Here is a 115,343-nt window from a genome sequence, read left to right as displayed (position 1 = left end):
CGAGCGCATGGCCAACCTGGCGACCAAAGCCGGTGTAGAAGGACAGGGTTTCACCATCCAGGCCCCACTGCAGATGATGAGCAAAGCCGATATCGTCAAGACAGGCACGCGCCTGGGTGTCGATTACGGGCTGACCGTTTCCTGCTATCAGGCCGACGATCAAGGCCGCGCGTGCCGCAAATGCGACAGCTGCCGCCTGCGCGCAGAAGGCTTCGCCACGGCGGGGATTCCTGACCCAACGCATTATTTTTAATTTTTTTAGAATGAGGTGTTGAATTACTGAGAAAAATCAGTAATATACGCGCCACCACGAAGCGGGTCGTTAGCTCAGTTGGTAGAGCAGTTGGCTTTTAACCAATTGGTCGTAGGTTCGAATCCTACACGACCCACCATCTTCAAAACCCGAGAGGTCCACGTAAGTGCGAATTCTTGGGTTTTTTTTCGTCTGGAGAAAATCACGTCGCGGGTTTGGAAGAAACCAAGCCCCGGTGAGTGCTTTTTCGACGTCATTGACGTTCCGCTCGGACCTGAAGTTCGCCCGAGCGCAAGCGTTCCTCAGCCGCGTTGAGCCGCTTTTTGGCTACGCCACACGCGCAAGCACGGCCCCTATGGGCGCGTTGCTCTCGCCGCCCGCTATGTTCCTGTCACATAGATATCCGCACCTCCTTCACGAAATGGCCGTTCCGGGCAACCGAAGGATCGTTGACTTGCTGGCAATTTGAGTCCGCCGTGTATCGGGAAATGCACAAATTGATACATTTTAATTGACGTCAAACAAATGGCTGAATAGGATCCAACCTCTTTGATATCACCGTGCCATTGCAAGGACGCTCCGTGGGTTTTCCCGTTCATCGAGTCGCGCTGTTCTGCCTGCTGACCACACCACCCCTTGTCTCCGTCGCCGCGCCTACCCCAGGCGAACAGGACCTCATCCGCGACCGCCAGCAGCTTCTGCTGCAAGACCAGCAGCGCCGCCTTGAAGAACTCAAGGATCTACCCGGCAAGCAAGCGACGCCAACGCAACCCGTTAAGCCCGCGGATGCACGCTGCTTCACGATCCAGACCATCGAACTCAAAGGCGCCGATTCTCTTTCCGAGTCTGAGCGCAATCGTTTGACCCAGCCGTACCTCGGCCAGTGCCTGGGCGTCTCGCAGCTAAACGAGCTGCTCAAGGTCATCACCGACCTCTACCTCGAGAAAGGCTTGGTGACCAGTCGCTCCTACCTGCCGCAACAGGATTTGTCCAAGGGCCACTTGCAAGTGCTGGTGATCGAAGGGCGGCTGGAAAAGCTCAAGAGCGATGCCGGTAGCGGCCTTACTGATCGTGAACTGGTCATGGCGTTCCCGGGGCGGGAAGGGCAGTTGGTCAACCTGCGCGAGATCGAGCAGATGGTCGACCAGCTCAACCGCTTGCCGTCCAATCAGGCCCAGATGGAATTGACGCCGGGGCAGCAGGTCGGCGGCAGTGACGTGCTGGTCAAGAACACCCCACAGAAACCCTGGCGTGCCAGCCTGTCGCGCAACAACGATGGCCAGCGCAGCACCGGCGAGCAGCAGTGGAACACCGGACTCGAGTGGGACAGTCCGTTGGGACTGGCCGATCAGTTGAGTCTGCGTGGCGGCCACGATGCGATGACCGATTCGGCGCACACTTCGCACAACGCCTCGCTTGCCTATAACTTGCCGTGGGGCTGGTGGAACTTCACTTACAGCTACAGCGAAAGCGACTTTCGCTCCCAGGTTCAAGCCAACGGTTTCAACTTCAAACAGAGCGGCGACAGCCAGACTCACCAACTCCGCGCCGACCGGGTGATCTACCGCGATGCCCTGAGCAAGACTTCGCTCAACGTTGGCCTCTCCAACCTTCGCACCAACAATTACATCGAAGACAGTCGCCTGGCCCTGAGCAGCAACCGCATCACCGAGGTGCAATATGGCATCAACCACGGTCGGCGCATCGGTGGGGCGTTTCTCAACGTCGATCTGGGCATGCAGCAAGGTATCGGCGCCTTCGGTGCTCAGAACAATAACCACCCCGGCCCCGGCGAGACCGATGCGCGCTACCGCAAGTACACCGGCACCGTCAGCTATTTGCAGCCGTTCAAATTGTGGGGCGAGAGCCTGACCTTCACCAGCCTGGCCACCGGGCAGCGCAGCGAAGACGTGCTGTTCAGCCCGCAGCGCATGAGCCTGGGCGGCTCGGCCTCGGTGCGTGGCTACAAAGACCAGTTTCTGTCCGGCGACAGCGGCGGCTACTGGCGCAATGAACTGCGTCTGAGTCGCCCCGTGACCCTGGACTGGCTGCGCCCGTTGTTCTCGGATTACGGCACCGCCGCCTCCTACGACCAGGGCGTGATCCGCAACGACCGCTACAACGGTGACCAGCACGGGCGCCTTTCCAGCAACGCCTTCGAATTCTTCGCCCGCGGCCAGCACGTCGCGGCGACCGTGACCTTTGCCCATTCGCTGGAACGTCCTGGCGGCGTGATCGAGCGTGAGTCGCCGATCTACTTCCGCCTCGATTTCTTCCTCTAACGTTTCGCCGGAATCCCTGACATGGACGTTCGTTTCTTCGATTTTCTCGCCCGCCAGCCTTCCGCGAAACTGACCGCGCGCAGCACCTTCTGCGGCCTGCCCAAACGTGGTCTCGCCCTGATTCTGGTCAACGCGATGTTCTGGCAGCCGCTGCTCGCCCAGGCCGACGGCATTGCTGTGAGCGGCACCACCAACACCACGTTGGGCCAAGCGGGCAACGGTGTGCCCATCGTCAACATTGCCGCGCCCAACGCTGGCGGCCTGTCGCACAACCAGTACCAGCAGTACAACGTCGGTACCCAGGGCGTGATCCTCAACAACGCCACCGACCGCACCCAGAGCACACAACTGGGCGGCATCATCCTCGGCAACCAGAACCTCAATGGCCGCGCGGCCAGCACCATTCTCAACGAAGTGACCGGCGCCAACGCCACGCAGCTCAAGGGTTATACCGAAGTGGCAGGGCAGGCCGCCCGCGTCATCGTCGCCAACCCGTACGGCATCAGTTGCAACGGTTGCGGCTTCATCAACACCCCGCAAGCGACCCTGACCACCGGCAAACCCGTGCTCGACAGCGCAGGCGGGATTGACCACTTCCACGTCGACGGCGGCAGCGTCTCCATCGACGGCGCAGGGCTGAACGCCGACAACGTCGACCGATTCGACATCATCACCCGCAGCGCGAAAATCAACGCCGAGTTGCACGCCAAACAACTGAACATCGTCACCGGCCGCAACGACGTCAACGCACAAACGCTGAACGTTAGCGCATTGGCCGATGACGGCAGCGCAAAACCACAGCTGGCTATCGACAGCTCGGCCCTCGGCGGGATGTACGCAGGCGCGATCCGCCTCGTGGGCACCGAAACCGGTGTTGGCGTGAAACTCGCGGGTAACCTCGCCGCCAGCGCAGGGGACATCCAAATCGACGCCAACGGCCAGCTGAGCATGGCTCAGGTTGCCGCCAACGGCGCCGTCAACGTCAAAGCGGTCAGCGCCGAGGTGCAAGGCGCGATGTATGGCAACAGTGTCGACGTGCAGACTCGTGACGCGCTGACCATTCAGCAGAACATCGCCGCACGTGATCGCATCAGCCTGAGCAGCAACGGCCAGTTGACCAACAACGCGATCGTCGAAGCCGGGGTGAATGCCGACAACAGCCGCAACGCGACAGGTGATGTGGTGCTGAATGCGCAGAACCTGCGCAACAACGGAACGGTGATTGCCAGCCGTGACCTGAGCGCCACCACGAGCCAGAGCCTCGACAACAGCGGCAGGCAGGTCACCGCCGGGGGCAATCTGGCCCTGAACGTTCAAGGCACGCTGAACAACCAGGGCGGCCTGATCATCGCAGTCGGGGCAGGGCTGGTCAACGCCGATGTGGCGCTCAACAGCAATGGACGCATTTCCAGCAAGCGCGACCTCACCGCCACCATCAACACGTTGAGCAACCAGAAAGGCGAAGTGGTCGCCCAAGGCAACCTGACCCTCAAGGGCAGCCAGCTCGACAATCGCGCGGGCGGCCTGGTGGGCTCGACAAAAGCACTGAACCTCGATGTTTCGGACATCGACAACCGCAGCGGTGAGCTCTCCAGCAGCGCCGATGTGCACATCAAGGCCAGCCAGTTGAACAACAACCAGATTGGCAAGCTGCTGTCCGGCGGCGCGATGAACCTCAACATCGCCAATGTCTTCAACCAGAACAACGGCCTGATCTACGCGGGCAGCGCATTGCGCCTCGACGGCGGGCTGCTGAGCAACAGTGGCGGCACTCTGTCCGGGCAAACCGATCTCAGCGTCAACCTCACAGGTGATCTCGACAACAGCAACGGTCTGCTCAGCAGCGAAGGCACCCTGAACGTTGGGGCCAATAACCTGACCAACACCACCGGCAAGCTCTCCAGCGCCGGGGCTTTGAAGGTCGTCTCAACGGGCGCTGTGAACAATCAACAGGGCTCGGTGAGCACCGACAGCACGCTAACCCTTACCAGCGCCGGCCTGGACAATCGCAACCACGGCGCAATCTCCGGCAAAGGCGCGACCGTCGTCAACACCGGCGCGTTCGACAACAGCCACCAAGGCCAACTGACCAGTGCCGACAGCCTGAGCCTTACCGCCGCCCAGGTCATCAACCAGGACAGCGGTCGCATTGCTGCTGCCAAGGCCGTAACTGCCAGCGTCACTGGCCTCGACCAACAAGGTGGTGAGCTGTTCAGCAACAGCACGCTCACCCTTGACCTCAACCACGGCCAGCTCAACAACCAGAATGGCCTGATCAACGCACCGGGCGCTTTGCTGCTGAAAAAACTTGCTGGTGTGAACAACCAGAACGGCGAAATTTCCAGCGCCCTGGGCTTTGAGCTCAACGCCGACAGCCTCGATAACAGCAACGGCAAGTTGCTGAGCAATCAGAGCCTGATGGTGCGCGTTGCCCACGCCTTGGCCAACGTCAATGGCGCGATTTCCGCAGCGGCCATCGATGCCCGCGCGGGGGGTCTCGACAACACCGACGGCCTGCTGAGCAGCCGTGGCGAGATGACTCTCAGCGTTGACGACGCTCTGATCAACCGCAACGCAGCATTGATCGCCGACGGCAAGCTGATGCTGAATGCCGCGAACATCGATAACAGCCTCGGACAAATCGCCAGCAAGCAAGACCTCATCGCCAACATCGGCGGCCTGCAGCAACAGGGCGGTCAGTTCATAGCGCTGGGAAGCCTCAGCCTGACCGGCACCCGGCTCGACAACAGCCACAACGGTCTGCTCAGCGCCAACGGCCTGCTGACGTTGAACGTCGCCACCATCGACAACCGAGGTGGCGAGGTATCCAGCCAAGAGGCGATCAGCGTGACGGCGCAGCAACTCGACAACAGCGATGCGGGGCGAGTGATCAGCCAGAAAAACCTGAGCCTGGCGGTCGATCAACTCGCCAACCGCAACAACGGCGTGCTGTCTGGCAAGACCGGCCTGAGTCTTACCGGCACACGCCTGGACAACAGCGGCGGCAACCTGCTCAGCCTGCAAAACGTCGATCTGGGCCTAAGCGGCGACTTGCTGAACAACCTTGGCCTGCTCAGCAGCGAAGGTACGCTCAGTGTTCGCAGCGCCTCCTTGACCAACGACGGCGGGAGTCTGTCCAGTGCCGGGGCGTTAAGCATCGACAGCACCGGCGCCGTCAGCAGCCGAAGCGGCAAGCTGATCACCGATGGCGGCCTGACCCTCAACAGTGCCAGCCTGGACAACTCGCAAAACGGCAGCATCAGCGGCAAAGGCGCGGTGTTGATTCAAACCGGCGATTTCGATAACAGCCACAACGGGCGTGTGACCAGCGCCGACAGCCTTGAGCTGAGCGCTGCACAACTCACCAACAGCGCCGGTGGCAGCATCGGCAGCAACAAGGCACTGACCGCCAGCATCCTCGGGCTTGATCAACAAGGCGGCACGCTGTTCAGCAACGCCAGCCTGACCCTGGATTTGAACCATGGCCAGCTCAACAACCAGAATGGCTTGATCAACGCTCCTGGCACCTTGCTGCTGAAAAACCTCGCAAGTGTGAACAACCAGTACGGCGAAATTTCCAGCACTCTGGGCTTCGCGTTCAACGCCGACAGCCTCGACAACAGCAACGGCAAACTGCTCAGCAATCAGACGCTGATCATGCACGTCGCTCAGGCGCTGACCAACGTCAAAGGCATGATCGCCGCCGCCGGCCTCGATGCACGTAGCGGCACGCTGGACAACAGCGTCGGCACCCTGACCAGTCGTAACGACTTGACCCTCAACGTCGATGGTCTGCTGAACAACAGCAATGATGGCCTGATCAACGCTGCTCAAACCCTCAACGTGCAAGCGACCGGCATCAATAACGTCAGTGGCACACTGCTGGGCACCACGGCCGTTAACCTCGACCTTAAGAGCGCAGATCTCGACAACAGCAATGGCCTGATCACCACCCAGAATCCGTTGGCCATCAATCACCTGCGCGACCTGAAAAACGCCGGTGGCGAAATCTCCAGCAGCCAGAGTTTCAACCTCGCAGGCCGCACGCTGGACAACAGCAACGGCAAGCTGATCAGCAACCAGCAGCTCACACTTAACGCCGATTCACTGCTTAACCAACTGGGTCTGATCTCCGGTTTGGAAGGTCTCAGCATCAGCGGTGGCAGTATCGACAACCGCAACGGCGGCACGCTGTCGAGCCGTAACGGCGACGTTGGCGTCAGCCTGAACGGTGCCTTGCTAAACGCGGCCAATGGCGCATTGGTCAGCCAGCAAACACTCAACATCAGCGCGGCCAACGTCGACAACCGGGGCGGGATTCTGTCCAGCGGAGCAGTGCAGACCTACACCGTCAGCGGACTGCTGGACAACGGCCAGAACGGCCTCATCGACAGCGGCGCTGCCTTGACTATCCACGCAGCGCAACTCGGTAACGCCGCCGGCACGATCAACGCACAGCAGGCGCTAAGTCTCACCGGCACTGATTTGAACAACAGCGCCGGCAGCATCGCCAGCAATGCTGGTGTCACCCTCGACCTGCTCGGCAGCCTGACCAACACAAACGGCAAGCTCGCCAGTGCGGGCGATCTGCTGATCAGTCGCGCCACCCAGATCAACAACCAAGGCGGCCAACTCGCCAGCCAACAGGCGATGACCCTGTTCACGGGTGGACTGGACAACAGTAACAGAGGCACTGTTGCCGCCAATGATCCACTGCTGCTGACGGCCAGCGGCGCGATCCAGAACGCCAACGACGGCCTGATCTACAGCAAGAATGCCGGCCTCTCGGTGCAGGCCGCGAGCCTCGCCAACAGCCAAGGTACGCTGCAAAGCCAAGGCGCGTTGAACCTGACCATCAGCGGCGACATCGACAGCCAGACCGGCAAGATCATCGCTCAGGGCGGTGATCTCAACCTCACCGCCAACAACGTCGACAACCGGGGCGGCGTGCTCTCCAGCCTGCAAAACGCTTTAACGGCGCGCATCACCGGCGTGCTGAAGAACGGGTATGACCTCAATCGTCAGGGCGGCATCACCCAGGCGCAACGCCTAGACATTCGCGCTCTGGCGGGCATCGACAACTACGGCGGACGTATCTCTGCGCAGACCGGTGACGCGCTGATCAACACCGGTAGCGGCAACTTCGACAACCGCAACGGCAGCCTGTACGCCAAGCAAAACATCAGCGTCACCGGCAACAACTTCGATAACAGCGGCGACAACGACGGCCAGATCGCCGGTCAACAAATCGACCTGAATTTGAGCGGCGCCCTGAACAACCGTTTGGGCATCATCGAAAGCGACAGCACCCTCAACATCAGCGCTGCCAGCCTCGACAACCAGACCGGCAAGCTGCGCGCGCTGGGTAGCAGCGGCACGACGAATTTCCAGATCGGCGGCTTGTTTGATAACCGCAACGGCACCCTGGAAACCGCTAACACCGACCTGGCTCTGAACGTCGGCAGTCTGCTCAATGCGGGCGGCAGCATCTTGCATGTGGGCGGTGGCAAGTTCGGGATTTCCACGACCAATGTCATGAACGCTGGCGGCAGCTTCGTCACCCGTGGCGCCATGACCCTGAATGCCGACAGCTGGGTAAACAGCAGTGTTTTGCAGGCGGGCGCGCTGAACGTCAACGTGAATAACTTCACGCAGACCGCGACCGGGCAATTGCTCGCGTCCAGTGTATTCACCGGTACGGGCAGCAACTGGAGCAACGATGGACTGATTGCCAGTGACGGCACGTTGAGTCTGAATCTGAGCGGTACTTATTCGGGTAATGGTCGACTCACCAGTCTCGGAACCCTGGGCGTGGGCGCAGGCCAACTGTCGCTGGGCGCTGCGGCCAGTATTGCAGGCGGTGCGCGCACGGACGTCAACATAGCGGGACAGGCCGCCAGTTATGGCCGTATCACGTCAGCGGCGGACATGGTGTTCAACGCTGGGGGTATTGCCAACTACGGTACGTTGGGCGCGGCTCAGGGGTTGACGCTGACGACGCCGACGCTGAGCAACACGCAAGGTCTGATCTTCAGCGGCTCGGACATGCAGCTGAACACTGCAAGCCTGACCAATCTGAAGGGCGATTTTTACAGCCTGCGTAATCTCAGCATGGGTGGATATGGCACGGCACGCGCCAATCAGGTTTCGAACATCTCCGGTTCGATGGAGAGCGGCGGCGCATTCTCGATCAACGCCACCGCGTTCGAAAACCGTACCGAAGGCTCGGACGGCACGCAGAATTTTGCGGTCGGTCGCACCCTCGTCAAAGGCTTCATCGCCGTGCAGTGCCTCGATTGCAGCGGCGATCACTACGAGGTCAATTACATCGCCCGGGAGACGTTCGACGCTGGGCAGGACAGCGATACCACTGCCTCTGCGTTGTTGACGGCAGGGAGCAATTTCACGTTCACCGGCAGCAATTTTCTCAACAGTAAAAGCACCGTCAGTGCAGGCGGCAACATCTCCATTCAAGCGGACAACGTCAAGAACCTGGGAGCTGTCAGCGGCACGGTCGAGCGAACACGTACGTACTATCAGGGAGTGGTGACGGACGGTACGGTCAACCGTTTCATGCCCGAAGTCGTTGCCTACAACCAGCGTGATAACCCGGACTTCCCCAAGGTCTACTACGTTGCAGCGTCAGGGGAAATCCGTTTGGCTGTCGTGACTTTTGCGACAGGACGAGAGCCTGGCCACGATGGCGGACTAATCAAAGTCACTACCGTCAAGGACGCCGTCACCGGCGAAAACGTTTCCGACCGGACGCTTTCTGGTTACGCGTGGGGCAACACCCCAGGCTCTGCTTACGATCCAGCCAATCTCGTGCAATTGCCAACGGCGCTTACCTCAATGGCGTTGGTCAGCGATGTAGAAGTCGCCAAAGATGGCACCGGTAGCGCAGGCCGCAGTGCAGTGATCCAGGCGGCTGGCAATGTTTCCATCACCGCTACCAAAGACCTGCAAAACAGCGTCATTCACGAAGACTACGCGTCTGCAGCGGGCGCCAATAAGGTCGCCGACACTCGCGCAAGCGGTACAGGCACCACGGTTGTGGTTCGACTGAACGCACAGCTGCCACCTGATCTGGCTCAACAGCAGGTCGACCCGACGAGCCTTCCAGGTTTCAGTCTTCCGTCCGGGCAGAACGGTTTGTTCCGTCTCAGCGCAGAGGGAAGTACTCAAGCCAGCGTTTCCCCTCAAAATTGGAGCTTAGGTAACGCCACTGTCACCGCGACGCAGCGTGACCAAGCCTTACCCGGCACTTCATCCCGAGACGTACTGGTGGCCACCGCCAACGCACCAACGGCGGCGGGGCAAGTGCTGACCGTTGAAAATCGTCAGAATACGGGCGTGAGTGCCAGTGTCAGTGCAGTCAACGTCGATAACAATCCACAAGGGCTGACACGCGTTCAAGGTCTGCCAAGTTCCGCTGCCAAACCAAGCACCGGCAAATACCTCATCGAAACCAACCCCGTGCTCACCGACCTCAAGCAGTTCATGAGCTCGGACTACATGCTCTCGGCGTTGGGTTACGACCCTGACCTGGCGCAGAAACGCCTCGGCGACGGCCTCTACGAGCAACGCCTCGTTCAGCAAGCCATCACCGCGCGCACCGGCCAGGCCTTCATCGATGGACAGACCTCCAACGAGGATCAGTTCAAATATCTGATGAACAACGCCATCGCCAGCAAGGACGCGCTCAATCTGTCCGTTGGCGTGTCGCTGACCGCTCAGCAGGTCGCTGCGCTGACCCACGACATCGTCTGGCTCGAAGAGCACGAAGTGAATGGCGAAAAAGTGCTGGTGCCCGTGCTGTACCTGGCCCAGGCCGACAACCGCTTGGCGCCCAATGGCGCCCTGATCGCCGGCAACGACGTCACCCTCATCGCAGGCGAAAACCTCGACAACGTCGGCACCCTCAAAGCCACCAACAACCTGTCGGCCACGGCAGGCAAGGATCTGGTCAACAGCGGCGTGATTCAGGCGGGCAACCGTCTGGATGCACTGGCGGGCAACGACATTACCAACAAGGCGGGCGGCATCATCGCTGGTCGCGACGTCACCGTGACCGCCATCGGGGGCGACGTCACCAACGAACGCACCATCACCTCGCTCGACAGCAGTACACGCGGCCAACTGCACAAAGACTACGCCGACAACGCTGCGCGCATCGAAGCGGCCAATGACCTGAGCGTGTCCGCAGGTCGGGACATCAACAACATCGGCAGTGCGCTGCAGAGCGGGCGTGATCTGACGCTGAACGCCGGACGTGACGTCAACACCTTTTCCAGCCAGGTGGTCAACAGCCTGGTGTTGGACAGCAAGCACACCAGCAGCGACATCACCCAGACCACTTCCACCCTCAGCGCAGGCCGCGATCTGTCGGTGCAGGCGGGGCGTGATGTGAATGCCATTGCCACGCAGATTGATGCCAAGCGTGACATTGCCATTGCTGCGACCGAGAACGTAACCATCGCCTCGGCAGCTGACGAAGATCACTTCCTGTCCAAGAGCAAGAAACTGACAGTGCAGGAAGATCACGTCAGCCAGGTCTCGACCGAGATCAACGCAGGTGGCAGCGTCGCCGTCAGCGCCGGGCAGAATCTTGCCATCATCTCAAGCCGCATCACCGCAGGCGACGAAGCCTACCTGGTCGCAGGCGACAAGCTCGACATCCTCGCCGCACAGGACAGCGATTACTCGCTCTACGACAAGAAGAAAAAAGGCTCATTCGGCGCCAAGAAAACCAAACGCGATGAGGTGACCCAGGTCACCAACATCGGCAGCGAGATCACCTCCGGCGGCAACATGATGCTGATCAGCGGGGGCGACCAGCACTATCAGGTAGCGAAGCTCGACAGTGGTAAAGACCTGACCTTGAACAGCGGTGGCGGGATTTTGTTCGAGGGCGTGAAGGATCTGCATCAGGAGAGTCACGAGAAGAGCAACACGAGCCTGTCCTGGAACTCGATGTCGGGTAAAGGCAGCACTGACGAAACCCTGCGTCAAAGTGAGCTGGTTGCAAAAGGCAATCTGGCGATCAAGGCGGTGGATGGCCTGCACATTGATGTGAAGCAGGTGAACCAGCAGACCGTCAGCGAGGCGATTGATGCGATGGTCAAGGCTGATCCCGAACTGGCGTGGCTGAAGGACGCTGAGGCCCGTGGGGATGTTGACTGGCAGTTGATCAAAGAGACGCACGATTCGTACAAGTACAGCCACTCCGGCCTGGGTCAAGGAGCGATGCTGGCGATCATTATCATCGTGACCGTTTTGACGGCGGGGACGGGGACGGCTGCAACCATCGGGACGGCTGCAGGAGAAGCGGCGGGTGGCGCTGCGACAGCTGCAGGGTATGGAGCATACGCTGGAGTCATCAGCAGTGCCGCCAGTGCCGCTGCTACCGCGAGCTTTTCCGCCGCGGTTTCACAAGCAGCCGTAAGCGTAATCAACAACAAAGGCAATATCGGTGCTGTGCTTAAGGATGTGACCTCTGCCGAGAGCATGAAAGGTTATCTGGTAACAGGACTGGCGGCCGGATTCGCAGCTGGGGTGTTGGATAAGGCTTTCGGTGTGTCGCCAGAAGATGCAGCCAAGGCAACGCATGGCTTCGATCTTGGAAAGACAGCCGATCTGATCAAATTCGGTGAATACACCTTCGCCCAGAACGGTTTCAGCGCCGTTGCCAATACCGCTATTAACGGAGGAAGCCTCAAGGACAACCTCGCACAATCGGCGATCAGTTCTGCTGCCGATGTCATGTCCGCCGGAATTTACAACCGCCTGGGCACTCAGTTGGAGTTCTCGGGGTTGCCCGGAAAAATGGGTGCTCACGCACTGGTAGGCGGGTTGATCGCCGAACTTGCAGGTGGAGATTTCCGAACTGGTGCTTTGGCTGCCGGCGCGAATGAAGCCTTCGTGGCATCCGTGGGTGACAGGATATTCAACAACGGTATGCACGATCAGCTGTTGGCGATGACCTCGCAACTGATTGGCTTGACGGTTGCAGCTGCTGCTGGCGGCAGCGATAAGGATCAGGCTATTGCGGGCTGGGTTGCATCGCAAGCAACAAAATACAATTACCTCGAACACGAAGAGAGAGTCGCCTTTGCCAAGGCCATGGGCGGTTGTGGGGCGGATGACGATTGCTCGCGCGAGAAATGGGAACAGGGAAAGTTTGACGAAGACAGTAAAGGAAATATGGAGTATGCGAAGGACATTGCAGGCTCTCAACGAGCAAAAATGGCTAGAGATCGCATCATGGATGATTTGGATGCGCTAGTTGCGATGCCCTGTGGGAATGGCACGTGCGAGCGGTATAAACAATTACTTGTAAGTCGCTCACTGGAAGCGATTGGGTATCTTTCTGATGTGATTAAAGATTGGGCGCCAAGTGACGACCGTTTCGGTTTGCTAGCTGGCGCTGCAATGGGAGGAGGTGGTGCCAAGGCAACCTTGCAAATCGGAGAGGTTGCGAGCAATAGTAGAATCCAAAAAGCGATAGATTATCTTGTAAGTGCCGAGTCTAAAGGCAGCGATGAATGGGCTGTGTCTTGGACGAGTAGAGAGGGTGTGTTTAGCGGGAATTTGGGGAGCTATTCCGGAAGTACCGTCACGTCTAATGGAGATAAGATAAGCTCACCAAATGATTACTCGTCGGGACTCCGTGAAAGTTCTTGGGGTCAGAACGAGCCTGTTATATTGGCGAACGTAAATGGAGGGAAAAATCCCTATACGGAACTAAATGCTGCAATTGCGGAGGCTCGTGGCTGGAACCAAGCATTGGAGTTGGGACAAATTCCTATTTCTCCTCCGGGCAAGGCGTCTGCACCTGGAGCAGACTTTATTACTTTTGACCCAGGATCATCGTCTCTTGTAGTCTGGGACGCAAAATATCGTGGCCCAGGTGGTAGCTACCCCTCTACGTTGTCTCCCGCTAAAATAGAGGCTTGGCAGGCGGAAATTGTCAAGGCGGTGCAAAATATGCCTGCGGGAGAGAGTAAAGCTGCAGCGGAGCGAGCGCTTAGCACTGGTAAGGTGATCGGGAGGATTTTTAAATGGCCCCAATAAATAGAGTCGACAATATGATTACATGGGACAAGGTTTGTGATTTAGCCAAGGGTACGATAATTGACCTGTCTGATCTGGTTTCTTCAGATCTTGGTGCGGGCGTTCACAAAACCTCGGATAGTCAATATGTCATAACGAAAATAAACAATTTTGATCTGAAAGCCGCAGAGGTTGTTGCGGTGTATTGGGCTGTCAGCGAGGGAGGCTTTAGGCGTGCATATTTTAACGATTTGGAAAGTGATGAGGGCATAACGTGTGCTCCTCCGGTGAGTCTTCTGCCAGAAAATGCTGCAGATAAATATGGATCAATACGTAAAGCACTCGCTGCCGATGAAAATTCTGGGTTCATGGAGCACGCTTCATATAGAATTATGGGTGACCGTGCTTTTGTGTACAGGGCCTTAGAGAACAAAGAAATGGCATATTTGTTCAGGGGGGGGGAGGAGAAAAATCAAGAAAAACCTTTTTGCATCATTGTTAAGAAATTTTAATGTTGCATGCCGCTAGAGAGGCGCTGGTGAGTTGTTTTACTAAGATGCTGATGAAGAAATCGCCGATAAGCGCGACTAACTGACGGTCTCTACTAGATGATATCTCGTGATTTTTTAACTCCGAATTCTGTTCGAGCAAAAGGAGAGTGATCGAGAAGTTAAATCCCGTCATCATCAGCATCGTCACTCTCAGAATGAAGGCACCGCCAGAAGCGCCTCGGCGACGGCCTCTACGAACAACGCCTCGTTCAGCAAGCCATCACCGCGCGCACCGGCCAGGCCTTCATCGATGGACAGACCTCCAACGAGGATCAGTTCAAGTATCTGATGAACAACGCCATCGCCAGCAAGGACGCGCTCAATCTGTCCGTTGGCGTGTCGCTGACCGCTCAGCAGGTCGCTGCGCTGACCCACGACATCGTCTGGCTCGAAGAGCACGAAGTGAACGGCGAAAAAGTGCTGGTGCCCGTGCTATATCTCGCCCAGGCCGACAACCGCCTGGCACCCAACGGCGCACTGATCGCCGGCAACGACGTCACCCTCATCGCAGGCGAAAACCTCGACAACGTCGGCACCCTCAAAGCCACCAACAACCTGTCGGCCACGGCAGGCAAGGATCTGGTCAACAGCGGCGTGATTCAGGCAGGCAACCGTCTGGATGCACTGGCGGGCAACGACATTACCAACAAGGCGGGCGGCATCATCGCTGGTCGCGACGTCACCGTGACCGCCATCGGGGGCGACGTCACCAACGAACGCACCATCACCTCGCTCGACAGCAGTACACGCGGCCAACTGCACAAAGACTACGCCGACAACGCTGCGCGCATCGAAGCGGCCAATGACCTGAGCGTGTCCGCAGGTCGGGACATCAACAACATCGGCAGTGCGCTGCAGAGCGGGCGTGATCTGACGCTGAATGCCGGACGCGATGTCAACACCGTTTCCAGCCAGGTGGTCAACAGCCTGGTGTTGGACAGCAAGCACACCAGCAGCGACATCACCCAGACCACTTCCACCCTCAGCGCAGGCCGCGATCTGTCGGTGCAGGCGGGGCGTGATGTGAATGCCATTGCCACGCAGATCGATGCCAAGCGTGACATTGCCATTGCGGCAGCAGGCGACGTAACCATCGCTTCTGCAGCGAACGAAGACCACTTCCTGTCCAAGAGCAAGAAGCTGACAGTGCAGGAAGATCACGTTCATCAAGTTGGCAGTGATTTGAACGCGGGTGGCGCTATTGCGGTGGTCGCAGGCCAGAACCTATCGTTGATCTCCAGCCGAATCACGGCGGGGGATGAGGCCTATCTGGCCGCCGGTGACAAACTGGGGATCTTCGCCGCTCAGGACAACTACTACTCGCTGTACGACAAGAAAAGCGAAGGCTCTTTCGGCAGCGAGAAAACCAAACGCGATGAAATCACCCAGACGACCTACATCAGCAGCGAAATCAGCTCGGGTGGCGACCTGGTTCTTGCCAGCGGCGGCAATCAACATTACCAGGCCGCCAAGCTAAACAGCGCAGAGGATCTGGTCATCAATAGCGGCGGATCGGTGACCTTCGAGGGCGTCAAGGATCTGCACCAGGAGAGTCATGAAAAGAGCAGCAGTAGCCTCTCCTGGACGTCCATGTCAGGGAAGGGGAAAACCGATGAAACGTTGCGCCAAAGCGAGCTAACCGCCAAGGGGCAGTTGGTTATCAACGCGGTCGACGGCCTGCACATTGACGTTAAACAAGTCAATCAGCAGACCGTCAGCTAGGCCATTGATGCCATGGTCAAGGCGGACCCAGGCCTTGCATGGATGAAGGATGCCGAGAAGCGCGGCGACGTGGACTGGCGGATGGTCAAGGAGGTGCATGACTCCTTCAAGTACAGCCATTCCGGGCTGGGTGCCGGTGCTCAGATCATCCTCGCGATTGCCTTGTCCATGGTCATGGGACCGGCAGGTCTCGGACTGTCGACGACCCAGGCTGCGGTGGTCGTTAGCCTTTCTACAACTGCTATCAACAGCGCGATTTCCAACAAGGGGAACCTCGGCGCGGTCGTCAAAGACACCTTGAGTGGCAGCAGCCTGAAAAACGCCGCCATCGCCGGTGTGACAGCGGGGCTCATTGATTACGCGGACGAGAACTGGTTCTCCGGCGCGGGCGAAGCTGCCAATGGTGGGTCAAATGTTCCGACCACGGGCCCCGTCCAGAACCCTGGTTACGCCGCAAACATGCTCAAGCCTGAAAATTGGGCCAACACGCTATTGCGTAGCGGTACCCATGCGCTAATCGACAGTGGTGTGTCGACTGCGATTAATGGCGGCAGTTTCAGTTCTAATCTGGGTCAAGCATTGGTCGGGGAGGGGATAGACCTCGGTGCTGCGATCGGTAACAAAGCCATCGGCGATCTCACTGCGAATCTGAAAGCCGCAGGTCTTGATGTGGCTCCGGCATTGGCAGAAAAGCTGATCCTTCACGCCGCATTGGGTGGGCTGATTGCGCAGGCGTGCGGTGAGAGCTTTGCCAGCGGCGCAATCGCAGGTGGTGTCGCTGATGGTCTCACACCGCTGGCAAACGGCTTGTTAGCCGACTTCGTCAGTTCACGATTCGATGCCAGTGACAGGAGTGCTGCAGGCAGCCAGTTGAAGATTGGCACTGCTCAGATCATTGGATTGATTGCTGCGGGAGTGTCAGGGGGAAATCCCGAGACGGGAAGCCTCATCGCAGGGGCTGCAGAAAAATACAATGATCAGTTCCATCTTGACCCCACAAATCCGTGGGAGGATGAGGTTCTGCCAATATCGCAGACTCCCGAGGATCCGAAGGCAAAAGGTTCCTTGGTACTTTTGGGACTGATTTCTGGTTTATGGACCGAGGAACTCGCCGCTGGTTTGAGCGATTTCCTGGCGCGAAATTTCCCAGGATTCTCTGCGGTGTTTAATACCTCTGCCGAAGAGACGGCTATCGCAGGTGCCGGTTCAACGAGCGGTTCTATTGATGTTGGTACCGGAATTGAGCTTGGAGAAGCTGGGTCAGGCGGGGCTGCATCTGAGGCGGAAATCGAAGCTGCTCTGCCAGACGCTGGTAAAACGTCAGTGTATGTTTCGGTAGACGAAAACGGTGTGACCCAGTATGTGGGAATCACGGACAACCTAGAGGCTCGAGCTGCCGCACACTCGGCTAGAAGGGTATTGGGATTGATCCAATTGCAGGGCTAGAAAACATTTCACGGGCTGATGCGAGAGCTGTTGAGCAGGTGCTTATCGAATACGATGGCTTAGGGAAAAATGGCGGTACATTGCTGAATCTGATAAATAGTATTGCTAAAAGAAATCCGGTTTATGCAGCGTCATTGAAAAGAGGCGTGGCACTTTTGAAAAATATTCGATTTTCGGGGTTTGAATGATGCTGAAGCGAGGTGATGTTTTTTCCATTGAGGTTAAGGCTGGCAAGGCTTATTTTCAGTATGTTGAAAAGTTGCCATCATTTGGCCCGCTGATCAGAGTGCTACCAGGAGTTTTTAGCGCTTCACCAGATTTTGATGTTCTGGTGCCGAGTCCCAGTAATTTTTGGGTTTTTTTTCCTATCTCTGCAGCTCTGAAGAACAGGGTGATCGATAAAATTGGTAATTATCCTTTGCCTGATCATTCCAAAACAAAACCTGTTTTCCGTACCGGAATGGTAGATCCAAGAACAGGGCGGGTGGAAAAGTGGTGGTTTTGGGACGGAGAAAAGTCTTGGGAGGTCGGTCAGATCTCTGATGATGAAAGAAAACTCCCTATTCGGGGCGTCTGGAACGACACGCTTTTGATTCAGCGTATCAATGAGGGGTGGTTGCCGGAAAAGGATCAGCGCTAAGTTCCAGGTCCGCGCAGAACCGATAGTAGTGTTGCTCGGCGAGCGTTGAGTGATCTTCGTCGGATACATTCACTCGGTTGGAAGAGGCATGGCGGGGTATCATTGCTTACCTCACCTAAGGCATTTTCTATTCCCCAAGCCTCTAGAGTGAGTGCAGTTGAGGTTGTACGTTGCAAGGCGCAATCACATCATCCCACAACGGCCACTTGCCCCTTCCTTGATTCCGAGAACAACTAGTCGCAGTGATGCCCGTGCGCGGTCTAACAGACAAGAGCGACAGAAGTCTAATAAGTAACTTTGTAGCTGATACCAAAATGAATTGGACATTCAGCGATCCTCCTAATATCGCTGTGATAGCAGCAAAGATAGTGCTGTTCGCTGATGACAGGGTCGCCTATCCGCCCGATTCAGGAGGGTATCTGGTAATTCTGGAGACGAACTTTCTCCTCCTGGTCAGATCCTGCTGTGTAGCTCTTGTCTTTAAGAGAGCTCATTTACTATTTCTGAGGGGTTGTCGTTGACAACGCCATCAGGCAATCAAGTCATGGCATTCACGCAGGGCTCCCCGTCCACGAGGGTGTTGCGGGCCGCAACACTCGTGCACCGTCCGAGTTGGTGAGTGGCTCTATTGGGTGTTGTATGGCGCAACACAGCCGCCCGCACCGTAGAACTTGCCCATCTCATCAAGCATCCGGCCTCACAAATCGCAATTCACTCAGCATCGCATCAATCTGCTGCCGCAGACGCTTCGGCCACGTGAGCGCCTTGAACGTCTTTCACCCATCGCTGTGCGGTGAATCTTTCCTCTACGGCATCCAGTCGGGTGGGCAGACGATTTCCCACGTCAGGGTCTTGAGCGAATTCATTCCAGGCAATTTCTGCCACTTCCCGGATCGTCTTGTTCTGGTGTCTCAGGGAGTGATTCAGCAGCTGCAGGTAGTCCTTGTCGAACTCGATGCCAGGCTGTCACGAGCCCTTGGTTGGCTTGTTCCGGGTTTTTCGTTGAGTAACGCCGGCTACTTGCATCGGCCGATACAGCTCCTCCCTGAGCCAGGTCTGGATTCGATGCCAGATGATGGCCAGGTTCAGGCTTTCGATAGGTTCTTCGTCGTCGGTGTGGGTGGGCTCGTTCATTTCTTAAGCGACCACCATGGCGATGTCCAGCATTGCGATGCTGTCAGCGACGTCGACCTGATGCTCTTTCATCAAATGCGTCCACCGGTACCAGAGGTTGGCGTCGGTATCTTCGCTGAATTCTCGCCAGCGTTTTCTGCGGGCGGTGAGTCCCATCATCAAGCGTTACGGGGGCTACATCTTGAGGAGATATACCGAAAAACTGCTGCAGCATGTGGGTGGTTGCTCCCAGTCGCAGGGCGCGCTCGACCAAGCGAACTTCTTCGTCGGAGCGTTGAGCGCTGGTGAGGATCTTCTTCACCATCTCCCCATCGATGGTGACATTGCACCAGGACACGGGTGTGTTGAGCAGCAGGCTTAACGCGGACGGTTGCTGGAGCTGGGCCAGTACCTCAAGCTCCAGCCCCATCTCAAAGCACCGCCGCAGTTGACCGTTGCGCATGTTGTACAACACCATATCATCAAAAATCTCATAAATGACTCGTATGAAATCAAGAGCAGGGCGCCTATTTGCTTACCCTGGGAATACTGCAGTGATCGCGGCAAAAGACGTGCTGTTCTCGGGCGGTTGGGTCGCTTATGTATCGCATGACCAAGATGACGGAGGGTGGCAATTTCATGCCCGTTATTCTTGTGACTCCACCGAAGAGGTTGTTGTTGTCAGCCTTGAAAGTGCTTTAAGCACGGATGACACGCTGTTGGAGTTATTTGATTTGCCTTTGGGTTGGCATGCATGGCGGGCGTCCCGGGATGGGGTGTGGCATCGCCAAGAGATTCCCGGTGCCTCACTTCCGAATACTTGATGTGCGGCCTCCGTCAGAGGTAAGCGAGAATGAAGTTGAAAGTTATGGCCTGGTGTGTGCTGATAGGCCTTGCAGGTTGCACTTCGTACGACCCGGTACTGGTCGGTAAATGGCAGGGTGAGCGCAGCGCTACGCCTGGGTGCCAGTACCTTGCCTGGACGACGATAATGAAACCCAACGGAAATTTCGGAACGGTGTTTTTCCAGGATGCTGCCAGATCGAACCCAATACGTAAGCGTGGAGGATATTGGATGTCTCGAAAAGATCTGGTGCTATTCGATGCCGTAGGTGCCAAGAAGTACAACACCTACCGTTACCAGGTCATCGATGCGGATACAGTGCAGTTCACGACCATGACCCCGCAGGATGCTACGGGTTGCAGGCTCAGCGTCTATACCGATCACCGCGTTCGCGGTTAGCCCATTGCTCATCCCGCGCACCGGCGCGGATATCTCGGGATTCGATGGCTCCGGAATGAGGGCGCATGCTTCTATTTATTGGCTTGTAGCCAAAAAGCGCTATCCCAAGGCGCTTGCTTGATCGTCTTGATCCCATCCCCTTCTGTAACGATCGCTCCAGCCAATGCAGGCATCGGCGGGCGCGCTGGTGTGGCGGATGATCGGGTTCGCGCATGCGTGTTCTGCTTCGATTATTTCCAGATCGTGTCAAGGATGTATTGGTAATTCTCATAGAAAAAATGTGAGTAAATGTGAAAAAATTGTCGAAAGATTGGATCTATATGAGTTAGATTCGCATTAGCTTTTCACACTCTCATGCTTTGATTTGTAGGAATATCTCCTTGAAACGCCATCTCCCCGCCGGTTTTTTGCTGATTGGCGCCTGCAGCGCTGTATCTGTTTCACATGCTGCGGACGACCTGACGCTGCCCGCCACTCAGATTCAGAGCAGCGCGCAAAGTGCTGAGGATGTAAGCCAGGGATACGAGGGAAGGGCGTCCTCTTCAACGACCAAGCTGGGGCTGACCGACAAGCAGACGCCGCAAGGGGTAACGACCCTCACGCGTCAGGAATTGGACGATTTCAAGATCAATGGCATCAAGGACGCCTTGCGCGCTGCGCCATCGGTGACGGTCGAGCAAACCGAAACCGACCGCACTGAATTCACCTCACGCGGTTTCGACATCAACACCTTCGAGTACGACGGCATGGGCATGCCGTTTGTGAGCACGGTGTTGGTGGGAGATCAGGATCTGGCGGAATACGAACAGATTGACGTGCTTCACGGCGCCAACGGCTTGATGAGCGGGGCGGGTAACCCATCGGCGACGGTCAACTTCGTGCGCAAGCGCCCGACCGATACTTTTCAGGCGCAGATTGATACCAGCGTGGGCTCGTGGGACAGCCGTCGGGTGGACGTCGATGTGTCCGGGCCACTGACGGATTCAGGCAATGTGCGCGGCCGCTTTATCTATTCCCACGACAAGGGCAATTCGTGGTTGGACCGTTACAGCCACGAGCGAAACGTGGCAGCGGGTCTGCTGGCGTTCGACGTAAGCGATGCTGACACCGTGACGGTGGGCTTTTCTCAACACAACAGTGACTCCAACGGCAGCTCCTGGGGCAACTTGCCGCTGGTCGACACGGCGGGCAACCCGATTCACTACAGTAGCCGCAGTAGCAGCATCGGGCAGCCATGGACCTACTGGAACCTGCACACGCAGCGTACGTTCGTCGAACTCAAGCATGATTTCGGCAACGACTGGAATGCCACGGTCACTTTGACCGGTGTTCAAGAGAAGCAAAACACCAACATGCTGTATGTCTACACGGTGACGGACGACGATGCTGGCGCATATGCCAACCACACCAGCAGCGAGGCGCATCAGTTGTTGGGCGAGGCCAAGGTGCAGGGGCCGTTCACATTGTTCGGTCGCGAACATCAACTGACCTTTGGTGCCGCCTATGGGCGCACGCATCAGAAGGGCCATGAGTACGACGAAAATGAAGAAGACGGCAGCTTTTTCGAGACTTCATTCTCGGGTGTGTTGGCAGGGGCGACGCCGATGCCGTCGTTCGGTTTCACCAGCGAAGCGCTGTCGCAGAACTTCCAGGACACCCAGAAGAGTGTATTCGCAGGCGCCCGCTTCAGCTTGGCCGATGACCTGCACTGGATCGCGGGTGCACGCATGCTCAGTGCCGATGGCAAGGGTGATAACTATGGTGCGGCGTATTACACCCGTGCGCACGGCAAGGTCACGCCTTACACCGGTCTGGTCTACGACCTGAATGACCAGTGGAGCGTCTACGGTAGCTGGACGAAAATCTACGCTCCGCAATACAGCTATGTCGATGCTGATGGCAAGTTGCTCGAACCGTTGGAAGGTACGAGTAAGGAGATAGGTGTCAAAGGCAGCCTGATGGATCAGCGTCTGCATGTGACTGCGGCGTTGTTCAAGAGCGAGCAGCGCAACGTGGCTGTGGACGCGGGCTTCAACGGCGTTCAGGAAGTCTACACACCGGGCGACTTCAAAAGCCACGGTGTCGAGTTGCAAGCCTCTGGCGAGATCGTAGATGGCCTGGACCTGCTCGGCGGTTACACCTACGTGCGTATCGATGATGACAACGGCGAGAAAGCGCGCAAATACGTACCGACTCATAGCTTCCGCGGCATGGCCACCTACCGCTTGCCGGGTATGCCTCAAATGAAGGTCGGCGCCCGTGTCAGTTGGCAGACTGCCGTGGAGAACGACACCAACAGCGCCATTCACCAAAATGCCTACGGCCTGGTGGATTTGATGACCAGCTACGACATCAACAGCCACTGGAGCACGTCGCTGAACCTGAACAACGTCACGGACCGCAAGTACCTGCTGTCGATGTATAACAACGCCACCACCGCCAGTTACGGCGCGCCACGCAACCTGACGGCGTCTGTGAGCTGGAAGTACTGATTCTGTATCACGCATTTGCGGCGGGCTGAACGGGCCCGCCGCTACACCATCTTCCGCTGCCCCTCCTGCGCGATGCGCTCCAGATACGCACAAAACATGTCCGCCATCGAATCGGCGTAATCCTCGATCTGTTCCTGAGTTCGGGGCGTTTGTGAAAACGCCTTTCCTGCACTGCTGAACGTACTGGTGATCAAATCCGCTGCGCGGCAGCGTGCGGTGTCCTCGGTATCGGGCAACACTTCCTGCATGAACAACCGAATGGCCGCTGCCCCCTGCTCCTTGACTTCAAGCGCTTCCGGAGCATGGCGATAGAGCGGCGCGGCATCGTCCAGTGCGACGCGCATGTCGGCTTCTTCGCATTCCGAGCGGATGAACGCATGCACCAGGTTTCGCAGCCGCTGAAGAGGCGGAAGTGAGGTGTCTTGCAGAAGGCTGTTGAGCAGGTCGAAGGTCTGTTGCCATTCGTCGCTCTGCAGTCTGAACAGGATGGCGGCCTTGTTCGGGAAGTATTGATACAGCGAGCCGATGCTCACACCGGCCTTCTCGGCGACCCGCGCAGTGGTGAAACGGCTGGCACCTTCCTTGGCCAAAACCTGAGTAGCGGCTTCGAGAATGATCGAAATTGATGCCTCGGAACGGGCCTGTTTGGGCTTTTTGCGCAATGAAATCGCAGGGTTGCGGGCGTCGGTCATGGCAGCTCGGGAATGCGATTATTAAATGTGAGTGATTCGTCGCATTCTAATCCGGCGTTGCGATTGGCGCACCGTTCAACCTCGGAGTTCCACATGAATACCTTGACGACATCTCCTGTTGCCCCTCTCCTTGAGCGTTTGTTCAACCACGCATCCGAGCGCTCGCCCATGACCAGCGCTCAGTTGTCTGACTTTTCCCAAGAAGATGTCGGGCGCCTGATGCGCAGCAAGACCGACTATCTGGATTTCTATGGCCGCCTGAAGGATTTCCCGCTGGCTGTTTCCCGTGAAACCGGCGCGCTGCTCTACATGTTGGCGCGCAGTTGCAACGCCCGTACGGTCGTTGAGTTTGGCACCTCGTTCGGCATCTCGACGCTGCATTTGGCCGCTGCATTGCGCGATAACGGTGGTGGTCTGCTGATCACCAGCGAGTTTGAGTCCTCCAAAGTCGCGCAGGCGCGGAGCAACCTGAGCGCAGGCGGCCTGCTGGACCTTGTAGAAATTCGTGAAGGCGATGCGCTGAAGACGCTGGGCAAGGACCTCCCTGAATCCATCGATCTGGTGCTGCTCGATGGCGCCAAGGCGCTCTATCCCGAGATCCTGAGTCTGGTGGAAAGCCGTCTGCGGCCTGGTGCACTGATCATTGCGGACAACGCGGATTACGCGCCGGACTACCTGGCGCGGGTTCGCTCGGTGGAGCAGGGGTATCTGTCGATCCCGTTCGCTGACGAAGTCGAGTTGTCGATGCGCCTTGGCTGAAACGCGTGGGGCGTTAAGTGAACGCTCAACAGGTAACGTGATACATTCGCCGCCGCTTTGCGCTCTGCCTGGCTTTGGCAGACAAGCGCGCGGCGAAATCATCATTGATGCGTGCACAACGATGCATGCACCGGGCTGGAAACTTCATGACCGTGAGGGTTTCCCGCTTCATTTGTTGCCTGTTGTTCAGGTGTAAACTCGACGTTCGCGCTCACGCGCATTCAGGTCCTGAAACATGACACAGATTTCCGAACGCCTTCTGGTCCAGGCGCACCTCGACGCCAAGCAGCCCAAGACGCTGACACCGGAAGAAGAAGCCGAATACCGTCGCCTGATCGCCGACGAGCTCAAGGCTCAGGACGCGGTGCTGGTTGCCCATTATTACTGTGACCCGGTGATTCAGGCGTTGGCGGAAGAGACCGGCGGCTGCGTGTCCGATTCGCTGGAAATGGCCCGCTTCGGCAAGAATCATCCGGCCAAGACCGTGCTCGTGGCCGGTGTGCGTTTTATGGGAGAAACGGCGAAAATTCTGACCCCTCAAAAGCGCATTCTGATGCCGACGCTGGAAGCGACCTGCTCGCTGGATCTGGGCTGTGGCGTCGACGAATTCACGGCGTTCTGCGACAAGCATCCCGAGCGAACGGTGGTCGTTTATGCCAACACCTCGGCGGCGGTCAAAGCCCGTGCTGATTGGGTGGTCACTTCAAGCTGTGCGCTGGAGATCGTCGAGAGCCTGATGGACAACGGCGAGAAAATCATCTGGGCGCCGGACAAGCATCTGGGCCGCTACATTCAGCGTGAAACCGGGGCTGACATGTTGTTGTGGGACGGCGCGTGCATCGTTCACGAAGAGTTCAAGTCACGGCAACTGGAAGACATGAAGGCGCTGTACCCGGACGCGGCGATTCTGGTTCACCCCGAATCGCCGGAGTCGGTGATCGATCTGGCCGACGCGGTGGGTTCCACCAGCCAATTGATCAAGGCCGCGCAGACGTTGCCGAACAAGACGTTCATCGTGGCGACCGATCGCGGCATCTTCTACAAAATGCAGCAGTTGTGCCCGGACAAGGTCTTCATCGAAGCACCTACTGCCGGTAACGGCGCCGCGTGCCGTAGCTGCGCGCACTGCCCGTGGATGGCGATGAATACGCTGGCGCGCACGCTGCAGTGTTTGCGGGAAGGGACGAACGAGATTTTTGTCGACCCGGCGATCATTCCTCAAGCGGTGCGGCCGTTGCAGCGGATGTTGGATTTCACCCAGGCAGCGCGGTTGAAGCTTTCCGGTAACGCCTGACCGTCGTGGTGGCTCGGCGTCGGTCTGTCGCTGACTCAACACCTTCCTTGTGGGAGCCGGCTCGCTGGCGAAAGCGTCAGTCCAGACACTGATATAGCGACTGAACCACCTCATTCGCCAGCAAGCCGGTTCCCACAAGGCTTAGTTCATCATTTCTTTGACGGCTCGTTCCTGCGCGATGATTTCCTGCTGCCTTGCATCGATTCGCGAGGCCAGTTGGAAGTTGTTGTTCGCCCGGCGTTTGGCGAATTCAAGCTGTTGAACGGCTTGCTTGAAATCGCCCATCAGCGCGAAATACTCGGCGCGGGCCTGATGTGAGCCGATGGTGTTGCCGGACAAGCCACGAGCATCGGCCACCTGGTTCCAGATGTCAGGGTCGTCGGAGCGGCTCTTGAGCAGGGTTTCCAGTGCTTTCAGTGCTTCGGGGGCCTTGGACTGTTTGAGCAGTACATCCACTTTCGCCTGATTCAGCGGGTAATCGTCCGGGTACAGGTCCAGCATCCGGTTGACCCGCTGTTGTGCATCGGGAAAACGATTGTTGGTGATGTCCAGATTGATCATCGCCAGGTTATACGTGATGTTGTCCGGCGCCTTGTCCAGCAGTGGCTTGAGCGAGTCGCGCGCCTCGTTCAATTGCCCTGCCTTGGTTTGGGCAAGGGCGAGGCCGTAGCGGGCCGCGTCATTTTTCGGGTTTTCAGCCAACTGGGCACGGAAGCGTTTGGCGGCAACTCCCGGCGTTTCTTCGTAAATCAGAATCACGCGAGAGCGCATCAACTGGTAGGCAAGGCTGTCTTCCTTGCCGCCCGGTTTGGCCTGTTCCGCGCGGTTGCGGGTGTCGGCGATACGGGATTCGGTCACCGGGTGACTCATCAGGAATTCCGGCGGTTTGGCGTCGTAACGGTACTGGCGGGCCAGACGTTCGAACATGGTTGGCATGTTGCGAGGGTCGTAACCGGCTTTTTCCAGATTGAGGATACCGATGCGGTCAGCCTCAGCCTCGTTTTGCCGCGAGAAGCGCGCCTGCTCTTGAATGGCCGCCGCCTGCGTACCGGCGATGGCGGCAATACCGGCGTCACCTGCACCTGCCGCCGCCATGACGATACCGGCCAGCATCGCGGCCATCACCGGCACCTGCATGCGTTGCTGCGCCTGAACGCCGCGGGCGAAGTGGCGTTGTGACAAGTGAGCCAGTTCGTGGGCCAGCACTGCGGCGTATTCGCCTTCGGTTTCCGCGTGCAGGAACAGGCCGCCGTTGACCCCGATGATCCCGCCAGGCGCTGCGAAGGCGTTGATTTCCGGGGTGTTGATCAGGATGAATTCGAGGCGGCGATCCTGCACCTGGCTGGTTTCCGCCAGGCGATAGACCGAGGTTTCGACGAAGTCCTTGAGTTGCGGGTCTGACAGTTGGGCAACTTGTGCACGCAGCAGCCCAAGCCAGGCGCGACCCAGATCATGCTCCTGTTGCGGTGAAACAATGGAGGAACTGGCGTCGCCGAGGGAGGGCAGATCATCCGCGAAAGTCGGGGCTGCCATGAGGCAAGCGAGCGTCAGCAGTGCGGGGCGCAAAAAAGTCATGCACGAAACTCTGAGACAGAAAGTCGTTACTGTAGCTGTCTCAATGGCTTGCTGACCAGAGTGGGGTATTCTTGCAAGCGTGTATGTCTGTTGTTCTTCATCTTATTTGCAGTTTCTGTGTAAATGGATGTGTCTGCCCGGAGAGAAATGATGTCTGACGCTGTACTGCCGCCTGCCGTTTGCGATGCCGAGTTGGACGCCAGTGGCCTGAATTGTCCGCTGCCACTGCTCAAGGCCAAGATGGAACTCAACCGTCTGGCCAGCGGCGCGGTGCTTAAAGTGACAGCCACCGATGCCGGTTCGCAGCGGGATTTTCGTACCTTTGCCAAGTTGGCGGGCCATGCGCTGTTGCACGAAGAAGCGGTCGACGGCATTTATCGTTATTGGTTACGTAAAGCCTGATCGTATTGACCTTTTAGCTTTTCATTTCATCGCCCCAAGGATCATTGATGTTCAAAGTGCTTCGCGACTGGATGCAGCGCTACTTCTCGGATGAAGAAGCGGTGGTGCTGGCGGTGCTGCTGGTATTGGCGTTCACGATAGTCCTGACATTAGGCGGCATGCTGGCACCTGTGCTGGCGGGGTTGGTGCTGGCTTTTCTGATGCAGGGGATGGTGGCCCAACTCGAACGTTTCCGCGTGCCCGAAGGGGGAGCCGTCGGGTTGGTGTTTGCGCTGTTCATGGGGGCGCTCGCGCTGTTTCTGCTGGTGCTCGTGCCGTTGCTCTGGCATCAGATGATCACCCTTTTCAATGAACTTCCGGGCATGCTCGCCAAGTGGCAGTCGTTGCTCTTGCTGCTGCCGGAGCGCTATCCGCATCTGGTGTCCGATGAGCAGGTGCTTCAGGCCATCGAGGCCGCACGCGGGGAAATCGGAAAATTCGGTCAGTGGGCGCTGACGTTTTCCCTTTCCAGCCTGCCGCTGCTGGTCAACATGATGATCTATCTGGTGCTGGTGCCGATTCTGGTGTTCTTCTTCCTCAAAGACCGTCGGATGATTGGCCGCTGGGTGCGAGGTTATCTGCCGCGTGAGCGTACGCTGATTACCCGTGTGGCTGAGGAAATGAACCGGCAGATCGCTAACTATATTCGCGGAAAAGTCATCGAGATCTTCATTTGCGGCGCAGTGACCTACATCGCATTCGTGGCGATGGGGCTCAACTATTCGGCATTGCTGGCGATGCTGGTGGGGATTTCGGTCGTGGTGCCCTATGTCGGCGCTGTGGTGGTGACCGTGCCGGTGGCGTTCATCGCGCTGTTTCAGTGGGGTTGGAGCGATCAGTTCATCTATTTGATGGCGGTCTACGGCATCATCCAGACGCTGGACGGCAACGTGTTGGTGCCGCTGCTGTTCTCGCAAACCGTGAGCCTGCACCCGGTCGCCATTATCTGCGCGGTGCTGTTGTTTGGCGGGTTGTGGGGATTCTGGGGGATTTTCTTCGCCATTCCGCTGGCGACGCTGTTCAAGGCCGTTCTGGATGCCTGGCCGCGTAATGAGCCGACAGTGGCGCCGTTGTTGTAACTCACTGGATCGAAACCTGTGGGAGCCGGCTTGCTGGCGAATGCGGCGGGTCAGCTGATTTGAGTCATGACACACCGTTTTCGCCAGCAAGCCGGCTCCCACAAGGTCAAAGCTGCGCTCAGGCTTTGTTGAGCGCCTGAGCCGCTTCCAGCACCGCGTCCACATGGCCCGGCACTTTCACGCCACGCCATTCCTTGCGCAGCACGCCTTCCTTGTCGATCAGAAAAGTGCTGCGATCAACGCCCAAGTATTCCTTGCCGTACAGCTTTTTCAGTTTGATTACGTCGAACAGCTGGCACAGGGATTCGTCCTTGTCCGAGATCAACTCGAAGGGGAACGCCTGCTTGGCCTTGAAGTTCTCGTGGGACTTCATGCCGTCGCGGGACACACCGAAGACCACCGTGTTGGCGGCCTTGAACGCCTCGTATTGATCACGAAAACCCTGGCCTTCGGTGGTGCAGCCGGGGGTGCTGTCCTTGGGGTAGAAGTAAATGACCACTTGCTGGCCTTTCAGCGCCGACAGGCTGACCGCCTGCTCGCTGGTGGCCTGCACTTGAAAGTCGGGAACGGGCTTGTCCAGTTCAACTGCCATTGGGGCTTCCTTACAGAGAGGCTTACATAGGCGCCTGGGGGCGCCAGGGTTCGATCAACGCGTCGAGATTGAGGGCATCGGCGAAATCCAGAAACTGATCGCGCAGCCAACTGATCTGGGTGCCTGCCGGCAGGGTCACGGTAAACGTCGCGTTCAGCATGGTGCCGCCAGTCTGTGGTGCCTGATAGGTGTCGCAGATCAGGTTTTCCAGCTCGACATGATGATCGATGAAAAACTGGCACAGCTCATTGATGATGTCCGGGCGATACGCCGAGCTGACATAAGCCACGTAAGGCAGCGCCTCTGGACGATTGTCCAGCGTAGAACTGCGTACCACATTGACGGTGAAGGCGTGTTTCTTCGAAAGATTCGGCAGACCGGTTTCCAGACGTGCCAGCGCGTCCCAGCTACCGGAGACCTGCAGCACCAGCGCGCTGCATTCGCCATGGCGGGTGAGGCGCGAGCTGACGACCGAGCAACGGGATTCATGGCTGGCGCGGCACAGGACGTTGGTCAGCTCCATTGGGTTGGCGCCAAGGGCACTGATGACAAGGAATTGTTCGCGAACTGTGGGGATGGACGACATGCAGCTTTCCTAAACGATGAGCGGTCGGTACGTTCCTGGCCGGAGTGCAGGGATCTGTGAGGGCGAGCGTCTCGGTCCGCTCCCGGTTCGTCATCGCGCATTGCCGGTGTGAATCGCTCACATCAGGCGAAAGCGGGGCTGGAACGGGGTTTGGGGCGACGAAAGCGATCAGTCGAACGAACTGCGTGGATGAGCTGTACCGATCAAAGACCGAAGGGTAGCGAAAACCGTCGCTCAGGGGAATGCTCGCCTTGTGCAAGGACCATGGCGCCAGTACCATTACCGCTCTCTTTTTCCGGCAGGAGCGGTTTGCATGATTGCGGGCAGTATGGTGGCACTGGTCACACCTATGGATGCACAGGGGCGTCTTGACTGGGACAGCCTGAGCAAACTGGTGGACTTTCACCTGAAAGAGGGCACCAACGCCATCGTCGCCGTCGGCACGACAGGCGAGTCCGCGACCCTCGACGTCAACGAGCACATCGAAGTGATTCGTCGCGTGGTCCAGCAAGTCGCCGGCCGCATCCCGGTGATCGCCGGTACGGGCGCCAACTCCACCCGCGAAGCCGTGGAGCTGACCACCAACGCCAAGAATGCCGGTGCCGATGCCTGCCTGCTGGTGACCCCGTACTACAACAAGCCGACCCAGGAAGGCCTGTACCAGCACTTCAAGCACATCGCCGAAGCCGTGGACATCCCGCAGATTCTGTACAACGTGCCGGGCCGCACCTCGTGCGACATGAAGGCCGAGACCGTGATCCGCCTGTCGAAGATCAAGAACATCATCGCCATCAAGGAAGCCACTGGCGACCTGCAGCGCGCCAAAGACATCCTGGCCGGTGTCGACAGCGATTTCCTGGTCTACTCCGGCGATGACGCCACTGCGGTCGAGCTGATCCTGCTCGGCGGCAAGGGCAACATTTCCGTGACCGCCAACGTCGCTCCGCGCGACATGGCCGAATTGTGCAAGGCCGCCATCGCTGGCGACGCTGCCACTGCCCGTGCCATCCACGAAAAACTGATGCCGCTGAACAAGCAATTGTTCATCGAATCGAACCCTATCCCTGTGAAGTGGGCCTTGCATGAAATGGGTTTGATGCCGGACGGTATCCGTCTGCCGCTCACCTGGCTCAGCGAGTCCTGCCACGAGCCGGTACGTCAGGCCCTGCGCCAGTCCGGCGTATTGGTTTAATGAGGAAGCACTACGCAATGAAGCGACTGGCCGGACTTTCCGCACTAGCCCTGATCATTTCCAGCACCAGCGGTTGCAGCTGGCTGTTTGGGCAGGACGGTTACTTCCGTGATCGCAGCAGCGATTACCTGGAAGCGACCCAGAAACCCCCGATGCAATTGCCTGAAGGCATTCAGGAAGCCAAACGTCTGGACCCGCTGCTGCCGATCCCGCGCAACGTGGCGGACGACACCCAGAAGGGTGAGTTCACCGTGCCGCGTCCGCAGCCGCTGTCCACCGTTCAGGAGTCCGGCGACTACACCTTGCAAAAGAGCGGCGATAACCGCTGGATCCTGGCGCAACGCGCCCCGGCCGAAGTCTGGCCCGTGGCCCACCAGTATTTCGAAGACAACGGTTTCCGTATCGCCGAAGACCGTCCGCAGACCGGTGAATTCAGCACCACCTGGCAGCGCAAGGATGAACTGTCCGCAGCGGTCGCCAATCGTCTGGGCGGCGCGGGCGACAGCGCCAACACTGAAACCCGCGTGCGTGTCCGCATCGAGCCGGGCGTGCAGCGCAACACCAGTGAAATCTACATCGTCAGCGCCCAGCGTCCGGCGGGCAGCAGCGATGAGCCTGCATTCTCCTCACGCAGCGTCAACATCGGCCTGGACTCGGTCCTGACCGATGACATGCTGGCCAGCCTGAGCCGAACCGCCGAGAAAGGCGGTTCGGTGTCGCTGCTCGCCGCGCGTGACTACGACACCCCGAGCCGTGTGTCTCTGAGCGAAGACGGCAGCGGCAACCCGGTGTTGAACCTGGGCGCCGACCTCGATCGCGCCTGGTCCAGCGTGGGCCGTGCGTTGAATCAGGGTGACTGGCGCGTTGAAGACATCAACCGCAGCCTGGGTCTGTACTACATCAACCTGGCCGAGAAGGCCGACCGTCCAGAGAACAAGCCAGGCTTCTTCGCTCGCATGTTTGGCAGTGAAGAAACCAAGGAACAGAAAGAAGCCCGCGCCGAGCGCTATCAGGTTCGTCTGAGCAAGGTGGGTGACAACGTTCAAGTGACCGTCGAGAAGAACATCAACACCGTTGCGCCGACCGACGTCGCACGCCGTGTGTTGAGCGTCATTCAAGACAACCTCGGCTAAGTGCGTTTCGCGGTTCTGGGCAGCGGCAGCCGGGGTAACGGCACGCTGGTTGCGAGCAACGACACGTATGTGCTGGTCGACTGCGGTTTCTCCCTGCGGGAAGCCGAACGTCGGCTGGAGCGGCTGGGGGTCAGTGGCCATCAGCTGAGTGCCATCATGGTGACCCACGAACATGCCGATCATGTGCATGGCGTGGGTTTGCTGTCTCGGCGCTACGATGTTCCGGTTTACCTCAGCGACGGGACCTTGCGCGGTATGCGCAAGCCGGTTGAGTCGGGTATCAGGCTTCAAGGCGGGCAGGGCGTGCAGATTGGTGACCTGAACATCGATGTGGTCTCCGTGGCCCACGATGCGCTGGAACCGACGCAGTTCGTCTTCAACGATGGTCGCCGTCGTTTTGGCTTGCTGACCGATTTGGGTTCGTACTGTCCGGCGGTGCTGGGCAGCTATCAGGGGCTGGATGCGTTGATGATCGAGTCCAACCACTGCCGTGACCTGCTCGCTCGCGGGCATTATCCGTACTTCCTTAAACAACGGGTCGGCGGGCAATTCGGACACTTGAACAACCATCAGGCCGCCAGCCTGGTGAGTGAGCTGGGATGGCAGGGCCTGCAGCATCTGGTGCTGGCCCACCTGAGCAGCAAGAACAACCTGCCGCACCTGGCCCGGCAATGTTTTGTCGACACCCTCGGGTGCGACCCGGACTGGCTACAATTGGCCGATCAGGATTCAGGGCTCGACTGGCGCGAAATCGCCTGACGTCCCAACCAACTCTCAATGGGCGTTTGGCCCACGTTATTTGCAAGCGGAGCCCATCATGGAAAAACGTGAAGAACTCTACCGCGGCAAAGCCAAGTCGGTTTACAAGACCGACGACGCTGACCGCTTGATCCTGCTGTTTCGCAACGACACCTCGGCGTTCGACGGCAAACGCATCGAACAACTCGACCGCAAAGGCATGGTGAACAACAAGTTCAACGCCTTCATCATGCAAAAGCTCGAAGCGGCTGGCATTCCGACCCAGTTCGACAAACTGCTGGCTGACAATGAAGTGCTGGTCAAAAAGCTCGACATGATCCCGGTCGAATGCGTCGTGCGTAACTACGCTGCAGGCAGCCTGGTCAAGCGTCTGGGCGTCGAAGAGGGCATGAAGCTCAACCCGTACACCTTCGAGCTGTTCCTGAAGGACGACGCCAAGGGCGATCCGTTCATCAACGAATCTCACGTCGTGGCGTTCGGTTGGGGCACCGCCGAGCAACTGGCACGCATGAAAGAGCTGTCGCTCAAGGTCAATGATGTCCTGAGCAAGCTGTTCGACGACGCAGGCCTGCTGCTGGTCGACTTCAAACTGGAATTCGGTGTGTTCAGCGACGGCTCCATCGTCCTGGGCGACGAGTTCAGCCCGGACGGCTGCCGCCTGTGGGACAAGGACACCAAGAAGAAGATGGACAAGGACCGCTTCCGTCAGGGCCTCGGTGACGTCATCGAAGCCTACGAAGAAGTCGCCCATCGCCTCGGCGTCCCGCTCTAAAGCGGAAACCGTCGCAAGCGCCTGAAAAAACGCGAAAATTTTGAAAAAAGGGTTCGCGTTTTTTCAACAAGCTGTTATGATGCGCGCCGTTGGAGAGATGCCGGAGTGGCCGAACGGGACGGATTCGAAATCCGTTGTACTGGCGACAGTACCTAGGGTTCAAATCCCTATCTCTCCGCCATTACAAATGAAAGCCCCAGAAGTTATGCTTCTGGGGCTTTTTTGTTTTCTGGAAGGGACTCATGGGCGATAGCGTACTGATCAGCAAGGCAGCAGCCGTTAATCGTTGCGCATCCAGGGCTCGTGAGGAGTATGAAAAGGATCCTGCTACGTTTGCATTCGACGAGTCTCGGATAGACGCCGCAATTCTGAATATCTTGAGAGCCTGCGCCGCTGCCCAGGATATGGGGCAGCACCTCATCCGCCGAGAGAAACTGGGCGTTCCTGAGAGCGCTCAGGACGTGTTTGATGTGTTGTGCAAGGACGGGTGGGTTGAGTCTGCGCTCGCAGCTTCCATGAAAGGCGTGGTGGGTTGCAGAGATGCCGCCTGACGGCTTGGCAAGATTACAGCTCAAAACAAAGTGCGCCCAACCGGGCGCACCTCATTCTCAACGACTTACGCGTCCCAGGGACGGTCGCCGTTCTCATCCTTGATGCGGGTCGGCAGACCCATCACGTCCAGCGCCTTAAGGAACGCCTGAGCAGGCAGCTCCTCGACATTGACCATGCGCTTCACGTCCCACTCACCACGGGCCACCAGCAGGGCAGCGGCAACTGGCGGTACGCCTGCGGTGTAGGAGATGCCTTGGCTGTCGGTTTCGGCGAAGGCTTCTTCGTGGTCGGCGACGTTGTAGATGAACACTTCGCGCGCTTTGCCATCCTTGGTGCCTTTAACCAGGTCGCCAATGCAGGTCTTGCCGGTGTAGCCCGGTGCCAGCGAGGCAGGGTCAGGCAGTACGGCCTTGACCACTTTCAGCGGAACGATTTCGACGCCTTCAGCGGTTTTGACCGGTTGCTCGGACAGCAACCCGAGGTTTTTCAGCACGGTGAATACGTTGATGTAGTGCGCGCCGAAGCTCATCCAGAAACGCACGTTGGGCACGTCGAGGTTTTTCGACAGCGAGTGCACTTCATCGTGGCCGGTGAGGTAGAGATCTTGCGCGCCTACGACGGGCAGATCGTCGGTGCGTTTGACTTCGAACATGGTGTTGCTGGTCCACTGGCTGTTCTGCCAGCTCCACACTTGACCGGTGAATTCGCGGAAGTTGATTTCCGGGTCGAAGTTGGTGGCGAAGTATTTGCCGTGGGAACCGGCATTGACGTCGAGGATGTCGATCGAATCAATGCGGTCGAAATATTCTTGTTGCGCCAGGGCCGCGTAGGCGTTGACCACACCTGGGTCGAAGCCGATGCCGAGGATCGCAGTGATGTTCTTCTGTTGGCATTCTTCGAGGTGTTTCCACTCATAGTTGCCATACCAGGGCGGCGTTTCGCAGACTTTGCCCGGCTCTTCGTGGATCGCCGTGTCCAGATAGGCAACGCCGGTGTCGATGCAGGCACGCAGGACCGACATGTTGAGGAACGACGAACCGACGTTGATGACGATCTGCGATTCGGTTTCCAGAATCAGCGACTTGGTCGCTTCGATATCCAGCGCATTCAAGGCGTAGGCCTTGATCTCCGCAGGCACCTTGAGGCTGCCTTTGGCGTTGACGCTGTCGATGATGGCCTGGCACTTGGAGATGTTACGCGACGCGATGGCAATACGACCGAGTTCGTCGTTATGCTGCGCGCACTTGTGGGCCACCACCTTGGCGACACCTCCTGCACCAATGATAAGAACGTTCTTCTTCAATTTATTTCTCTCTCCTTTTCCGCCAGCTTACGAAAGGCTGGACAGGTAATCGTCGAAACCAAACTCACGAACTACCTCGACTGTACCGTCGAGTTGTTTCACTGCGATGGACGGCATTTTCAGGCCGTTGAACCAGTTCTTCTTGACCATGGTGTAGCCTGCTGCGTCGACAAACGACAGCCGATCGCCGATGGCCAGCGGACGATCAAATTGATACTCACCGAATATGTCCCCGGCCAGGCAGGATTTGCCGCACACCATGTAGGTGTGTTCGCCTTCGCTTGGGGCCAGTTTCGCATTCAAGCGGTAGATCAGCAGATCGAGCATGTGGGCTTCGATGGAGCTGTCGACCACGGCCAGGTGCTTGCCGTTGTACAGAGTGTCGAGCACGGTCACTTCCAGCGAGGCGCTTTGGGTGATCGCGGCTTCGCCCGGCTCCAGATACACCTGCACGCCGTATTTCTGTGAAAACGCTTTCAGGCGCGCGCAGAGCGCATCCAGCGGATAGCCTTCGCCAGTGAAGTGAATGCCGCCGCCGAGGCTGACCCACTCGACTTTGTGCAACAGATGACCGAAGCGCTCTTCGATGGTGGACAGCATCTGGTCGAACAGGTTGAAGTCACCGTTCTCGCAGTTGTTGTGGAACATGAAGCCGGTGACCTGATCGATCACTTTCTCGATCTTTTCCGGGTCCCATTCGCCCAGACGGCTGAACGGGCGAGCAGGGTCGGCCAGCAGATAGTCGGAGCTGCTGACTTGCGGGTTCACGCGCAGGCCGCGCACTTTGTCGGCGCAGGCAGGGGCGTGGCGCTCCAGTTGGCTGATGGAGTTGAAGATGATCTTGTCGCAGTTGGCGAGCATCTCTTCGATTTCGTCGTCTGCCCAGGCGACGCTGTAGGCGTGGGTCTCGCCTGCGAATTTCTGGCGGCCCAGCTTCAGCTCATAAAGAGAAGAAGACGTGGTGCCGTCCATGTATTGCTGCATCAGGTCGAACACCGACCACGTCGCAAAACATTTCAGGGCCAGCAAGGCTTTCGCACCGGAGTGTTCGCGCATATACGCGATCTTTTCCATGTTGCGCAGCAGCTTTTGTTTGTCGATGAGGTAGTACGGCGTGTTGATCATTTCGTGGCCTCCAGCAATGCCAGCCGAAAAAGGACGGGGATTGTGCCTTCACTCGAAGGGGATCGAAAGGGTGAAAGGAACTTTTTGCCGCTAAATGCGACGTTCGTGACCCAATTCCGCCTGTGCTGAAACATTTTGTGTTCGGTTGGCAGTCGGCGGGCGTGCTTTCCTGACAACTCTTTCACTGGCGTCTCCTTCGCGTTCGGCCATCATTTAGCAATCAAGACAGTGACAAAATGTCGCAATCGACTTTAGGCGAGTAAGATAGGCGCCCTGATTTTTCATCACCCCCATTTTTCAGAAGGGGCCTGCGTTGAGTGTCGGACTTGATCGACCTCAGGGGCGCCGTTTCTGAGCCCGCATTGACAGAGCAAATAGAGAAAAGGCGATTACTGATGACCAAGACCTCGCGACCTTTGTACATTTCCTACGCAGGCCCGTCGCTGCTGGAAATGCCGCTGCTCAACAAGGGCAGTGCGTTCACGCCGCAAGAGCGTGTGGATTTCAACCTGATCGGCCTGCTGCCTCAGAACGTTGAAACCATCGAAGAACAAGTGACCCGCGTTTACAGCCAGTACCAGCAGTGCGCGAGCGACCTCGACAAGCACATCTACCTGCGCTCGATTCAGGACAACAACGAAACGTTGTTCTTCCGCCTGCTGGATTCGCATCTGGAAGAGATGCTGCCCATTATCTACACCCCGACCGTGGGTCAGGCGTGTCAGGAATTTTCCAAGATATACCGCACCCACCGCGGCCTGTTCGTGTCCTACCCGGACCGTGATCGCATCGACGACATCCTGCGCAGCGCCACGAAAGATCGCATCAAGATCATCGTCGTGACGGACAGCGAGCGCATCCTTGGTCTGGGCGATCAGGGCATCGGCGGCATGGGCATTCCAATTGGCAAACTGTCGCTGTACACCGCATGCGGTGGTATCAGTCCGGCGTACACCCTGCCGATCGTGCTGGACGTTGGCACCAATAATCAGGAGTTGCTGGACGACCCGATGTACATGGGCTGGCGCCACAAGCGCGTGACCGGCAAAGAGTACGAAGACTTCGTTGCGCTGTTCATCGAAGCCGTACAACGCCGCTGGCCAGATGTACTGCTGCAGTTCGAAGACTTCGCCCAGACCAACGCCATGCCGTTGCTGGAGAAGTACCGCGACGAGCTGTGCTGCTTCAACGATGACATTCAGGGCACCGCGTCGGTGGCTGTGGGTACGTTGCTCGCGGCATGTAAAGCCAAGAACGAAACGTTGGGTCAGCAACGTGTGGTGTTCCTTGGGGCGGGTTCCGCCGGTTGCGGCATTGCCGAGCACATCATTGCCGCGATGGTGATCGAAGGTCTGACCGAAGCCGAAGCGCGCAAGCGAGTGATGATGGTCGACCGTTTTGGTCTGCTGACCGATAGCATGGACAACTTGCTGGACTTCCAGAAGAACCTGGCACAGAAAGCCGCAGACGTGTCGGGCTGGGCTTCTACCGATGAGTATCCAGGCTTGCTGGACGTGGTCACGAATGGCAAGCCGACGGTGCTGATTGGTGTGTCGGGCCAGCGTGGCCTGTTCACCGAGCAGATCATCCGTGAAATGCACAAACACTGCGCCAAGCCGCTGGTGATGCCGCTGTCCAACCCGACCTCGAAAGTTGAAGTCACGCCGCAGGAAGTCCTGACCTGGACCAACGGCGACGCGTTGGTAGCGACCGGTAGTCCGTTTGCCCCAGTGACGGTAGGCGATCGCACTTTCCACATCGCTCAGTGCAACAACTCCTACATCTTCCCGGGCATTGGCCTGGGTGTGATCGCGGCGAAGGCTACGCGCATCACCGACAAGATGCTGATGGCGGCGTCCAACGCGCTGGCTGAATGCTCGCCCATGGTCATTGGCAAGGGCGATGCGGTGCTGCCGCCGCTGAAAGAAATTCAGGCCGTGAGCAAGAAGATCGCACTGGCCGTGGCCAAGCAGGCTCAGGCTGAGAACGTGGCACTGGAAACCACGGAAGAGATGTTGGTGGAAGCGATCGAGCGTCATTTCTGGATGCCGAACTACCGCAGCTATCGTCGTAGCGCGGTGTAGGTAACGCCTGATCCGAGGATGAATACGGACCTGTGGGAGCCGGCTTGCTGGCGAAGGCGGAATGTCTGATACGCATTTGCTGACTGACACAGAGCATTCGCCAGCAAGCCGACTCCCACGACGTAATCTGATCCCGAAAGACCGCCGAAGCAGGCGGTCTTTTGTTTTCCGGCAAAAGCCCGCAGGATGAACCCTCGACAAAAACAAGAATGATCGACGAGGGACGCATGCAAACGGACAGTGTGCTCTATGACTACGTGATCGTCGGCGCAGGCCCCGCCGGGTGCTTGTTGGCCAATCGGCTGTCACACAACCCTTCTCATCGCGTTCTGCTGCTTGAAGCGGGCGGGCAGGACAACTACCCCTGGATTCACGTGCCAGTGGGTTATCTCTACTGCATTGGCAACCCACGCACCGACTGGTGCTTCAAGACCGAAGCCGAGCCCGGCCTCGATGGGCGTGCCCTGAACTACCCGCGCGGCAAGGTGCTGGGCGGTTGTTCGTCGATCAACGGCATGATTTATATGCGTGGCCAGTCTCGGGACTACGACGAGTGGGCCGCGCTGGGCAACAAAGGCTGGAGCTGGCGGGACGTGCTGCCGATCTTCAAACGCTCGGAAAGCCACTACGCCGGAAACTCCGACCTGCATGGTGCGCAAGGCGAGTGGCGAGTCGAGCAGCAGCGTCTGTCGTGGACCTTGCTTGACGCGTTTCGTGAAGCGGCGGCGCAAACCGGGATTGCCTCGATTTCCGATTTCAACGGAGGCGACAACGAAGGTTGCAGTTATTTCCAGGTGAACCAGCGGCGCGGTGTGCGCTGGAATGCCTCTAAAGCTTTTTTGCGCCCAATTGCCCAACGTCCAAATCTGACGGTCATGACCGGCGTCGAGGTCTCACGCATCGTGTTCGAGAATGGCCGGGCGAGCGGCGTGTTGGCAAAGGTCGGCCATCAGGAACAGACGTTGCGCGCGCGTCGAGAAGTGATCCTGTGTTGCGGCTCGGTGGGGTCACCGATGGTCTTGCAGCGCTCGGGCATCGGCCCGAGACCCTTGTTGGAAAAGCTCGGCATTGAGGTACGCAACGAACTGCCTGGCGTTGGCAGCAATCTGCAGGACCACTTGCAGTTGCGGCTGATCTACAAGGTCAGCAACGGCCATACCCTCAATCAAATGGCGAGCAGCCTGTGGGGCAAGATGAACATGGGCCTGCGCTACGCGCTCAATCGCAGCGGTCCGTTGGCGATGGCGCCGAGCCAGTTGGGTGCGTTTGCCCGATCAGGTCCGGAGCAGACCAGCGCCAATCTTGAGTACCACGTTCAGCCGCTGTCGCTGGAGCGCTTTGGCGAGCCGTTGCATGGCTTTCCGGCTTTTACTGCATCCGTCTGCGATCTGCGTCCGCAAAGCCGGGGCAGTGTGCAAATCCGCTCGGCACTGGCTGATGCCGCGCCGATCATCCGTCCTAATTACCTCAGTCACGAAACCGACCTCAAAACCGCCGCCGACGCCATCCGCCTGACCCGCCGCATCGCCGCTGCGCCTGCGCTGGCGCCTTTCGAGCCGGTGGAATACCTGCCCGGTGCGAGCCTGCAAAGCGAAGAAGAATTGCGCCAGGCCGCGGGTACCATTGGCACCACCATTTTTCATCCGGTAGGCACCTGCAAGATGGGGCAGGGGATGGATGCTGTGGTCGATGAGCGGCTGCGGGTGCGGGGCGTACCGGGTTTGCGCGTGGTGGATGCGTCGATCATGCCGACCATTACGTCCGGCAACACCTGTTCACCCACGGTGATGATTGCGGAGAAGGCGGCGCAGATGATTGTTGAGGATGCGCGTGTGACTGACAGCTCCAGCGGGATTGGCATGGTCAAGGCGTTTGATTATGCCGCAGATCCTTTGTAGGCCTTCACTGGCCTGCTGCCGGTAATGAGTGCATCGACTGTCTCAGGTGAGTCGTATTCTTGTGGGAGCCGGCTTGCTGGCGAAAGCGTTGGGTCAGCTATGGATGAGCTGAGTGAAGGATCTCGTTCGCCAGCAAGCCGGCACGCACAGGAGATGCTTGATCGGCAACAGCGTCTCTACAGGCGAGATATCGCTTGGGTTTGAGTGTGGATTTTTCCTGCAACAAAAGCCGCCAAACCAGACCTTTTGTTCGCATCCTTTTCACAAAAAATTGATAGCGCCCGCCCTAAAGTTTGCGGCATCGGGAAAGCGTTCAGTCTTTCGTCCGACGCTCTCATTTTTCAGGCACACAGATTCCCATGTTGAACGTAAAAGCAGTTCGTCCGGAGCTTGCGACCCTGCTCGCCAGTGTTTTCTTATTGGCCGGGTTTAACCTCACGCTGTGGCGGCATTTATTCACCATCACTGACTTCACCGGTCAGGGGCTTTTGCTGCGCAGTGCGTTCGCGATCATGGTGTTGTGTGTATTCAATATTGTTCTGACGCTGTTTGCGTTCAAGAGAGTTTTGAAGCCTGTATTGATCACGCTGTTCATGATCAGTGCCGGTGTTGCGTATTTCATGAGTGAATACGGCGTGCTGATCGATTCAGGCATGTTTCGTAACTTTGCGGAAACCAATGCCACCGAAGTGCAAGGTTTGTTGTCCTTGAAACTGTTGGCTTACTTGTTATTTCTTGGCCTCGTGCCGTCGGTGATTCTCTGGAAGACCCCTATTCATTACCGCCGCTGGCCTCGTGAAGTGCTGAGCAAGGTGATCGTCAGCGCGGTGAGCGCCAGTGTGATCGGTGGCGTGGCGCTGATGAATTATCAGGGGCTGTCCTCGTTGTTTCGCAATCACCATGAATTGCGCCTGATGGTGGTGCCAAGCAACTACATTGGCGCCTCGATGGGGTATTTGAGCGAGCAGGTGAAGTCTGCCCAGCAACCGTTCGTGGCCATTGGCGAAGACGCGAAACTGGCCAGTGAGTGGCAACAGCACAAGCGCAAGTCCCTGACAGTGCTGGTCGTGGGCGAGAGCGCGCGTGCCGAGAACTTCGGTATTCTGGGCTACAACCGTGACACCACGCCTCAGTTGAAGAAAGAGCGCGGCCTGCTGACGTTCACCGACGTGCACTCCTGTGGCACAGAGACCGCCGTGTCGGTGCCGTGCATGTTTTCCAACATGGGCCGCAAGGATTACGACGCCAGCGTTGCCAAAAACAAGGAAGGCATGCTCGACGTGCTCAAGCGCGCGGGCCTTGACGTGATCTGGCGTGACAACCAGTCGGGCTGCAAAGGCACCTGCGACCGGGTGACCCTGCAAGACGTCAGCAATCTCAAGGACCCCGTGCTGTGCGCCAACAACGAATGCCGTGACGAGATCCTGTTGCAAGGCCTGCAGAACTTCATCGATCACCTGGACAAGGACACGGTGCTGGTATTGCACCAGATGGGCAGTCACGGACCTGAATACTTCAAGCGTTACCCAAAAGAATTCGAAAAGTTTACACCGGTCTGTGAAAGTAATGCGCTGAATAACTGTTCTCGCGACAGCATCATTAACGGTTACGACAATACCTTGCTGTACACCGATCATGTGTTGGCGTCGTTGATCGATATATTGCGCAGCAACCAGAATAAAGTGGACACTGCGATGCTGTACCTGTCCGACCACGGTGAGTCATTGGGTGAATATAATTTGTTCCTGCACGGCACGCCTTATCTGTTGGCTCCGGATCAACAAAAACATGTGCCGATGATCGCCTGGTTCTCCGATAACTATCAGCAGTCGTTCGCCGTGGACACTCATTGTTTGCAGAAAGAGCGCAATGCCCCGCTCAGTCAGGACAACCTGTTCCATTCGATGTTGGGGCTGTTGCAGGTTCACACCAGCGTCTACAACCCGGCGCTGGACATGTTCGCGGGCTGCCGGGGTATTTACACGGATGGGGTACTGGCCAATGAATGAGCACACGACGGATCAACGTTCGCTGCGGGACTATGTTCACCGCCATGAGCAGGGACTGGCGCGGCGTTTGAGCCTGTGGCGCGACGCACAGTTGGCGCGTCTGGCCTTGCGTGATGCGGGGGATCCTGGTCTGGTGCTGGACTTGCCGTCCGGTGCCGGGCGGTTCTGGCCGGTGTTGGCCGAGCACGCCAATCGGGTGATCCTGGCGGCGGATCCCTCCATCGACATGCTGGACATTGCCGAGACGCAATCCCCGATCGAGGTGCGCAAGCGCATCCGGACGTTCCAGAGCTCAGCGCTCTCCATCGATCTGTCGGCCAATGCGGTGGATTGCATCTTCTGCATGCGCCTGTTTCATCACATCGCCGACAGTGACCAGCGCCGGGCTATTCTTGACGAGTTCTATCGCGTGACCCGTGACACGGCCATCGTCGCGTTGTGGGTCGATGGCAACCTGAAAGCCTGGCGCCGCAAGCGTCAGGAGCAGCATCGGTTGTCGTTAGGGGGGACGCAAACGCCACGCAACCGCTTCGTGGTGTGCCGCAGTCAGATCGAGTCGGAGTTTCTCGACGCGGGTTTTCGTATGGTCGGCCACCACGATTTTCTCCCGGGTTATGCCATGTGGCGCGTGTATGTGCTGCGCAAATCCGGTTATTAATCCGATGGGCGGTCGTCTGACAGGGCGTTATCGATAAACGCGGAAGATGAAGTTGTTCAAGACTTGCAGGACGGATGCCCGGTAAACGCCCTGAGCGATATATACTGCGCGCCATTCTTCAAGGGAGAGCCGTGTGGCCATCGATATTCACTGGATTCGCGACGACGACAGCCTCGCCCACCACTGCGCCGAGTGGCAGAAACTGCCATTCGTCGCGCTCGACACCGAATTCATGCGGGTCGACACCTTCTATCCCATCGCGGGTCTGTTGCAGATCGGCGACGGTGCCCGTGCCTTTCTGATTGACCCTTTGCTGATCGGCAATTGGGCGCCCCTGTCTGCGCTGCTGGAAAACACCGACGTCATCAAGGTTCTGCATGCCTGCAGTGAAGACCTCGAAGTGCTGTTGCGCTTGACCGGCAGCCTGCCTGTGCCCTTGTTCGACACCCAGCTCGCGGCGGCCTACCTCAACCTGGGGTTCTCGATGGGCTACTCGCGTCTAGTACAGGACGTGCTGAACATCGAACTGCCCAAAGGCGAGACCCGTTCGGACTGGTTGCAGCGTCCGCTGTCAGAGACTCAGATCAGCTACGCAGCGGAAGACGCCGTGCATTTGGCGGAGGTGTATGCCCTGCTGCGCCCGCGTTTGTCAGACGACAAGTACGCCTGGGTCCTGGAAGATGGCGCCGAACTGGTCGCCAACCTGCGCCGCGAGACCGACCCTTATGAGATCTATCGTGAAGCCAAGCTGGCGTGGAAACTGTCTCGCGCGCAGTTGAACGTGCTGCGCGAGCTGTGCGCCTGGCGTGAGCAGCAGGCCCGCCTGCGCGATCAGCCTCGCAACCGCATCCTGCGTGAGCACTCGCTGTGGCCGCTGGCCAAGAGTCAGCCGGACAACCTGGGCGCGCTGGCGAAAATCGAAGACATGCACCCCAAGACCGTACGTCAGGACGGCGAATTCCTGCTGAACCTGATCAAGACGGCAGGCAACGTATCGCCTGATCTCTGGCCTCCGGCGTTGCCGGAGCCACTGCCCATCGAAGCATCGAATGTATTGAAGCGCCTGCGCAGCATTGGTCAGCAGCAAGCGGAACGCCTGAACATGGCGCCGGAACTGATGCTGCGCAAGAAGACGCTCGAAGCCTTGCTCAAGACCGGTTTCCCTGACGGTCCCTACCAACTGCCCGATTCGCTGCGTGGCTGGCGCCGTGAGTTGATGGGCCAGATGCTGCTCGACAGCCTGGCCACTGCCGGAGAACAGCCTTGAAACAGATTTGCTCCATCTATCGAAGCCCACGCAAAAACGAAATGTACCTCTACGTGCTCAAGAGCGAGGCGCTGGAGCGGGTTCCAGAAGGTTTGCTCACCGCGTTCGGCAAGCCGCAACACGCGTTCGATCTGGTGCTGAGTCCCGAGCGCACCTTGGCCCGTGAAGACATCCACACGGTGCTGGAAAATCTGGAAAAACAGGGTTATCACCTGCAGATGCCGCCCGCCGAGGAAGAGTACATCGAGCATCTGCCCGACGAGTTGCTGCGCCGCAACGATCCGGTCTGATCGCTGATCCCCTGCCATTCATCGCAGGGGTATACCAGGCCGTTTGTGGGTCGAGGGGCGTCTTCGCCGTTGAACGAGCGCAGCCCGGGGCCCGGCGGTCGCATGTCCTGTTTTTTCGAGTTTTGATTTCATGCGCGTTCTGATTGCCGAACACGATTACGCCGTTTACACCGATTTGCTGCGCAAGGCCGCTCCCGACATTGAAATCCTGAGCAGCGGCGACTCTGCCGAACTGGCGAAAATGGCGGTAGATGCGCCGATCTGGCTGGGTCAGCCTGATCTGCTCGCCACGCTGCTGCGCCAGGGCCATGCACCTCAATGGGCACAATCGACCTGGGCGGGAATCACGCCGTTGCTGGCCGAGGGCCTCAACCGCAATTATCGATTGACCCGCGCCGTGGGGATTTTTGGCCAAGTCATGGCCGAGTTCGTACTGACTTACATGCTGGTGCATGAGCGCGAGGTGCTGGCGCGGCTGGTGAGCCAGGTCGAGCGCAAGTGGGATAACCGGCCTGGCCTGAGTCTGGCCGGGCGCAAGGCGCTGATCGTGGGCACGGGGGATATCGGTGTCAGCGTGGCGCAGTTCCTGGTGCCGTTTGGGGTGCAGGTGTATGGCGTGGCCTCGACGTCACGTACGCTCGCGCCGTTCGTCGAAGTGGGGGCGCTGGACGATCTGCCCCGACTGGTGGCCGACGCGGACTTCGTGATCAACCTGTTGCCGAATACCCCGCAAACCCACGATATCTACGACGCGAAGCTGTTTGCCCAATTCAAGCCGTCGTCGTTGTTCATCAACGTCGGACGTGGTGTGGCGGTGGTGGATGCCGATCTGGTTCACGCGTTGAAAGAGGGGCATCTGGCGGGCGCCGTGATCGACGTCTGCCGTCAGGAGCCGTTGCCGCAGCGCCATCCGTTCTGGACGGCTTGGGGGCTGCTGTTGACCGGCCACAGCTCGGCCCCGACCTCACCGCCTGCGATGACCCGATTGTTCGTCGAGAATCTGAATGCGTATGTGGCGGGTGAAGCGTTGCGTGGGGAAGTGGATTTCGCGAAGGGGTATTGAGGTCGGGTTACGTTCGACCTGATTGCCCCCGAAACCTGTGGGAACGAATGAGTTCGCTCCCACAGGGGGGCGGTGTTCGTTAGATCGATGTAACTCCTGCCATGCTTACAGGCTGAAATCCCCCTCAGCCGCCAATTCAGCCAGCGGACGACGTGGGCTTGGCACTTCGCGGGCTTGCAGGTATTCGGCCAGGGTCGATTTGTCGCCCAGCTTGCCAATGGCGACGGCGGCGTGCAGTGCGTAGCCTTCCGGAATCTTCAGCTCCTTGCGAGTCAGTTCCTGATCGAAGCCGGCCATGCCGTGGGTGTGCCAGCCGCTCAGGCTCGCTTGCAGCGCCAGGTGGCCCCAGGCCGATCCGGTGTCGAAGGTGTGCCACAGCGCAGGTGTTTCTTCGGTGGCGCCGGGCGCCGTGAAGGTCGTTTTGGAAATGACGATCACCAGCGCCGACGCGTGCTGTGCCCAGCCCCGGTTGAACTCGTTCAACAGGCCCAGAAAACGCTCCCAGTTGGGCGTGTCGCGACGGGCATACAGAAAGCGCCATGGCTGCGAGTTGTAGGCCGACGGTGCCCAGCGAGCGGCTTCGAAAAAGCTCAGCAGCGTCTCTTGCGGGATACTTTCGCCAGTGAACGCACGAGGCGACCAGCGATCGGTGAATTGCGAGTGGATGGCGTATTCGGCAACGCGTGGGTTGGCACTCATGAAAGGATGATCCTGAACAGGTTTAAGTGACCGCCTGCTGGCAGAAGCGGCAAGCGGAATCCATCGGATGGGCCGTGGACGGCAGGCATCGTCGAAGCGGTTGATGCGGGCAGGGCTCTGATCAGAGCGTGCGAGGGCATAAAGCTACTGCGCCGACCCGGTGATGACAAGCCTCTGGCTACCGACAGTCGCCAATGCTTGGCCCCCATGCGATGTGCCACTAGACTGGCGGCCTTTTCATCACCGATACCGATTCCCGTACGCCATGGCCGCCGACGTCGAACCCTTCTGGATGCGCAAAACCCTCACCCAACTCAATCCGGTGGAGTGGGAGTCGTTGTGTGACGGCTGTGGCCTGTGCTGTCTGCAAAAGCTTGAAGATGAGGACGATGGCAGCGTGTATTACACGCGCATCGCCTGCAAGTTGCTGGACCTGAAGACCTGCCAATGTGCCGATTATCCGAATCGCAAGGCGTTGGTGCCCGATTGCATTCAACTCACGCCGGGTCAGGCCGATGAGTTCAAGTGGTTGCCGCCCACTTGCGGCTATCGATTGGTCAGCGAAGGCAAGGACCTGCCCGCCTGGCACCACTTGGTGTGTGGTGATCGCGAGCAGGTCCACAAGCAGCGTATTTCCCAGTCCGGCCGTATGCTCAGCGAAACGAGCGTGGCCGAAGACGATTGGGAGGATTACCTGATTTTCCGCGCGGGCTGATCCCTTCGTGAGCTGATTCGATCCAACAGCCTGTCGCAACAGGAGTGGTCTGCCCGTGCGTTATCACCTTTCGCTGTGTGCCGTTCTGCTGCTCGTCAGCCTGCCTGCGTGGGCGGTGAAAAAAGTCGACCTGGATTACCACGTCACCTTATTGCCCCAGAGCGATCAGGCCGAAGTGCGCGTGACCCTGGAGCAGGGCAGCGTGGTGCGCAGCCTGAATCTGAATCTGGGCGAGCAGGGGTATTTCAGCGACTTTGCGGCGGACGGCCAGTGGACGACCGAACCGGCACCCTCGGGCACTGCCTTGCGGGGTATCTGGAAACCCGCGACAGGCAAGGCCACGTTGACGTATCGCGTACGAATCGATCGACCTGCTGTGGACACGCATTCGGACAAGCCTCGTTACGACAGCCGCATGACCGCCGAGTGGGCGCTGTTTCGCGGCGAGGACCTGGTGCCCGCCGCCCGGCTCGATCAGCAGGACGGCGTACGCTTGCAGGCGCGTCTGACGTTCGATTTGCCGCCGGGGTGGCGCGATGTCGAAACCTCGTGGCCGCGCATTGGCAAGAACCGCTTTCGCATTGACAACGCCTCGCGTCTTTTCGAGCGGCCCACCGGCTGGATGCTGGCGGGGAATCTGATCAACCGTCGTGCTCATCTGGGTGACACCGATGTCACGGTCAGTGCACCAAAAGGGCAGGGCATGCGCCGCATGGAAAGCCTGACGCTGCTGACGTTCGTCTGGCCTCGTCTGCAAGCCGTTTTCCCACGCACGCCGGGCAAATTGCTGGTGGTCGGCGCGGCGGATTCCATGGCTCGAAATGCCAGTGCCGGGCACGATTCGATCTACCTCAACAGCAATCGCCCGTTGATCAGTGAGAGCGGCGCCAGTCCCGTGTTGCGGGAGTTGGTGCAGGTGTTCGCTCGGGTTCAGACGAAGGATCGAAGTGACTGGATCCGCGCAGGCGTTGCCGAGTATTACGCCGTGGAGTTGCTGCGGCGTTCCGGCGGGATGACCGAGGATCGCTATCAGGACTGGCAATCGATCCTGACGCGGGTCGGGCGCAAGGTGACGACGTTACGTGCGGTTCATGTCGATCAGGCCATGACCGCACGCGCTGCACTGCTGATGGGGGCACTGGATCAGGAAATCCGGCGCAAGACCGACGACCAGAAGTCGCTGGACGATGTAATGCAAGGGCTGGTGCGTATGGGGCCGGTGACGACAGAGGATTTCGCGCAACTCAGCGCCGGGGTGATGGGCGAGCCGTCTAAGGTGTTGGCTACGCCGCTTTTGTAGGATCGCTGTTTTATCTGCACCAGCACGGCTTGTCGGCGGTGGCGTCATTGAAATCGCTACCGCCGGCAAGCCGTGTTGCTACAGAGAATGTGCAGGCAGGACCAATATGCCCAGATCAGGCGCCCTTCGGCCCCTTCACCGCATCGATGCTTTTCACCACGGCTTCTTCTGCCGCCACTTCGGCCTTGGTCTTGAGCTTGCTCAACTCAGCGCCTGCCTCTTCGATACGCGCACGGGCCACGGCCATGTCACTGCGGCTTTTCTCCAGCAACGCCTTGGCCGAGCAATGACCGGTGATACCCCGTGCCAGCACTGCGCCGCCAATGGCCAGTTGCACCAGGCCGAATAGCCCGCCACGGCGCAGGCCCTTGCCCATCATCAGCACGCCCCCGGCCAAAGAGCCGATGCGCTCCCAGCCTTGTACGTTTTGCTCGGGGAGTTCACGCAGCGGACGTTCGACGCGTTTGAGGATCGGGGTATCGCTCATGATGGATTCTCCATGAAAGGTATGGTCCCTGTAGCTGACTGCCACAACCGAAAACTGTTCAATACGTTTGTCGCGACAAGGCGATCAGGTGCGATCGGTTTCGCGGCCGAACAGCGGGCCAGAGCGAGTGTTGTTGCCCTTGGCCATGCGGTCGTAAAGCACGACGTTGACGGTCGCGGCCAGGTTCATGCAGCCGGTGGTGGGGATATACACGACGTCCTCGCACCAGTCGCGGATATCTTTGTCCAGCGAGCCGTCTTCAGGGCCGAAAATGTAGATCGCGCGATCCGGGTGAGTGTATTCGGGCAGTGCGCGAGCGCCTTCTACCAGCTCGACGGCCACCGGCACGCAACCCAGAGGAATGATCTTTTTCAGGTCGTCGATGCCGATCAGCGGAATGTCCTGATGGATCTTCTTGGTGTCGGTGACAAAATCCCGTGCCCGCTCGTACCGCTTGCCGGTGTAGAACACCGACGCCACGCCGTAGCAGCCTGCCGCGCGCATCACCGAACCGACGTTTTCCGGGGATTTGGGGTTGTACAAGCCGATGCAGGCATAGCGTTTGTTGGCCACGGGGAGGGTGCTCTTAGGGGAAAGCGCGGGATTATACGCAGGTCTCGGGAGATGAACTGACCGCTACGGAGCGAATCTCAATCGTCCTTCTTCATCATCCCGGCCAATGCGGCAAACGGGTTGTGAGTGGCCTTGGCCGTTTTCGGCGAACCGAGAGAGCTGTCGGAGAAGTATTGCTGGTCGGTGTAGCGAGAGTGCTCGTTGTCGTGACAGAACAGGCAGAGCAGTTCCCAGTTCGAGCCGTCCTGCGGGTTGTTGTCGTGGTTGTGGTCGCGGTGATGCACGGTCAGTTCGCTCAGGCGTTTGCCGGAAAATTCCCGGGCGCAGCGGCCGCAGACGTGGGGGTACATCTTCAGCGCTTTGTCGCGGTAGCCCATCTCCTTGTCGCGTTTGGCATCGGCCAGGATGCGGTCGAGCTTGGAGGTATTGGTGGAGCTCATGGTGTCACCTGTTTCGTGTGCGGTTGGCAATGGGGCGAGTTTAGCGCGTTGACGTGGGTTCTACAGCCATGTCAGGCAGTGGCAATTTTCTCGCGCAGGAGTAGCCTGAGCGTCATGACAGAAGATTGGCTGTGGAGGCCAACGATGAAGGGGTTCATTCCAGCGGTGTTTGCGCTGATGGCAGTGGGTATGTCGCCCGTGTTTGCCGAATCGTTGCAACCTGTCCTCAACCCGCCCGAGCCGATTGCCGCGACGTCCGGTTCGCCCGGAACGGCCACGCCAACGCCGTACCCTCAGGTCTCGCCCCCCAGCGTCCCGCGTGTGGGAGGGCAGGGCAATCCGCCGTTATTGCCAAAGATTCCGCAACCGGGGCCGCCGAAGGATGATGAGCCATTGCCTGCGATCACGCCTGCCAAGCCAGCCCCTTGATTCCAGGGTGGCTGATCAACCGCATCGCCACCAAGGCGGCTCCCACAATGACCGCATCCGATCCAGCCCATTCGTTCGACGCCGAACCTGTGGGAGCCGGCTTGCTGGCGAAAGCGTCGGGCCAGATACGTTGATGGCGACTGATACGCCGCATTCGCCAGCAAGGCGGCTCCCACAATCTGAGCGTTGCTACTCGTGCTGCGCCAACACCTGCCCATCCATCATGCGCAGGCGCTTGGACATGGCGATGGCAATGGCGCGAATGATCTTGGCGGCCACCTTCGGCGCGTCGTTGAGCATCTTGTCCAGTGAGTCCTTGCCCAGGTTCAGCAGGTAGCAGGACGACGCTGCGACGCAGCTCGCGGATCGGCGTTCGCCATCTAGCACCGCCATTTCCCCAAAGGCGCGGCCACTGCGCAGAATGGCCGTTTCCACTGGCTTGCCTTCACTATTGAGCTTCTGCACCGACACCGTGCCCGAATGAATGATGCACATGAAGGTGCCCGCGTCGCCCTCGTTGAAGATGGCTTCGCCTTTTTCGATGCTGCTGATGCTGAAATAGCCCGCCGCCGCAGAAAAGTCCGCAGGCGTCAGGGCGAGAAACAGACCACAGTCCATCAGCATTTCACGGATTTCATTGTTCAGAGAGGAAGCTGTCGGCATGGCGATGTTCTTGTCAGTGTCGTAAAAACGGGACTCGGAAAACGGCTCCAGACTACACGTCAGCAGGAGCCGTCTGATAGGACAGATGGTCGGAAGAGAGTTCCTCAGGCCAGTTGCAATACCTTGAAGATAAATCCGTATTCGAGCGCTACGTCACGTAATCCCTGATACCGCCCGCTCATCCCGCCATGCCCGGCGCCCAGTTCGGTCTTGAGCAGCAGCAAATGGTCGTCGGTTTTGGTGTCGCGCAATCTGGCCACCCACTTGGCCGCCTCCCAATACTGCACCCGACTGTCGTTGTACCCGGCAATCACCAGCATCGCCGGATACGCCTGCGCGCTGACGTTTTCGTAAGGCGCATAGGCCTTGATCCGGGCGTAAACCTCAGGCTCTTGAGGATTGCCCCACTCGTCATATTCGGTCACGGTCAACGGCAGGTCCGGATCTAGCATGGTGTTGAGTACGTCGACGAACGGCACTTCGGCAATTGCCGCCTTGAACAGCTCAGGGCGTTGATTGACCACCGCGCCGATCAACAGGCCACCCGCGCTGCCGCCGCTGATCACCAGTTGCTCGGCGGTGGTCAGGTTTTGCGCAATCAGGTGCTCGGCACAGGCGATAAAGTCGCTGAAGGTATTTTGCTTGTGTTCCTGTTTGCCCGTGCGGTACCAAGCCTCACCCAACTCGCCGCCGCCGCGTACATGGGCGATGGCGAAGGCGATACCGCGATCGAGCAGGCTCAACCGGGCATGAGAGAACCATGGGTCCAGACTTTCGCCGTACGCGCCGTAGCCGTACAGATAAAGTGGCACCGGCTGACCGGCGAGCTCGCGTTTGACGACAAGGCTGATCGGTACTTGCGTGCCGTCCGCAGCGGTCGCCCACAGGCGCTGGCTGACGTAGGCATCGGCGTCGAACACGCCTAGTACGGGCGTTTCCTTGAGGACGACTTGCTCCCCGGTGGCCAGGGTCAATTGACGAACCTGCGGCGGACGATTCAGGGATTGATAGCGCAGACGAATCTTGTCGCTCTCGAACTCAAGGGTGTCTTGCACATACAGGCTGTAGGCCGCGTCCGGCAGTTGCACGCGATAAGGCGGCAAGCCCTGTGGGTGAACTTCGACGATGGGCAGCCCGCCTTCGCGCAGGCTCAAGGTCAGACCACGAGCGTTGAGGCTGAAGCCGTCGAGCATGACCGTATCGCTGTGAGGGACCAGCGTTTGCCAGTCGCTGCGGTCGGGCACGCCGCTGGCCTGTTCCGGCGCATTAAACAGTGCGAAGTTGATACCGGCCTGGTTGCTGCGAATCAGCCAGCTCCAGGTGCCGTCGATCAGGCCATGGTCGACCGAATATTCATGGCCTTCGCTGCGCGGTGCGACACACACGAACGCCTGCTCGGGCTTGCTGGCGTCCAGCACCCAGCTCTCGCCAGTGGTCTTGCTGTCCAGCGCCAGCACCAGTTGCCGCTCGGAACTGGTGCGATAGCAATGCAGAAAAAAGCGCCCGTCGGGTTCGCTGAACACCAGATCGGCTGCATCGGTGCCCAACTTGTGGCGATACAGCTTGTGAGGGCGATGGGTGTCGTCCAGTTCGCCAAAGAACAGGGTCTGGCTGTCATTGGCCCAGGTCATGCTGCCGTCGCACTCTTCGAATGGCAGACCGATGACAGTCCCGGTGCTCAATTCCTTCACGAACAGCTGATAAACCTCATCGCCGCTGGTGTCGGTGCTATAGGCCAGACGCTGGTGGTCCGGGCTGATGCTGAAGGCACCCAGGGAAAAGAACCCGCCGTTGGCCAGCGCATTCGGGTCCAGCAGCAGCTCTTCGGCGCTATCATCGACGGTTTGCGAATCGTCTGCCGGGCGCGGGCAGCGGTAGTGGCGGGCGTATTCGTCACCCTCGGTGGTGCGGGTGTAATACAGGTACGGACCCCACGGGGAGGGCAACGACAGGTCGGTTTCGAGGATGCGGCCCTTGATCTCCTGGAACAGGGTTTCACGCAACGCTTCTTGATCGGCCAGTTGCTGTTCCTGATAGCTGTTTTCGGCCTTGAGGTAGTCGAGCACCTCGTCGGTATCGCGATTCTGCAGCCAGGCATACGGATCGGCGCCGTCGCCTTTGCGGGCAATTGGAGCGCTGGAAGTGCTGAGGGATGAAGGCATGCGAGGCTCTCTCAAAAGTGAAACAGGCCGCTTGGGCGAGCGTTTTGCTGGCGAAGCGGGCCGATAACTGAAGCCGGGTAAGCCAGGCTGGCGAAAAGTCGTTATCATAAGCGCCTCTTTACCTGCCTTACCACGGACGTCATGACCGACAACGACTATCTGATTGCCTGGGGCCTTTACGCGTTCGCCGCGTTGGGCTGTCTGTTGGTGTGGTTCAAGCTCACCGGCTGGATGTGGCGCTACCTGCGTGAGCCACTGCGCGTGATCGGCGCGGTGCTGTTGTTCTGCCCGACCATCATCGACCCGGTCAAGGAAAAGTATGCCCCGGCGCTGGCTATCAGCGTGCTTGATCTGGGCCTCAAAGTGGGCAACAACGTCTGGCGTGCGGCGCTGGATCTGTCGACTTACGGGTCGATTGCCCTGGGTCTTTACGTCATTTTCGCACTGATCCGTCTGCCTTTCCTGCGCAAGAAAAAGGCCCGTCAGGCTCATGCTGAAGCGGCTGCCGCACAGGCCGCTGCCGAGGAGAAGGCAGACGACGAGCCGTTTGCCACGCAGGGGACTTCCCGTTATGCCGGCCAGACTGCGGCGCCTGTCCGAGGTGCTGGCCCCGGCGTTCGCTCGCGGGTTGAACCCAAGCTTTGACCTGAAAGCCCGTCGCTGAACCATCGAGACCCGAGCATGTGTGAACTTCTGGGCATGAGTGCCAATGTACCGACTGACATCGTCTTCAGCTTCACCGGGCTGATGCAGCGGGGCGGTCGTACCGGTCCCCATCGTGATGGCTGGGGCATCGGTTTCTACGAAGGGCGCGGCCTGCGGGTGTTTCAGGACCCTGCGGCCAGCAGCGAGTCCGAAGTCGCGCAACTGGTGCAGCGCTACCCGATCAAGAGCGAAGTGGTGATCGGGCATATTCGCCAGGCCAACGTCGGCAAGGTCTGCCTGTCCAACACTCATCCTTTCGTGCGTGAATTGTGGGGCCGTAACTGGTGCTTCGCTCACAACGGCCAATTGGCGGACTTTCACCCGAGCGCCACGTTCTACCGGCCAGTGGGTGATACCGACAGTGAGGCGGCGTTTTGCGACCTGCTCAACCGCGTGCGCGAAGCCTTTCCTGAACCTGTTGAGGTCGAGCAGTTGTTGCCGACGCTCGTCCAGGCCTGCAACGAATACCGCAGCAAGGGCGTATTCAACGGTCTGTTGAGTGATGGCGATTGGCTGTTCTGCTATTGCTCCACCAAACTCGTCCACATCACCCGCCGTGCACCGTTTGGCCCCGCGCGATTGAAGGATGTCGACGTGATCGTCGATTTTCAGGCGGAAACAACCCCCAACGACGTGGTCACAGTCATTGCCACCGAGCCGTTGACGGAGAACGAGACCTGGAATCGCTACGAACCGGGCCACTGGAGCTTGTGGCGTCGTGGCGAGTGCGTGGCCGAAGGCCGAACCTGACCGAGAGGGATCTATGCTGCGAAGCTATGTGCGATTGGTGTTGTTCACCGCAGGCCTGTTGATCGGCGTGCAGATACCCGGATTCATCAGCGATTACAGCAAGCGCGTCGAAGCGCATTTGATGGAAGCGCAGCAGAACCTGCGGGGCTACAACGAAACTGCTCAGCGCTTCTTCAATGGCGATGTGCAGGCACTGATCCAGCACTACCGCAGCAGCGATGACCCGGTGTTCAAAACCGACGCCAACAACATCAGCAACCTGTTGACCCGCAATCAAGTGCTGGATCGTGAGTTCATGGCGTTGCAAGGTCCGTGGTATCTGCGCGCCTGGCACGTTCTGACGGCGGCTGACCCGGACATCCGCACCGAGACCTGGAACGGCTACACGTGGCAGGTCCTGCTGTCGCCGGAAGTCATCGGCTGGGGCCTGGCCTGCGCGTTGTTGTTCTCACTGGTGATCGAAAGCTTTGTGGTGTTCATTGACTGGCTGTTCGTCGGTCGAGTGTATAAGCGCCGGGTCAATCGGGAGTGGGAGTGAGGTTACTCGCGATTGTAGACGGTCAGCCATTGCCGATGCGCCTGACCCATTGCTATCGCCAGCAAGCCGGCTCCCACAAAGATCGCGCCCGATCCGAGTTGCGTATTCACCGCTAAACCTGTGGGAGCCGGCTTGCTGGCGATAGCGGCAGTCCAGACACAACCATGCTGCCTGACCCGCTGCTATCGCCAGCAAGTCGGCGCCGTAAAACGCATCGCCTTGGACCCCGTTCACTTTTTCTTATCCCACCCCCGCGCTTTTATTCGTTGGACGTCCTGTCCCCTCTCACCCAAGAATGCGCCTTCACATGACTGGCGTGTTTCAGCGGCTTCCCGCGCGTAGACTCAAGCCTCGTCCCCAACATTCATTCGCACAGGAGATCACCCCTTGGGCCGCCTGTTATTGAACTGTGACATCGGCGAAAGCTACGGCGCGTGGACCATGGGTCTGGACGCCGAGGTCATGCCGTACATCGATTGCGCCAACATCGCCTGCGGCTTTCATGCCGGGGACCCCAGCGTCATGCGCAAGACCGTGGCCCTGGCCCTGACCCACAATGTCATCATCGGTGCGCACCCGGCGTATCCGGATCTGGTGGGCTTCGGGCGCCGTTCGATGGCCTGTTCGCCGCAAGAGATCCAAGACTTGCTCCATTACCAGATCGGTGGCCTCGATGGTGTGGCCCGCGCTCAGGGCGGGCGCGTGCGTTACGTCAAACCCCATGGCGCGATGTACAACGACATGATGGCCAACCCGACCCAACTGCGTGCCGTCATCGAAGGCATCGCCCGCTACAACCCCGAGCTGCCATTGATGCTGCTCTCGATGCGTGACAACAGCGCCGCGCAAGCCATTGCCGATGAGTTCGGCGTTACCTTGTGGTTCGAGGCCTTTGCCGACCGGGCCTACGACAGCGTAGGGCGCTTGGTGTCACGCAACCTGCCGGGCGCGGTGCATCACGATCCGGAACTGATCATCGCGCAGGCACTGACCCTGTCCCGCGGCGAACCATTGATTGCCAGTGATGGCAGCGAGCTGAACCTCAAGGTGGACACTCTTTGCGTGCATGGCGACAACGCCAGCTCCATCGCCGCCGTGCAGCGCATCCGTGAGGCGCTGGGCAAGACGTCCGCCCTATGAATCTGCGTATCGAAGTCGTCGCGATCGATTGCCTGATGGTGCGTCTGTTCGACGCCATCGACGAAGCCAACATGCCGTGGATGCTCGCCGCCAGCCTGCGGCTGCGCGAGGGCTTCGGTGCACAGTTGATCGATCTGGTGCCGTCGTATACCACGCTGATGGTGCATTACGACCTGATGGCGCTGGCGCCGCAGCAGGCGCGGGCACTGATCATCGAGGCGTTGAACGACCTTGCACCGGACGCAGGCAAAGGCGGGCGACGGCATGTGCTGCCGGTCTGGTACGACCTCAGCGTCGGCCCGGAATTGACGCTGCTGTCCAAGCGCAGTGGTTTGCCGATGGATGAAGTGATTCGACGCCACAGCCAGCGCGAATATCAGGTCTTTGCGCTGGGCTTCGCGCCGGGCTTCGCGTTCATGGGGTTGGTGGAGGAAATACTCGCAGCCCCCCGAATCAACACTCCACGCAAACGCGTCGCGGCAGGCAGCGTTGGCATCGCCGAACGTCAGACGGCGGCTTACCCGCTGGAGTCTCCCGGTGGCTGGAACATCTTGGGACGTACCCCGGCGAAACTGTTTGATCGTGAGATCGACGGCTACAGCCTGATGCAGCCCGGCGATACCGTGCGTTATGAACCCATCGATCACGCCGAATTCATCCGCCTGGGCGGCGACGACACCCCGTTGGAGGCACTGGCATGAGCCTGTTGACCGTCAAAAGCAGTACGCCGTTGTGTCTGTTGCAGGACGCGGGGCGTTTTGGTGTGCGCCATTTGGGCGTGACCCAAGGCGGGGCGCTGGACTGGTTGTCCATGGCCTGGGCAAACAAACTGCTGAATAACCCGCTTGATGCCGCAGTGGTCGAAGTGGCCTTGGGCGGGTTGGTGCTTGTCGCTGAATCGGATTGTTGCCTTGCCTTGGCGGGAGCGGATTTGGGCGTGATGCTGGACGACCGCCCGATTGCGCCATGGCGCAGTTTCTTTGTCCGAAAAGGCCAGCAATTGCGCTTCATCCAGCCGATTTCAGGTGCGCGAGCCTACCTTGCCGCCCCCGGAGGTTTCGATGCGGTCGATGTGCTGGGCAGCTGTGCGACGGTAGGAAGGGAAGGGCTGGGCGGCCTTGATGGCAGTGGCAAAGCGCTGAAGCAGGGCGATCAACTGAGCTACTCAGGGACCTCGTTTGAATTGAGCCCCTTGCCCGATCACCTGATTCCGAACCTTGAAGACACCCGCCCGCTGGACGTCGTGCTCGGCGCTCAGATCGGCCAGTTCAGCGGGCAAAGCCTGTTCGACGCCTTCAACAGCGACTGGACCCTCGACAGCCGCGCCGACCGCATGGGCATGCGCCTGCTGGGGCCGGAGTTGGTTTATCAAGGCAAGCCCATGATCTCCGAAGGCATCCCCCTCGGCGCTATCCAGGTGCCACCAGACGGCCAACCGATCATCCTGCTCAACGACCGCCAGACCATCGGCGGTTACCCCCGCCTCGGCGCGTTGACCCCGCTGTCACTCGCGCGGCTCGCGCAGCAACTGCCGGGGGCGGTGGTGCGGATGAGAGCGGTGGTGCAGGAAGTGGCGTGGCGCGAGCAGGTGGGGTGTTTGCAGGTGCTGGGGTAAACCGGCTTAGGGGGGTACGCTAAACCCTGTGGGAGCCGGCTTGCTGGCGAATGCAGTGGGTCAGACGGCACATCGTGTCTGGGATGACGCATTCGCCAGCAAGCCGGCTCCCACAGCGATGTGTGTAGAGCCTTGAGTTTGTGATCGGCGCTGACTCTGTGGGAGCCGCCTTGGTGGCGAATGCAGTTGACCAGTCAACATAGAATCTCCCATAGGGTCATGTGTCGTTGGGCGGGGTTATTTCGCCAGATACCGCATCCCTTCCTCCAACCCGCGCAGCGTCAACGGATACATTTGATCCTCGATCAAATCCCGCACGATGTTGGTCGAGGTGGTATAGCCCCACGCATCCTTGGGGTAAGGATTGATCCAGATGATTTTCTTGAACTTGGCCATGAAACGGTGCATCCAGACGTAGCCCGCTTCTTCGTTCCAGTGTTCGACGCTTCCCCCCGGCTGGGTGATTTCATACGGGGCCATGGCCGCGTCGCCAATGAAAATCACTTTGTAGTCGGCGCCGTATTTGTGCAGCAGGTCCTGGGTGGAGGTGCGCTCGGAAGTGCGGCGCAGGTTGTTCTTCCATACCGATTCATAAATGAAGTTGTGGAAGTAGAAATACTCCATGTGTTTGAACTCGGTCTTGCAGGCCGAGAACAGTTCTTCGCAGATCTTCACATGGGCGTCCATCGAGCCGCCGATGTCGAACAGCAGCAACAGCTTGATGGTGTTGCGCCGTTCCGGGCGCATCTGGATGTTCAAAAGGCCTGCGTCGCGAGCGGTGTGGTCGATGGTGCCGTCGATGTCCAGTTCGTCTGCCGCGCCCTGACGGGCGAATTTGCGCAGGCGACGCAGGGCGACCTTGATGTTGCGGGTGCCGAGTTCGACCTGATCATCGAGGTTTTTGTATTCGCGCTGGTCCCAGACTTTGGCGGCTTTGCCTTGGCGTTTGCCCGCATCGCCGACACGAATGCCTTCGGGGTTGTAGCCACCGGAACCGAACGGGCTGGTGCCGCCGGTACCGATCCATTTATTGCCTCCGGCATGGCGTTCTTTTTGTTCTTCCAGACGCTTCTTGAATTCCTCAATGAGCTTGTCGAGGCCGCCGAGGGACTGAATCTGCGCGCGTTCTTCGTCGGTCAGCGAGCGCTCGAACTCCTTGCGCAGCCAGTCTTCAGGGATCAGCGCCTGCAAGTGATCGTCGAGCTTTTCGAGGCCATTGAAGTAGGCGCCGAAGGCGCGGTCGAACTTGTCGTAATGGCGCTCGTCCTTGACCAGAATCGCGCGGGACAAGTAGTAAAACTCGTCCATGTCGGCGAACGTCACCCGCTGTTTCAGGGCGTTGATCAGGTCCAGCAGCTCGCGTACCGAAACCGGCACTTTGGCTGCGCGCATTTCGTTGAACAGATTGAGCAACATGGGGATTGCTCCGGATCAACGATTGCCGCGACGGCTCATGAACGCCAGCCGCTCAAGCAGTTGAACGTCCTGCTCGTTTTTCACCAAGGCCCCGGCCAATGGCGGAATCGCCTTGGTCGGGTCGCGTTCGCGCAGTACGGCTTCGCCGATGTTGTCGGCCATCAGCAGTTTCAACCAGTCCACCAGTTCCGAGGTCGAAGGCTTTTTCTTCAGGCCCGGGACTTTGCGCACGTCGAAGAACACATCCAGCGCCTCGCTGACCAGGTCTTTCTTGATGTCCGGGTAATGCACGTCGACGATTTGCTGCAACGTGTTGCGGTCGGGGAAGGCGATGTAGTGGAAGAAGCAGCGGCGCAGGAAGGCGTCCGGCAGTTCTTTTTCGTTGTTCGAGGTAATGATGATGATCGGGCGTTTTTTCGCCTTGATCGTTTCGTCGATCTCGTAAACGTAGAACTCCATCTTGTCGAGTTCTTGCAGCAAGTCGTTGGGGAATTCGATGTCGGCCTTGTCGATCTCGTCGATCAGCAGGATGACCCGCTCTTCGGCTTCGAAGGCTTCCCACAACTTGCCTTTCTTCAGGTAGTTGCGCACGTCATGAACTTTATCGACGCCCAGTTGCGAATCGCGCAGGCGGCTGACCGCGTCGTACTCATAGAGACCCTGATGGGCCTTGGTGGTCGATTTGATGTGCCAGGTGATCAACTTGGCGCCAAAGGATTCGGCCAGTTGCTCGGCGAGCATGGTCTTGCCGGTGCCGGGTTCGCCCTTGACCAGCAGCGGACGCTCCAGCGTGATCGCCGCGTTGACGGCCAGCTTCAGATCGTCGGTGGCGACATAGGCGCGAGTGCCTTCGAACTTCATCGGAAAATCCTCGAACGTGGCGTACGGACGCAGTGCCGCACGGCAAAAAAATGGTCATAAGAATGCGCCGACTATAACGCGCAGGCCGCTCGACTGTGAACGCAGACCCTTTATTCAGTTGCTGAATGGCTGGTCGGGGTTTGACTGATTTTCAGGATCACCCAAAGGTGTCGCTGAGGTGATGCCTTCTGGAGCAGTACGGCTTGCCGACGGCAGCGATTTGCCGGACGTCACCACCAGCAAGCCGGACTGCTACAGAGCGAGCACTGATCACTTCGCCTCACTCTTCCCGCTGTCATACCGCGTGTTAAACGCCTGCACGAAGGCGTTTCGCAGGATCTGCAAGAATGCCTGAAACGCGCTGACGTCCTGCTTGTGCACACTGCCACTGAGTTCGACGCGGGTGGCGAACTGGTTCTTGCGCTGGTTTTTGAGCACGGTTTCGCTGGCGCCGACCATGGCTTCCCAGATCGAGCGGAAGAAACCTTTGTTCTGGTTTTCCACGTCCTGTTGCCAGTTGAAGATGTCGACGTCGCGCAGCAGGGGTTTGATGTAGCCACTGAGCTGGCCTTTGTTGGCCTGGGCTTCGATGACGATGTCGCCGCTGCCTGCGTTGAAGTCGAATTTGCCGTAGGCCGAGGCGAAATCGTTCAGGCGTTTGAGTTGTACGTCGGTGGCGCGCAGTTTGAAATCGAAATCCTCGAAGTTGCTGAACGGGTCGAAGGTGGCGCTGGTCTCCAGCGGCGCCTGGCCCATCAACAGGGCTTTGCCTTCGAATCGGGCATCGCGTTTACCGGCCTGATCGACGACGTTGGTGAGGTTGTAGACGCTGGCATCGACTTTGTCGGCCTCGATTTTCACTTTCGGGGTGGAGTTGAAGTTGCTGAAGGTGATCTTGCCGTCTTCGACGCGCACTTCGTTGAGGGTGATGGGCAGCAGTTTGTTCAACTGCTCCCGCCAGTCGGTCCCGGCACCGGTCTGGGATTGCTGTTTGTCGGCGCCGCCGTCGACGAAGTTGAGCTCGGGGCTGACGAAGGCAACCTGAGCCACCACGGCGTGGTCGTACCAGAGTGAATGCCAACTGACCGAGAGGTCGATCAGCGGGACTTTGAGCAGAGGAACGGGCACTTTGCCGTCCACTTTGACAATGTTCAGCCCATTGATCTTGTAGGCGCCACGCCATAGCGCCAGGTCCACATCGGTCACGTGGCCGCGGTAGTCGCCCATGTCGGCGAGTTTTTCATTGAGGTAATTGCGCACCACGTAGGGCAAGGCGATGTGCGCGGCGATCAGCAGTACGACGAGGACCACAACGGTCCACAGCGGCCAGCTATAGCGACGTTTCATGGCAGCGTTCTCCGATGTGCCCCAGCTTGATCTGAATGAGTGGGGCTGCATGAAGGGATTGACTGTCGGCGCGGTGATCCGTTCGCTTCGACTGGACGCGATACGCGCTCAAGGCATAGGCTTTGAGCTTTTCCGCCACCTGTTCAAGGACCCGGTCATGAGCCGTATTTTCGCAGACAACGCCCACTCCATCGGCAACACGCCGCTGGTGCAGATCAATCGCCTTGCGCCACGCGGCGTCACGATTCTGGCCAAGATCGAGGGGCGTAATCCGGGGTATTCGGTCAAATGCCGCATCGGCGCGAACATGATCTGGGACGCGGAAAGCAAGGGCAAACTCAAGCCGGGCATGACCATTGTCGAGCCGACCTCGGGTAATACCGGGATTGGCCTGGCGTTCGTGGCGGCAGCCCGTGGTTATAAATTGATGCTGACCATGCCCGCGTCGATGAGCATCGAGCGTCGCAAAGTGTTGAAGGCGCTGGGTGCCGAGTTGGTCTTGACTGAACCTGCCAAGGGCATGAAAGGCGCGATTGCCAAGGCCGAAGAGCTGGTGGCGAACGAGCCGGGTAAATACTTCATGCCGGGGCAGTTCGAGAACCCTGCCAACCCGGCGATTCACGAGAAAACCACCGGTCCGGAAATCTGGAACGATACCGACGGCGCCATCGACGTGCTCGTTGCAGGCGTGGGCACCGGCGGGACCATTACTGGCGTTTCGCGCTACATCAAAAATACCCAGGGCAAGCCGATTCTGTCGGTGGCCGTCGAGCCAATGGTTTCGCCGATTATCACTCAGGCCCTCGCCGGGCAGGAAATCACCCCAAGCCCGCACAAGATTCAGGGCATCGGCGCCGGGTTCATCCCGCAAAACCTCGACCTGTCGATCATCGACAAGGTAGAACTGGTCAGCGACGACGAGGCCAAGGCCATGGCGCTGCGGCTGATGCAGGAGGAGGGAATCCTGTGCGGGATTTCCTGTGGCGCGGCGATGCAGGCAGCGGTGCGTCTGGCCGAGAAGCCAGAGATGCAGGGTAAGACCATCGTCGTGATCCTGCCGGACTCGGGCGAGCGTTACCTGTCGAGCATGCTGTTCAGCGACCTGTTTACTGAACAGGAGCTGACCCAATAGTCGTATCGCAAGGCGCTGTGGCTTTTTACCGGGCCGACGAAGGCTTATGATGGCCGCCATTCAGATCCCGCCGCAGGCCTGATGCAGGTCACGAGGCGGGGTTTTGTGGTGATTAGAATGTTTGGCTTCGATCTGCTTTTGATTCTGGGCGTCAGCCCGTAGGAGCGTGGTTCACCCGCGATCTGGCCCGAAGCGCCAGCAAAACCATACAACTCGATTGCGTCAGGTGTACCGAGGTGTCAGGTTTTACGACTGCTGTGCAGCCGATCGCTGGCAAGCCACGCTCCTACGCCCTTCGGGCAGAAGCGTGCTCCACAGAATCAATCTGTTCCAAGGAGAGTTTCATGACCCTTTCTTTCGCTGCCAAGGCGGCGATTCTGCTGCTGTTTCTGGGCAGCACGCTGTACGTGCATTTGCGTGGCAAGGCGCGGTTGCCGGTATTGCGCCAGTTCGTGAACCACTCTGCGTTGTTCGCCCCATATAACGCGTTGATGTACCTGTTTTCCAGTGTGCCGTCCAAGCCGTATCTGGACCGCAGCAAGTTTCCTGAACTCGATGTGCTCAAGGACAACTGGGAAGTCATTCGTGACGAAGCCATGCACCTGTTCGACGAGGGGTATATTCGCGCGGCGGCCAAGGACAATGACGCCGGTTTCGGCTCGTTCTTCAAGAAAGGCTGGAAGCGCTTTTACCTGAAGTGGTACGACAAACCGCTGCCGTCGGCCGAAGCGCTGTGCCCGAAAACCGTTGAACTGGTCAGCCGCATCCCCAACGTCAAAGGCGCGATGTTCGCGCTGTTGCCTGGTGGCAGCCACCTGAACCCGCATCGTGATCCGTTCGCCGGTTCGCTGCGTTATCACCTGGGCCTGTCGACCCCCAATTCCGACGATTGCCGGATTTTCGTCGACGGCAAGGTCTACGCCTGGCGCGATGGCGAGGACGTGATGTTCGACGAGACCTATGTGCACTGGGTGAAGAACGAGACGGACGTGACGCGAGTCATCCTGTTTTGCGATATCGAGCGTCCGCTGAGCAACCGTTTCATGACCCGCATCAACCGCAGCGTCAGTGCCTTCCTCGGTCGTGCGACGGCGCCGCAGAACACGGATGACGAGCGCGTTGGCGGGATTAACCAGGCCTATGCCTTCAGCAAGCGTTTCAGCAACGTGATCAGCGGCAAGGTCAAGCAGTTCAAGCGCGCCAACCCCAAGGCCTATCGCATCCTGCGTCCGGTACTGGCGGTGGTCGTTCTGACGCTTCTGGGTTACTGGCTGTTCGGCTGAAACCCTTCTAAAACAGGGCGCTGCGGCACGTCGTGTCGCGGCGCTTTGTCGTTTTTGGCTCGCACGTTTCCGGCGAAATAGCACGTCCATTCAATCTCACACAGGCCCGCGCATCGACCATGAACGCATTATTCGTTCCTGGAGATGATGTGCATGCGCGCCCGATTTCTGATGATTTCAGCCACCGTTCTGGGCCTTGCCGGGCCGATGGCCGCCGTGGTTGCTCCTACCGCAGCCTTTGCACAAGCGACACCGATCGCGGTCGCCGTTGCGCCGCAATATGACACCTCTCACGTCTACGTCGCCCCGGCAGATGTCGACCGTTTCGTGCAGAGTTTCACCGCCACGTTCGGCGGCCAGAGCACCCCGCAAGTGGTGGTCAACGTGCTGCCGGTGCCGAGCAGCACCACCTCGCAACTGATCCAGACGCCCGTGGGCACTGTGTCGCTGTTCGGTTTCACCACGCCGATCCCGGTTCCGTTCGGCCAGGAGCGTAACGGCTATCTGGTCAAGGACATGGACGTTGCGCTGAAGGAAGCGCGCAAGGCGGGCGCTGACGTGATCGTGTCTGACTTCCCGGATCCGATTGGTCGCGATGCTGTGGTGCAGTGGCCGGGCGGCGTCAACATGCAGCTGTACTGGCACACCAAAGTACCGAGTTATGCGCCGTTCCAGACCATTCCGGAAAACCGCGTCTACGTCTCGAAAGATCGCGCGTCGGCCTTCGTCAAATCGTTCCTGGCGTTCTCTCACGGCAAAATCGTGAGCGACACGAAAAAGGCGCCGGGCGTGGAAATTGGTCGTGCTGACGTGACGTACGAGCGCATTCGCATCGAATCGCCGTTCGGCAAAATGGTCGTGCTGGCCACCGACGGGCACCTGCCGTATCCGTTCGGTCATGACACCACGGGTTATGAAGTCAGCAGCCTGCAAGAGACACTGGGTAAGGCGAAGGCCGCGGGTGTGAAGACCCTCGTCGAGCCGTTCACCAGTGAAGGCCGCGAAGCGGCGGTGGTGGAGTTTCCGGGCGGCTACGTCGCTGAAATTCACCAACTCACCAAAGCAGGCTGACCGGTGGTCAGTGGACGACTCAGTCGGGGCCTGAGCGGCGTCTGGTTAGCGGTGAGTCTGCCGCTGATCGGCGCTCAGGCCCATGCCGACGACAGTGCCTCGCGGCCCGCCATCAAGACCAATCGCTGGCAGGAGGATTGGTCGGTCCTGGCGGACCCGGCCCTCAGAACCGAGCCGCTGGACAGCCTCAAATACATTTCGCTGTCCGAGGCCGACCCGCAAACGTACCTGTCGCTGGGCAGCACGTTGCGTGAGCGTTTCGAAATGAACGACGCCAGCAGTTTTGGCACCCGTAACATCGCGCGCGATGCCTATCTGCTGCAACGTTTTCAGGTCCACACGGACCTGCATTTCAACGAGAACTGGCGGCTGTTCACCCAGCTTGAAGACGTGCGCGCCTACGACAAGACCACCATCGGTGCTGCCGACCAGAACCGTACGGACCTGCGTCTGGCGTTTCTCGAATACATCAATAAATTTGGCGACAACACCTTCAAAGCGCGGGTTGGTCGGCAGGATTTCGCGTTCGACTTGCAGCGCTTCATTTCCTCCCGCGACGGCCCGAACGTGCGCCAGTCGTTCGATGCCCTGTGGGCGGACTGGGAAACCGGGCTGTGGCGTTTCATCGGGATCGCCAGCCGACCGGTGCAGTATCAGGACGAGCGTCATTTCGACGATCGCTCCAACCATGAATTCCGTTTCCACATGCTGCGTGTCGAACGACTGGTCGGTGGCAGTAATGAACTGTCGGCCTACGTCGGTCTGTTCGAACGCGATGAGGCCAGCTACCTGGACGCCAACGGCGCCGAGCACCGGAACATTTTCGACGCCCGCCTTGGCGGGGCTGCCGAGGGTTACGACTGGGACCTGGAAGCCATGGGGCAGACCGGTTCGGTGGGTTCCAAAAGCATTCGCGCGTGGGCGGCGGGCAGTCGGGTGGGCTACACCTTCGCGGACACGACCTGGACGCCGCGTCTGGGCCTGCAACTGGATGCCGCGTCGGGCGACCGCCACAGTGGTGACGGGACCTTGGGCACGTTCAATCCGCTGTTCCCCAACGGCTATTACTTCTCGCTGGGTGGCTACACCGGTTACGCGAACATTCTGCATGTGAAGCCGTCGATCACGGTCAAGCCGATTGCCAAGCTCAGCGTGCAGACCGCCATCGGTTTGCAGTGGCGCGAAACCACGGAAGACGCGGTGTACGTCCAGCCCAACATCCCCATCGCCGGGACGGCGGGGCAGGGCAGCCGCTGGACCGGCGCCTACGGCCAGGTGCGCACGGATTACGCGTTCACCAACAACCTGAGCGGTGCCATCGAGGCGGTGCATTACGATGTGGGTCAGGCCGTGCGCGATGCCGGAGGGCATGACAGCAACTATTTGGGCGTCGAACTCAAGTTCAGTTGGTGATCACGGCCGCATCGTCATAAAAGCTTGTTGCACGGGCACCGGTGGCTGGTTATAGTCGGCCCCGGTGTTGCAACACATCGCAACATTTACCCCCTCTTTTCGAAAAGGCGCAGACAATGCCTGCATCCCGCCCACCGTTCGCATTCAGTGCCGCAGCGTTTGCGGATGCTGAAGCGCGCGTGTGCATGCAAGCCGCCTTTATCACCCGTTATCCACCGCCTTCTCCTGTGAGCAGCCCGGTCGTGTGCGTTGTCGCACCGCCCGCTGTGGTTGTGCTGGGCTGATCGACTGCCTGACGCGGTCGATCCTCGCCTGCATCACCCAACAAAACGTATGTGAATCCGGTTTTTTGCGCCGGGTCCGATTTTGTCTGAATCACAGGTGACACCATGTTCGCTAACAAAACCTTGGCCTCGCTGGCCACGACTACGTTGTTCGTCCTGCTCTGGAGCAGCGGGGCCATCGTTTCCAAGTGGGGCCTGACCCACGCCTCGCCTTTCGCGTTTCTGCTGTTCCGCTTCTTGCTGGCGTTGATCGCGCTGGGGATTCTGATTCCAAGCCTGGGTTACAAACTGCCTGCCACGCGCCAATCGATGCGTTATGCACTGATGACCGGCGCCGTGCTGTTGGGTGCCTATCAGATTTGCTACCTGCTGGCGCTGGACATGAAAGTCGCACCGGGTGTCATGGCGACCATCATGGGGGTGCAGCCGATTCTGACGGCGGTGCTGGTGGAGCGCAGCCGTTCAGCGTCGCGGATGTTCGGTCTGTGCCTGGGGCTGGCCGGGCTGGTACTGGTGGTCTTTCAGGGTATCGGTGACGGCGGCTCATTGGCGGGAATGGCGTTCGGCGTACTCGGCATGCTGGCCATGACGGGCGGCTCGATCATGCAGAAACGCATCACCGACAACCCGCTTGGCACGCTGCCTGTGCAGTATTTCGCCGGGACACTGGTGTGCGCGGTGTTCGTGCCGTTCCAGCCGTTTCACTTCGAACACAGTGTCGGGTTCTATGTGCCAGTGCTGTACATGGGGCTGGTGGTGTCGGTGCTGGCGACGTTCTTGCTCTACCGATTGATCGCCCAGGGCAATCTGGTCAACGTCACCAGCCTGTTTTATCTGGTGCCTGCGGTGACCGCGATCATGGACTACCTGATCTTCGGCAACCGCCTGGCGCTGCTGAGCGTGTGGGGGATGGTGTTGATTGTGGTGGGGTTGATGTTTGTGTTCAGGAAGGTGAGGTAACGCACTCTATCGGCTTACGCTAAGCGCCTTTTGTGAGAGGGCGGCCGGGCGGCGCTCCGACGAAAGCTGTTGAGCAGACAACATAGAATCTCCTACACACAGTCGCGCAGTGAAATCAGTTCAGGCTCACATGCCGACTCAACAACGCTCGCAACGCCGCAGGCTTCACCGGCTTGGCCAGGTATTCCAGCCCGGCAGCGTGTACTTGTGCCACCAGTTCCGGGCGGCCATCGGCGCTGATCAACACGCCGGGCACCGGTTCGCCCAGTTGCGTGCGCAGCCAGGCCATCAGGTCGGTGCCGGTTTCGCCATGGTCCAGGTGATAGTCCACCAGCGCCAGATGCGGGCGAATGCCGTCGTCGAGCAGGGTCTGGCATTCGTCTCGATTGCGCGCCGTCCACACCTGACAGCCCCAGCGGCTGAGCAGGCTGTTCATGCCGATGAGAATGCTGTCTTCGTTGTCGATGCACAGCACCTGAGTGCCATTGAGCGCGGCCTTTTTCGGTTCGATCGGCGCCGTTTGCTGCAAGGTTTGCGTACGGGCCAGCGGCACGTTGACGCTGAATACACTGCCTTTGCCCGGCCATGAGCGAACTTCGAGCGTGTGGCCCAACACGCGGCACAGGCCATCGGCGATGGCCAAGCCTAGTCCTAACCCCTTTTCAGCCCGGGTCTGATGGCTGTCGAGGCGTTTGAATTCCTCGAAAATCACTTGGCGCTTGTCTTCCGGGATACCCGGGCCGCGGTCCCACACTTCCAGGCTCAGATTGCTCCCCTTGCGCCGCACGCCCAGGAGAATCGGGCCTTTGGCGTAACGGAAGGCGTTGGTCAGGAAGTTCTGTAGCACCCGGCGCAGCAGCTTGGCATCGCTGGCCACTCGCAAATGGCTGCCCCGCACCCGGAAATCCAAGCCTTGCTCCTGAGCCAGTGCCTTGAACTCGGCGCCCAGTGTGTCGAACAGGTTGTTAAGCGGGAAGGGCGCGATGGTCGGGGTGAACTTGCCGTTTTCCAGCCGGGAAATGTCCAGCAAATCGCTGATCAGGTCTTCGGCGGAGCGCAACGAGCTGTCCAGATGCTGGATCAGTTTCTGAGCTTCATCGGGGATTTGCTCATCGACATGCAGCAGTGCCGCCGAGAACAACCGCGCGGCATTCATTGGCTGCATCAGGTCGTGACTGACCGCTGCGAGAAAGCGGGTTTTCGACTGGTTGGCCGCTTCGGCGTGGGCCTTCGCTTCGGTCAGCGCCAGGTTCAACTGCGACAACTCGCGAGTACGTTCGGCCACGCGCTGTTCAAGGCTTTCGTTGACGCCCTTGAGCGCCTGCTCGGCCTCGCGGAACGCGGTGATGTCGGTGAAGCTCATCACGAACCCGCCGCCCGGCATTGGATTGCCGATCAACTCGATCACTCGCCCGTTGGGGAACAAGCGTTCGGAGGTGTGTGCACGGCCCTGTCGCATCCAGTGCAGGCGTCGGGCGACGTGGACCTCTGCCTCACCCGGCCCCAGCAAACCGCGTTCGGCGTTGTAGCGAATGATGTCGGCAATCGGCCGTCCGACGCTGATCAATCCATCCGGGTAATTGAACAGCTCAAGGTAACGGTCGTTCCAGGCCACCAGCCGCAGGGACTGGTCCACCACGCTGATGCCTTGAGTGATGTTCTCGATCGCGCCTTGCAGGAGCGCACGGTTGAATTGCAGCACTTCAGAGGCTTCGTCGGCGATGCGTACCACGTCTTCGAGTTGCATGTCGCGACCTTCGATGGCGGCTTTCACCACCGCCCGGGTCGAAGACGTGCCGAGCACGCCGGCCAGCAAGCGCTCGGTGTGAGCGATCCACTCGCCATTGGCATTCTGGTTCGGGTTGAAGCCCTTGCCTTGGCGGTAGGCGAAGCGGATGAAGCTTTGCTGAGCGCGCTCTTCCCCGACAAAACGGGCCGACAGCTTGAGCAAGTCTTCGATCTGCACGGCCAGCAACGAGCGGCTGTTGGGTCGGGCGTTCAACTCCTGGCCAATGAAACGGCCCGCTTGCCAGTGTTCGGAAACGCGAGTTCGCGACAGCAGCGATACCCAGACGAACAACGCGAAGTTGCCCGCCATCGACAGCACAACGCCTTGGGTCAGCGGTGAAATCGGCAGATTGAACGGGTTGCTGTGCAACCACGCCAGCAGCGGGAAACTGCTCAACGACCAGCCCATGCTGTGGGCGGCCAGCGGCAGAACCAGCGTGTAAAACCAGATGAACACCCCGGCCGCCAACCCGGCGAACACGCCACGGCGGTTAGCCGGTTTCCAGTACAGCGCGCCGATCATCGCGGGCGCCAGTTGAGTGATGGCAGCAAAGGCAATCTGGCCGATGGTTGCCAGGCTTGCGGTCGAGCCCAACAGGCGATAACTGACATAGGCCAGCAGCAGAATGGCAACAATGCTGACCCTGCGCACCGAGAGCATCCAGTAACGAAACACTTCGAACGGCCGCTCGGCGGTTTTGCGCCGCAACAGCCACGGCAGCAGCATGTCGTTGGACACCATGGTCGACAGCGCGACACTGGCGACGATCACCATGCCCGTTGCCGCCGACGCGCCACCGATGAACGCCAGCATCGCCAGCGCCGGGTGGGCGTGGGCCAGTGGCACGCTGATGACGAAGGAGTCCGGTAACACCGAGTTGGGCAGCAGCATTTGCCCGGCCAGCGCAATCGGCACCACGAACAGCCCGGCCAGCAGCAGGTAAGTGGGAAATACCCACTTGGCCAGGCGAAGGTCCTGGGGTTCGATGTTTTCCACCACCGTGACATGAAACTGTCGCGGCAGGCAGACGATGGCCATCATCGCGACGGCGGTCTGCACCACCATCGAGGGCCAGTTGACGGTCTCTTTCCAGTATTCCTCCAGACGCGGCGCCAGCATGGCCTGATTGAACAGGTCGTCGACGCCGTCGTAGAGGCCGAAGGTCACGAACACGCCCACGGCCATGAATGCGAACAGCTTGACCAGCGACTCGAACGCGATGGCCAGCACCATGCCTCGGTGGTGTTCAGTGGCGTCCAGATTGCGCGTGCCGAACACGATGGTGAACAGCGCCAGCACAAGCGACACGATCAGCGCGGTGTCCTGTGCGCGGGTGCCGGTGGCGTCAGCACCTGCGCCGATCAGGATGTTCACCCCCAGTACGATGCCTTTGAGTTGCAGCGCGATGTACGGCAATACGCCGATCAGGCAGATCAGCGCGACTACCACGGCCAGGGTCTGGGATTTGCCGTAGCGGGCGGCGATGAAGTCGGCGATGGAGGTGATGTTTTCCTGCTTGCTGATCAGCACCATCTTTTGCAGCACCCAGGGCGCCAGCACCATCATCACGATAGGGCCCAGGTAGATCGGCAGGAACGACCACAACTGCTCGGCCGCCTGGCCGACTGCGCCGAAGAAGGTCCAACTGGTGCAGTACACCGCCAGCGACAGGCTGTACACCCAGGCACGCAACCGCGGCGGCAGGGCACCACTGCGCCGGTCGCCGTAGAAGGCGATGGCGAACATGATGGCCATATAGGCCAGGGCGACGGCAGCGATCAAACCGCTGGACAGTGACATGACAACTCCAGAACCAGGCAATGACAGTCGACGGCGATCCCTCACCGGCCAGACAGTCTCGCACGCCGGGTGACGTTCGTCTGTTTCGACCAAGGTCTGAGCGGCGGGGTGTCGCGGGCCGTCACTGGCTTAGCGCGATCATTGTGGGAGCCAACGGGGTGGCGAATGCCCTTCACCAGGCAACATAGAATCTCCCATAAGACGAGGGCGGCCGTGAGTTTTTCGTATATCTACAAAATCTATGACATATAGAGAAATTACCCGCTTAGTCGATATCAGCCAGCGGCATAACATGGAGATCACCTCACAAGAGGACAGGAGCCGTCCATGAGCCACGCCATTTGTATGCCGCGCAAACCGTTCAGCCAACTGAGCCACCCGCGGGAAGTCATTCGTCAATTCACCCCCAACTGGTTCGCCGCGACCATGGGCACCGGGATTCTGTCGGCTGTGCTGACGCAGCTTCCCGTTTACATTCCGGGCCTGTCTCAACTGGCTGAAGCCTTGTGGATGCTGAACATCGTCCTGTTCCTGGTCTTCAGCTTCCTCTACACCGCCCGTTGGGTGATGTTCTTCGACGAAGCGCGACGGATCTTCGGGCATTCGACGGTCTCGATGTTCTTCGGCACGATCCCCATGGGGCTGGCGACGATCATCAACGGTTTGCTGATCTTCGGCCTGCCACGCTGGGGCGACAGTGTTCTGCCGCTCGCCGAAACACTGTGGTGGCTGGACGTGGCGATGTCGCTGGCCTGTGGCGTACTGATCCCGTTCATGATGTTCACTCGTCAACAGCACAGCATCGACCAAATGACCGCCGTCTGGCTGCTGCCAGTGGTGGCGGCCGAAGTGGCAGCGGCCAGCGGAGGGTTGTTGGCGCCACACCTGGCTGACGCGCACAGCCAGTTCAGCGTCTTGATCACCGGTTATGCACTGTGGGCGCTGTCAGTGCCGGTGGCGTTCAGCATTCTGACCATCTTGTTGCTGCGCATGGCCCTGCACAAACTGCCCCACGAAAACATGGCCGCGTCGAGTTGGCTGGCGCTGGGGCCGATCAGCACCGGAGCGTTCGGTTTGATGGTGTTAGGCGCCGATTCTCCCGCCATCTTTGCCGCCAATGGGCTAGCGGGTGTAGGCGAGATCGCATCAGGGCTGGGACTGATCGCCGGCATCGTTCTGTGGGGCGTTGGCGTCTGGTGGCTGCTGCTGGCGGTGTTGATCACGGCTCGATACCTGCGCAACGGCATCCCGTTCAATCTGGGCTGGTGGGGGTTCACCTTTCCGCTGGGCGTGTTCGCCCTGACCACGTTGAAGCTGGGTGCGGTGCTGCATCTGGGCTTTTTCTCGCTGCTCGGCAGTGTGTTGGTCGCAGGGTTGGCGGCGTTGTGGCTGGTCATCATGAAGCGCACGGTGGTGGGGGCTTATAAAGGAGAGCTGTTTGTTTCTCCTTGTATCGCCGGACTCAAGCCCTGATCGAATTTTTCTGCCTGCACTGTTCCACCCTGTGGGAGATTCTATGTTGGCTGGTCAATCGCTTTCGCCACCAAAGGCGGCTCCTACAGGATCAGCGTCAATCACAAATCCAGGGCTCGACACGTATCGCTGTGGGAGCCGGCTTGCTGGCGAAGGCGGTGTGTCATTCATCTTTGGGGCATCTGACCCAATGCTATCGCCAGCAAGCCGGCCCCCACAGACATTTCTGTAGCCCCGATTTGGGGCTATCGACAATCTACCGCGCAACGTCTTCAATGTGGCTCGGATCAGCGCTAAGGCGTTCCAATCAGTAAGCCGATAACGGCGCCATTCAGGACCATGGACGATGAGTCAGACGCAGTTCAGTTTGTTGGGCAAGCGGCGCTTCCTGCCGTTTTTCGTGACCCAGTCCCTCGGGGCCTTCAACGACAACATCTTCAAGCAATCGCTGATCCTTGCCATCCTCTACAAGCTGACCATCGACGGCGACCGCTCGATTTACGTCAACCTCTGCGCGTTGCTGTTCATCCTGCCGTTCTTCCTGTTCTCGGCGCTGGCCGGGCAGTTCGGTGAGAAATACCCCAAAGACAGGCTGATCCGCATGATCAAGGTGCTGGAGATCGGCATCATGGTGGTCGGCGCTGTCGGTTTTCTCTTCGATCACCTGTCGTTGATGCTCGCGGCCCTGTTCGCCATGGGCACCCATTCGGCACTGTTCGGCCCGGTGAAATACTCGATCCTGCCGCAACACCTGCACGAGAACGAACTGGTGGGCGGCAACGGGCTGGTGGAAATGGGCACCTTTCTGGCGATTCTCGCCGGGACCATTGGCGCCGGGATCATGATGTCGGCCACCCATTACGCACCCATTGTTTCCATTGCCATGGTGCTGGTTGCCTGTCTGGGTTACCTCGCCAGCCGTGGCATTCCTCCTGCGGCTGCAGCAACGCCGGACATGCGCCTGAACTGGAACATCTTCAGCGAATCCTGGGCGACCTTGAAACTCGGCTTGGGGCAGACCAAAGCGGTGTCCCGCTCCATTGTCGGCAACTCCTGGTTCTGGTTCGTCGGCGCGATCTACCTGACGCAGATCCCGGCCTACGCCAAGGAATTCCTCTACGGCGATGAAACCGTCGTCACCCTGATCCTGACGGTCTTCTCCATCGGCATCGCCGCAGGTTCCATGCTCTGCGAGCGGTTGTCCGGGCGCAAAGTGGAGATCGGTCTGGTGCCGTTCGGCTCCATGGGCCTGACCGTGTTTGGTTTGCTGCTGTGGTGGCATTCCGGCGACTTCCCGCAAAACGTTCAGGCCAACAATTGGCTGGCGGTGTTGGGTTATGGCCAAGCGTGGTGGGTGTTGCTGGACATTCTCGGCATTGGCGTCTTTGGCGGCTTTTACATCGTGCCGCTGTACGCCTTGATCCAGTCGCGCACGGCGGAGAAAGAGCGCTCGCGGGTGATCGCCTCGAACAACATCCTCAATGCGCTGTTCATGGTGGTCTCGGCTATCGTTTCGATCATCTTCCTCAGCGTGGTGAAACTGTCGATTCCACAGTTGTTCCTCGTCATCTCGCTGATGAACATCGCGGTCAACACCTACATCTTCAAGATCGTCCCGGAATTCACCATGCGCTTCATGATCTGGCTGCTCAGCCATTCCATGTACCGCGTGGAGCATCGCGACCTGGAACAGATCCCTGACGAAGGCGCAGCGCTGCTGGTCTGCAACCATGTGTCGTTCGTCGACGCGCTGCTGATTGCCGGCTCCGTGCGTCGACCGATCCGCTTCGTCATGTATTACAAGATTTTCAATTTGCCGGTGCTCAACTTCATCTTCCGCACCGCAGGCGCGATCCCGATTGCCGGGCGCAGCGAGGATTTGCTGATTTACGACCAGGCGTTCAAGCGCATTGCTCGATACCTGAACGATGGCGAGCTGGTGTGCATCTTCCCCGAAGGCAAACTGACCACGACGGGCGATATCGACGAGTTCAAGAGTGGCATGACCCGTATTCTGGAAGAAACCAACGTGCCGGTGATTCCGATGGCGTTGCAGGGGCTGTGGGGCAGCTTCTTCAGCCGCGATCCGAACAAGGGCGTGTTTCGTCGGTTGTGGTCGCGGGTGACGCTGGTCGCCGGGCCCGCGATTGCCGGGGATGATACCCAGCCTGCGTTGGTGCGCGAGCGAGTGGCGGGGTTGAGGGGGGAAGTGCGGTAACCGCCCCACTGATATCAGGTTTTAACGTGGCGACCTTGTAGGAGCGAATTCATTCGCTCCTACAAGGTCCGCAGTCGCCGCGAAGCGCAAGGCCTGATTCAGGCCATTAATCGTAGATGGCCTTTTTCTTCCATTCGGCATCGGCGGCGTCCGCCTTCAAGCCTTCGCTCAGCTCGTTTTGGTCGTCATCGGTCGGGGCAATCTGGTCAAGCACCATGGCATTGACCCGCGCCAACTGACGTTCCATCGCCTGCAAATGCGTTTTCCACGGCGCGGGCTCTGGCTGGTTCTTCAAATACTGCACACCCCGTTCGAACGCCAGCCGTGCCTGACCGGGCTGATCCTGATTCAGCGCCTGCTGGCCCAGGTTGTTGAAGAACTCAATGTGCAGCAACACCAGCATGTTGCGGATTTCGCGAATCCAGTGCTTGGCTTCAGCCGTTTGCAGGAAGCCGTCGTGGGCGGCGCGCGTGACCTGACCGTGCATCGCTTCCAGCAGGAAACGCACATCCTTGGCCTTGGCTTCAGTCTGAATCGGGCTGACCGGGTTATTGACCTTGATGTTGTCGCCCAGCGCCACCTGCGCTTCCAGTTCGGTCTCGTGTTCCTGAATGGCAGGGTTGTTACGACGCTCCAGAGCGATCAGGCGCTTGACCACGTTCAGTTCAAGGCGCACCAGCAGCAGTTTGAGCGCCGGGCTCATCAACTGGCCGGGGAAGGTCTCGGACAGTTCGCTGCAGCGGCGCAGACGGTCATTGAGCTCGACGAGGGTGCGGGCGCGCTCGACTTTTTTACTTTCGGCGACGTGGTTCAGGTAGCCGATCGCGATCAGGAGTACGATGCCTGCTACAACCAACAGGGTGATAATGAGTGGTGTCACCGTACAAGCCTCGATCAAGTGATAAGCGCCGAGTGTAGTGGCTACGCACTATCGCGGGAAGGCTCGTCATCGGCGCGTCTATTAATAGAGATGCCTGCCCGTCCTTTTGTATCGGCCATCCATGACCGAATTAGAGGGCGAAGTCATTGATTTGAATAAATTTTCATTGGGGGCTTGACGACCTCACCAACGATCCATAGAATGCGCGCCACTTGCAGCGTAAAGCACACAGCGAAGCGCAGCAGGGAGTGAATGTTGTAGCGTGTCCCCTTCGTCTAGTGGCCTAGGACACCGCCCTTTCACGGCGGTAACAGGGGTTCGAGTCCCCTAGGGGACGCCAATGCGGGAATAGCTCAGTTGGTAGAGCACGACCTTGCCAAGGTCGGGGTCGCGAGTTCGAGTCTCGTTTCCCGCTCCAATTTTAAGCAGCTTTGCTCTTGAGCGAGGCTGAGTGAAACCAGAAAGCATCGTAAGGTGTGTTTCTGGAACTGAAACACAAAACCATGGTGTTTCAGGCAGTGTCCCCTTCGTCTAGTGGCCTAGGACACCGCCCTTTCACGGCGGTAACAGGGGTTCGAGTCCCCTAGGGGACGCCATATTGCGGGAATAGCTCAGTTGGTAGAGCACGACCTTGCCAAGGTCGGGGTCGCGAGTTCGAGTCTCGTTTCCCGCTCCAAATTCACGAAAACGCCGCTCAACAGAGCGGCGTTTTTGTTTGTGCGCGTTTTAGGTGATCACCATCATTGATCTCGTCGCCCTGCAAACACCGCCTTGCCCATCCCCTGCAACACCACATCGTTCTGCGGCGTGTGCACGCGTCCACACACGACATTGCGGTAGTGCCGCTGCAATGGGTTGTTGCGCGACAGGCCGGGATTACCAGCGGCCTCAATGGCCAGTTCCACCGCGCGGATGGCGTTGGACGTCACCAGATACTTGATCTGCGGCGCATGGCGGGCGGGCGTCAGGCCGTGGGTGGCTGAGTCGATCAGGGTCCGGTTGGCGAACAGCAGCGTGTCGATGTGACCAACGGCTTCCTGAAAGCGGGGCAGGGTCGACAGCGATGCACCGAGGTTGGACGGGGTGCGGGTTTCGAGGAAATCCACCAGCCAGTCCTTTGCCGACTGCGCGATGCCGTCGTAGACCGAGGACAGCAACACCGACATCCACAATTGCCCGGACGCGTCGAGTTCCGGCTGGGGAGCGCTGGCCGGGTTGACGTTGACGGCGTGATCCAGCGGCACCAGCACGTCGTCGAACACCACTTCATGGCTGCACGTCGCGCGCATGCCCAAGTGATCCCAATCCTCGATGATGCGCACGCCTGGACTGTCCTTGCGCACCAGCCAGACCCCCACCAACGGCTCGTCATCGTCGCTGCGTGCCCAGACGTTGAACCACGTCAGGCCGTGGCTGCCGGTGGAGTAGATTTTCCGGCCACTGATTCGCCACCCCTCATCCGTGCGGCGCGCGGTCGTGGCAGGCAACCCGCCACGTGAGGGGGAACCCAGATCAGGCTCGACCCGTAACGCATTCAGCAACGCGCCATGATGAACGGCGTCCAGTCCCACTTGCCGACGCAAGTGCTCTGGCCAGTGGGGTGTCTGGTGCAGCCGTGCGTGTTGCAAATATTGCATCACCAGAATCAGCGCGGTAGACGGCTCGCCCCGGGCCACGGCGCTGATGACCTGCTGCGCCTGTTTGAGATCCGCACCGCCGCCACCCAGCGCAGTGGGGACGGTCAGGCCGAGCAACTTGTGTTCATGCAGCAAACGGAAGTTGTCATGTGGGAATTCGCCACTCTCGTCGTAGCGTTGTGCGGTGTTTGCAAACTGCGCCGAAAGGCGCTGCAAGCGTTCGGTGAAAGCCTGTTCCGGTTCGATAAACGCGGTGCGTCGGTTCAATCCGGCGTTCATGCTGAAACCTGCGCTTTATGGGATGGGGCAAGCGACGTCTGGTCGTCTCGCGCGGCGGTGTAGCGATTGACCGGAAACTCAAGACCGAAATGCTCGCGCAGGGTAGAGCCTGTGTATTCGCTGCGTTGCAGTCCACGCTTTTGCAACACGGGAATCACCAGCTCGGTGAAGTATTTCAGGCCGTCCGGCAGCAGCGAATTGATGATGAACCCGTCGCTGGCGCCGTTCTCGAACCAGTGCTGAATCTGATCGGCGACCTGTTCCGCAGTGCCGACGAATTCACGGCGGGGGCGGGAAAAGTCCAGTGCCACCTCGCGCAACGTCAGGTTGTGCTCTCGGGCCTGCTTTTTGATGCGGTCCGAGCCGCCTTTCTGGCTGTTGGACCCCAGATCGCCCAGGTCGGGAAACGGGACGTCCAATGGGTATTGGCTGAAATCATGGTCATTGAACGGGCGACCGAGGGCGACGATAGCGTCTTCGATGCTCACAAGGTCCACGGCTTGCTGATAACGGTGTTCCACTTCTTCAGGGTTGCGACCGACGATGGGGCGGATGCCCGGCAGGATCGACAGCGTGTCCGGGTTGCGGCCAAAGCCTTTGGCCCGACGTTTGAGGTCGGCGTAGTAGGCCTTCGACTCTTCGAACGACTCGGCATGGACGAAAATCGCGTCGGAATATTCAGCGGCAAAGTTGCGACCGTCCTCCGAGGTCCCCGCCTGAAACAACACTGGCTGCCCCTGACGGGAGCGAGAGATGTTCAGCGGCCCCTTGACCTGAAAGAACTCGCCCTTGTGGTTCAGCGTATGCAGCTTGCTGCGGTCGAAAAACTCACCGGTCTGCTTGTTGCGCGTGAGCGCATCATCCTCCCAGGAATCCCACAGCCCTTTGACCGTCGCCACATGCTCCTTGGCGATGCGATAGCGCACAGCGTGGGGCGGGTGTTCGGCCTTGCTGAAGTTGTCGGCGGTGCCGCTGAGCCAGGAGGTCACGATGTTCCAGCCCGCGCGCCCGCCGCTGATGTGGTCCAGCGAGGAAAGCTGTCGAGCCACTTGAAAGGGTTCGGTGTAACTGACCGTGACGGTGGCCACCAGGCCGATCTTCGAGGTCGTGGCCGCCAGCGCCGACAGGATGGTCAACGGTTCGAAACGGTTGAGGTAGTGCGGGCTGGATTTCTCGTGAATGTGCAGGCTGTCGGCGATGAACACGAAGTCGAATTTCGCGTTCTCTGCCAACTGCGCCTGATCCTTGTACCACTGGAAATTGGTACTCGCGTCGGCGACGGCATCCGGGTGGCGCCACTCGCCCCAGCCGTGGCCGACACCGTGAACCATCGCGCCGAGTTTGAGTTGACGAGGTGTGCTCATGGGAATGCTCTCCTTTTCCTGGCCGCTCAGCGTGCCGCTTGTGAATCGGTTTTCTCGGCAGCCTGTTCGGCGGCCAGGCGAATGGCGTTGAATTGGGGATCGAAGCCGTGGGATACGTCGACGTGCTTGTTGAGGATGCCTTCGCGCTCGTAGATGTCGGCGGTGTTTTGCAGCCCCTGGATCACGTTGTCATCAATGCTGACACGCTCCATTTTTGTGTCTTGATTGACCGCCAGATGGACCTCGACGGGCAGCCCCGTGACCTTGGCCTGCGCCGCCGCGTATTCCTTGGGATGGGCGTTGACCCAGCGATAGGCGCGGTCCAGACGCACGACGAAATCATCCAGTTGCGCACGTTTTTCCGTGATGGCCTTGCTCGTGGCCGCGAGGTAGGAGTGGTTGGTCAGCAGGTCCGGGCCGTTGGGCAGGATGCGCGCGCCGTTCTGTGTGGCGACTGTGGTATACGGCGCCCAGGTGGCCCAGGCGTCGGCGTCGCCGTTGTCGAGGATCAGTCGCGATTCGCTCGGTAATAGATAGACGAAGCTGACATCGCTGGTTTTCAGCCCGGCCTCGTTGAGCGCACGAATCGCCAGATAATGGCCGATGGATCCACGCCCGGTGACGATGCGTTTGCCTTTGAGGTCGGCCACGGACTGGATCGGCGAATCATTGCGTACGATCAGCGCGGTGGTGTAGCGCCCGTTGACGTGGGTGATGCTGATCACCTTCAACGGACCGCCCGCGCCCAGGGCGAAGACGTAGGGCGCATCGCCCAGCGCGCCGACATCGACAGCGCCCGCGTTCAACGCTTCACCGAGTGGAGAAGCAGAGGGGAATTCGGAGAACTTGATTTCGTAGGGAACGTTTTTCAGCTCGCCGGAGACGTCCAGCAGGACCTTCAGCGCGGATTTCTGGTTGGCCACCAGCAGCGGTTGCAGGGCTTCGGCAGCGTGGGCGAATTGAGTGAAAGACAGGGCGAACAGCGCGCCGAGCAGCCATGGCTTGCGTCGGCGCAGGGGTGGAAACAGGGTGAACATGGTCGTGTTCTCCAGGCTTGAAGTCAGGTAGGCAGCCTCCGCCTGGAGAAGGGGTCGGCATAGCGTTGTAAGTGTGTTTGAGTTAGACGCCGTTCTTGTGGGAGCCGGCTTGCTGGCGAAAGCGGTGAGTCAGTTATGGGAGATCTGACTGACCCTACTGCTTTCGCCACCCAGGCGGCTCCCACACGGGAGGTGTGTTCGGCAGCAAAATATCTACGTGGCTTCGGGCTCAGATCACATGAAAACCATGGGTCCCATCGCGGCCCAGCTGTTCCACCAACCCGAACTCCCAATCCAGATACGCCTGCATCGCTTCACGCGGCGCATCGGTCCCCTCATAGGGGCGGCGGTAGCGGTCGATGCGGGGCGAGGCGAGGTGGCTTTCGCCGCTTTCCAGTTCGAATCCGGCGGCAACCCAGCTCGCGGTTCCGCCGTTGAGCAGAAACACCGGTTTGCCGGTCAGGGCTTCGACTTCCGGGACCGCCAGACGCGCCAGTTTGCTGCTGCCGCACGTCAGCACGTACTGCTCGGCAGCCGGAATCTTGCGCAGGGCGTTGGACAGGTCGGCACGCAGTGTCCACCAGGCGCCGGGAATGTGCTGCTTCACGTAATTGGCGCTGGCTGTGAAATCCAGCACCGCCACGCTGCCGCGCAGCTGCCACTGGCGCAGGGTGTCCGGGCTGATTTCCTCGACCTGCCAAGGCGTCGGAATGGGTGCATGCCAGGCGCCTTTTTCGCTGAATTCCGAAGCCTTCACGCCATCGAGCACGTACACCTCCCAGCCCAGTTGCGCGAGCCAGGAGGCCGACATATCGGCGCGCACGCCGTTGTCGTCCACCAGCACAATCCGCGCACCGCGCACGCTGGCGTAGTGATCGGTTTCCTGAACCAGTTGGCCGCCCGGTGTCGAGCGCGCGCCTGGCAGGTGCCCGGCCTCGAATTCCTCCGGGGTGCGCACATCGAACAGGTAGGTGGTGCGTGTCGCGTCAGCGTGCCAGACGTTCAGATCGGCGCGGGTGGCGCGCTTCACCCCGGCTTTGTCCGCCACGTTGCGGGCATCGCTGCGGGCTATGTTCAAGGTGTCGTCGCTGACCGCCGGGAATCGCCGAGATTGCCCGTGGTCCAGTGTCTGGCCGGCCAGCAGCCAGCCGATGGTACCGTTGCGCAAAGCAGAAATCGGGTTCGGCAGCCCAGCGTTCACCAGCGACTGAGTGCCAATGATGCTGCGCGTACGCCCGGCACAATTGACGATGATGCGGGTCTGCGGGTTCGGCGCCAGCTCGCGGGCACGTAGTACCAGTTCGGCGCCGGGCACGCTCACCCCGGTGGGAATGCTCATGGTCTGATACTCGTCGAACCGGCGGGCATCCAGGACGACGACATCGGCTTTGGCGTCCAGCAGTTGTTTGACTTCCTCCGCCGCCAGCGACGGGGTATGGCGATGATGTTCGACCAGTTCGCCGAACGCCTTGCTTGGCACGTTGACGTCGATGAACAGTTCGCCGCCTGCTTCGCGCCAGCCCTGCAATCCACCTTCCAGCAATCTGACATCGCTATAGCCCAGATCCGACAAGCGGGAGAGGGCGATCTGCGCGAGCCCTTCGCCGTTGTCGTACAGCGTAATGGCTGTATCCCGACGAGGAATGCGCGACAGCACCTCCAGCTCCAGTTTCGACAGCGGGATGTTGGCCGCGAACAGCGGATGGGCTTCTGCGAACGGCGCTTCTTCGCGCACGTCAACCAGTGCCACTTCTTCTTTGGCCAGCAGGGCGTTGCGAATATCGGCAAATGAACGAGTGCTGTGAGTCATTGGGCTTGGTTCTCTTTGGACAGGTCCCAGATGTTCGGGAGGTAAGCGTTTGAATAGCCGGAAATGAACAGTTTTTCGCTGCCGTCAGCCTGGTAGACGGCGCGTTTCACGGCGCCGATGTTGGCGCCGTAGACATGAATGCTGATCGACACTTGATCGTCGAAGGCGTTGCTGACTTGGTGTATGTCGTTGCTACGGGGGGACAGCGCCTCGACATGGCCGGGTTCGAGCCGAATGGCTGTGCCTTCTTTTTCCAGACGCCCATCGGCGCTGCGAGCGAACCCTTGCGAATATTCGGCGCCGCGTAACATGCCGATCAGACCCCAGACACGGTGATCATGGATGGGCGTGCTTTGCCCCGGCCCCCAGACAAAGCTGACCACGGAAAAGCGCTGGCGGGAGTCGGCGTGCAGCAGGAATTGCTGATAGCGAGTCGGATCGGGTACGGCGAACTCATCGGGCAGCCAATCGTCATGTTTCACCAGTTGCCCGAGCAGTTTTCCGCCACGATGCAGCAGGTCACCTTCTCGCGGATTGCTGTCAATCAGTTCGGCCAGTGCGCCAATGAAAGCGCGCAGTCGTTCGGGGTGTCGGGGTTGGCTCATGTCGGCTCCGTGACGAGTTCGGTTAGCCAATATAAGCATAATAATTGTTATTAATATGCTATTTATTGATGATTAGGATATAACGAAAAAGCATTTGTTCGGCGTCTGTCGGCGCTCGGGGTATCCAGCCACGTCGATTGGAATTATGCTTTTTGCCTATCTTGTCTCTCTTTTTCCATGTGCGAACCGAATGAAAATTGATGATATCGATGCCTTCGTGGCGGTGATTCGTTGCCAGTCGATCAGTCACGCTGCTGAATCGCTGGAGTTGACCCAGCCGGCGATCACCCGTCGGGTACAGAACTTCGAGCAAGCGTTGGGTGTCGAGCTGTTCGACCGTAATACCAAGCCACTCAAGCCGACAGCCATGGGCATGCAGGTGTATCAGAAATGTCTGGCGATTCTGCGTGAAATGGATTCGCTGCGTGAACTGGTGGCCAGCGACACGCCGCCCAGCGGTCTTCTGCGTCTAGGCGTGCCGCAAACCATCGGCGATGTCGTGCTGCTGGACGCGTTGAAGCACATGCGCGGGCGATTTCCTGATCTGCGCGCTCAGGTGGTCACCGGCTGGGGCAGCCACCTGATCGGCAAGATCGAGAATGGCGAGCTGGATGCCGCAGCGGCGCTGTTCCCCGCAGGCAAGATTTTTCCCGAGGCGATCATTGGCGAATCCATCGGCAAGATGGAGTTGGTGGTGGTCTGTGACAAGGAGCGTTTGCCGAAGAAGCCGGTCAAGCTGGCCGATTGTTTCGAGCAGGGCTTCGTGCTGAACCCCGACGGCTGTGGCTTTCGTGCCGGTCTGCAACGTACCTTGGCTGATCAGGGCCTGAGCCTGAAGGTCAATCTGGAGACCTTTGGCACTGAGTTGCAATTGGGGTTGGTCGCGGACGGCATGGGGCTGGGATTGGTGCCGCGTCCGTTGTTGGAGCGCAGTGCCCACCGCGATTTGCTGGCCGAGATGCCGCTGAAGGATTTCAAACCCGTGCTGGATTTGTGGCTGATCTACCCGCGCTTTCTGGGGAACTTGCAGGCGCCGGTCTCGCTGTTCGGACGATTGGTAGCCGATGCGTTGAAGCAGGCGCGAGAGGCAGCCTGAGTCGTTGGTCATGATAATAAAAAATATTGATAATTAGCTTAGAAGAAAATGTGATTTTTAAACATTTTCGCGCACGCTTAGGCTCCCTCGACACGTCTATTCCAGACTTACAGGGAGTCATGCATGAGCAACGTCAGTCCCTTGCCCGTCCCGCCTGGTTCAAACAATGTGCGAGAGCGGGTCAGTCCTGAAGAGTGGGACGTACGGGTCAAGCTCGCCGCGGCCTACCGCATCGCCGCACTCAAGCGCTGGACAGATCACATCTACACGCATTTTTCAGCGCGGGTGCCAGGGCCTGACGAGCATTTCCTGATTAACCCCTTCGGCCTCATGTTCGACGAAATCACTGCATCGAATCTGGTCAAGGTCGACATCGACGGCACCCTTGTCGATGACCCGACCGGCCTTGGGATCAATAACGCGGGCTATGTTATCCACAGCGCCATTCACGCGGCGCGGCCCGACCTGCAAGCGGTGCTGCACACCCACACACGCGATGGCATCGCAGTGTCGTCGCAGAAGAGGGGTTTGCTGCCGATCTCTCAGCACGCGCTGGCGTTTTCCGGGCGTGTCGCCTACCACGGTTACGAAGGCATCGCTCAGGATCTGGGCGAGCGTGAACGGCTGGTGGCGGATTTGGGCGACAAGAGCGTGATGATTCTGAGAAATCATGGCTTGCTCACGGCGGGCGTCAGTGTCGAGCATGCGTTCAAGCAACTGCATAATCTGGAATACGCCTGCAATATCCAGATCGCTGCGCAGGCTGCGGGCAACGCAGAGCTGATCTTCCCGCCCGAGGACGTCGTGAAGAAGGTCGAGGAGCAGGCCAGAGTGTTTCACGACGGCAGAGGCCCTGGCGTAGCGCGGCACTGGAATGCGTTGATCCGCGAACTGGATCGGCAGGGGACGGCGTACCGCGAGTAGGGGCTGGGGATGGTCTTCTGTAGCGGTCCGGCTTGCCGGCGGCAGCGAATTCGATGGCGCCACCGTCAGCAAACCGGACGGCTACAGGCCTCAAACCACCAGAGAACCTTCGCTATCAGGAGTGACATTCATGCGACCTTCCCAGCGTTCATGGGGGACTGTTGCGCTGAATCCGCTTAGTGACGCGAGCCATCTTGCCCCATCGCCAGCAATTGCTTTTCCTGGTCCCAGTCGAACGGTTCCTCGTTCTGCTCGGCCTCGTAGCGGCGCTCTTCCAGCGCGGTGTACAGGTCGATTTCTTCGTCGGGCATGTAATGCAGGCAATCGCCGCCGAAGTACCAGAGCAGGTCGCGAGGCACCAGGTGCGCGATTTGCGGGTAGCGCTGGATGACCTGACACAGTAAATCCTGGCCCAGATACTGACTTTCGATGGGCTCGACCGGCAGCAGAGCCAGCAACTCGTCATAACGTTCGATGAACAGCGCGTGGCTTTCTTCGGGCACCTGTTCGGCTTCACCGAGCGCGACCAGAATGCCACGCAGGTGCGTCAGCAGGTTGAGAGTGCGGTCGAGATTGGCGTCGGCCATGATGAAGTCCTCAGAGACAAAAAACAGGCGCGGGAGTATAGATCCCCGAGCAGGCCGACGCATCCCCCGAAGCAGGGTGTCAGTTCAATGCCATAAGCCGGCCAGATAACGGTGCCCGGCGTCCGTCAGGGCCAGATTCGCATAAGGATGGTTGGGGTTCGGCTGGCGCGTGACAAAACCGATGAGCAGCAGGGTTTGTAGGGTCTGGGTGGGTTTGCCGCTGAAGATATCCTCCCCCGAGGCGATTTCAGCGAGCAGGCAGCGATGAGTCATGCGTTGATCGATCATGATGCGTCCCCTTGGTGTTTTCTTGTTGTTACCGGGGAGTGTAGGACAGGGTTCGAGAAATGTGCAGGCTAGAGCGCTATTTCAAGAAAACCACATTCAATTGGTGGAATACGAAACCTGTGGGAGCGAATGAATTCGCTCCCACAGGGTTAACGGGTTTTTCCTTCAGAGGGCTTCAACGCCTCCTTATCAAAATCATCCACATCGATGACCTTGCGTCGCGCCGCTTCCGCTGCGTGCAGTTTCTGTGCTTCGCTCGCTTGCAGCACGCCCGCGTTCAATGCCGCATCGATCACGTGCTCGCCGCCCGCTGCTTTGAACTGGCCGCCCTTCATTGCGTGGTGCAGTTTTTCGTATAGCGGTCTGGCGTCATTCAACAGATCCACAGCCCGCTGCAACGCACCGACCGGATCGTTTTCCGACGTCGGGCGGTAGCAACCGGCGAGCAATGATTCCAGCGCCGGGTCGCCTTTGGTGCGACCGATGATCTGCGCAACCTCGGCATCCAGCGCATCCGAAGGGCCTGTGTGACGGCGGCCCAGCGGGAACACGATTGCCCGAAGCAATCCGCCCAGCACCCGGTTCGGGAAGTTGCTCAGCAGTTCATCCAGTGCACGTTCCGACTCGCCCAGGGCTTCTTCCATCGACCAGCGAAACAGCGGCACCAGCGCTTCGGGATAATCCAGATCGTGGTAGCGCTTGAGCGCAGCCGAGGCGAGGTAGAGATGGCTCAACACGTCACCCAGTCGCGCCGACAGCCGTTCGCGCCGTTTCAGTTCGCCCCCCAGCAACATCATGCTCAGGTCGGCCAGCATCGCGAACGCTGCGGCCTGACGGTTGAGTGCGCGGAAATAGCCTTGGCTCAGGCGGTCGCCGGGCATGCTGTCGAGATGACCGAATCCCAGATTCAGCACCAGCGTACTGGCCGCGTTGCGCACCGCGAAACCGATGTGTTGCAGCAACAGGTCGTCGAATTCCTTCACTGCCTGGTCACGATCCTCACGTCCGGCCAGCGCCATTTCCTTCAAGACGAAAGGATGGCAACGAATGGCGCCCTGACCAAAGATCATCAGGTTGCGCGACAGAATGTTCGCGCCTTCGACGGTGATGAAAATCGGCGCGCCTTGCCATGAGCGCCCCAGATAATTGTTTGGCCCCATGATGATGCCTTTGCCGCCGTGCACGTCCATGGCGTGGGTGATGCACTCGCGGCCACGTTCGGTCAGGTGGTATTTCAGAATGGCCGACAGCACGGACGGTTTTTCGCCCAGATCCACGGCATTGGCGGTCAGCATACGGGCACTGTCCATCAGCCAGGCGTTGCCGCCGATGCGCGCCATGGATTCCTGAATGCCTTCGAAAGCCGCGAGGGGCACGTTGAACTGCTCGCGAACGCGGGTGTATTGACCGGTCACCAGGCTGGTGTATTTCGCCGCGCCTGTGCCCACGGCAGGCAAGGAAATCGAGCGGCCCACGGACAGGCAGTTCATCAGCATCATCCAGCCTTTGCCGAGCATGGCCTGGCCACCGATCAGGTAGTCCAGCGGGATGAACACGTCTTTGCCCGAATTCGGACCGTTCATGAAGGCTGCGCCCAGCGGCAGGTGGCGACGACCAATTTCCACGCCCGGTGTGTCCGTGGGGATCAGGGCCAGGCTGATGCCCAATTCTTCCTCGTCACCCAGCAGGTGCTCAGGGTCATGGGCTTTGAACGCCAGGCCCAGCAGGGTCGCGACCGGCCCCAGCGTGATGTAGCGTTTTTCCCAGTTCAGGCGCAGGCCAACGACCTCTTCTCCTTGCCATTGGCCTTTGCAGATGATGCCGGTGTCGGGCATGGCGCCCGCGTCGGAACCTGCCAGCGGTCCGGTGAGGGCAAAGCAGGGAATGTCGTCGCCCCGGGCGAGGCGCGGCAGGTAGTGATTGCGTTGTTCGTCGGTGCCGTAATGCAGCAGTAATTCAGCAGGCCCGAGGGAGTTGGGGACCATGACAGTGGACGCCAGATCTCCGCTGCGGGTGGCCAGTTTCATCGCGACCTGGGAGTGGGCATAGGCCGAAAAGCCCTTGCCGCCATATTCTTTGGGGATAATCAGCGCAAAGAAACCGTGTTCCTTGATGTGTGCCCAGGCCTCGGGCGGCAGATCCATGTCCTGACCAATCTGCCAGTCACTGACCAGCGCGCACAGCTCTTCGGTCGGGCCGTCGAGAAACGCCTGCTCTTCTTCGGTGAGTTGGCTTTTTGGATAGGCGAGCAGGGTATTCCAGTTTGGGCGACCGCTGAACAGCTCGCCGTCCCACCAGACGGTGCCCGCGTCGATGGCGTCGCGTTCGGTTTCCGACATCGGCGGCAGCACTTTCTGAAACCAGGCGAACATCGGCGCGCTGAAGTGTTTGCGCCTAAGGTCCGGCAGGGCCAACGGCAACGCGACGGCGAGCCACAACACCCAGGGAATGATCATCCAGCCATGGGCATGACTCAGCGCACCCATCGCCAGCAGATAAATCGCCACAATCCCCAGTGCAGGGAAGGGCGCGATACGCCGATGGGCCATCCAGGCCACGCCGATCACCAGCACTACGATCCACAACAACAGCATAAGAATCCCTCCAGAAAGACCCGCAATCTCGCACGCGGTCGCTCTGGCCCGCGCATCGTTAGTGACCCCGTGCCGTCATGGGAGTTCTGGCGCTGGCCGATGCGCGTGAAGTTGTGGCTCGAACACCCCCTTCTCGGAGTAGACTGACGGGCCGCAGGCATATGCCAGCAATTCGTCCATTCGCGCACAGGAGAACAAGAAGCCATGTTGAAAATCTGGGGCCGCAAGAATTCGTCCAACGTTCGCAAGGCGTTGTGGATTGCCGAAGAGCTGGGGCTGACCTATGAAGCGATCAACGCTGGCGGGGCTTTCGGTTTGAACAACCAGCCGGGATACCTGGCCAAGAACCCCAACGGCGTGGTGCCGATGATCGAAGATGGCGACTTCGTGTTGTGGGAATCCAACACCATCGTGCGTTATCTGGCCGCGCAACACGCCGCCAATTCTGCGCTGTATCCGAGTGACCCCAAGGCGCGCGCTCAGGCCGACAAGTGGATGGACTGGACCACGTCGACCCTCGCAGGCCCATTCCGTACCGTGTTTTGGGGCGTGTTGCGTACCCCGGCCGAGCAGCAAGACTGGACACAGATCAACGCGGCCAAAGTGACGCTGGAAGGTTTGCTGCGCATCGTCGACAAGGCGCTGGCCGACCAGCCGTATTTGTCGGGTGCTGAATTTGGCATGGGCGACATCCCGCTGGGCTGTTTTATCTACGCCTGGTTTGAAATGCCGATTGAACGTGTCGAGCTGCCTCATCTCAAAGCCTGGTACGAGCGTCTGAAGCAGCGTCCAGCGTACCGCAAGGCGGTGATGACGGAACTGACGTAAGCCTTAGCGCGTTAGATTAATAACGACTATCAATAGATCTCGCTGTACTTGCGCGACGTCGGCACGCAACATTGGGGTCCGCGTCGCGTTTGCTACAGATTGTTTCTGAGGCCGGGCACGTCACCTCGGTCTGCGCAATGCCCGCGTGTTTTGTATTCGTCCCTTTTCCCATTTCCTTTTATTGGTGTGTTTCCGTCATGAGTTCAGCTCTGTCCATCCGGCAGCTAACCAAGACCTACGGCAACGGTTTCCAGGCCCTCAAGGGCATCGATCTGGACGTCGCCGAAGGCGATTTCTTTGCCTTGCTCGGCCCTAACGGTGCGGGCAAATCCACCACCATCGGGATCATCTCGACCCTGGTCAACAAGACCACCGGTTCTGTAAACATCTTTGGCAACGATCTGGACAAGAACCCTGCGCAGCTCAAGCGCTCGATTGGCGTGGTGCCGCAGGAGTTCAACTTCAACCAGTTCGAGAAGACCTTCGACATCGTCGTGACCCAGGCCGGGTACTACGGCATTCCGGCGAAAGTCGCCAAGGAGCGCGCCGAGCAGTACCTGACGCAACTGGGCTTGTGGGACAAGCGCAATGTGCCCTCGCGCTCGCTGTCCGGTGGCATGAAGCGGCGTCTGATGATCGCCCGCGCGCTGATTCACGAGCCGCGTCTGTTGATCCTCGACGAGCCGACGGCGGGGGTGGACATCGAGCTGCGCCGTTCGATGTGGACCTTCCTCACCGAGCTGAACGAGAAAGGCATCACCATCATCCTCACCACCCATTATCTGGAAGAGGCTGAACAACTGTGCCGCAACATCGGCATCATCGACCACGGCACGATCATCGAAAACACCGGCATGAAGACGCTGCTCAACAAGCTGCACGTCGAGACGTTCCTGCTGGACCTCAAGGACCCGATGCAGGTCGCGCCACAATTGGTGGGCTACCCGTCGCGCCTTGTGGATAACCACACGCTGGAAGTGCAGGTCGACAAGACCGTGGGGATCACGGCGTTGTTCAGCCAGTTGTCCTTGCAGAACGTTCAGGTGTTGAGCCTGCGCAACAAAACCAATCGCCTTGAGGAGTTGTTCGTGGGCCTGGTGGAAAAGAACCTGTCGAAGGTGGCGGTATGAGTTCGGAACTGCGCCCCAACCTGATCGCGATGAACACCATTGTCTATCGCGAAGTCCGCCGCTTCATGCGCATCTGGCCACAGACCCTTTTGCCGCCTGCGATCACCATGGTTCTGTACTTCGTGATCTTCGGCAACCTGATCGGTCGCCAGATTGGCGACATGGGTGGCTTCACTTACATGCAGTACATCGTGCCGGGCCTGATCATGATGTCTGTGATCACCAACTCTTACGGCAACGTGGTGTCCAGCTTCTTCGGCGCCAAGTTCCAGCGCTCGGTGGAAGAATTGATGGTCTCGCCGGTGTCGCCGCACACCATCCTCATTGGTTACACCATTGGTGGCGTGCTGCGCGGTCTGGCAGTAGGCGTGATCGTGACGATCCTGTCGATGTTCTTCACTGACCTGCAGGTACATCACCTGGGCGTGACGGTGGTGGTCGTGCTGCTGACGGCGACGATCTTCTCGCTGCTGGGCTTCATCAATGCGGTCTTTGCGCGCAACTTCGACGACATTTCGATCATCCCGACCTTCGTGCTGACGCCGCTGACCTACCTGGGCGGGGTGTTCTACTCCATCAACCTGCTGCCGCCGTTCTGGCAGACCGTATCGCTGGCCAACCCGGTGCTGCACATGGTCAACGCGTTCCGCTTCGGGATTCTTGGGGTGTCGGACATCAAGATCAGCATCGCATTGGCGTTCATGGTCGTGGCGACGGTCGTGCTCTACCTGGGTTGCGCACGGCTGTTGGTGAGTGGACGCGGGATGCGGCAGTAGTTGGGCTGGATATGCCGATCGTTGTGGGAGCCGGCTTGCTGGCGAATGCGGAGTGTCATTCAACGTTATTGTGATTGACCCACCGCAGTCGCCAGCAAGCCGGCTCCCACGGGTCGGTGTCGAACAAACGGCCTGAATCCGGCGCGGCTATTGTGGGAGCCGCCTTGGTGCGGGCGGCGTTCCGACGAAGGCGGTTGACCAGGCAACATAGAATCTCCCACAGTGGATTGCGTTCAGCCTCAAGGGCTGCGTTTGTGCTTACGCGCTTTCCACTGCCGCCCCACCCACCAGCGCCAGTACCCCATTGTCGCGAAATAGCCGATTACCCCCAGCATCACTCCCGCCACGACAGAGCCCAGCAAAAACGGCTGCCACAGCGTCGACAACTGCCCACTGATCCATTCCCAGCTCATCTCGTCCGGAAAGTTTCTCGGCGGTAAGCCCATCAACAGGGCGCCCATCTTGTAGGTGCAATAGAACACCGGCGGCATCGTCAGCGGGTTGGTCAGCCAGCACAGGCTCACCGCAATCGGCATGTTGGCGCGCACCCACACGGCGAGAAAAGCAGCCAGCAGCATCTGCAACGGCATGGGCATCAACGCGGCGAACAGCCCCATCCCCATGGCCCTGGCCACTGAGTGACGATTGAGGTGCCAGAGGTTCGGGTCATGCAGCAAGGTGCCGAGAAAGCGTAAGGATTTATGTTCCCGAATGCTGTTCGGATCGGGCATGTACCGTTTGATCAACTGGCGTGGCATACAGGAAATCCGGGGGGCTGGGCAGGAAAGTCGGGAAAGTATGCATGGATGATGGCGGATGGAAATTCAGACATTGTGACAATTAATAAATGCACGATGGACTCAGTGCGCTAAGTCATGGAGGTGAATTTCATCCGCCCATGAAGGAAAGCCTTATGCGCACAGGGATGGTGGCGCTTGCACTGGGGTTGCTGGTGCTGCGTTTTTTGCCGGTGTTGCCGCCGGTCTGGTTGATGCTGGCGATGCCGATCGTCGGGCTCATGTTGTTGCCGTTTCGCACCTATCCACTGGCCTTTTTTCTGTTCGGACTGACGTGGGCTGTTGTGTCCGCCAAAGGCGCGCTGGACGACCGACTGCTCGAACGCCTCGACGGCCAGACCTTGTGGCTGGAAGGGGAAGTGGTCGGTTTGCCGAGCACCGTCGACGCAGTGGTGCGCTTTCAACTGGCAGATCCCGTGTCGCGCCGCGCACGTTTGCCCGAGCGCATTCGTGTGGCGTGGTACGGCGGCCCGGCGGTCAGCAGTGGTGAGCGCTGGCGGCTGGCGGTCAAACTCAAGCGACCGGGTGGGCTGGCCAACCCCGGCGCCTTCGATTACGAAGCCTGGTTGTTGGCGCAGCGCATTGGCGCGATCGGAACGGTGGTCGATGGCGAGTTGCTGAAGGCCACGGCAACGCCTTGGCGCGATCACGTTCGCCAGCGTTTGCTGGCCGTCGACGCGCAGGGCCATGAGGGCGGGCTGGCGGCGCTGGTGCTCGGCGACGATTCAGGGCTGAGTCCCGAGAATTGGCAGGTGTTGCAGGACACGGGCACCGTCCACTTGCTGGTGATTTCCGGCACTCACATCGGGTTGCTTGCAGGCCTGCTTTACGGGCTGGTGGCCAGCCTCGCTCGTTGGGGGCTGTGGCCGCGTGCCGTGCCCTGGCTGCCCTCGGCCTGTGTCCTGGCATTTGCCGGGGCGTTGGCCTACGGCTTTCTGGCCGGTTTCGACGTCCCGGTGCAACGGGCTTGCGTCATGCTGGGGTTGGTGCTGCTGTGGCGGTTGCGTTTTCGTCATCTGGGCGTGGTCTGGCCGTTCCTGATTGCGCTGAACCTGTTGCTGCTCGCCGAGCCGCTGATCAGCCTGCGCCCCGGTTTCTGGCTGTCGTTTGCGGCGGTCGGCATCCTGATCCTGATATTCGGCGGTCGACTCGGCACCTGGCATTGGCTGCAAAGCTGGACACGGGCGCAGTGGCTGATCGCTGTCGGGCTACTGCCGGTGTTGCTGGCGCTCAATCTGCCGGTCAGCGTAAGCGGTCCACTGGTCAACCTGATTGCGGTGCCGTGGGTCAGTGTTTTCATCCTGCCGCTGGCGCTGTTCGGCACGTTTTTTCTGGCGATTCCGCTGGTTGGCGAGACGTTGCTCTGGCTGGCGGGAGGCGCGATGGCGGGGCTGTTTCAGTTTCTTTCTTATGTCGCCCAGACCGCGCCTGCGTGGACAGGGCCTGCGGTGCCGATGTGGGTCTGGCCTTTGAGTCTATTGGGCGCGCTGCTTTTATTGCTGCCCAACGGATTGCCAATGCGCCCGTTGGGCTGGCCCATGCTGCTGTTGTGTGTGTTCGCGCCGCAGAAAAACATTCCTGTCGGAGAAGTCGAAGTGCAGCATCTGGACGTGGGGCAGGGGCTGGCGATTTTGTTGCGCACGCGTGATCACGCGTTGCTGTATGACGCCGGGCCGCGTTTCGGCGAGTTCGATATCGGCGAGCGCGTGGTGTTGCCTGCGATTCGGCGCGCAGGGATCAGCGCGTTGGACGTTATGTTGCTCAGCCACGCCGATGCCGATCATGCCGGTGGCGCGCTGGCCATCCAGCAGGCCTTGCCGGTTGCGCGAATGCTGGGTGGCGACGTCGAACGAATGCCGCCCGATTTGTCGGTCGAGCGCTGCCAGAGCGGTGAGGCATGGACGTGGAACGAGGTGACATTTTCCACCTGGATCTGGGGGCAGGCCGCAGAAGGCAATCAGGGTTCCTGCGTGTTGATGATCGACGCCAGGGGCGAACGCCTGTTACTAACCGGCGACATCGACGCTCAGGCCGAGCGCGCCCTGCTGGAGGAGGGCGTCGATGTGCGCGCCGACTGGCTGCAAGCGCCGCACCACGGCAGTCGCACGTCGTCATCCAAGCGCTTCATACAGACTGTTTCGCCGAAAGGCGTGCTCATTTCCCGAGGTCGAAACAATGCCTTTGGCCATCCTCATCCGCTCGTCATGTCCCGTTATCGCTGGCTAGGCATCGACACCCACGACAGTGCCGAGCTGGGTGCTATTACCTTGCAATTAGGCGCATTCGGCGGTGTGATCAGCGAGCGTGCGGTTCGTCGATTCTGGCGAAACTGAAGTGAAGGTTCATTGATCGGCGGGTTCGGCGAGGCCGTCACCCTATGGTAGAGTGGCGCCACTTTTTTTCAGGGGGTGGTTGCTGTGTGGGAGCTGGTCAAATCGGGTGGCTGGATGATGCTGCCGATCATTTTGAGTTCCATCGCCGCCGTCGGGATCATCATCGAGCGTCTGTGGACCTTGCGCGCCAGCCGCATTACGCCACCGCACCTGCTGGGTCAGGTGTGGCGCTGGATTCAGGACAAACAACTGAGCGGCGACAAGCTCAAGGAGCTGCGCGCCGATTCACCGTTGGGTGAAATCCTCGCCGCGGGCCTGGCAAACTCCCGCCATGGTCGCGAGATCATGAAAGAGTGTATCGAAGAGGCCGCTGCCCGGGTCATTCACGATCTGGAGCGCTACCTGGCAACGCTCGGCACCATCGCCGCCATGGCGCCACTGCTGGGCCTGCTGGGTACTGTGTTGGGCATGATCGATATCTTCGGCTCGTTCACCGCCACTGGCATGACCGGTAATGCGGGCATGCTCGCCAGCGGTATTTCCAAGGCGCTGATCTGTACCGCATCGGGCCTGACCGTGGCGATTCCGACCATCTTCTTTCACCGTTATCTGCAAAACCGTGTCGATGAACTGGTGGTCGGCATGGAGCAGGAAGCGATCAAGCTCGTCGAAGTGGTGCAAGGCGACCGTGATGTCGACCTGACCGACGCCAAGCCGGACCTCAAGGCCGCCGCCCGTGGCGAGGGTCGCAAGAAGTGAAGTTCCGTCGTCGCAAAGCCCGGGAGACCATCGACATCAACCTGGTGTCGCTGATCGACGTGGTGTTCATCCTGCTGCTGTTCTTCGTGGTCACCACCACCTTCACCCGCGAGACGCAGATGCGCGTGGACCTGCCGCAATCCGTGACCGGTGCATCGGCGGACGATGTCGACAAGAAACACGTCGACATCACGATCAACGCCGATGGCGTCTATTCGGTGAACAACACCCTGCTGGCCGACAGCAAGCTGGACACCCTGATCGACGCGTTGCAGAAAGAGTCCGGTGGTGATACCAGCCTGCCGCTGTCCATCAGCGCCGACGGCAAGACGCCGCATCAGGCGGTCATCACCGCCATGGATGCCGCGGGCAAGCTGGGTTTCGCGCATTTGCGCATGACCACTGTCGAGGCCGCCTCGGCTAACTGATGGCACTGACGGATCGTTTGCTCGACGCCTGGTACGGCGGCCATCCGGCGCTGGTACTTCTGCGTCCTCTGGAAGTCCTGTATCGCCGCGTGGTGAACAACAAGCGCGCACGTTTTGTGGCGGGCGAAGGCGATATCTACAAAGCTCCGGTGCCGGTCATCGTCGTCGGCAACATCACCGTGGGCGGTACGGGCAAAACACCGCTGATTTTATGGATGATCGAACACTGTCGTCGGCGCGGTCTGCGCGTGGGCGTGGTGAGTCGCGGCTACGGCGCCAAGCCGCCCAGCCTGCCGTGGCGCGTGCTTGCGCAGCAGCCTGCTGATCAGGCAGGGGATGAGCCGCTGCTGATCGTCAAGCGTACCGGCGTTCCATTGATGATCGATCCCGATCGCTCCCGTGCCGTGCGCGCCTTGCTCGCTGCCGGGCCGCTGGACGTGATTCTGTCCGACGACGGCCTGCAACACTACCGCCTCGCCCGCGACCTGGAACTCGTGCTGATCGATGCCGCTCGCGGATTGGGCAATCGCCGTTGTCTGCCAGCCGGTCCTTTGCGTGAGCCGGTCGAGCGCCTGAAGAGCGTCGATGCGCTGCTTTACAACGGTGCTCGCGAGGACCGCGACGAGGGGTACGCCTTCACCTTGCAGCCGAGCGCACTGGTCAATCTGCTGAGCGGCGAGCGCCGGGCGGTCGATCATTTTCCGGCGGGCCAGGCCGTGCACGCAGTGGCGGGCATTGGCAATCCGCAACGTTTCTTCAACACCCTCGAAGGACTACACTGGCGCCCTGTTCCCCATGCATTCGCCGATCATGCCGAATTTACCGCAGAGGCCCTGGCGTTCACGCCCGCGCTGCCGGTGGTCATGACCGAAAAAGACGCCGTGAAGTGCACCTCCTTCGCAGCGCCCGACTGGTGGTATCTGGCGGTGGAGGCGGTGCCTTCTCCGGCCTTCGTCAGTTGGTTCGATGTGCAGTTAACCCGGCTTTTGCCATGACTCGCTCAGGATTTTTTATGGACACCAAATTGCTCGACATCCTCGCTTGCCCGGTCTGCAAAGGCCCGCTCAAGCTCAGCGCCGACAAAACCGAGCTGATCAGCAAGGGCGCCGGTCTGGCCTACCCGATTCGCGATGGCATTCCAGTCATGCTGGAAAGCGAAGCCCGCACCCTGACCACTGATGAGCGTCTGGACAAATGACTGCAGCGTTTACCGTCGTTATTCCTGCGCGCTACGGTTCCAGCCGTTTTCCCGGCAAACCCCTGAAAACCATCGCGGGTAAGCCGATGATCCAGCACGTCTGGGAGCAGGCGCGCAAAAGCAGTGCGCAACGCGTGGTCGTGGCCACTGACGATCCTCGCATTGTGGAAGCCTGCCAGGCCTTCGGTGCGGAAGTCCTGATGACCCGCGATGATCACAATTCAGGCACCGATCGGCTGGCAGAAGTGGCATCTCAATTGGGCTTGGCCAACGATGCCATTGTGGTCAACGTGCAGGGCGATGAGCCGATGATTCCCCCGTCTGTGATCGATCAGGTGGCCGAAAACCTTGCGTCACACCCGGAAGCACGGATGTCGACCCTGGCCGAACCGATCGATGACGTGGCGGCGCTGTTCAATCCGAACGTGGTCAAAGTCAGCTCGGACATCAACGGCCTGGCCCTGACGTTCAGCCGCGCCCCGTTGCCATGGGCGCGTGATGCATTGGCCAAGAGCCGTGACGTGTTGCCCGAAGGCGTGCCGTACCGTCGCCACATCGGCATCTACGCCTACCGTGCCGGTTTCCTGCATGACTTCGTCAGTTGGGGGCCGTGCTGGCTGGAAAACACCGAAAGCCTCGAACAGTTGCGTGCCCTGTGGCATGGCGTGCGTATTCACGTGGCCGATGCACTGGAAGCGCCACCTGCGGGTGTCGACACGGCAGAAGACCTGGAGCGCGTCCGGCGCTTGCTGGAGGTCTGACCGTGATTGTCCGTCGCGTGGCTGTGCAGGTTCGTCGATGAGCCTGCAGATTCAATCCGGTGTTTCACTCAAGCCGTTCAACACCTTTGGCGTCGACGTTCGCGCCCGCCTGTTCGCCGAAGCCCACAGCGATGCTGATGTGCGCGAAGCGTTGGCCTATGCGGCCGAGCACAAGGTCGAGCTGTTGGTGATTGGCGGCGGCAGTAACCTGCTGTTGACCCGTGACATCGATGCCCTGGTGTTGCGCATGGCCAGTCGTGGCGTTCGCATCACTCACGAAGATTGCGGCATGGCCGTTGTCGAGGCAGAAGCGGGCGAGCCTTGGCACCCCTTCGTCCAGGACATGCTGGCGCAGGGATTGTCGGGGCTTGAAAACCTCAGCCTGATCCCCGGCACCGTGGGCGCTGCCCCGATGCAGAACATCGGAGCGTACGGGGTCGAGCTTAAAGACGTTTTCCACAGCCTGATCGCGCTGGACCGTCAGACGGGCGAGCTGCGGGAGTTCACCCTGCCTGAATGCGCATTCGGCTATCGCGACAGTATTTTCAAGCAGCAGCCGGGTCGCTGGCTGATTCTGCGGGTGCGGTTTCGCCTGAGCTTTTCGGCGACCTTGCACCTGGACTACGGCCCGGTGCGCCAGCGTTTGCAGGAGCAGGGCGTGACCGAGCCGACGCCGATTCACGTCAGCCGGGCGATCTGTGCGATCCGCAGCGAAAAACTGCCGGACCCTGTCACGCTGGGCAACGCGGGGAGTTTCTTCAAGAATCCGTTAGTGTCCGCCGAGTTGGCCGCGCGCATTCGTGAATCTCATCCGGGGCTGGTGGCTTATCCGCAGGCGGACGGGCAGGTGAAGCTCGCGGCAGGCTGGCTGATCGAGCAGGCGGGCTGGAAGGGCTTTCGTGAGGGCGATGCCGGCGTTCATCAGCTTCAGGCACTGGTGCTGGTCAACTATGGCGCTGCTTCGGGGCGTGACCTGCTGAACCTGGCGCAACGAATCCAGGCAGACATCCACGAGCGTTTCGGCGTTTCGCTGGAAATGGAGCCTAACCTGTACTGATCTGCTCCAGGGCAGGGCGCGAACGTGCGTTCTGGCCTGGCCTTTGCTTTTTTGACGTGATTTCCTCCAGATCAGAGGCAAAGCATGCGTGAAACCCTGTGTGCCATCGTCCTTGCCGCCGGGCATGGGTCGCGTTATCGGCAGCTGGCCGGTCCACATCGCAACAAACTGCTGGCGCAATGCGCAGGGCGCGATGGTGTGGAGCGCGCAGTGCTGGAGCATGTGCTGGTGAACGTGCGCCCTGTCGTCGACAAAATCGTGCTGCTCACTCGCCCTGACTACACCAGCGTGGCCGAACTGGGTCTGCGCCACGGTTGCGAGGTTGTGGTGTTGGACTCGCCCGGCATGGGTGACAGCATCGCAGCGGCAGTGGCCGCCGAGCCGGATCATCGTGGCTGGTTGATCGTTTTGGGTGATATGCCCTTCATTCAGGTGAATACCCTCAAATGTGTAGCCCAGTCTGTGGCGCCAGACGCCATCAGCGTGCCCGTGCATGACGGGTGTTATGGTCATCCTGTGGGATTTGGGCGCGGGTTTGGTTCGGCCTTGATGGGGCTGGCTGGAGAGAAGGGCGCAAAACGGCTGTTTCAAGGCGCGAACATTAACGAGCTGGCAGTCGACGATCCGGGCGTGTTGTGGGATGTGGATGTGCCTGCCGCCTTGTACTACAAGTAGCCGCCGTATCATCGGGCATAAAAAAGCCCCACCTGCATCACACAGGTGGGGCTTTTCATTTAGCGGAGATTACAAAGGCTTTGGTTCTTTGCTTTCTTCCAGCTCTTCACCGTTTTCAGTCACGACCTGCTTGGCGGCCTCGGCCTCTTTCTGCAGGCGCTCGGCCTCCAGACGGCGGCGACGAACCTCGCGAGGGTCGTTCGCTGCACGGCCGGTGCTGGCCATTGGCAGGGACGGCTTCTCGACGGCTGCCGGGGCTGGCGCAGGTGCTGCTTCAGCGGCAACTGGTGCGGCGACGATTTCCGGCGATGCGGTTTCCACTGGCGCTTCAATCACGGCTGGAGCGACAGCGACAGGCTGTTCGATCACTGGCTCGACCGCTTTCGGTGCCTCAAACGGTGCAGCAGGTGCCTCGACGACCGGTGCGGGTGCAGGCGTCTCAACCACCGCTTCAATAGCGGGAGTCTCAACGACGGCTGGCGCTTCCACAGCGGCAGGTGCTGGGACCGCTGCCGGGGCTTCGGCCTCGGCGGCGGCTTTCACCTGACGCTCGAACGGGCTCAGCGACGCATCGAACTGTGCCACTTCAACTTCCGGCATGACCGAACGTCTGGCCGGAGCTGCTGGCTTTTCAATGACCGGCGCTTCAACCACGGGCGCTTCGGCCTTCTCGACGGGTGCGGCTTCGGCTACAGGGGCTTCGACTGCTGCGGTTGCGCGTTCGGCCTGGCGATTGGCTTCGGCTTCGGCGGGAGCGCTGATGACCACTTCGGCAACCGTTTCAGTCACGACCAGGCCAGCAGCGATTTCTTCGCTGGAACCTTCCTGACGGACTTCGGCAGTGGCTTCAGTGCCTTCGCCGCCTTCAGCACCTTCGATCACATTGCCGTTGGCGTCGCGCTGACGCTCACGACGGTTGCTGCGGCGACGCTGACCACGGGAGCGACGACGCGGGCGATCGCCTTCGGCGTTCTCTTGGTTGTCGTCCAACTGCTCTTCGTTGTTCAACAAGGTTTCGTCTTCGGCGGCTGCAACGGCCTGCTCTTCGCGAGGTTTGCGCTCTTCGCGCGGCGGACGTGGCTGGCGCTCTTCACGCGGCGCACGCTCCGGGCGCTCTTCGCGCTGGACGTTGACGGCCGGTGCGGCATCCAGTGGCTCGCGCAGTTCACGCACACGCTCCTCGCGAGGCTTGCGGTCTTCACGCGGGGCACGTGGTTGACGCTCTTCACGCGGAGCACGGGGTGCACGCTCTTCGCGTGGGGCGCTGTCGTCGCGGGCTTCACGCAGCTCACGTGGTGCACGTTCTTCACGTGCTTCACGTGGCGCGCGTTCTTCGCGAGGAGCACGCTCTTCACGTGGTGCACGTTCTTCGCGTTCGGCACGCGGTGCACGTTCTTCACGCGGCTTGCGCTCTTCGTCACGGCGGCCATTGCGGTTGCGGCTCTGCTGACGACCGTTGCGACGCTCTTCGTTGCGGGCAGGGCGCTCGGCGGTCGGTTTTTCAACGGCAGCGACCGGTGCGGCGGGTTCTTCCTTGGTGGCAAACAGGCTGACCAGCGATTTCACCAGACCTTTGAACAGGCTTGGCTCATGCGCCACAGGCGCAGGTGCGGCAACCGGTGCAGCCACTTCGGTCGGGACCGGAGCGTTGGCACGGGCTGGAGCGGTTTTAACGGCAGCTTCCTGACGAACCAGGGTGCGGGTCGCGGCAGTCGGCAGAACCTCTTCGGCCTCGGCAGCGGCGGCAGCAATTTCATAGCTCGATTGCAGGCTATGGGCTTCCGGGCTGTCATCGCGCAGGCGCTGCACTTCGAAATGCGGCGTTTCGAGGTGGTCGTTCGGCAGAATGACGATACGGGCGCGGGTGCGCAGTTCGATCTTGGTGATCGAGTTGCGTTTTTCATTGAGCAGGAAGGCCGCGACCGGGATCGGCACCTGAGCGCGTACCTCGGCGGTGCGGTCTTTCAGGGCTTCCTCTTCGATCAGGCGCAGGATGGCCAGCGACAGCGACTCGACGTCACGAATGATGCCGGTGCCGTTGCAGCGTGGGCAGACGATGCCGCTGCTTTCGCCCAGGGATGGACGCAGGCGCTGACGGGACATTTCCAGCAGGCCGAAGCGCGAGATGCGACCGATCTGTACGCGGGCACGGTCGGCTTCCAGGCATTCGCGGACTTTTTCTTCCACGGCGCGCTGGTTCTTGGCCGGCGTCATGTCGATGAAGTCGATGACGATCAGGCCGCCGATGTCGCGCAGACGCAGTTGACGGGCGATTTCCTCAGCCGCTTCAAGGTTGGTCTGCAGGGCGGTTTCTTCGATGTCGCTGCCTTTGGTGGCGCGCGCCGAGTTGATGTCGATGGACACCAGGGCTTCGGTCGGATCGATGACGATGGAGCCGCCGGATGGCAGTTCGACCACGCGCTGGAAGGCGGTTTCGATCTGGCTTTCGATCTGGAAGCGGTTGAACAGCGGAACGCTGTCTTCGTACAGCTTGATCTTGCTGGCGTACTGCGGCATCACCTGACGGATGAAGGTGAGGGCTTCTTCCTGAGCTTCGACGCTGTCGATCAGGACTTCGCCGATGTCCTGGCGCAGGTAGTCGCGGATGGCGCGGATGATGACATTGCTTTCCTGATAGATCAGGAACGGCGCGGCGCGGTCCTGGGACGCTTCCTTGATGGCGGTCCACAGTTGCAGCAGGTAATCGAGGTCCCACTGCATTTCTTCGCTGCTGCGGCCAAGGCCGGCAGTGCGCACGATCAGGCCCATGTCGGCAGGGGCGATCAGGCCGTTCAGCGCTTCGCGCAGTTCGTTGCGCTCTTCGCCTTCGATGCGGCGCGAGATGCCACCGGCACGCGGGTTGTTCGGCATCAGCACCAGGTAACGGCCGGCCAGGCTGATGAAGGTGGTCAGGGCCGCGCCCTTGTTGCCACGTTCTTCTTTCTCGACCTGAACGATGACTTCCTGGCCTTCGCTCAGGACTTCCTTGATGTTGACGCGACCTTCCGGGGCTTTCTTGAAGTATTCGCGGGAGATTTCTTTCAGCGGCAGGAAGCCGTGACGCTCGGAGCCGAAGTCGACGAAGGCCGCTTCAAGGCTTGGCTCGATACGCGTGATCCGGCCTTTGTAGATGTTGGCCTTCTTCTGTTCACGGGCCCCGGATTCGATGTCCAGGTCGTATAGGCGCTGGCCGTCTACCAGCGCAACACGCAACTCTTCGGGTTGAGTCGCGTTAATCAGCATTCTTTTCATGTAGTACCGTCGGTTTCCGGGCTGCCGGAAACGGCGTTCGGCACACACGACTTCTCACGGTCGGTGTCAGGGCGCGTCAGGAGTGCTTGGACACTCCAGTGTCTAGCGATGTCCGGCCAGATGGGCCATCGTCGCGACGACGTTTCCTGCTTGCTGTGGTGACAAATGACACCCTGTCAGCAAAAGCTTGGTCAGGAGGAGGAATCAACCATCGGTAGCGGACGATATGAAGCGTCTTGATTAAAGCCTTTTGCTACACAGTCCGACGGTTGTGCGTCTCCACCCCACACGTATCCCTGATAATTCGGGTGCTGCCGCGCGCTGAATCCGCAGCGGGTTTGCATTTACGCGATCTTCGATGGGAAGTTCGCGCCTCATGGCTCAAATTAAGGCGTGGTTTGCGAAGCATTCGCTCGAATCAACCACCGGCGACTGCACTTTGTGAACTGCCCTTGAACGTGGGCCTCGACGGCGAGTGTTTCACTCTGCGATCGGGCTTGTTTCAGGCCTCATGTCACCTGCGCTCGTTACACCGGCTGGCCATTCGTTGTCACCGAAAGCCCCGTAGGACGGCCTCGCGCCCTTGTGAATTGCGTTGGGCAGGGCCGGTAGTCTTACCGTTTGTCCGCTGTCCAGGCCGCTTTTGGCGGCGTTCGCGACTATAGCAGCAATCATTAAGTGCTTCAAATCCATAAAAAATTGTTATGATTTGCGCCATGACGACTATCACCCCCCCAACCCCCGGCGTTCAGCTGGTAGAGGTTGCGCCGGAACTTGCCGGTCAACGCATCGATAATTTTCTGATCACGTACCTCAAGGGCGTTCCCAAGACCTTGATTTACCGCATATTGCGCAAAGGCGAAGTGCGAGTGAACAAGGGGCGGGTCAAGCCGGAGTACAAGCTTCAGGCGGGCGACATCGTGCGCGTTCCGCCCGTTCGCGTGCCTGAGCGCGACGAGCCGGTGCCGGTGGCCCAAGGGCTTTTGCAGCGGCTGGAGGAAGCCATTGTCTACGAAGACAAAGGCCTGATCGTGCTCAACAAGCCCGCTGGCATCGCGGTTCATGGTGGTAGCGGCCTCAGTTTCGGTGTGATCGAAGCCTTTCGTCAGTTGCGTCCTGATGCCAAAGAACTGGAACTGGTCCATCGCCTGGATCGCGACACCTCCGGTCTGCTGATGATTGCGAAAAAACGCAGCATGCTTCGGCATTTGCATGAGCAATTGCGCGGTGATGGTGTCGACAAGCGCTATATGGCGCTGGTGCGTGGCAACTGGCCGACTTCGCAGAAGCAGGTGCGAGCTCCGTTGCTCAAAAGCAATCTGCGGTCCGGCGAGCGCATGGTCGAGGTGAACGACGAAGGCAAGGAGGCGTTGACGTTGTTCAAGGTTCTGCGCCGTTTCGGCGATTTCGCCACCATGGTCGAGGCGCGCCCGATCACTGGGCGTACCCATCAGATCCGCGTGCACACATTGCATGCGGGCCACAGCATTGCGGGCGACAGCAAGTACGGCGACGAAGATTTCACCCGCGAGATTCGGGATCTGGGCGGCAAGCGGTTGTTCCTGCATGCTTACGCGCTGACCGTGCCGCTGCCTGATGGTGGCAAGCTGGAATTACAGGCGCCTGTCGACGAGATGTGGGCCAAGACCGTGGAGCGATTGAGTGCGCCCTGATTACGAACTGCTGATTTTTGACTGGGACGGCACGTTGTCCGATTCCATTGGCCGGATCATCGACGCGATGCGACAGGCGGCAGGTCTGGCCGGGCGACCGGTGCGAGACGACGAAGCGATCAAGGGCATCATCGGCCTGGGGTTGCCAGAGGCGATTCGTACGCTGTACCCGGACATCACGGCCAACGATCTGATCGATTTTCGCCAGCATTACGCCGACAGCTACATGGCCATGGATGCCGAGCCGTCCAAGTTGTTCGATGGCGTGCGCGAGTCTCTGGAAGCCTTTCGGGCCGAGGGCTACCGTATGGCGGTGGCGACCGGCAAGGCGCGCCGCGGTCTGGATCGTGTGCTCAAGGCTCATGGTTGGCTGGATTATTTCGATACCACCCGAGCGGCCGACGAAACGGCGAGCAAGCCTGATCCGCTGATGCTCAATCAGATTCTTCAGCATTGTGGCGTAAGGCCCGAAAAGGCATTGATGGTCGGGGACGCGTCTTTCGATCTGCTGATGGCGCGCAATGCGGGCATGGATTCTGTTGCTGTAAGTTACGGCGCCCAGACGCTGGACGCTCTCCTTCAATATTCGCCACGCTTGGCCATCGATCATTTTTCCGAGTTGCGCACCTGGCTGGGCAAGAGAGCCACCGAATCTTCGTTGTTGGGGTAAATGCACTATGTCGGACGAATGGAAATCGCCGTCTTCGCAAGAGCGGGACGACGCGGGGGATGCAAAAAGCTGGAAGTTGCTGGAAAAAACGTTGTTGGCGAATGTTCAAGAGCATCGCCGCACGCGGCGTTGGGGGATTTTCTTCAAATCGCTGACGTTCATCTATCTGTTTGCGGCGCTGGCGCTGTTCTCGCCGCTGATGGATTTCGGCAAGGGCGCATCGCGCAAGGCCAGCCACACGGCCCTGATAGAAGTCAAAGGCATGATTGCCGACACCGAGGCCGCCAGTGCCGACAATATCGTCGGCAGTCTGCGGGCTGCGTTCGATGACGAGAAGACCAAAGGTGTGATCTTGCGCATCAATAGCCCGGGCGGCAGTCCGGTGCAGTCAGGCTACATCTATGACGAAATCCGCCGTCTGCGCGCGAAGAAGCCGAATATCAAGGTGTATGCGGTCATCAGTGATCTGGGGGCGTCCGGCGCTTACTACATTGCCAGTGCGGCTGACGAAATCTACGCCGACAAGGCGAGTCTGGTGGGGTCCATCGGCGTGACGGCTGCAAGCTTTGGCTTTGTGGGCACCATGGAGAAGCTGGGTGTCGACCGTCGCGTCTACACCTCGGGTGAGCACAAGGCTTTCCTCGATCCGTTCCAGCCGCCAAAGGCTGATGAAACGGCATTCTGGCAGGGTGTGCTGGACACGACGCACAAGCAGTTCATTGCCAGCGTGAAAGCTGGGCGAGGGGATCGCTTGAAGGACAAGGATCATCCCGAGCTGTTTTCGGGGTTGGTCTGGACAGGCGAGCAGGCGGTAGGGCTGGGGTTGGTGGATGGTCTGGGCAGTGCCAGCTACGTTGCGCGTGATGTGATTGGCGAGAAAGAGATTGTCGATTACACCGTTCAGGAGTCGCCACTGGACCGGTTCTCCAAGAAGATCGGTTCCAGCGTTGCTGAGAAGATCGCAATGTGGGCCGGCTTTGGTGGGCCTTCGCTGCGCTGATACCGTTGCGAGGTGACAGAAACCCGGCCATTGGTCGGGTTTTTTGTCGTCAGGGAATGTGCACGCCTTCATTCATGAGCATGTCCACCAGCCTTATTAAAGGAAGGCCGATCAGGCTGGTGGCGTCGGGGCCTTCGGTGCTTCGAAAAAGGCTTACGCCCAAGCCTTCGGCCTTGAAGCTGCCCGCGCAGTCGTAAGGTTGTTCGGCGTGCAGGTAACGGCTGATCTGATCTGTACCTAGTTGGCGCATGTGCACGGTGAACGGCACGCAGTCGACCTGGCAATGGCCGGTCTGGCTGTTGTATAGCGCAAGACCGGTCAGAAAACTCACGCTTTTGCCGCTGCTGGCACTGAGTTGCTCAGCGGCGCGCTCGAACGTGTGCGGTTTGCCGAGGATGTGTTCGCCGAGTACCGCGACTTGGTCGGAACCGATGATCAGGTGGTCTGGAAACCGCGCTGCCAGGGCCATGGCTTTTTCCTGTGCCAAGCGTTTCACCAGTGCGACAGCAGACTCCTGAGGGCGGTGGCTTTCATCGATATCAGGCGACGCGCAGACGAACGGCAGGTTCAGGCGGCCGAGCAATTCACGGCGATAAGGCGAGCTGGAGGCGAGAAGCAGAGGCAGCATGGGGTTCTCCGAAACATGAAAGTCGAGTGTAATCAGCGGGTCAGGTTGCGAACAGCCCTGAATTTCCTTTGACAGTCGCCGGGGTCGTCCCTAGAATGCTGCGCCTATGTTGAATGACCCGATTCCACCTCACGTTGACCCGCGCAAATTAGCTGATCGTGGCGCCACTCTCCAGGGAGCGCTGCCGCTGGCTGATTTGGAGAGACTCTGCGACCCGCTTGCTGACAATCTCGGTACAGTGCAGGCGAAATTCGTTTTTGAACGAGACGAGCGACGCGCCGTGGTTTTCCACAGCGACATCGACGTCGAAGTCAAAATGGTTTGCCAGCGTTGTCTTGAGCTGGTCACCCTGCCGATCCACAGCGAATGCAGTTACGCCGTGGTAAAGGAGGGTGCAAACACCCAGTCGTTGCCGAAAGGCTATGACGTGCTGGAACTCGGCGAAGATCCATTGGATCTGCTGGCGTTGATCGAGGAAGAGCTGTTGCTCGCCTTGCCCATTGTGCCTGCTCATGATCCGAAAGAATGCCAGCAGCCGGCGGGCCTCGATGAGCCCGAGCCGAGCGTGGACGAGGTAACGCGGTCCAACCCGTTCAGTGTATTGGCGCAGTTAAAGCGTGACCCAAACGTTTAGGAGTTAATCAATTATGGCTGTTCAGCAGAACAAAAAATCCCGCTCTGCCCGTGACATGCGCCGTTCGCACGACGCTCTCGAGGCTAGCGCTCTGTCTGTAGAAAAAACCACTGGTGAAGTTCACCTGCGTCACCACGTGTCGCCAGAAGGCGTATACCGTGGCCGTAAAGTGATCGACAAGGGCGCTGACGAGTAATTTCTTGTCCGCTCCGATCATCGCGATCGACGCAATGGGCGGGGACTTCGGTCCCCGCAGCATTGTTCAGGCCAGCATTGCCTGCCTGCTCGCTACCCCCTCGCTTCACTTGATCCTCGTGGGTCACGCTCCCCTTCTTGAAGAACTCATCGCACGCCATTCCGGTGTCGATCGGTCGCGCCTGTCCGTTGTACACGCCAGTGAGGTCATCACGATGGATGACCGCCCGTCGCTTGCGTTGCGCGGCAAACCGGACTCATCGATGCGTGTGGCGTTGCGTTTGCTTGCGCAGGGTACTGTTCAGGCGTGCGTGAGTGCGGGGAATACGGGTGCGTTGATGGCGCTGTCGCGGTTTGTTCTCAAGACGCTGCCTGGCATCGACCGTCCGGCCATGGTTGCGGCCATTCCGACGCAGCGCGGGTACTGTCAACTGCTCGATCTGGGTGCCAACGTCGATTGCAGTGCAGAAAACCTTTACCAGTTCGCCGTCATGGGATCGGTGGCGGCTGAAGCGCTGGGTGTCGTGCGGCCGAAGGTGGCGCTGCTCAATGTCGGCACTGAGGACATCAAGGGTAATCAGCAGGTGAAGCTCGCCGCGAGTCTTCTGCAAGCGGCGCCCGGCCTTCATTACACCGGTTTCATCGAGGGCGATGGGCTGTACCGAGGCGAGGCGGATGTAGTCGTTTGTGACGGCTTCGTGGGTAATATCCTGCTCAAGTCCAGTGAGGGGCTGGCGACAATGATCGGTGAGCGGATTGAAACACTGTTCCGCCAGAATGTGATGTCCAGAGCGGTAGGGGCACTGGCGATGCCGTTGCTCAAGCGGCTCCGGGCCGATCTGGCACCGGCTCGGCACAATGGCGCCAGCTTTTTGGGTTTGCAGGGCATTGTGGTGAAAAGTCACGGTTCGGCAGGGGTTCAGGGCTTTCAGAGCGCCATACAGCGCGCGTTGATCGAGATTCAGGAGAATCTGCCTGAGCGTCTGCATGGGCGGCTGGAAGAACTGCTCTAGTGTGACTTGCGCTAGAATGTGACGCCTGTGACTGGCCGGTCATCCAACGCTCCAGTTGCAACACATTGAATTACCAAGCGTTCGGCCTGGCCGGACGCTCTTTTTGACGACAATAATCAGGGGCTTGTTCATGTCTGCTTCCGTCGCATTCGTCTTTCCGGGCCAAGGCTCGCAGTCCCTCGGCATGCTTGCCGAACTGGGCGCGCAATACCCGTTGGTTCTGGATACGTTCAAAGAAGCCTCCGATGCCCTGGGCTACGACCTGTGGGCGCTGACCCAGCAAGGGCCGGAAGAGAATCTCAATCAGACCGATAAAACCCAGCCCGCCATCCTGACCGCGTCGATTGCCTTGTGGCGTCTGTGGTTGGCTGAAGGTGGCGCGCGTCCCGCATTCGTTGCCGGTCATAGTCTGGGCGAGTACAGCGCACTGGTTGCAGCGGGCAGCCTTTCGCTGGCTGACGCGGTCAAGCTGGTCGAGCGTCGTGGCCAGTTGATGCAGGAAGCCGTTCCGGCAGGTCAGGGCGGTATGGCGGCCATTCTGGGGCTGGAAGACGCTGATGTCATCGCTGCCTGTGCTGAAGCGGCTCAGGGTGATGTGGTCAGTGCCGTCAACTTCAATTCGCCAGGCCAGGTGGTGATTGCCGGTGCCAAGGCGGCTGTTGACCGCGCCATTGAGGTCTGCAAGGCCAAGGGCGCCAAGCGTGCCCTGCCGCTGCCGGTCAGCGTGCCATCGCATTGCGAGCTGATGCGCCCGGCGGCTGAGCGTTTCGCAGAATCTGTCGCGGCCATCGATTGGCAGGTCCCGCAGATTCCGTTGGTGCAGAACGTCACTGCGGCGGTGGCTGCGGACCTGGACACGTTGAAAACCGATTTGCTGCAACAGTTGTACAAGCCGGTTCGCTGGGTTGAATCGATCCAGACCCTGGCTGCCAACGGTGCGCTACAACTGGTCGAGTGTGGTCCGGGCAAAGTACTCGCCGGTCTCAACAAGCGTTGCGCCGACGGCGTGAACACTTACAACCTCAATACCCCGGATGCCTTCGCTGCCGCCCGTGCAGCGCTGGCCTGATCCCGATAAGGAGACGCTTGCATGAGTCTGCAAGGTAAAGTTGCATTGGTCACTGGCGCCAGCCGTGGCATTGGTCGGGCCATCGCCCTTGAACTGGGTCGTAACGGCGCTACCGTCGTAGGGACTGCAACGTCTGATGCCGGTGCTGAAAAAATTACCGCGTATTTCAAGGAAAGCGGTGTCGAAGGCTTCGGTCTGGCTCTGGACGTTGGCAGCGACGAGTCCGTGAGTGCCGTTCTGGCTCAGATCACCGAGCGTGTTGGCGCTCCGTTGATCCTGGTCAACAACGCCGGTATCACCCGTGACAACCTGATGATGCGCATGAAGGATGACGAGTGGCATGACGTCATCAACACCAACCTGACTAGCCTGTATCGCCTGAGCAAAGGCGTGCTGCGCGGCATGACCAAGGCTCGTTGGGGTCGTATCATCAGCATCGGCTCGGTGGTGGGTGCCATGGGCAATGCCGGTCAAGTAAACTACGCCGCCGCGAAAGCGGGTCTGGAAGGTTTCAGCCGCGCACTGGCGCGTGAAGTCGGTTCGCGGGCAGTGACCGTGAACTCGGTGACCCCGGGCTTCATCGACACTGACATGACGCGTGAACTGCCAGAGGCACAACGTGATTCCCTGACGGCCCAGATTCCTCTGGGTCGACTGGGGCAGGCAGAAGAGATCGCGCACGTGGTCGCTTTTCTTGCCTCGGAAGGTGCAGGCTACGTGACCGGGGCTACAATCCCCGTGAACGGCGGCATGTACATGTGACTTCCCGTACCGAAAAATTGTCATACGGGCTGTCTAAAATCCGTTATAAAGCTGAAATCTATTAATGGGTTGCGGGGCGATGGGGCAGGCAGGATTTGCGTTTAGCTTGAAATACGCAAAACCTCTTCTATACACTTACCCATCGGCCAGCTGCCCGAATTTGTCCACTAGGAGTTAAAACACGGTATGAGCACCATCGAAGAGCGCGTCAAGAAAATCGTTGCCGAGCAACTTGGCGTCAAACAAGAGGAAGTGGTCAACACCGCTTCTTTCGTTGAAGACCTGGGTGCCGACTCCCTTGACACCGTTGAGCTGGTAATGGCTCTGGAAGAGGAATTCGAGACCGAAATCCCTGACGAAGAAGCCGAGAAGATCACCACCGTTCAAGCTGCTATCGACTACGTCAACGCCCATCAAGGCTAAGACTTCGCAGTCATAGTTCGCTGTCCTGGAGAAACCGCACTGCCTCAGGCGTGCGGTTTTTTCTTTGAATAGGGCCAGCGTTTCGTCAATAGAATAAAGGAGAGTCCTGTGTCGCGTAGACGCGTCGTGGTCACCGGTATGGGTATGCTGACGCCGCTGGGTAATGATGTGCCCAGCACCTGGCAAGGTATTCTGGCTGGTCAGAGTGGCATTGGCCCCATCGAACACACGGACCTTTCGGCTTATACGACCCGTTTCGGCGGTTCGGTCAAAGGCTTCAACGTCGAAGAATACCTGTCGCCCAAAGAGGCGCGCCGTCTCGACCTGTTCATCCAATACGGCCTGGCCGCCAGCTTTCAGGCTGTGCGCAATGCCGGGATCGAAATCACCGACGCCAATCGTGAGCGCGTAGGTGTGGCCATGGGCTCCGGTATCGGTGGCCTGACCAACATCGAAAACACCAGCCGCCTGATGCATGAGCAGGGGCCGGGCAAGATCTCCCCGTTTTTCGTACCGGGTTCGATCATCAACATGATTTCTGGTTTCCTGTCGATCCATCTGGGCGCACAGGGGCCGAACTACGCCATCGCTACTGCGTGCACCACCAGCACGCATTGCATCGGCATGGCCGCGCGCAACATTGCTTATGATGAAGCGGACGTCATGATTGCCGGGGGCGCCGAGATGGCCGCCTGCGGTCTGGGCATGGGGGGCTTTGGTGCCTCGCGCGCGCTGTCGACTCGCAACGATGAGCCGACACGGGCCAGCCGCCCATGGGACAAGGGGCGTGATGGGTTCGTCCTGTCCAATGGCGCAGGCGCGCTGGTGCTCGAAGAGCTTGAGCACGCCAAGGCGCGTGGTGCGACCATTTACGCCGAATTGATCGGTTTCGGCATGAGTGGCGATGCGTTCCACATGACCTCGCCGCCCGACGACGGCGCAGGGGCTGCGCGTTGCATCACCAATGCTCTGCGCGATGCGAAGATAACCCCGGATCAGGTGCAGTACATCAACGCACACGGCACCTCGACGCCTGCGGGCGACCTGGCGGAAGTCAACGCCATCAAGTCGGTGTTCGGCGAGCACGCTTACAAGCTTGCCGTCAGTTCGACCAAGTCGATGACGGGGCATTTGCTGGGGGCGGCGGGCGCTATCGAGGCGATTTTCAGCGTGCTGGCGATCAACGGCCAGGTTGCGCCGCCGACCATCAACCTCGACGAGCCTGGCGAGGGTTGCGATCTGGACTTCGTGCCTCACGAAGCCCGCAGCATGCCGATCGACGTCGTGGTGTCCAACTCCTTCGGGTTTGGCGGCACCAATGGCTCGCTGGTGTTCCGTCGGTTCGCTGAATGACCCTGTGCTGGATCGATGGCCAGCCCGCCAGCCAACTGTCCGTGAAGGACAGAGGCCTGGCTTATGGAGATGGTTTCTTTGAAACCATTCTGGTCAAGGCGGGTAAGCCATTACTCTTTGATGGTCATTTACAGCGTCTGGCGTTGACCGGAAAGCGTCTTGCGTTCTCGCTCGATCTGCTTTTGGTCGAGTCGGAATGCCGGGTGTTCGCCAGCCAGATGCAGGAAGGGGTGATGAAATTGATCATCACCCGTGGCGATGGCTTGCGAGGTTATGCGCCAACACCGGGCGCGCGAGGTCTGCGCATTTTGCAGGCCAGTCCGTTGCCTGCCTATCCGCCGTCGAATGCCGAGCAGGGCGTGCGCCTGTATCCTTGTCAAACCCGCTTGGCCGAACAGCCGCTATTGGCAGGTCTCAAGCATCTCAACCGTCTTGAGCAGGTCCTTGCCCGGAACGAATGGCACGACGCTGAGCACGCCGAAGGCTTGATGCGTGACACGTCTGGCCGGATCGTCGAGGCGGTCTACAGCAACCTGTTCATGGTCAAGGGCGGCGTGTTGTTGACGCCGGATCTTTCCCGCTGTGGTGTGGCCGGGGTGATGCGTGCCGAGCTGCTGGCATTGGCCGAGGACGCGAATATGCCGGTTCGGGCACTGGATCTACAGATGTCCGATCTGCGCAAGGCCGACGAAGTTTTCGTCTGCAACAGTGTGTATGGCATCTGGCCGGTGCGGGCGTTCGAACAACTGATCTGGCCGGTTGGCGCTGTCACCCGTAAACTGCAACACCTCGTTCGCGGGCTTCTGGATATCTGATTCGTGATCCGAAAATTATTCGTCTTGCTGGAAACGGGTGTGGTTCTGGCGGGGCTGTTACTGGGTCTGGCCTTCTGGCAGCAGAACAACGCGCTGCAACAACCGCTGAACCTCACGCAGGAACAACTGCTCGATGTGCCTTCCGGCGCGTCACCCACGGGCGTGCTCAATCGTTTACAGGCAGACGGCGTGATCAAGGATGCCTTCTGGTTGCGCCTCTACTGGCGTTTCAACCTCGCGGAGCAAGCGCTGCACAGCGGCGAATACCGCATGACCCCGGGGATGGACGCCAGGGCGTTGCTGGCTCTGTGGCAAAAGGGCGAGGTCGTGCAATACAGCCTGACGCTGGTGGAAGGCTGGAATTTTCGTCAGGTCCGCGCTGCGTTGACCAAGCAGGCCAAGCTGGAGCAGACGCTGGCAGGCCTTAGCGACAGTGAACTGATGACGAAGCTCGGTCATCCGAATGTCTTCCCCGAAGGGCGCTTCTTTCCCGACACGTATCGTTATGTGCGCGGCATGACCGATGCCGAGTTGTTGAAACAGGCCTACAACCGCCTCGACGAAGTGTTGCAGGAGGAGTGGGACAAACGCGCAGCCGATGTGCCTTACGCCGATCCCTATCAGGCGCTGATCATGGCTTCTCTGGTGGAGAAGGAAACCGGCGTGCCGCAAGAGCGTGGGCAGATCGCAGGCGTGTTCGTGCGTCGTCTTCAGCAAGGCATGTTGCTGCAGACCGACCCCACCGTCATCTACGGTCTGGGCGAGCGGTACAACGGCAAGATCACCCGGGCGTTTCTGAAAGAGGCGACGCCCTACAACACCTATGTCATTTCGGGGTTACCGCCGACGCCGATTTCCATGGTCGGGCGCGAGGCGATTCACGCAGCCATGAACCCGGTGCCGGGAAACAGCCTGTATTTCGTGGCGAGAGGGGATGGCAGCCACGTCTTTTCCGCTGATCTGGATGCCCACAATGCGGCCGTCAAAGAGTTTCAGCTCAAGCGCCGGGCCGACTATCGGTCCAGCCCGGCACCGGTAACAACGCCTGCTGCGGAAAATGGCACCGACGCCGACAAGCCCGTGCCGGAATCGCCTGCTGCACCTCAAGTGCCGATGCCCGAACAACCGGCGCCCCCGACCGAGCCCAGCGACAAACCTGAAAAAAGCGAATCGACCCCGCAATGAATCTGATGAAGGACAGCCTGTGACTGGTTTGTTTATCACCCTTGAAGGTCCCGAAGGCGCGGGCAAAAGCACCAACCGTGAATTCCTGGCCGAGCGCCTTCGCAGCCACGGTATCGACGTAGTGCTCACCCGTGAGCCGGGCGGCACCCCGTTGGCTGAGCGCATTCGGGAGTTATTATTGGCGCCGAGCGATGAAACGATGGATGCCGACACCGAGCTGCTGCTGGTCTTTGCTGCGCGCGCGCAGCATTTGGCGGGTGTAATTCGCCCGGCGTTGGCCCGGGGAGCGGTGGTGTTATGTGACAGGTTTACCCAGTCGCTATATTCCTTGGGGGGATTGCGTAAACAGTGTCGTGGATCTGCAAAATCCACACCGTCACCCTCACTTCTCAGTAACTACGGCCTTTTCAGCCCCCAAATTTGCTAGCTTCACCCCCTTGATGGCCTTATCAGAGCAAAAAATGTAAACACGGGATTCGGGCTCCCTCACCGAATAGCCGAGGTAAACCCCCTTTGAGCGAAATCCGTCTTTTCGAGGGGTGAGTCGGATAGCGAAATGTAAACCAGCGTCCTGCGGTCAGATCGGCGCCTCCTAACATTACGTCCTTTCTGACTTTTTGAGCTATCGAGCAGCTCTCAGAGATCCCTGGAAAATATGTCCGACGAACGGATTCTGATGCCTTCGTCCCTGACGAAGCACTCAGTCGCCCCACAACAGCTTCCACGACAGACGTCGCGCGGCAGCCTTTCTTAAGCAAAGGCAGACGACAGGGGCGCGTATAGTGCTCAGTCGAGACCTAGGCACTGCCTGTCTGGATGGAATGATGCGTATTTGCACGAATCCTCCGAAATTCGGCAATCGCTTAGCCGGACCGTAAACGAATATTTCCGTTAACCTCCGACGTTAACGATAAAACACGTTAACGATCTCGCCCATCCGCTGTTAGCGCAGGGGGGGTGAGTTCCACGCCATACCACATGGCCTGCTGTGCGATGAGTGTCTAACCAGGGCGCCTATGAGTGAGCCCGACAACCTGCCGCGGTACAGAGCCCGATGGATCACACCGATTTTTCCAGGAAAGCAGTTTCATGCCGAGTAAGCATTTTGAGCGTCCGATGGTTTCGGAAATTGATAGGATCGACGCTATTTTCAATGATCCCACTACCTACCAAAGAAACAGGATTGACTATCCGGAGATCGAATTTCCCGGACTTGCGGTTGTGGTATCCCGCACAGTGGCGTTGAGGCGCGAGGTCCTTGCCTGGCTCATAGCCAAGACCCTGAGGAATATCAGCTATTTTGATGATGCTGATAAGGGTAAAGCGACAGTGGTTATCGCCAACCACAATCCTGCTGTTCTGGTGAGGCAGTTACTGGCCTTACTCGGGCGCTTGGATTTTTCCACTATCGATCAGGTGGTTATCTCGGATGATGATTGGCCGAAGCTGACCAGTGCAGTAAATCTGCTGGATGGGCATGAGGGTTCTGCTGAGGATCTGGTAGATGGCGAGACACCTTTCTCTCCAGACCCTGAAGCAAGATTGAAGTGGAGAAACGGTGCGATTGGCTTAGCTGAGCTGAAAGAGATAATTACCGCACAGCTGCCTGGCTCCAGCGTGGTGGTGGAGAATTATCATCTGGTCATGG

General features: G+C 59.4%; 96 protein-coding genes, 6 tRNA genes and 3 pseudogenes (2 of these 105 cut by a window edge). 75 read left to right on the top strand and 30 right to left on the bottom strand.

Features of this window, described 5'->3' with window-relative positions:
• The 7 genes and pseudogenes from queC to ACI5GA_RS09265 form a co-directional block, all read left to right on the top strand.
• Positions 1-253, top strand: the 3' end of a protein-coding gene (queC, locus tag ACI5GA_RS09295) for a 7-cyano-7-deazaguanine synthase QueC (RefSeq protein WP_404639089.1). It extends 422 nt beyond the left edge of the window; 253 of the gene's 675 nt are visible here — the last part of the coding sequence; its start codon lies beyond the left edge, outside the window; its stop codon occupies positions 251-253.
• Between the two features lie 63 nt (positions 254-316).
• Positions 317-392: transfer RNA gene (locus ACI5GA_RS09290), tRNA-Lys, on the top strand.
• Positions 393-861: 469 nt separating this feature from the next.
• The gene (locus ACI5GA_RS09285; RefSeq protein WP_421425460.1) at positions 862-2,535 is read left to right on the top strand and encodes a ShlB/FhaC/HecB family hemolysin secretion/activation protein; all 1,674 of its coding nucleotides are present in this window, start codon (positions 862-864) and stop codon (positions 2,533-2,535) included.
• 21 nt (positions 2,536-2,556) lie between these two features.
• Entirely contained in the window at positions 2,557-13,608 is an 11,052-nt protein-coding gene (locus ACI5GA_RS09280) for a filamentous hemagglutinin N-terminal domain-containing protein (protein ID WP_421422615.1), read from the top strand.
• A complete protein-coding gene (locus ACI5GA_RS09275; RefSeq protein WP_421422614.1) occupies positions 13,596-14,099 on the top strand; it encodes a hypothetical protein in 504 nt (167 codons plus the stop codon). The genes ACI5GA_RS09280 and ACI5GA_RS09275 overlap by 13 nt, the downstream gene beginning before the upstream one ends.
• Before the next feature lie 210 nt (positions 14,100-14,309).
• Positions 14,310-17,306, top strand: a pseudogene (locus ACI5GA_RS09270) (DUF637 domain-containing protein); the annotation flags it as partial.
• 184 nt (positions 17,307-17,490) lie between these two features.
• Positions 17,491-17,946 (top strand): hypothetical protein, encoded by a 456-nt coding sequence (locus tag ACI5GA_RS09265; protein ID WP_404639069.1) that lies wholly within the window; start codon positions 17,491-17,493, stop codon positions 17,944-17,946.
• A 966-nt stretch (positions 17,947-18,912) separates the two neighbouring features.
• Here the strand turns inward: ACI5GA_RS09265 and ACI5GA_RS09260 are convergent.
• Both ACI5GA_RS09260 and ACI5GA_RS09255 read right to left on the bottom strand, forming a co-directional pair.
• Complete coding sequence (locus tag ACI5GA_RS09260; RefSeq protein WP_421422613.1) at positions 18,913-19,080, bottom strand: hypothetical protein; 168 nt, start codon at positions 19,078-19,080, stop codon at positions 18,913-18,915.
• Positions 19,081-19,123: 43 nt separating this feature from the next.
• Complete coding sequence (locus ACI5GA_RS09255; protein ID WP_421422612.1) at positions 19,124-19,522, bottom strand: STY4526/YPO1902 family pathogenicity island replication protein; 399 nt, start codon at positions 19,520-19,522, stop codon at positions 19,124-19,126.
• Between the two features lie 34 nt (positions 19,523-19,556).
• Here ACI5GA_RS09255 and ACI5GA_RS09250 point away from each other — a divergent pair, with 34 nt between their 5' ends.
• The 3 genes from ACI5GA_RS09250 (at position 19,557) to ACI5GA_RS09240 (ending at position 22,794) form a co-directional block, all read left to right on the top strand.
• The gene (locus tag ACI5GA_RS09250; RefSeq protein WP_404639063.1) at positions 19,557-19,883 is read left to right on the top strand and encodes a hypothetical protein; all 327 of its coding nucleotides are present in this window, start codon (positions 19,557-19,559) and stop codon (positions 19,881-19,883) included.
• 251 nt (positions 19,884-20,134) lie between these two features.
• Positions 20,135-20,302: a hypothetical protein gene (locus ACI5GA_RS09245; protein WP_421422611.1), complete on the top strand. Its 168-nt coding sequence runs from the start codon at positions 20,135-20,137 to the stop codon at positions 20,300-20,302.
• A gap of 407 nt (positions 20,303-20,709) precedes the next feature.
• Positions 20,710-22,794 carry a TonB-dependent siderophore receptor gene (locus ACI5GA_RS09240; RefSeq protein ID WP_421425459.1) on the top strand — a complete coding sequence of 695 codons (2,085 nt, stop codon included), beginning with the start codon at positions 20,710-20,712 and terminating at the stop codon, positions 22,792-22,794.
• A 41-nt stretch (positions 22,795-22,835) separates the two neighbouring features.
• Here the strand turns inward: ACI5GA_RS09240 and ACI5GA_RS09235 are convergent, their stop codons facing one another.
• A complete protein-coding gene (locus ACI5GA_RS09235) occupies positions 22,836-23,486 on the bottom strand; it encodes a TetR family transcriptional regulator (protein WP_421422610.1) in 651 nt (216 codons plus the stop codon).
• A 93-nt stretch (positions 23,487-23,579) separates the two neighbouring features.
• Between ACI5GA_RS09235 and ACI5GA_RS09230 the strand changes: the two genes are divergently transcribed.
• Positions 23,580-24,245, top strand: a complete 666-nt coding sequence (locus tag ACI5GA_RS09230) for an O-methyltransferase (protein WP_404639057.1) — start codon at positions 23,580-23,582, stop codon at positions 24,243-24,245.
• Positions 24,246-24,480: 235 nt separating this feature from the next.
• Positions 24,481-25,539 (top strand): quinolinate synthase NadA, encoded by a 1,059-nt coding sequence (gene nadA, locus ACI5GA_RS09225; RefSeq protein WP_421422609.1) that lies wholly within the window; start codon positions 24,481-24,483, stop codon positions 25,537-25,539.
• Between the two features lie 141 nt (positions 25,540-25,680).
• On the opposite strand, the gene ACI5GA_RS09220 is transcribed toward nadA, so the two are convergent.
• Positions 25,681-27,114 carry a M48 family metalloprotease gene (locus ACI5GA_RS09220; protein ID WP_421422608.1) on the bottom strand — a complete coding sequence of 478 codons (1,434 nt, stop codon included), beginning with the start codon at positions 27,112-27,114 and terminating at the stop codon, positions 25,681-25,683.
• 150 nt (positions 27,115-27,264) lie between these two features.
• Here ACI5GA_RS09220 and ACI5GA_RS09215 point away from each other — a divergent pair, with 150 nt between their 5' ends.
• Both ACI5GA_RS09215 and ACI5GA_RS09210 read left to right on the top strand, forming a co-directional pair.
• Positions 27,265-27,516: a sulfurtransferase TusA family protein gene (locus tag ACI5GA_RS09215; protein ID WP_404639051.1), complete on the top strand. Its 252-nt coding sequence runs from the start codon at positions 27,265-27,267 to the stop codon at positions 27,514-27,516.
• A 47-nt stretch (positions 27,517-27,563) separates the two neighbouring features.
• Entirely contained in the window at positions 27,564-28,634 is a 1,071-nt protein-coding gene (locus ACI5GA_RS09210) for an AI-2E family transporter (protein WP_404639049.1), read from the top strand.
• 118 nt (positions 28,635-28,752) lie between these two features.
• Here the strand turns inward: ACI5GA_RS09210 and ACI5GA_RS09205 are convergent, their stop codons facing one another.
• Positions 28,753-29,226, bottom strand: a complete 474-nt coding sequence (locus tag ACI5GA_RS09205; protein ID WP_421422607.1) for a peroxiredoxin — start codon at positions 29,224-29,226, stop codon at positions 28,753-28,755.
• A gap of 22 nt (positions 29,227-29,248) precedes the next feature.
• Complete coding sequence (locus ACI5GA_RS09200) at positions 29,249-29,812, bottom strand: glycine cleavage system protein R (RefSeq protein ID WP_404639045.1); 564 nt, start codon at positions 29,810-29,812, stop codon at positions 29,249-29,251.
• 313 nt (positions 29,813-30,125) lie between these two features.
• On the opposite strand from ACI5GA_RS09200, the gene dapA reads away from it, so the two are divergent.
• The 6 genes and pseudogenes from dapA to hepT form a co-directional block, all read left to right on the top strand.
• Positions 30,126-31,004, top strand: coding sequence for a 4-hydroxy-tetrahydrodipicolinate synthase (gene dapA / locus ACI5GA_RS09195; protein ID WP_404639043.1), 879 nt, complete (start codon positions 30,126-30,128; stop codon positions 31,002-31,004).
• A 17-nt stretch (positions 31,005-31,021) separates the two neighbouring features.
• Positions 31,022-32,137: an outer membrane protein assembly factor BamC gene (bamC, locus tag ACI5GA_RS09190; protein ID WP_404639041.1), complete on the top strand. Its 1,116-nt coding sequence runs from the start codon at positions 31,022-31,024 to the stop codon at positions 32,135-32,137.
• Positions 32,138-32,896: an MBL fold metallo-hydrolase gene (locus tag ACI5GA_RS09185; protein WP_421422606.1), complete on the top strand. Its 759-nt coding sequence runs from the start codon at positions 32,138-32,140 to the stop codon at positions 32,894-32,896. It begins immediately after the preceding gene.
• Between the two features lie 58 nt (positions 32,897-32,954).
• Positions 32,955-33,668, top strand: coding sequence for a phosphoribosylaminoimidazolesuccinocarboxamide synthase (gene purC / locus ACI5GA_RS09180; RefSeq protein ID WP_404639037.1), 714 nt, complete (start codon positions 32,955-32,957; stop codon positions 33,666-33,668).
• A gap of 91 nt (positions 33,669-33,759) precedes the next feature.
• Positions 33,760-33,849: transfer RNA gene (locus ACI5GA_RS09175), tRNA-Ser, on the top strand.
• 61 nt (positions 33,850-33,910) lie between these two features.
• Positions 33,911-34,216, top strand: a pseudogene (gene hepT, locus ACI5GA_RS09170) (type VII toxin-antitoxin system HepT family RNase toxin); the annotation flags it as partial.
• A gap of 68 nt (positions 34,217-34,284) precedes the next feature.
• Here hepT and ACI5GA_RS09165 read toward each other — a convergent pair.
• Positions 34,285-35,523, bottom strand: coding sequence for a saccharopine dehydrogenase NADP-binding domain-containing protein (locus ACI5GA_RS09165; protein WP_404639035.1), 1,239 nt, complete (start codon positions 35,521-35,523; stop codon positions 34,285-34,287).
• A gap of 27 nt (positions 35,524-35,550) precedes the next feature.
• Positions 35,551-36,648 carry a carboxynorspermidine decarboxylase gene (locus ACI5GA_RS09160; protein WP_421422605.1) on the bottom strand — a complete coding sequence of 366 codons (1,098 nt, stop codon included), beginning with the start codon at positions 36,646-36,648 and terminating at the stop codon, positions 35,551-35,553.
• Between the two features lie 395 nt (positions 36,649-37,043).
• On the opposite strand from ACI5GA_RS09160, the gene ACI5GA_RS09155 reads away from it, so the two are divergent.
• From ACI5GA_RS09155 to ACI5GA_RS09125, 7 genes are all read left to right on the top strand, one after another.
• On the top strand, positions 37,044-38,732 hold the full coding sequence (locus ACI5GA_RS09155) for an NAD-dependent malic enzyme (protein WP_421422604.1): 1,689 nt from the start codon (positions 37,044-37,046) through the stop codon (positions 38,730-38,732).
• A 227-nt stretch (positions 38,733-38,959) separates the two neighbouring features.
• Positions 38,960-40,630, top strand: a complete 1,671-nt coding sequence (locus ACI5GA_RS09150; protein WP_404639029.1) for a GMC family oxidoreductase — start codon at positions 38,960-38,962, stop codon at positions 40,628-40,630.
• Positions 40,631-40,989: 359 nt separating this feature from the next.
• Entirely contained in the window at positions 40,990-42,639 is a 1,650-nt protein-coding gene (locus tag ACI5GA_RS09145) for a phosphoethanolamine transferase (RefSeq protein WP_421422603.1), read from the top strand.
• Positions 42,632-43,297: a class I SAM-dependent methyltransferase gene (locus tag ACI5GA_RS09140; RefSeq protein WP_421422602.1), complete on the top strand. Its 666-nt coding sequence runs from the start codon at positions 42,632-42,634 to the stop codon at positions 43,295-43,297. Before ACI5GA_RS09145 ends, ACI5GA_RS09140 begins: the two co-directional genes overlap by 8 nt.
• Before the next feature lie 133 nt (positions 43,298-43,430).
• Positions 43,431-44,564: a ribonuclease D gene (gene rnd / locus ACI5GA_RS09135; protein ID WP_404639023.1), complete on the top strand. Its 1,134-nt coding sequence runs from the start codon at positions 43,431-43,433 to the stop codon at positions 44,562-44,564.
• Positions 44,561-44,854 carry a YcgL domain-containing protein gene (locus ACI5GA_RS09130; RefSeq protein WP_404639021.1) on the top strand — a complete coding sequence of 98 codons (294 nt, stop codon included), beginning with the start codon at positions 44,561-44,563 and terminating at the stop codon, positions 44,852-44,854. Before rnd ends, ACI5GA_RS09130 begins: the two co-directional genes overlap by 4 nt.
• Positions 44,855-44,984: 130 nt before the next feature.
• Positions 44,985-45,917 carry a D-2-hydroxyacid dehydrogenase gene (locus tag ACI5GA_RS09125; protein ID WP_421422601.1) on the top strand — a complete coding sequence of 311 codons (933 nt, stop codon included), beginning with the start codon at positions 44,985-44,987 and terminating at the stop codon, positions 45,915-45,917.
• A gap of 105 nt (positions 45,918-46,022) precedes the next feature.
• On the opposite strand, the gene ACI5GA_RS09120 is transcribed toward ACI5GA_RS09125, so the two are convergent.
• A complete protein-coding gene (locus ACI5GA_RS09120; protein WP_421422600.1) occupies positions 46,023-46,616 on the bottom strand; it encodes a nitroreductase family protein in 594 nt (197 codons plus the stop codon).
• Positions 46,617-46,881: 265 nt separating this feature from the next.
• On the opposite strand from ACI5GA_RS09120, the gene ACI5GA_RS09115 reads away from it, so the two are divergent.
• Both ACI5GA_RS09115 and ACI5GA_RS09110 read left to right on the top strand, forming a co-directional pair.
• On the top strand, positions 46,882-47,331 hold the full coding sequence (locus ACI5GA_RS09115) for a YcgN family cysteine cluster protein (protein ID WP_404639015.1): 450 nt from the start codon (positions 46,882-46,884) through the stop codon (positions 47,329-47,331).
• 49 nt (positions 47,332-47,380) lie between these two features.
• The gene (locus ACI5GA_RS09110) at positions 47,381-48,631 is read left to right on the top strand and encodes a hypothetical protein (RefSeq protein ID WP_421425458.1); all 1,251 of its coding nucleotides are present in this window, start codon (positions 47,381-47,383) and stop codon (positions 48,629-48,631) included.
• 115 nt (positions 48,632-48,746) lie between these two features.
• Here ACI5GA_RS09110 and ACI5GA_RS09105 read toward each other — a convergent pair whose 3' ends face one another.
• The 3 genes from ACI5GA_RS09105 to ACI5GA_RS09095 all read right to left on the bottom strand — a co-directional run bounded on the left by ACI5GA_RS09105 (position 48,747) and on the right by ACI5GA_RS09095 (position 50,131).
• The gene (locus tag ACI5GA_RS09105) at positions 48,747-49,118 is read right to left on the bottom strand and encodes a YgaP family membrane protein (RefSeq protein WP_404639013.1); all 372 of its coding nucleotides are present in this window, start codon (positions 49,116-49,118) and stop codon (positions 48,747-48,749) included.
• Positions 49,119-49,202: 84 nt separating this feature from the next.
• Entirely contained in the window at positions 49,203-49,691 is a 489-nt protein-coding gene (locus ACI5GA_RS09100) for an RNA methyltransferase (RefSeq protein WP_404639011.1), read from the bottom strand.
• 77 nt (positions 49,692-49,768) lie between these two features.
• Complete coding sequence (locus ACI5GA_RS09095) at positions 49,769-50,131, bottom strand: YajD family HNH nuclease (protein WP_404639009.1); 363 nt, start codon at positions 50,129-50,131, stop codon at positions 49,769-49,771.
• A gap of 144 nt (positions 50,132-50,275) precedes the next feature.
• On the opposite strand from ACI5GA_RS09095, the gene ACI5GA_RS09090 reads away from it, so the two are divergent.
• Positions 50,276-50,560, top strand: a complete 285-nt coding sequence (locus ACI5GA_RS09090) for a hypothetical protein (RefSeq protein ID WP_421422599.1) — start codon at positions 50,276-50,278, stop codon at positions 50,558-50,560.
• A 189-nt stretch (positions 50,561-50,749) separates the two neighbouring features.
• Here ACI5GA_RS09090 and ACI5GA_RS09085 read toward each other — a convergent pair whose 3' ends face one another.
• Both ACI5GA_RS09085 and ACI5GA_RS09080 read right to left on the bottom strand, forming a co-directional pair.
• Positions 50,750-51,223 (bottom strand): cyclic nucleotide-binding domain-containing protein, encoded by a 474-nt coding sequence (locus tag ACI5GA_RS09085; RefSeq protein WP_421422598.1) that lies wholly within the window; start codon positions 51,221-51,223, stop codon positions 50,750-50,752.
• Between the two features lie 104 nt (positions 51,224-51,327).
• A complete protein-coding gene (locus ACI5GA_RS09080; protein ID WP_421422597.1) occupies positions 51,328-53,385 on the bottom strand; it encodes a S9 family peptidase in 2,058 nt (685 codons plus the stop codon).
• 141 nt (positions 53,386-53,526) lie between these two features.
• Here ACI5GA_RS09080 and ACI5GA_RS09075 point away from each other — a divergent pair, with 141 nt between their 5' ends.
• The 6 genes from ACI5GA_RS09075 (at position 53,527) to ACI5GA_RS09050 (ending at position 58,133) form a co-directional block, all read left to right on the top strand.
• Positions 53,527-54,030 (top strand): MFS transporter, encoded by a 504-nt coding sequence (locus tag ACI5GA_RS09075; RefSeq protein ID WP_404639001.1) that lies wholly within the window; start codon positions 53,527-53,529, stop codon positions 54,028-54,030.
• Positions 54,031-54,066: 36 nt separating this feature from the next.
• Positions 54,067-54,840, top strand: a complete 774-nt coding sequence (locus ACI5GA_RS09070) for a class II glutamine amidotransferase (protein WP_421422596.1) — start codon at positions 54,067-54,069, stop codon at positions 54,838-54,840.
• A 13-nt stretch (positions 54,841-54,853) separates the two neighbouring features.
• Positions 54,854-55,378 carry a DUF2937 family protein gene (locus tag ACI5GA_RS09065; protein ID WP_404638997.1) on the top strand — a complete coding sequence of 175 codons (525 nt, stop codon included), beginning with the start codon at positions 54,854-54,856 and terminating at the stop codon, positions 55,376-55,378.
• Positions 55,379-55,765: 387 nt separating this feature from the next.
• On the top strand, positions 55,766-56,518 hold the full coding sequence (locus ACI5GA_RS09060) for a 5-oxoprolinase subunit PxpA (protein WP_404638995.1): 753 nt from the start codon (positions 55,766-55,768) through the stop codon (positions 56,516-56,518).
• Complete coding sequence (locus tag ACI5GA_RS09055; RefSeq protein WP_404638993.1) at positions 56,515-57,219, top strand: 5-oxoprolinase subunit B family protein; 705 nt, start codon at positions 56,515-56,517, stop codon at positions 57,217-57,219. Before ACI5GA_RS09060 ends, ACI5GA_RS09055 begins: the two co-directional genes overlap by 4 nt.
• Positions 57,216-58,133 (top strand): biotin-dependent carboxyltransferase family protein, encoded by a 918-nt coding sequence (locus tag ACI5GA_RS09050; protein ID WP_404638991.1) that lies wholly within the window; start codon positions 57,216-57,218, stop codon positions 58,131-58,133. Before ACI5GA_RS09055 ends, ACI5GA_RS09050 begins: the two co-directional genes overlap by 4 nt.
• 237 nt (positions 58,134-58,370) lie before the next feature.
• On the opposite strand, the gene ACI5GA_RS09045 is transcribed toward ACI5GA_RS09050, so the two are convergent.
• From ACI5GA_RS09045 to ACI5GA_RS09035, 3 genes are all read right to left on the bottom strand, one after another.
• The gene (locus tag ACI5GA_RS09045; protein ID WP_401144761.1) at positions 58,371-59,549 is read right to left on the bottom strand and encodes a vWA domain-containing protein; all 1,179 of its coding nucleotides are present in this window, start codon (positions 59,547-59,549) and stop codon (positions 58,371-58,373) included.
• Positions 59,550-59,564: 15 nt separating this feature from the next.
• Positions 59,565-60,410, bottom strand: coding sequence for an AAA family ATPase (locus tag ACI5GA_RS09040; protein ID WP_081567723.1), 846 nt, complete (start codon positions 60,408-60,410; stop codon positions 59,565-59,567).
• A 270-nt stretch (positions 60,411-60,680) separates the two neighbouring features.
• Entirely contained in the window at positions 60,681-61,757 is a 1,077-nt protein-coding gene (locus ACI5GA_RS09035) for a DUF748 domain-containing protein (RefSeq protein WP_421422595.1), read from the bottom strand.
• 157 nt (positions 61,758-61,914) lie between these two features.
• On the opposite strand from ACI5GA_RS09035, the gene cysK reads away from it, so the two are divergent.
• From cysK to ACI5GA_RS09005, 6 genes are all read left to right on the top strand, one after another.
• A complete protein-coding gene (cysK, locus tag ACI5GA_RS09030; RefSeq protein ID WP_404639145.1) occupies positions 61,915-62,889 on the top strand; it encodes a cysteine synthase A in 975 nt (324 codons plus the stop codon).
• Positions 62,890-63,233: 344 nt separating this feature from the next.
• The gene (locus ACI5GA_RS09025; RefSeq protein WP_404638986.1) at positions 63,234-64,172 is read left to right on the top strand and encodes an aspartyl/asparaginyl beta-hydroxylase domain-containing protein; all 939 of its coding nucleotides are present in this window, start codon (positions 63,234-63,236) and stop codon (positions 64,170-64,172) included.
• Between the two features lie 207 nt (positions 64,173-64,379).
• The gene (locus ACI5GA_RS09020) at positions 64,380-65,243 is read left to right on the top strand and encodes a glyoxalase (RefSeq protein WP_421425457.1); all 864 of its coding nucleotides are present in this window, start codon (positions 64,380-64,382) and stop codon (positions 65,241-65,243) included.
• A gap of 3 nt (positions 65,244-65,246) precedes the next feature.
• Positions 65,247-66,656, top strand: coding sequence for an alginate export family protein (locus ACI5GA_RS09015; protein ID WP_421422594.1), 1,410 nt, complete (start codon positions 65,247-65,249; stop codon positions 66,654-66,656).
• Positions 66,657-66,772: 116 nt separating this feature from the next.
• Entirely contained in the window at positions 66,773-66,940 is a 168-nt protein-coding gene (locus ACI5GA_RS09010) for a hypothetical protein (RefSeq protein ID WP_404638982.1), read from the top strand.
• 105 nt (positions 66,941-67,045) lie between these two features.
• Complete coding sequence (locus ACI5GA_RS09005) at positions 67,046-67,900, top strand: DMT family transporter (protein WP_421422593.1); 855 nt, start codon at positions 67,046-67,048, stop codon at positions 67,898-67,900.
• A gap of 115 nt (positions 67,901-68,015) precedes the next feature.
• Here ACI5GA_RS09005 and ACI5GA_RS09000 read toward each other — a convergent pair whose 3' ends face one another.
• Complete coding sequence (locus tag ACI5GA_RS09000) at positions 68,016-71,489, bottom strand: NahK/ErcS family hybrid sensor histidine kinase/response regulator (RefSeq protein WP_421422592.1); 3,474 nt, start codon at positions 71,487-71,489, stop codon at positions 68,016-68,018.
• Between the two features lie 327 nt (positions 71,490-71,816).
• On the opposite strand from ACI5GA_RS09000, the gene ACI5GA_RS08995 reads away from it, so the two are divergent.
• Positions 71,817-72,962, top strand: a complete 1,146-nt coding sequence (locus ACI5GA_RS08995) for a TDT family transporter (protein WP_421422591.1) — start codon at positions 71,817-71,819, stop codon at positions 72,960-72,962.
• A gap of 346 nt (positions 72,963-73,308) precedes the next feature.
• Positions 73,309-75,180, top strand: a complete 1,872-nt coding sequence (locus ACI5GA_RS08990; protein WP_404638974.1) for an MFS transporter — start codon at positions 73,309-73,311, stop codon at positions 75,178-75,180.
• Between the two features lie 106 nt (positions 75,181-75,286).
• Here ACI5GA_RS08990 and ACI5GA_RS08985 read toward each other — a convergent pair whose 3' ends face one another.
• Entirely contained in the window at positions 75,287-76,060 is a 774-nt protein-coding gene (locus ACI5GA_RS08985) for a hypothetical protein (RefSeq protein ID WP_404638972.1), read from the bottom strand.
• Between the two features lie 264 nt (positions 76,061-76,324).
• Between ACI5GA_RS08985 and ACI5GA_RS08980 the strand changes: the two genes are divergently transcribed.
• From ACI5GA_RS08980 to ACI5GA_RS08965, 4 genes are all read left to right on the top strand, one after another.
• Positions 76,325-76,400: transfer RNA gene (locus ACI5GA_RS08980), tRNA-Glu, on the top strand.
• Positions 76,401-76,402: 2 nt separating this feature from the next.
• Positions 76,403-76,478, top strand: a tRNA-Gly gene (locus ACI5GA_RS08975).
• A gap of 102 nt (positions 76,479-76,580) precedes the next feature.
• Positions 76,581-76,656, top strand: a tRNA-Glu gene (locus ACI5GA_RS08970).
• Positions 76,657-76,660: 4 nt separating this feature from the next.
• Positions 76,661-76,736, top strand: a tRNA-Gly gene (locus ACI5GA_RS08965).
• A gap of 64 nt (positions 76,737-76,800) precedes the next feature.
• Here ACI5GA_RS08965 and ACI5GA_RS08960 read toward each other — a convergent pair.
• From ACI5GA_RS08960 to ACI5GA_RS08940, 5 genes are all read right to left on the bottom strand, one after another.
• A complete protein-coding gene (locus ACI5GA_RS08960) occupies positions 76,801-77,976 on the bottom strand; it encodes an acyl-CoA dehydrogenase family protein (RefSeq protein WP_421422590.1) in 1,176 nt (391 codons plus the stop codon).
• Positions 77,973-79,340: an LLM class flavin-dependent oxidoreductase gene (locus tag ACI5GA_RS08955; protein WP_421422589.1), complete on the bottom strand. Its 1,368-nt coding sequence runs from the start codon at positions 79,338-79,340 to the stop codon at positions 77,973-77,975. The genes ACI5GA_RS08960 and ACI5GA_RS08955 overlap by 4 nt, the downstream gene beginning before the upstream one ends.
• A gap of 26 nt (positions 79,341-79,366) precedes the next feature.
• Positions 79,367-80,377 (bottom strand): ABC transporter substrate-binding protein, encoded by a 1,011-nt coding sequence (locus tag ACI5GA_RS08950; protein WP_404638966.1) that lies wholly within the window; start codon positions 80,375-80,377, stop codon positions 79,367-79,369.
• A 229-nt stretch (positions 80,378-80,606) separates the two neighbouring features.
• The gene (locus ACI5GA_RS08945) at positions 80,607-82,187 is read right to left on the bottom strand and encodes a rhodanese-related sulfurtransferase (protein WP_421422588.1); all 1,581 of its coding nucleotides are present in this window, start codon (positions 82,185-82,187) and stop codon (positions 80,607-80,609) included.
• Complete coding sequence (locus ACI5GA_RS08940) at positions 82,184-82,792, bottom strand: cysteine dioxygenase (protein ID WP_404638962.1); 609 nt, start codon at positions 82,790-82,792, stop codon at positions 82,184-82,186. The genes ACI5GA_RS08945 and ACI5GA_RS08940 overlap by 4 nt, the downstream gene beginning before the upstream one ends.
• 190 nt (positions 82,793-82,982) lie before the next feature.
• Here ACI5GA_RS08940 and ACI5GA_RS08935 point away from each other — a divergent pair, with 190 nt between their 5' ends.
• Together ACI5GA_RS08935 and ACI5GA_RS08930 are read left to right on the top strand one after the other, a co-directional pair.
• Entirely contained in the window at positions 82,983-83,888 is a 906-nt protein-coding gene (locus ACI5GA_RS08935; RefSeq protein WP_404638960.1) for a LysR family transcriptional regulator, read from the top strand.
• Between the two features lie 123 nt (positions 83,889-84,011).
• Complete coding sequence (locus tag ACI5GA_RS08930; RefSeq protein ID WP_404638958.1) at positions 84,012-84,812, top strand: class II aldolase/adducin family protein; 801 nt, start codon at positions 84,012-84,014, stop codon at positions 84,810-84,812.
• A gap of 176 nt (positions 84,813-84,988) precedes the next feature.
• Here the strand turns inward: ACI5GA_RS08930 and ACI5GA_RS08925 are convergent, their stop codons facing one another.
• The 3 genes from ACI5GA_RS08925 to ACI5GA_RS08915 all read right to left on the bottom strand — a co-directional run bounded on the left by ACI5GA_RS08925 (position 84,989) and on the right by ACI5GA_RS08915 (position 88,281).
• Complete coding sequence (locus ACI5GA_RS08925) at positions 84,989-85,399, bottom strand: PA2817 family protein (RefSeq protein ID WP_404638956.1); 411 nt, start codon at positions 85,397-85,399, stop codon at positions 84,989-84,991.
• Between the two features lie 84 nt (positions 85,400-85,483).
• Complete coding sequence (locus ACI5GA_RS08920) at positions 85,484-85,687, bottom strand: hypothetical protein (RefSeq protein WP_404638954.1); 204 nt, start codon at positions 85,685-85,687, stop codon at positions 85,484-85,486.
• 149 nt (positions 85,688-85,836) lie between these two features.
• Positions 85,837-88,281 carry an acyl-CoA dehydrogenase gene (locus tag ACI5GA_RS08915; protein ID WP_421422587.1) on the bottom strand — a complete coding sequence of 815 codons (2,445 nt, stop codon included), beginning with the start codon at positions 88,279-88,281 and terminating at the stop codon, positions 85,837-85,839.
• A gap of 204 nt (positions 88,282-88,485) precedes the next feature.
• Here ACI5GA_RS08915 and ACI5GA_RS08910 point away from each other — a divergent pair, with 204 nt between their 5' ends.
• The 3 genes from ACI5GA_RS08910 to ACI5GA_RS08900 all read left to right on the top strand — a co-directional run bounded on the left by ACI5GA_RS08910 (position 88,486) and on the right by ACI5GA_RS08900 (position 91,015).
• Positions 88,486-89,109, top strand: a complete 624-nt coding sequence (locus ACI5GA_RS08910; protein ID WP_421422586.1) for a glutathione S-transferase family protein — start codon at positions 88,486-88,488, stop codon at positions 89,107-89,109.
• Positions 89,110-89,306: 197 nt separating this feature from the next.
• Positions 89,307-90,239 (top strand): ABC transporter ATP-binding protein, encoded by a 933-nt coding sequence (locus tag ACI5GA_RS08905; RefSeq protein WP_404638948.1) that lies wholly within the window; start codon positions 89,307-89,309, stop codon positions 90,237-90,239.
• On the top strand, positions 90,236-91,015 hold the full coding sequence (locus ACI5GA_RS08900) for an ABC transporter permease (protein ID WP_404638946.1): 780 nt from the start codon (positions 90,236-90,238) through the stop codon (positions 91,013-91,015). The genes ACI5GA_RS08905 and ACI5GA_RS08900 overlap by 4 nt, the downstream gene beginning before the upstream one ends.
• A gap of 239 nt (positions 91,016-91,254) precedes the next feature.
• Here the strand turns inward: ACI5GA_RS08900 and ACI5GA_RS08895 are convergent, their stop codons facing one another.
• Complete coding sequence (locus ACI5GA_RS08895; protein WP_421422585.1) at positions 91,255-91,773, bottom strand: DUF2062 domain-containing protein; 519 nt, start codon at positions 91,771-91,773, stop codon at positions 91,255-91,257.
• Positions 91,774-91,928: 155 nt separating this feature from the next.
• Here ACI5GA_RS08895 and ACI5GA_RS08890 point away from each other — a divergent pair, with 155 nt between their 5' ends.
• The 8 genes from ACI5GA_RS08890 to ACI5GA_RS08855 all read left to right on the top strand — a co-directional run bounded on the left by ACI5GA_RS08890 (position 91,929) and on the right by ACI5GA_RS08855 (position 99,023).
• A complete protein-coding gene (locus tag ACI5GA_RS08890; RefSeq protein WP_421422584.1) occupies positions 91,929-94,145 on the top strand; it encodes a DNA internalization-related competence protein ComEC/Rec2 in 2,217 nt (738 codons plus the stop codon).
• Positions 94,146-94,229: 84 nt separating this feature from the next.
• Positions 94,230-94,904, top strand: coding sequence for a MotA/TolQ/ExbB proton channel family protein (locus ACI5GA_RS08885; RefSeq protein ID WP_404638942.1), 675 nt, complete (start codon positions 94,230-94,232; stop codon positions 94,902-94,904).
• Entirely contained in the window at positions 94,901-95,332 is a 432-nt protein-coding gene (locus ACI5GA_RS08880; protein WP_421422583.1) for an ExbD/TolR family protein, read from the top strand. The genes ACI5GA_RS08885 and ACI5GA_RS08880 overlap by 4 nt, the downstream gene beginning before the upstream one ends.
• Positions 95,332-96,327 (top strand): tetraacyldisaccharide 4'-kinase, encoded by a 996-nt coding sequence (lpxK, locus tag ACI5GA_RS08875; RefSeq protein WP_421422582.1) that lies wholly within the window; start codon positions 95,332-95,334, stop codon positions 96,325-96,327. Before ACI5GA_RS08880 ends, lpxK begins: the two co-directional genes overlap by 1 nt.
• Before the next feature lie 17 nt (positions 96,328-96,344).
• On the top strand, positions 96,345-96,530 hold the full coding sequence (locus ACI5GA_RS08870) for a Trm112 family protein (protein ID WP_003179363.1): 186 nt from the start codon (positions 96,345-96,347) through the stop codon (positions 96,528-96,530).
• Entirely contained in the window at positions 96,527-97,291 is a 765-nt protein-coding gene (gene kdsB, locus ACI5GA_RS08865; RefSeq protein ID WP_421422581.1) for a 3-deoxy-manno-octulosonate cytidylyltransferase, read from the top strand. The genes ACI5GA_RS08870 and kdsB overlap by 4 nt, the downstream gene beginning before the upstream one ends.
• A 37-nt stretch (positions 97,292-97,328) precedes the next feature.
• Complete coding sequence (gene murB, locus ACI5GA_RS08860) at positions 97,329-98,348, top strand: UDP-N-acetylmuramate dehydrogenase (RefSeq protein WP_421422580.1); 1,020 nt, start codon at positions 97,329-97,331, stop codon at positions 98,346-98,348.
• Between the two features lie 84 nt (positions 98,349-98,432).
• Complete coding sequence (locus ACI5GA_RS08855; protein ID WP_421422579.1) at positions 98,433-99,023, top strand: nucleotidyltransferase family protein; 591 nt, start codon at positions 98,433-98,435, stop codon at positions 99,021-99,023.
• A gap of 69 nt (positions 99,024-99,092) precedes the next feature.
• Here ACI5GA_RS08855 and rne read toward each other — a convergent pair whose 3' ends face one another.
• Positions 99,093-102,275, bottom strand: a complete 3,183-nt coding sequence (gene rne / locus ACI5GA_RS08850; protein ID WP_421422578.1) for a ribonuclease E — start codon at positions 102,273-102,275, stop codon at positions 99,093-99,095.
• 716 nt (positions 102,276-102,991) lie between these two features.
• On the opposite strand from rne, the gene rluC reads away from it, so the two are divergent.
• From rluC to sppA, 3 genes are read left to right on the top strand one after another with little or no spacing between them, the layout of a single operon-like run.
• Complete coding sequence (gene rluC / locus ACI5GA_RS08845) at positions 102,992-103,948, top strand: 23S rRNA pseudouridine(955/2504/2580) synthase RluC (RefSeq protein WP_404638928.1); 957 nt, start codon at positions 102,992-102,994, stop codon at positions 103,946-103,948.
• Positions 103,938-104,618 (top strand): HAD-IA family hydrolase, encoded by a 681-nt coding sequence (locus ACI5GA_RS08840; RefSeq protein WP_404638926.1) that lies wholly within the window; start codon positions 103,938-103,940, stop codon positions 104,616-104,618. Before rluC ends, ACI5GA_RS08840 begins: the two co-directional genes overlap by 11 nt.
• Before the next feature lie 7 nt (positions 104,619-104,625).
• Positions 104,626-105,618 carry a signal peptide peptidase SppA gene (gene sppA / locus ACI5GA_RS08835; RefSeq protein ID WP_404638924.1) on the top strand — a complete coding sequence of 331 codons (993 nt, stop codon included), beginning with the start codon at positions 104,626-104,628 and terminating at the stop codon, positions 105,616-105,618.
• A gap of 49 nt (positions 105,619-105,667) precedes the next feature.
• On the opposite strand, the gene ACI5GA_RS08830 is transcribed toward sppA, so the two are convergent.
• Positions 105,668-106,246 (bottom strand): Maf family protein, encoded by a 579-nt coding sequence (locus tag ACI5GA_RS08830; protein WP_421422577.1) that lies wholly within the window; start codon positions 106,244-106,246, stop codon positions 105,668-105,670.
• Between the two features lie 106 nt (positions 106,247-106,352).
• Between ACI5GA_RS08830 and ACI5GA_RS08825 the strand changes: the two genes are divergently transcribed.
• The 11 genes and pseudogenes from ACI5GA_RS08825 to ACI5GA_RS08775 form a co-directional block, all read left to right on the top strand.
• Complete coding sequence (locus ACI5GA_RS08825; RefSeq protein WP_404638920.1) at positions 106,353-106,880, top strand: YceD family protein; 528 nt, start codon at positions 106,353-106,355, stop codon at positions 106,878-106,880.
• A gap of 13 nt (positions 106,881-106,893) precedes the next feature.
• Complete coding sequence (rpmF, locus tag ACI5GA_RS08820) at positions 106,894-107,076, top strand: 50S ribosomal protein L32 (protein ID WP_010447173.1); 183 nt, start codon at positions 106,894-106,896, stop codon at positions 107,074-107,076.
• Between the two features lie 4 nt (positions 107,077-107,080).
• Entirely contained in the window at positions 107,081-108,088 is a 1,008-nt protein-coding gene (gene plsX / locus ACI5GA_RS08815; protein ID WP_404640447.1) for a phosphate acyltransferase PlsX, read from the top strand.
• Positions 108,089-108,218: 130 nt separating this feature from the next.
• Positions 108,219-109,157, top strand: coding sequence for an ACP S-malonyltransferase (gene fabD, locus ACI5GA_RS08810; RefSeq protein WP_404640449.1), 939 nt, complete (start codon positions 108,219-108,221; stop codon positions 109,155-109,157).
• Positions 109,158-109,178: 21 nt separating this feature from the next.
• Positions 109,179-109,919 carry a 3-oxoacyl-ACP reductase FabG gene (fabG, locus tag ACI5GA_RS08805; protein WP_421422576.1) on the top strand — a complete coding sequence of 247 codons (741 nt, stop codon included), beginning with the start codon at positions 109,179-109,181 and terminating at the stop codon, positions 109,917-109,919.
• A gap of 186 nt (positions 109,920-110,105) precedes the next feature.
• A complete protein-coding gene (gene acpP / locus ACI5GA_RS08800) occupies positions 110,106-110,342 on the top strand; it encodes an acyl carrier protein (RefSeq protein ID WP_404640453.1) in 237 nt (78 codons plus the stop codon).
• 108 nt (positions 110,343-110,450) lie between these two features.
• A complete protein-coding gene (gene fabF, locus ACI5GA_RS08795) occupies positions 110,451-111,695 on the top strand; it encodes a beta-ketoacyl-ACP synthase II (protein WP_421422575.1) in 1,245 nt (414 codons plus the stop codon).
• The gene (gene pabC / locus ACI5GA_RS08790; protein WP_421422574.1) at positions 111,692-112,510 is read left to right on the top strand and encodes an aminodeoxychorismate lyase; all 819 of its coding nucleotides are present in this window, start codon (positions 111,692-111,694) and stop codon (positions 112,508-112,510) included. The genes fabF and pabC overlap by 4 nt, the downstream gene beginning before the upstream one ends.
• 3 nt (positions 112,511-112,513) lie before the next feature.
• Positions 112,514-113,695, top strand: a complete 1,182-nt coding sequence (mltG, locus tag ACI5GA_RS08785; protein WP_421422573.1) for an endolytic transglycosylase MltG — start codon at positions 112,514-112,516, stop codon at positions 113,693-113,695.
• 19 nt (positions 113,696-113,714) lie between these two features.
• Positions 113,715-114,032, top strand: a pseudogene (tmk, locus tag ACI5GA_RS08780) (dTMP kinase); the annotation flags it as partial.
• 752 nt (positions 114,033-114,784) lie between these two features.
• Positions 114,785-115,343: the 5' portion of a hypothetical protein gene (locus tag ACI5GA_RS08775; RefSeq protein ID WP_421422572.1), read on the top strand. 278 nt of this gene lie beyond the right edge of the window; 559 of the gene's 837 nt are visible here — the first part of the coding sequence; the start codon lies at positions 114,785-114,787; its stop codon lies off the right edge, out of view.

Origin of the sequence: Pseudomonas sp. Pseu.R1, from assembly GCF_045764065.1 — a bacterium.
Lineage (GTDB): Bacteria > Pseudomonadota > Gammaproteobacteria > Pseudomonadales > Pseudomonadaceae > Aquipseudomonas.
Note: the sequence above shows the minus strand (reverse complement) of the source record. Positions and strands in the feature narration are given on the sequence as shown.

Coding starts and splice junctions, on each gene's coding strand:
- ACI5GA_RS08930 (WP_404638958.1), top strand. CDS start 84,012: ATGAGCAACGTCAGTCCCTTGCCCGTCCCGCCTGGTTCAAACAATGTG.
- ACI5GA_RS09070 (WP_421422596.1), top strand. CDS start 54,067: ATGTGTGAACTTCTGGGCATGAGTGCCAATGTACCGACTGACATCGTC.
- ACI5GA_RS09020 (WP_421425457.1), top strand. CDS start 64,380: ATGGCCGCCGTGGTTGCTCCTACCGCAGCCTTTGCACAAGCGACACCG.
- ACI5GA_RS08990 (WP_404638974.1), top strand. CDS start 73,309: ATGAGTCAGACGCAGTTCAGTTTGTTGGGCAAGCGGCGCTTCCTGCCG.
- pabC (WP_421422574.1), top strand. CDS start 111,692: ATGACCCTGTGCTGGATCGATGGCCAGCCCGCCAGCCAACTGTCCGTG.
- ACI5GA_RS08920 (WP_404638954.1), bottom strand. CDS start 85,687: ATGATCGATCAACGCATGACTCATCGCTGCCTGCTCGCTGAAATCGCC.
- ACI5GA_RS09035 (WP_421422595.1), bottom strand. CDS start 61,757: ATGAAACGTCGCTATAGCTGGCCGCTGTGGACCGTTGTGGTCCTCGTC.
- ACI5GA_RS09280 (WP_421422615.1), top strand. CDS start 2,557: ATGGACGTTCGTTTCTTCGATTTTCTCGCCCGCCAGCCTTCCGCGAAA.
- ACI5GA_RS09235 (WP_421422610.1), bottom strand. CDS start 23,486: ATGACCGACGCCCGCAACCCTGCGATTTCATTGCGCAAAAAGCCCAAA.
- ACI5GA_RS09145 (WP_421422603.1), top strand. CDS start 40,990: ATGTTGAACGTAAAAGCAGTTCGTCCGGAGCTTGCGACCCTGCTCGCC.
- ACI5GA_RS08855 (WP_421422579.1), top strand. CDS start 98,433: ATGCGTGAAACCCTGTGTGCCATCGTCCTTGCCGCCGGGCATGGGTCG.
- ACI5GA_RS09090 (WP_421422599.1), top strand. CDS start 50,276: ATGAAGGGGTTCATTCCAGCGGTGTTTGCGCTGATGGCAGTGGGTATG.
- ACI5GA_RS09005 (WP_421422593.1), top strand. CDS start 67,046: ATGTTCGCTAACAAAACCTTGGCCTCGCTGGCCACGACTACGTTGTTC.
- ACI5GA_RS09080 (WP_421422597.1), bottom strand. CDS start 53,385: ATGCCTTCATCCCTCAGCACTTCCAGCGCTCCAATTGCCCGCAAAGGC.
- rne (WP_421422578.1), bottom strand. CDS start 102,275: ATGAAAAGAATGCTGATTAACGCGACTCAACCCGAAGAGTTGCGTGTT.
- ACI5GA_RS08900 (WP_404638946.1), top strand. CDS start 90,236: ATGAGTTCGGAACTGCGCCCCAACCTGATCGCGATGAACACCATTGTC.
- ACI5GA_RS09220 (WP_421422608.1), bottom strand. CDS start 27,114: ATGACTTTTTTGCGCCCCGCACTGCTGACGCTCGCTTGCCTCATGGCA.
- ACI5GA_RS09250 (WP_404639063.1), top strand. CDS start 19,557: ATGACTCGTATGAAATCAAGAGCAGGGCGCCTATTTGCTTACCCTGGG.
- lpxK (WP_421422582.1), top strand. CDS start 95,332: ATGGCACTGACGGATCGTTTGCTCGACGCCTGGTACGGCGGCCATCCG.
- cysK (WP_404639145.1), top strand. CDS start 61,915: ATGAGCCGTATTTTCGCAGACAACGCCCACTCCATCGGCAACACGCCG.
- ACI5GA_RS09055 (WP_404638993.1), top strand. CDS start 56,515: ATGAATCTGCGTATCGAAGTCGTCGCGATCGATTGCCTGATGGTGCGT.
- ACI5GA_RS09155 (WP_421422604.1), top strand. CDS start 37,044: ATGACCAAGACCTCGCGACCTTTGTACATTTCCTACGCAGGCCCGTCG.
- ACI5GA_RS09265 (WP_404639069.1), top strand. CDS start 17,491: ATGATGCTGAAGCGAGGTGATGTTTTTTCCATTGAGGTTAAGGCTGGC.
- ACI5GA_RS08995 (WP_421422591.1), top strand. CDS start 71,817: ATGAGCCACGCCATTTGTATGCCGCGCAAACCGTTCAGCCAACTGAGC.
- bamC (WP_404639041.1), top strand. CDS start 31,022: ATGAAGCGACTGGCCGGACTTTCCGCACTAGCCCTGATCATTTCCAGC.
- ACI5GA_RS08870 (WP_003179363.1), top strand. CDS start 96,345: ATGGACACCAAATTGCTCGACATCCTCGCTTGCCCGGTCTGCAAAGGC.
- ACI5GA_RS09025 (WP_404638986.1), top strand. CDS start 63,234: ATGACCCTTTCTTTCGCTGCCAAGGCGGCGATTCTGCTGCTGTTTCTG.
- ACI5GA_RS09230 (WP_404639057.1), top strand. CDS start 23,580: ATGAATACCTTGACGACATCTCCTGTTGCCCCTCTCCTTGAGCGTTTG.
- ACI5GA_RS08960 (WP_421422590.1), bottom strand. CDS start 77,976: ATGAACGCCGGATTGAACCGACGCACCGCGTTTATCGAACCGGAACAG.
- ACI5GA_RS09065 (WP_404638997.1), top strand. CDS start 54,854: ATGCTGCGAAGCTATGTGCGATTGGTGTTGTTCACCGCAGGCCTGTTG.
- kdsB (WP_421422581.1), top strand. CDS start 96,527: ATGACTGCAGCGTTTACCGTCGTTATTCCTGCGCGCTACGGTTCCAGC.
- ACI5GA_RS09210 (WP_404639049.1), top strand. CDS start 27,564: ATGTTCAAAGTGCTTCGCGACTGGATGCAGCGCTACTTCTCGGATGAA.
- ACI5GA_RS09160 (WP_421422605.1), bottom strand. CDS start 36,648: ATGATCAACACGCCGTACTACCTCATCGACAAACAAAAGCTGCTGCGC.
- ACI5GA_RS09215 (WP_404639051.1), top strand. CDS start 27,265: ATGTCTGACGCTGTACTGCCGCCTGCCGTTTGCGATGCCGAGTTGGAC.
- acpP (WP_404640453.1), top strand. CDS start 110,106: ATGAGCACCATCGAAGAGCGCGTCAAGAAAATCGTTGCCGAGCAACTT.
- rpmF (WP_010447173.1), top strand. CDS start 106,894: ATGGCTGTTCAGCAGAACAAAAAATCCCGCTCTGCCCGTGACATGCGC.
- ACI5GA_RS09260 (WP_421422613.1), bottom strand. CDS start 19,080: ATGAACGAGCCCACCCACACCGACGACGAAGAACCTATCGAAAGCCTG.
- ACI5GA_RS08925 (WP_404638956.1), bottom strand. CDS start 85,399: ATGGCCGACGCCAATCTCGACCGCACTCTCAACCTGCTGACGCACCTG.
- ACI5GA_RS09000 (WP_421422592.1), bottom strand. CDS start 71,489: ATGTCACTGTCCAGCGGTTTGATCGCTGCCGTCGCCCTGGCCTATATG.
- ACI5GA_RS08830 (WP_421422577.1), bottom strand. CDS start 106,246: ATGCTGCCTCTGCTTCTCGCCTCCAGCTCGCCTTATCGCCGTGAATTG.
- ACI5GA_RS09120 (WP_421422600.1), bottom strand. CDS start 46,616: ATGAGTGCCAACCCACGCGTTGCCGAATACGCCATCCACTCGCAATTC.
- ACI5GA_RS09255 (WP_421422612.1), bottom strand. CDS start 19,522: ATGCGCAACGGTCAACTGCGGCGGTGCTTTGAGATGGGGCTGGAGCTT.
- rluC (WP_404638928.1), top strand. CDS start 102,992: ATGACGACTATCACCCCCCCAACCCCCGGCGTTCAGCTGGTAGAGGTT.
- ACI5GA_RS09245 (WP_421422611.1), top strand. CDS start 20,135: ATGTCTCGAAAAGATCTGGTGCTATTCGATGCCGTAGGTGCCAAGAAG.
- ACI5GA_RS09040 (WP_081567723.1), bottom strand. CDS start 60,410: ATGAAGTTCGAAGGCACTCGCGCCTATGTCGCCACCGACGATCTGAAG.
- ACI5GA_RS09085 (WP_421422598.1), bottom strand. CDS start 51,223: ATGCCGACAGCTTCCTCTCTGAACAATGAAATCCGTGAAATGCTGATG.
- ACI5GA_RS08825 (WP_404638920.1), top strand. CDS start 106,353: ATGTTGAATGACCCGATTCCACCTCACGTTGACCCGCGCAAATTAGCT.
- fabD (WP_404640449.1), top strand. CDS start 108,219: ATGTCTGCTTCCGTCGCATTCGTCTTTCCGGGCCAAGGCTCGCAGTCC.
- ACI5GA_RS08905 (WP_404638948.1), top strand. CDS start 89,307: ATGAGTTCAGCTCTGTCCATCCGGCAGCTAACCAAGACCTACGGCAAC.
- ACI5GA_RS09095 (WP_404639009.1), bottom strand. CDS start 50,131: ATGAGCTCCACCAATACCTCCAAGCTCGACCGCATCCTGGCCGATGCC.
- ACI5GA_RS09275 (WP_421422614.1), top strand. CDS start 13,596: ATGGCCCCAATAAATAGAGTCGACAATATGATTACATGGGACAAGGTT.
- sppA (WP_404638924.1), top strand. CDS start 104,626: ATGTCGGACGAATGGAAATCGCCGTCTTCGCAAGAGCGGGACGACGCG.
- ACI5GA_RS09105 (WP_404639013.1), bottom strand. CDS start 49,118: ATGAGCGATACCCCGATCCTCAAACGCGTCGAACGTCCGCTGCGTGAA.
- ACI5GA_RS09140 (WP_421422602.1), top strand. CDS start 42,632: ATGAATGAGCACACGACGGATCAACGTTCGCTGCGGGACTATGTTCAC.
- ACI5GA_RS09115 (WP_404639015.1), top strand. CDS start 46,882: ATGGCCGCCGACGTCGAACCCTTCTGGATGCGCAAAACCCTCACCCAA.
- purC (WP_404639037.1), top strand. CDS start 32,955: ATGGAAAAACGTGAAGAACTCTACCGCGGCAAAGCCAAGTCGGTTTAC.
- ACI5GA_RS08910 (WP_421422586.1), top strand. CDS start 88,486: ATGTTGAAAATCTGGGGCCGCAAGAATTCGTCCAACGTTCGCAAGGCG.
- ACI5GA_RS09050 (WP_404638991.1), top strand. CDS start 57,216: ATGAGCCTGTTGACCGTCAAAAGCAGTACGCCGTTGTGTCTGTTGCAG.
- fabG (WP_421422576.1), top strand. CDS start 109,179: ATGAGTCTGCAAGGTAAAGTTGCATTGGTCACTGGCGCCAGCCGTGGC.
- ACI5GA_RS08950 (WP_404638966.1), bottom strand. CDS start 80,377: ATGTTCACCCTGTTTCCACCCCTGCGCCGACGCAAGCCATGGCTGCTC.
- ACI5GA_RS08940 (WP_404638962.1), bottom strand. CDS start 82,792: ATGAGCCAACCCCGACACCCCGAACGACTGCGCGCTTTCATTGGCGCA.
- dapA (WP_404639043.1), top strand. CDS start 30,126: ATGATTGCGGGCAGTATGGTGGCACTGGTCACACCTATGGATGCACAG.
- murB (WP_421422580.1), top strand. CDS start 97,329: ATGAGCCTGCAGATTCAATCCGGTGTTTCACTCAAGCCGTTCAACACC.
- ACI5GA_RS09045 (WP_401144761.1), bottom strand. CDS start 59,549: ATGTTGCTCAATCTGTTCAACGAAATGCGCGCAGCCAAAGTGCCGGTT.
- ACI5GA_RS08935 (WP_404638960.1), top strand. CDS start 82,983: ATGAAAATTGATGATATCGATGCCTTCGTGGCGGTGATTCGTTGCCAG.
- ACI5GA_RS09075 (WP_404639001.1), top strand. CDS start 53,527: ATGACCGACAACGACTATCTGATTGCCTGGGGCCTTTACGCGTTCGCC.
- ACI5GA_RS08945 (WP_421422588.1), bottom strand. CDS start 82,187: ATGACTCACAGCACTCGTTCATTTGCCGATATTCGCAACGCCCTGCTG.
- ACI5GA_RS09150 (WP_404639029.1), top strand. CDS start 38,960: ATGCAAACGGACAGTGTGCTCTATGACTACGTGATCGTCGGCGCAGGC.
- ACI5GA_RS09200 (WP_404639045.1), bottom strand. CDS start 29,812: ATGTCGTCCATCCCCACAGTTCGCGAACAATTCCTTGTCATCAGTGCC.
- ACI5GA_RS08890 (WP_421422584.1), top strand. CDS start 91,929: ATGCGCACAGGGATGGTGGCGCTTGCACTGGGGTTGCTGGTGCTGCGT.
- ACI5GA_RS09205 (WP_421422607.1), bottom strand. CDS start 29,226: ATGGCAGTTGAACTGGACAAGCCCGTTCCCGACTTTCAAGTGCAGGCC.
- ACI5GA_RS09125 (WP_421422601.1), top strand. CDS start 44,985: ATGCGCGTTCTGATTGCCGAACACGATTACGCCGTTTACACCGATTTG.
- ACI5GA_RS08895 (WP_421422585.1), bottom strand. CDS start 91,773: ATGCCACGCCAGTTGATCAAACGGTACATGCCCGATCCGAACAGCATT.
- ACI5GA_RS09010 (WP_404638982.1), top strand. CDS start 66,773: ATGCCTGCATCCCGCCCACCGTTCGCATTCAGTGCCGCAGCGTTTGCG.
- ACI5GA_RS08955 (WP_421422589.1), bottom strand. CDS start 79,340: ATGAGCACACCTCGTCAACTCAAACTCGGCGCGATGGTTCACGGTGTC.
- ACI5GA_RS08915 (WP_421422587.1), bottom strand. CDS start 88,281: ATGCTGTTGTTGTGGATCGTAGTGCTGGTGATCGGCGTGGCCTGGATG.
- nadA (WP_421422609.1), top strand. CDS start 24,481: ATGACACAGATTTCCGAACGCCTTCTGGTCCAGGCGCACCTCGACGCC.